A 110687-nucleotide genomic window follows, 5' to 3' on the forward strand; every position below is an offset into this window, starting at 1 on the left:
TCACCACCGGGCGCGGAGTCGTGCTCGAAGGCGACCGCGCCTACCACCAGCTCGTCAACACGGTCACCACCTGGACACGCGCGCTCGCCGAGGACCTCGGCGTCGAGCCCTACATCGGCGGGCCGTACCTGCTCGAGCTGGCGGCCGCGAAGCGCGACGCGCTCACCGCGCCAGCACAGGCCGCGGTGAAGCGCGGAGCGACGGTAAACGAGCGCGAGATCATCGACACCACCACGCTGCCACCAGCCCCGCCGGACGCCACAGCGCAGGCCGCGGTGTGGCTGGCGCGCCACCGTCACCAGCTGCGCGCGCACGAAGCCGCCGCCGAGCTGCTCGACGACATCACCACCGCCGTCGACCGGCTCACGCGGTTCGTGGACCGGCCCGTCGAACGCCGGTACCTCGGCGCGTGCTCGGCGACCTATGAGGACGGGCAGAAGTGCGGGTTCGGGCTGCGCGCCGAACTCGACGATCAAGGCCGCACCGCGGCGTACGTGTACTGCGGCCGTTGCAAGACGCAGTACGACGTGCACCAGATCGAGGCCCGCGCCACCGCGGCAGCGATCGAGCAGTGCTACAGCCTCGTCGAGTTGCTGCGGCTGCTGCCCGCGCTCGGTCGACCGGTCGCGAAGGCGACGCTCTACCGGTGGGCGAACAAGGAGCGCCGCATCGAGCCGCGCGGCTGGCGGCACGTCGACGAGCACGGGTTCATGCGCATCACCGACCACCAGATCGGCAGCACCGATGACCAGGTGTACCGGCTCGGCGACGTGCTGGACATCGCGAAGCGGGACCCAGCGAAGACGAAGAAGGGAGCGGCAGCAGAGGGCTCCCGCTCTGCGTAGGTGTCGGCTGAGACAAGCGAACTCCTGACTGCCCCACTCGTAACAAACCAACCGGTACCATTCACTCTCTTGGGTTATAGCGCGTTATCGTGTGCACATGAATGACCAGGGTGCGACCGACGACGCTCGGCTTGCGCCTACTGATTCGTCGCGGAAGTTCGGGGCTTTCCGCTTTGCCGGTGGCCGGTATGAGACGCCGGGACTGCCGGTGTTCGCGATGGCCGAACTGCAGCGTTACGCGAAGCTGGTGGGCGCGGTCGCGCACGCCCTCTATCTCGAGCACAACCCGGACCGTAAACGCGTCCCTCAAGGTTTCGCGGAGGCGCTAGACCTGAGGTTGACCAGCGTCGAGATGGGCAGTGTTGTACCTGTGCTGCATTGGTCGGCGCCGGAGATCGCCGACCACACCGTGCTCGACGCGCACGAGGAGGCTCGCGCGCTGATCGACGAAACCTTTGACGAGTTAGGTGCCTCTGGTCAGATCCCGAAGGAATTCCCCACGAAGGCGCTGGGACTCCTCGCGCAGTTCGGGCGCAGTCTCCGTGACGATGAGCGCATTGAATTGGGCTTTCGGCAGACCCGCCGAGTCATCGTGAACGGACGGGTGCGAAACCGACTGGCTGAAGTCGCGAACTTCGACACGATCGACGTGGAACGCGTCTTGATCGGGCGAATCACGGGGATTGAATCCGCGCCCCATTCGTTTCATCTGATGCTGGCTGGGCCGGATCGGAAGCGCATGGAGGGTGGTTTCGTTGACCCTGACACGTTCGCTTCGCTGGACGAGTTCGTCGGCTATGCGCGAGACGCGCCGTTGTGCGCGTTGACCGTTCTTGCAGGGCAGCGCCCCAGCGGGGACCTGATCATCACCGACGTGCTCAACATCGAAACCGCGCTGCCGCCGGACTGGGCCGCGCGTGTCGCGGAGCTGTCAGAGATCCGAGAAGGCTGGCTCGAACCCCAGACGCCGGGCCCAAGCGTCGAGGTGATCGACTTCCTTGAGCTGCTGCTCGCCCAATGTGTCGACCATAGCGTCACCCGGCCACTGATGTTCCCGTCGGGCGAAGGCGGAATTCAGCTCGAATGGCGGAGCGACACGAGCAGCGTTGAGGTCGAGATCTACAACACGCGGACTGTCGACGTCGCATGGTTCCAGCTTGAGGGGGACGCTGGCGAGGAGCGATCTTTTATTTTCTCGGATCTCGACAACATCGTGGAATTCATCGTGGGGAAATTACATGACTGAGGGGCCAGAGCTCGACGAGGTCGAGGTCGAGCTCGATGATGCCAGTGAACTGATCTGGCGGAACGTAAATCCAGCATGGATCCAAGACGGCAAGGTCTCCTCGCAGGCATTCCGGCCGACGCCGAAGGATAAGCAGCAGCTTTCCGGTGCTCGCGAGCAGAAAGTGACGGCCGAAAAGCATTTCCACGAATTCACCCAGGAGCTAGAGCTGCGGTCCGTTGGAGTCTGGGCAGTCTCGGTGGGGGAGGCCAACGCCCAGGATGTCCGCTGTGTCTACGACGCCGAATCGGCCGATGCACCCGACCCGTGTCCTACCGGGCACACGTACCTGGACTTTCGTGCGCACATGGGTGACAAGGCGATACGCCGAGTCGGTCGGCTGTTGAGCGAGGATGCTCAGCGGCGAGGCCGCATGCATCCGAATCAAGACGGCTGAGATGCCGCTGCGAACGATGCGGCATGGCCCACCTGGGCGACGTATTTGAAGTGTGAAGCGCGTCTTCCTTCGTTCTACCGCGACGATCAGGGCGCTGACAGCTGCGACGACCCGCTGACGGGAGACACACAAGCAGTTCATCGCCGCGCGATTCGCCGAACGTGAATCCGCTCATCGGCAGCGGTATTGGAGAGGTAATGAGTTTCGACGAAAAACAGCGCCGTCAGATCGAGAGGATCTTTGAGCTGTGGCTCAAGGAGAACGATCTTGATACAGACCTGGTGGATATTCACGAGCTGCCGCTTCCAGAACTTAGACGGATGGCAGATTCGCTTCAGTTGGATGTGGTCCGCTCGCTTCTCGCAACAGCCAAGAAGTACAATCTGGACGCACTTGCGAGAAATACATTCTTCGATACGGCGCTGCGCGACGTGAACGCACGCCGGAGACTGGTCAGCGAACGCATCGAGCAACTCTCTCAGCAAGAACAGGTGGAAGAGTTCAAGGACGCGGTCGACGCCAAGGTCGAAAATCCGCTGGTACGGCGAGAACTTGTCGACCTCGTCGCCGCGTTCGCTCTACGCGACCAGCAAACGACGGATCTCGAGGCCAGGGCAGCGGCCGACGCCGAGATCGCAGCAAGAGCGGCAGAGCTTCACAGAAGCGAGATGCGCGAACGCAAAGTGCGGCTGTGGAAGTCGATGCTCGATCGAGAGCCAGTCACTGTGCTCATTGGCTCTGTTCTGCTGGTGATCATGATGGTTGCCGTCATCGTGGGGATGTTCAGCCACACGGCGGTACCCGAGATCTTGTCCAGCGCTTTTCTGCTCATCCTCGGTTTCTTCTTCGGCCAGTCAGCTAGTCGGAGAGGAGGCAACGACAGCGACTGACCAGGAGCTATGTACAGCAGTTGATCATGCACGTGTACAGTGAGACTCGAAACCGCTGCTGACGACCCGACCCCGGAAGTCGATCAGGGCGGTTTTTTCATGCCCTGACGGGCCGCGGCGGCCCGCTGGGCCGGGAAGGCGGCGGTCATGGAGGACCTCAGTGATTTAACCCAGTCAGACACCCGCGACGCCGAGATCATCCACGGCGAAGCCCTCGCAACCATGCAGGACCTCGCCACTGGTCGATTCGACGCGCTGATCACCGACCCGCCGTATTGCAGCGGCGGCACTACCAACACCGACCGCACGGCTCGGTCGGCTATGCAGAAGTACGTCTCCTCGGACTCGGTATCCGGTAAGGCGATGCCAGACTTCCCCGACCAACGCGACCAGCGCAGCTTCACCATGTGGTGCACGCTCTGGATGGGTGAAGCCCTACGCCTGGTCCGACCCGGCGGCCAGGCGCTCGTGTTCACCGACTGGCGCCAGCTGCCTGCTGTGAGCGACGCGCTCCAATGCGCGGGCTGGCGCTGGCGCGGGATCGTCGTCTGGCGCAAAACGAACTCGCGGCCGAACCCCGGATTCCGCAACGAGTCCGAGTACCTTCTGTGGGCCTCGCACGGCACTATCGACCGCGACCATCAGCCGCCCTGTCTACCCGGTGTCTATCAGGTCGGCTCACCAAAAGGCCGGGAGCGCCAGCACATCACGGCTAAGCCCATCGAGCTGATGCGCTACCTCGTCCGCACGGTGCCCGCCGGCGGCCTGATCCTCGATCCCTTCGCGGGCTCTGGCACCACCGGAGTTGGTGCCCTGATCGAAGGTCGGCGGTTTCTCGGGATCGAAGGAAGCGCCGCCTACGCCGAGATAGCAACGAAACGACTGGCCGAATACGTCGGCCTCAACAACGCGGTGTAGCGCAGCGGTAGCGCGTCAGCTTCATGTGCTGAAGGTCGCCGGTTCGAATCCGGCCACCGCAACGGACAACTCGTCCACTACCCAGCGCAAGGAGTTCGCCATGCTGTCAACCCTGTCTGCCATCGCCACCGCCGTGAACTGGGCCGAGGTCGCCCGCGGTCTCGGCATCGTCGGCCTGGCGATCCTCGACGCCATCTTCTGACCCCCGATCTAGCAGCGCGTTAAACCGGCCGAAGCCCGGCAAGCAGCCCATGATCCCGCTGATCGTTCCTGTGATCGCGAACCAGCGGAGTAGGCGCGACTGCGCGCTGTGACCGTGGTGCCCGTGCCTAGACCAGCGGGGGCACGGGCGCTACGGGACCGGAACCAAACCATCCACCAGGAGGTCACCGGAAAATGCCCAGCATCCAGCGCACACAGGACTTCGAGACGTTCACGCACGTCTGCGATCTGCCCACCACGGCGCAGGTCGACATCGAGACCCGGACCACCGGCAGCCGCGACTACCTCGCCGGGCAGGCCGGCATCGACGCCAACACCATCGCCACCTACTTCGACGACACTGCCATCGCCGCCGACCGGTTCCTGCTCCGCGACGACGGCAGCTACGTCCGCATCACCGGCGGCGCCATCGACGGCGACGGCGGTGTGCTCTATCTCGACCAGTCGCGCGAGACTCAGGCGACCCCGCCCGAAGGCGGCGAGCCGGTGCTGCTGCGCGTCGTCGAGCCGGATCCTCCGACGACACCGACGTCCTGGTTCTTCGATGAGGTCGCACGGGCCCTCGCGGACCGCGAGGAGGCGTGATGGACCTGTACGCAATCGTGCACGCGCTGCTGTGCTACCCAATCGGCCATCTGACCGTGCTGAAGGCGATCCCGCTGCACATCCTGATGGCGGTGCCGTGGTGAGCCACGCATGACGGTCATCGCAGCCGTCGCGCTCAGCGACCGCGTGATCATGGGATGCGACACCGCAACCGACTACGGCGGCACGTTCGTCTACAGCACGCGCGGCAAGATCGGCGTCCTGTCGGCGAACAACGGCGAGCGCGTGCTCATCGGCGCCGCGGGCAACGCCGCCGCCGGCCGCATGCTCGACCGACACCTCACCATCGAAGCCACACCGGCCGACCCGGCCGACACCGCAGAGGCGGACCGATGGGCAGGCGCACTCGCCGAAGCGATCACCGAAATCCTCGCTGATGCGAAGCCGCCACTCATCGCGGCGCACACCGACAACGCTGACGGACTCGACGCAGACCTTCTCGTCGCATGGCGGCAGCACATGTGGCTGGTCTTCGCTCACACTGCCATCCGGCCGCACAACGGCAAGATCGCCATCGGGTCCGGTCGAGACCTCGCGCTCGGCAGCCTGATCACCGCTGGCCGATCCGGCAGACACCCCGAAGAAGCTGTGCTCAACGCCATCGAGCTCGCTTGCATCTTCGACCGTGGATGCAGCGTCGACGAGCGCGGACCGATCGTGCACAGCACGGTGGACCGCGCCGCGCCCTACAGCATCGCCGACCTTGCGGAGATGCGACGCTACGTCGACGAGATGCGAGCGCCGCAACAGCAGGCACGGTCCGGCCTGTACTGATGGCCTGGTCCCGCGACCCCGACCGATACCGCGGAGTGCCACGGCGCCAGGCCGACCGGATCCGCAGGCGCGACAAAGGCATCTGTCAAAACTGCGGTAGACCAGGCCACGATGTCGATCACGACAAGAACGTCGCGGCCGGCGGAACCGACGAAGACGAGAACCTGCAGGTGCTCTGCACCGAGTGCCACAAGGCGAAGATCCAGGTCGAGGCCGCGGCCGGCCGAGCCCGAGCCAGTCGGTACCGCGAGCCCGAACCCCATCCCGGACGGCTGCTCAGGCGCGCCGCCGGGGGTGGGGGGTGACCCTCGCCGGGCCCGCCGGACGGCGGAAGGCATAGCACTTCGGACCATGCGTGCGGTCCACCCCTGTTTTTCCGCAGGTCAGAGCGCCCTGCCCGTCGGCCTGCGTCGGCAGATGCTGACCTACCCCCAAGGCAGCCAGGAGAATCGGCCCTCCGCGACCATGCCGAATACGATGCCGGTAGCGGTTATCAAGATCCCGCTGAGGGCAATGCTCAGATCCGTAAACGCATCGATCCTGCTGTTCGCGCGCAGGTCGGCTATCGCTTGGACCGCAGCCTTCTCCGCGCGCGTCGTCTGGGAACGCCCGGTGGCCTCGACTTGATCAATCCTCTGGCGCAAGGCGTGTATGTCGTTGCTGATTGCCTCGAACTGGCCCGCGAGTTGCTGGATCTGGATCAGGACCGGTCTGCCTGGGTCGACAGCTGATTGCACCGATGCCGTGGCGTTGTGGGCGGCCGCTGAAGCCTCAGCCGCTAAGACGACGACCGTCGCGCTGCGGCGCAGGCAAGGAAACATCACCGCCAAGAAGTGCTTGGTCCGGTTGATGATGTACTCAGTCGATCTCGTGATGCGTTGTCGAAGAAGCCTATTCGAGTTCCGATTCCACGCGAACCAGAGGCCGTAGAACGTGACCAGCGTGCCGCCCAGCTCAAGCCAATCTCCGATGGTGTCCACGTCGTGACAGTAGCGCCGCCAAACCGCGGCGGTCATCATTTGCATCTGCCAGCCGCCCTGGTGACGGTTCGAGAGCCCTGGAGGTTCATATGGCATCGAAACCCGCTGCGCCGAAGGGACTCCGCCCCGGCGGCCGCAAGCTGTGGAGCGATATCGTCGGCCAGTGGGATCTGCGTCCCGACGAGTTGCGTGTACTGCGTGAGGCTGCGCGCGAGGTCGACCTGATCGACAAGCTCGAGGCGGTGCTCAACAAGGGCTCGCTGATGATCCCCGGGTCGATGGGGCAGATGGTCGTTCATCCGATGGTGACCGAGTTGCGCCAGCACCGCGCCACCCTGGCCGCGCTGCTGCGTCAGCTGAAGCTGCCCGACGCCGACGGCGGCGAGGCGGAGAAAGAGTCTCGCTCGACAGCGGCTCGCGCTGCGGCGAACGCCCGCTGGGCAACTCGTGGCCAGAGCGCGTAGCGCTGGCCCTGCCCTCATCTCGACGCCCGAGTCCGAGTTCGCGGAGATCATCCGCTGGTACGAGGAACAGCTCGAGGACGCTGTACCGCCGGTCGACCTCGAATACGAGCCGGTCAAGATCGGCCCGGTCTGGCAGTGGGACAACGGATGGGTACTGCCCGAGCGCACGCTCGGCTGGCGGGTGCTGGCGTGGTGTGGGCGGTGGCTGCGGGACAAACACGGCCGACCGTGGCAGTTCACGCCGGAGCAGACGCGCTACATCCTGTGGTACTTCGCAGTCGACCAGGACGGCGATTGGCTGTACCACTCCGCGGTGCTGCAGCGGCTGAAGGGCTGGGGCAAGGATCCCATCGCGGCGTGCCTGGCGATGGCGGCGTGCTTCGCCGAGGTGACGTTCGACCACTGGGACGGGGACCGGCCGGTCGGGCGCGAAGAGCCGAACGCGTGGGTGCAGATCATCGCGGTCAGCCAGGAGCAGACCAAGAACACGATGAAGCTGTTCCCGTCCCTGGTGCCCGCGGAGACGCGAGCTCACTTCGGAATCCAGATCGGCAAGCTGAACGTCTACGGACTCGGCGACACCCGCCAGATCGAGGCGGTCACATCATCGCCGCTCGCGATCGAGGGCGGCCGCCCGACGCAGGTGTTCCGATGTGAGACCCAGAACTGGAACTCGTCCAACGGCGGCCACGACATGGCAGGCGCGCTGGAGGGCAACGCCGCGAAGTCGGAGGCCGGCGCCGCCCGGATGATGGACATCTGCAACGCCTATCGGCCGGGTGAGGACTCGGTGGGCGAGCGGATGCGCGAAGCGTACGACGCAACGCAGGGCGAGGACCCGACCGCGATGGACTTCGGCCTGCTGTACGACTCGCTGGAAGCGCCGCCCGAGGCGCCACTGACGGCCGAGGATGCGCCCGCGGTTGTGCATTCGATCGCCGGTGACTCGTACTGGCTGGACACCCGGCCGAAGGGCCGCATCGTCAAGAGCATCTTGAATCCGGCGAACCCGCCGAGCGAGTCGCGGCGCAAGTGGTTCAACCAGGTGGTCGCCACGGCCGATGCCTGGACGACGCCGCAGCTGTGGGACCGCTTGGCGGATCCGAGCATCGTGCCGCCCGAGGGCACCGAGGTGTTCCTGTTCCTCGACGGCTCGAAGAGCGACGACTCAACCGCGCTGATCGGCTGCCGCCTCGACACCGGGGACGTTTGGACGGTCGGCATCTGGGAGCGTCCAGCGAACTGGGACAGCAAACGCGCCTGGCTGGTGGACCGCGCCGACGTCGATGGCCGCGTGCGATGGGCGTGTGCCCGCTGGGATGTGTACGGCTTCTGGTGCGACCCATCCGACGCTCGTGACGACGACACCGGGGAGCTGTTCTGGGAGCCACTGTGCGACGAGTGGGCCACCATCCAGGACTGGCGGCTGCCCGCGGTGAAGTCGGGGGATCGGCAGCATCCGATCATCTGGGACATGCGGTCGCCGCGGCACGCCGCGCTGCACACCGAGCACGCTGAGCGCACGGTAACCGACATCAAGGACGGCGCATTCCGTCACGACGGCAACAAGCGGCAGCGCGCCCACGTACACAACGCGCGGCGGCGGCCGGGCAAGTACGGCGTCGGCCTCGGCAAGGCTGCGCGCGGCTCGGCGAGAAAGGTCGACGGCGCGGTCGCGATGGTCGGCGCCCGGCTGATGCGAAAGATATGGCTGATCGCGAATCCAGAACCGTCCGGCGAGGCGGTGTTCGTGTGAGAGGCGGTGATCGGTGAACCGACAACAGGCCGTCGACGCCGTCCGATATCTACTATCCGGTCCGCGCGCGTACGAGCTCCAGCGGCTAGAGAAGCTGGAGGCGGCGCTGCGCCCATGGACGCCGGAGCAGGCGGTGCGAGCGCTGGAGATTCGCGGCGCAACCTCGGCGCAGATGGCTGGCCCACTGCCGGGACTCGCCCGCAAGAGTCAGACCAACTTCCTGCCGCTGATTCTCGATGTCTTCGGCCAGGCGTTGAAGGTCGACAACTACCTGACCAATGTCACCGTGAATCCGTTGGGCGGGCTACGTACCGGGATGCGGGCAGGCCCGTGGAAGTGGTGGCAGCGCAACGCATTCGATGCGAAGCAGACCGGCGTGAATCGCGGTGCCCTGCACTATGGCGCGTCGTATGTGACGGTGCTGCCGTCGCTGCGACCGAGCGACGGCGACGGCCCCCCAGGCGAGACACCGGTGATGCTGCGTGGCGTCTCGCCGCGGCAGATGACCGCGCTCTACGGCGAACCGCTGGAGTGGGATCCGCGCAGGGGCGGCCCGGTAGACGACGCGTGGCCGATCTACGCGATGGAGATGAAGGGCCCGCACATCCGTCTGTACGACGAGAAAGCGGTGCACTTCATCGGTGCGAAGAACGTGCCACCACAGTCCGGCCTCGGCTGGACCGACCCGACGTACACAAACGCGAACAACTTCGAATACATCGAGGCCCGCTCCCATGACGTCGGCGTATGTCCTGTCGTCCGGTTCCAGGACCGCATCCTGCTCGACGGCGAAGAGCAGTACGGCATCGTCGAACCGCTGCTGACTATCCAAGAGCGCATCAACGAGACCACATTCGAGATGCTGGTCGCTCAGTACTGGAGCGCATTCCGGCAGCGCTACATCATGGGCTGGATCCCGAAGAACGAAGCGGATGCCCTGCGCCACGCTGCGAGCGACACCTGGTACTTCAAGGACGCCACGGTGAAGGCCGGCCAGTTCGACGCGACCGATCTCGAGAACTACATCAAGTCCAAGGAGTCCGCGCTCCGCGACGCCGCCGCGATCGGCCAGGTGCCCGCGCAGCAACTCGGCCTTTCCGGCATCAGCAACATCAGCGAGGCGAGCCTGGCGGCACTCGAAGCGGGCAAGGACCGCAAGGTCTCCGAGATCGAGGCGAGCCTCGGTGAGAGCTACGAGCAGATGCTGCGCACCGCTGCACACATCGCGGGTGACACCGAGGCGGCGAGCGATTTTGCCAGCGAGGTGATTTGGCGTGACCAGACCGCGCGCAGCCTCGCTCAGACCGTCGACGCCCTCGGCAAGATGGCGACGATGCTCAACGTGCCGGACGAAATCCTCTGGGAGGACATTCCGGGCTGGACGCGCGAAAAGGTGAATCGTGCCCTCGACGCGCGCGCCGCACAGGACGATCGCCTGATCGAGGCGTAAATGCTGTCCGCCGCGCTGCGGCTGCTGCACCGGGTCCTCGGCGCAGCGCTGGGCCGCCTCATCCTGCGCCGCATGCGCGCCGAAGGCGTACCGGTCACACCGGAGCAGCGTCAGCAGATGGCACGGCGCTTGCACCGCGAGGTGGTGTCGGCCCGGCGACGTAGCCACGCACAGGCCGCACGTTCGATCAGGGAGTTCGACCCGAACATTCGTATCCCCGAACCGGAGCCGTACCCGGTCGCCGCAGTGGTCGCGGCGATCGAGCGCGCGGTTGAGCCTCCGCCACCACCAAGGCCTGCGCGCGAACCGCGCACCGAGCAGCCAGCCTCTCGTGTACGTGTCACCGCGGTCGACGAACAGCCACGGCAGCGGGCCCGGGTGAGTGCGCAGGAGGTGGCCGAACGCCCCCGTAGTCGTGTGGTTGCCCCGAGCGAACTCGACCCGCGATCTCGGCGGCAGTCACGTAGCCGGGTGATCGCACCGACGTTGGAGAACCGCACCGACCCTCGGGTGATTGTGCAGGTTTCCGAGCGACTGTCGGCGACCCTGACCCGGCACGCTGCGGAGGCCGGCCGCAACGCGGTGGTGAACGCGGCGCTCGGTGCGGGCGACGAGGTCGGCTGGGCCCGCGTGCTCAGCGGTGCCGAGAACTGCCCGTTCTGCGCCATGCTGGCCAGCCGTGGGCCGGTCTACCGCTCGGACAAGTCCGCGCTGACGGTTGTCGGTCGCGGCGGTCGGCCGCGCGGCAGTCGCGCGCTGGGCGAGCGGTATCACGACAACTGCGACTGCGAGGCCGTGCTGGTGCGCCGCGGAGTTGACTGGGAAGGCCGCGAGGAATTCGAGCGGCTGGAACGGCTCTGGATCGCCGCGAGCACGGCGGCCGGCCAGGCCGACGAGGAACCGCGGCGCGTCTTCAACAGGGCGTTCCGCCGCATCGAGCGCGAACCGGAGCTGGGCGAGGAGATCGAGAAGCTCTGGGCTGACTCCACCGAAGGCTTGTCCGGCAGCGCGGCGCTCACCGCGTTCACCGCCGCGATCAAGGAAAACCCACCGGCCGCCCTGGCGACGGCCCGACGCCCCAGGAGGGCTGCTGAATGACCGCTCCCACGCCCGCCCCCATCCCGCCTGCACCAGCAGACCCGCCACCGGTAGTGCCGCCTGCCGATCCGGTTGCGCCTCCCGGGGATCCGACACCGCCCGAGCCTGCTGCGCCGAGGACGCCGGAGGAGTACGAGGCAATGATCAAGGATTTGCGTAAGGAGAACGCGAGCTGGCGCACGAAGTACCGCGAGGCCGAGCCGATCGTCCAGGCGCACACTGAGGCGCAAGAGGCGGCGAAGACCGAGGTGCAACGTGCGACCGAGCGGGCCGCCGCCGCCGAGGCCGCCGCCGCGCAGCGTGAGGCCGAGCTGAATGTGCTCCGCGCTGCCTCGAAGCACGGCATTCCCGAAGAGGATCACGACTTGCTGGGGTCCGGAACCCCGGAAGAGCTGGACGCCCGCGCCGCGCGCCTCGCCGCCCGGTATCCGTCCAGCGCCACACCGACCCCACCGCCGCCGAGTGATCGGCCGGTAGAAGGTCTGAGGCCCGGCGCCTCACCCACCCCGCCACCTCCGGCGGACACCGCATATCCCGAGTCGTGGCGACCCGCCCCGCCCCGGGGACGTACCTAGGAAAGGACTGTTCTCATGGCAAATGAGTGCACGCCCCTGTTCCGGCCGGGCCGAGACATTACTGGTCTCACCACCGGCGCGGTCACAGGCAAGACATTCGTCGACGTGTCGGCGACCCGAGACGCGACGACCGGTCTGATCAAGGTGGCGACCGCCGCGGCAGGCGCGAAGGCGTTCGGCGTTGCCGCCTACGACGCGGCTTCCGGCGCTCGCGTGCCGATCATCTGCGGCGGCATCGTCCCCGTCACCGCCGGCGGAACCATCGCCTTCGGCGCGGAGATCGAGGTCGGCTCGTCCGGCCGAGCGATCACCCTCGCCTCCGGCAAGGCAGTCGGCAAGGCAGTCGAGGCCGGGACCAACGGCAACGACATCCTCGTCCGGATCTACGAGTAAGGAAGGGGTGAACCATGGTTGGCGCACCTGTCGCAACGCAGTACCCTCTCGGTCTACCGACCCTCAACGGGAATCAGATCACCGTCGATCTGATGCTGAAGGAACCGACACGCATCACGCAGTACCTGTCGGACCTGACGTTGCAGAAGTTCTACGCGGATCGGATTTTCTCCGCCGCGGGCGGCGTCAGCGGCGGCGCGCTGCTGTACTCGCAGCTGATGGCGAACGACCTCTACCTTGAGCGCGACATCCAAAATGTCGAGCCGGGCGCGGAGTTCCCGATCGTCACCTCGGCGCGGCCCGAGCCCAAGCTCGCCGTCGTCGAGAAGTTCGGTGGCAAGTTCCCGGTCACCGACGAAGCGCGTGATCGCAACGATCCGACCATGCTCCAACAGGAGTCGATGAAGCTCGCCCACACCATGAACCGGGGCATTCACAAGCGGGCGCTCGCCACGCTCGACGCCTCGATCACGGCGATCGGTTCGGCAGTGCAGGTGGTTGGCAACTCGTGGGCCGATGCCGCAGCCCTCACGCTGACCACCACGAACAACGCTGCCCTCCCGGCCGCCGACTTCGCGAAGGCCGAACTGAAGTCCGAGACCTTCGAACTCGGGGCGGATTTCAATCTGTGGATCGTGAACCCGCAGGAGATGCTCAACTTCCAGACCATCTACGGCGACCGCTGGCGCGATGTCCTCAACAACTGGGGCGTGGACATGATCTCGACCAACCGCGTCACCGCCGGTGAAGCGTTCGTGGTGGCCGAGAAGCAGGTTGGGCAGATGCGACTGGAGAAGCCGCTGACCACCGAGACATGGCGCGAGCAGGCCATCGAGTCGACCTGGGTGCAGTCTTCGGTCCGCCCGCTGTTCGCGGTCACGAACCCGTACTCGGTCCTGAAATTCACAGGTCTCGCGGCATGAGTGCCGAACGGACCGTCGTCGTCGGGCTGATGTCCTACGTCGACGAGCGTGGCATGCATCGCACCGCGTACGAGGGCGCGAAGGTCAAGGTACATCCGGACAACGTGGAGCGATTCGACCGGCTCAACGTGCTCATGTCGAAGCCCGAAGTCGTCCCGGTGGCGGCTCCGGTCGAGGAGGCCGAGCCCGAGCCGGGCCTCGTCGGTGAGCCGTCGGATTCGTGGACCGTCGCGCAGTTGCAGGCGTACGCGAAGGCCAATGAGATCGACCTCGGCGACGCGACGAAGAAGGCCGACATCCTCGTGGCGATCGAGCGCGCCGCCCGCAAGGACGGCTGACCGATGGCCTACGCCACGTATGCCGATCTGATCGCGCGACCACCGGCCTTGCCCCAGGCAAGCGAGGCCAACGTGACCGTGCTGATGGGCGACGCGGCGTGGTGGCTCGGCGTTTGGTTCAAGGACTTCGGCGATCTGGAGGCCCTGGCGGCCGACAACGAACAACTCGCCGAGGGCCTGAAAATCCTGTCGTGCAGCATGGTTCGTCGTGCGCTGACCAGCGGTGCGCTTGAGGGTGCCCAATCCGCCTATCAGGTGATGGGTCCGTTCTCGACACAGATTGCCTTCCGGAACCCGGACGGGAATCTGTACATCACCACCGCCGAGCGTGATGGCATTCTCGCCGCGCTGGGTGTGAATGTGTCCGGCGCTGTGTCGATGTCGGGGCCGGGGCTGTAGTGCAGCCGTTCAACGTCCCGTTCGGCGAGACGTGGACGATCCTGCGCGGCGTGGGTGATCGCACGGGCGACCGGAACCGTACCGCGGTCGGCACTCTCGAACGCTGCGTGTTCTGGCAGAACGTGCCGGTCGAACCCGGCGGTACCTACCCGGCCACAGCGCGGGACTCGGCGGCGCTGACCGGCACCCTGGCGGTGCCGCGCGACTCCGCCGAGGTGCGCCAGTCCGATCAGGTGCGGCGCGAGGCGACCGGTGTGGTCTATCAGGTGCTCGGCCCGGCGAACTGGGATCACGTGCACCCGATGACCGGATGGGACACCGGGTACAAAACGTTCACAGTGAAGGCGGTGACGTGATGCGCCACAACATCCCGTACCGGGACAGCTCCGGTGCCGGTAGTAATCCGGCGATCGCCGGTCTGCTGGTCGGTCCGCAGATGCGTGCGCTGATGTTCGAACGTGCCGAGATGGCGCAGGCCATCTACCGAGAGATCGTCGCGAAACGCACGGGCCGCCTGGCGCGGTCCGCGCGCATCGAGACCTTCCGCGGTGGCCGGATGCACGACCGATGGAAGTCCAGGCTGATTATCGGTGGCAGCGAGGCACCGCACGCTCTCGGCCACGAATTCGGCCATGACGTGCACGACGACGAGGGCAACGTCACTGGCGTTGTCGCTGGCGTGCGCGACCTCAATCGCGTGCTGAACATGTTGGGCCAGTTGCTGTGACCGTCCAGTTCCCGGCCTGGTGGGAGGGTGGGTATCCCGATCGCGAGCTCGTGATGCTGGACCTGTTGCAGAAGTACCTGGATCTGCTCACCCCGCAAGGGCTGGCCGTGACGTGGCTGCCCGACAACCTCGAGGAGCTGCTCGGCGCCGGGTGCGCCGTGGCCAGCGTCTATCGAGGAGGCCTCGGCGCCGACGGCGTGTTCGACGCCGCGGCTGTGCAGGTCGGGGTACTGACCGCGACCCGCGCGGACTCGTGGGCGGTCATGGAGTACCTGCGCCAGATGATCCTGTCCTACAAGCGCGGCGGGCCCGTGCGACGCGAGGACGGATCGATCACCCATATCTCGTACGTCGAGGAGATGGTCGGGCCTCAGCAGATGCTCGACTTCAACCCTGACAGCCGGTTGGTCCCGGCGACCTTCCGGGTCGAATGCCGCCTGCCGCGCGACATCCCGGACTACGTGGCGATCCGCGAGTCCCTTCCTCTCTGACCCACCCCGACGCACCGCGCGCTCGTCCGAGCGCCGCGGCTGACCGTCATGCCCGAAAGGAGGTGCCGACATGGCACCCACCACCTTCAGCGCCCTCAAGGCCAAGGATGACCGCCTGGTCACCGCGGCTCTCGACTGGGCCGTCCTCCAGTACCCGTGGGAGCCGGGCGCACCCTACGCACCCACCGACATCTGCGACAGCTCCGGCGTCCTGCAAGCGCTGCCCGCCGGTTGGCTGCCGACCGGCGAGATCAAGGAAGAGGCCGGCGTCTCGCTGGCGCCCGACCTGCAAACCTCCCCGGTCCGCGGCTACGGATCGGCTGCACACCGGCGGGTGATCCCGACTTCGGAGGCCTTCACGATCGACTACAGCGGTCAGGAGTGGCGGCGCAGCAACCTCACCCAGTGGCACAACCTCGCCCCCGACGCGCCGGCCACCGTCGCTCCGGGCAAGGGCTGGCGGATGTCGAAGCCGTCCGCGCTGAACGTCTTCTACTACTCGACCTTGCTGATCGGCCGCGACTCCGGGCCCGGCGGTGATCTCTACCCGTGGTTCTTCTTCCCGAAGACCTCTGCCAGCAAGCGCGGCGCCCTGGCCGGAATGATCGGCAAGGAGATGCCGCTGCCGATGACGCTGACCATCTTCGAGGATGCCGAGTTCCTCGGCGAGGACGGAGATCCGGCGCTGTACGACTTCGGCGTCGCGGGCGCGGGCGCCGACGATCTGGTCACTGCGGCGGGCTTCCTCGCCGCGCCGACGTCGATCACCGTCACCCCGGCAACCGCGACCCTCGCGGTAGGCGAGCCGTTGCAGCTGATCGTGACCGACAACAACGGATTCGATCGGACGCACGACGCGACGTACAGCACGTCGAATGCGGCCCGAGCGACCGTTTCGACGACAGGCCGTGTCACCGCGGTGGCAGTTGGCTCGGCGGCAACCATCACCGCCACCCTCAACGGCCAGACCGACACCTGCGCGGTCACTGTCGCCTGACCCGAGCGCCGTCCCCGCTGCCGTTTCCTGGTGCGGCGCGGGGGCGGCTTCCACCAGGACTCACCAGGGAACCAGGAGGAATCATGGCCGGCAGTGCTCCACGCAAGACCGCTGCCCGTAAGGTGGCGGCGAAGAAGGCCCCGCCGAGAACGGTGCCGGAGAAGATCGCCGCGTTCGACGAACTCCGCGCCATCGCCGGAGACGCCAAGCTCAGTGCCACGGTGACGGAACCCTACGAGCTCGGCGAGGAATGGGGATTCGATCCGCCGGTGATCGCGCGGTTCCCGGTCGATCTCGAAGGCAAAATCGTCCTCGACATGGCCAGCCGCCGTGACGACTCGATCGGAATCCTCAGTGTGCTGCTCGGCGACCGGCAGCTCCTGCGTGTGGTGCAGGCCTTCAAGACCCAGCCCGACGGCGACCGTCTGCTGATCGGTCTGCAGATGCTGCTGAGCAATCACTTCCTCGGCCGGGGCGCGGCAGAGGTGGGGGGTACTCCGGCCTCGTAGACGTCGTCGGCGTCTACGGGGCCGCTTTGCGCTGGGATCTGCAAGCGATCCTGCGCCTCGATCTCGATGACTGGCTACGCGGACAAAGGGACTGGCGGACCCTGTTCGAGTTCTTCGAGCGCTTCCGCAGCCGCATGGGCACGGACTGCTGGTCGCAGCGAATCCAGGATCCCGATGTCGTCGCCGAGCTGGCGAAGAAGAAGACGGGCTCGGAAGAACCGACTCCACCGGCTATCGAGGGATTCGGCTGGCACGAAGCCACGCTGACGAAGATCCTCGACCGCCTCACGCAGATCGCCTACGGCACGGTGCGCGCGGATACGGCCACCGCGCCGATGGAGCCGTGGCCGGACTATCCGCATCTCGCGGCGCGTGAGCAGCAGCGCCGCGAACCGATGAACGGCATGATGTCGCAGCTGTTTCCCGGGAGGGGGTGAGTCAGTGTCGAACTTCTCCGCGGGCACCGCTGATGTCGAGATCGGCCCCAATTTCAGCAACTTCGTCCGGAAGCTGCGAGAGGACCTGGAACGGGTCGAGGCCGAGCTCGGCGTCGAGATCAAGCCGGACTTCACGAATTTCGCGCAGCAGGTAGAGGACTACCTGAAGCTGGTCCAGGCCTCGCTCGATGTCGAGATCAACCCAGACCTGACCGATTTTGCCAATGAGCTCGCGCTGCACCTTGCGCTGATCCATGCGGCGGTTGACGTGGAGGTCGGCGTCGACCAGACGTCTCTCGACAACCTGGAAGCCCTGATCCGTGCGCGGCTGGCGTTGATGGATCTGAGCGTCGACATCCGAGTCGGCGCGGATACCCGAGTCGCCGCGGACGATATTGCGGCGCTGCGGCGGCTGGCCGGCCAGGACATGACGATCCAGGTCGACGCCGACACGGCGGCCGCGGCCGCGCGGATCGCTGCGCTGAACGGGCACACGGTCACGGTCAACGTCGCGACCAGCGGCAGCGGACGATCCGGATCCGGCGGCCTGCTGTCCGGGTTCGGCACCGCGGGGATTCTGAATGCTGGTGCGCTCGGCATCGGGGCGCTGCCCGCCGGCGGGGCCGCCATCGCTTCGATCGGCGCCGACATCCAAGCGCTCGCGCAAGCCGGGGCGCTGTTGCCCGGCATTTTCGCCAGCGCCGCGGCCGGTGTCGGCACGCTCGTCGTCGGCCTGAAGGGCATGAAGGACGCGTTCGCGGACGGCAAGAAGGGGATGGAGGCGTACGACAAGCTCGACCAGCAGGGCCGCGCCCTGGTCGACACCGTCAAGCGCAACGGCAAAGAGTGGGAGCAGATCCAGAAGCGGATCCAGGGCATTACTCTCGACCACCTGTCGCAGCCGCTGGACCGGATGATGAAGGCGCAGATGCCAGCGCTCGAGCGCGGCATGGGCGCTGTCGCAGGCCAGTTCAACATCGGGATCCGCAAGACCGTCGACGAGCTCGGCGACGAGAAGTCGAGCAGGTTCCTGGACAAGGTGTTCGGCAACACGGCCGAGGCGGCGGGGATCCTGAATGGTTCGATCACCCCGGTCATCAACAGCGTGCGGACTCTCGGCGGCACTGGGTCGACGTTCCTACCGCCGCTGGCGCAGGGACTCACGAACGCTGCCACGCGCCTTGACGCATTCCTGACCCGCTCGGAGAAGTCCGGCGACCTGACGCGCTGGATGCGCGAAGGAATCGACGCCGGCCGAGACCTGCTGTCGATCATCGGCAACCTCGGCTCGTCGGTGGCATCGTTCCTGCGCGCCGGAAAGGGCGAGGGCGAGGGTTTCCTAACCACGGTGGACCGGCTGACCGAACGCATGGCGGTCTGGCTGAAATCCTTGGAGGGCCAAGCGGATCTGCGGGTCTTCTTCCGTGAGGGCCGCGAACAGCTCGACGGCTGGCTACCCGTGCTGCAATCGGTCGGCGGCATCCTGAAGTCGGTGTACGAGGCGTCTCAGGCCTGGTCTGCGATCTTGATGCCGTTCCTGCGCGCCGGTTCGGAACTACTCGACCGGCACGACGGGATTCTGAAGACCGTCCTGATCAGCTACCTGGCGTTCAAGACGCTCAGCCCGATCTTCTCCGCGCTGCAAACCGGTTGGGCCTCGGCCTCCGCGGCTGTCGAGCGGTACACCGTGGCGCAGGCCGCGGCCTCGGGCGCCGGCGCGAGCGCGTTTCGATCCGGACTCTCGGGCCTGGGCGCGATGCTCGGCACGGGCGGGATCTTCGGGTTGGCGCTGGCGGGCGCGGCAGTCGGTCTCGGCCTGCTCGCAACCAAGCACCAGGAGGCGGCCCAGGCTGCCGAAGACCAGAAACGCAAACTGGAAGCGCTGCGCGAAACACTCGACGAGCAGACCGGCGCGGTCACCCGCGAAACCCTCACCTCGACCACGAAGGACCTGGAGACCCGCGGCTTCCTCGAGCGGGCCAAGACCCTCGGCGTCGACCCGCAGCAGTACGTGCGGGCAGGCCTCGGCCTGGATCAATCAGGGCGGGACAAGATCAACGCCCAACTGACGCGCATCATCCTGGAGCAGGCCGACACGAGCAATGGCGAGTGGCAGCTCGCCACGCGGGCGGGCCTCACCAACACCGATGTCGCTCAGGCCTTGCAGGGCATTCCCGAGGCGGTCAAGAAGTATGAGGCGGCGGGGCTTACCTTCGACCTGGCCGAGCTGAAGGCGATGCTCAACGACGTCGGAGAGTCCGCGGCGACGCTCGGCGGCGAAATGAACGGCCTCGGCACCAACACGGGCAAGGCGCGCGAGGCGCAGCTGCGGATCAACGAGACCCTCAACGGCACGTGGGCGCTGACCGAGCAGGGCAAGCAGTCGTTCCAAGAGCTGGGGCTCGCGGTGACGCAGGTGCCGAACTCGAGGACCATCGTCGTCTCGTCCACCACCGACGAGCAAAAGCGCAAGCTCGAAGAGCTCGGCTACACCGTCACTCACATGGAGGACGGCACAGTCAAGGTCACGCTCGACGATGCCCGCGCCAAGGAGCAGATCCGGGAGATCGTCAAGCCGGAGACCAAGAACATCCTGCTACATGTCGACGACCCGAACGGGATCAACTCCTACACGACCTACTCGGGTGCGGCGCCGGGGCAGGGTCGCGCACCGGTGCAGAGCCCTGAGTCCCTTCCCCGTGATCAGCAGGGTCGTCGGCTACCCGGGCGCGCAGACGGCGGACCGATCACCGGAGGAATCCCCGGCGTCGACTCTGTGCCGATTCTGGCGATGCCCGGCGAGCACATGCTCGACGTCGGCGACGTCGACCGGCTCGGCGGACAGGCGGGCGTGTACCGATTCCGCGCGGCGCTCAAGGCCGGACTCGTGCGGCCGATGCGCACCGGCGGCGCGATCAAACCGTGGGACGCGGGCGACGAGATCGACCTGCAGCAGGCGTACAACGCGATCACCAAGGCCGAGGAAGACCTGCGGGTCCTGAACTTCAAGAAGAACGTCAGCCCTTCCGACCGCCGCGCCGCGGAACTGAAGGTCGACGAAGCGAAGTACAAGGCGCAGCAGCTCGAGGACAAGAAGGCCGGCCTCGGCGGGCCCGGCGCGACGCTGCTGCCGCAGGCGCCGCTGCCCGGCCGCCGCTCGAACCGGGACCTGGACCTCGAGGACGCCGACGCCGCAGTCGACCAGGCGAACACGAAACGCAATCAGGTCTACGCCGACCCCGCCTCGACCGATGAGCAGAAGAGCGCCGCGGACCGCGACTACCAGCGTGCCCAGAACCGGCGCGCTGAGACGTACAAGTCCGATGGCAGCGGGGGCACGACCGACCTCAGCTTGCAAGGCATCTTCAGCAAGGCGGGCGGCATCCTCGCCGAGGGGATTCTGGCCGGGCTCGGGCTGGAGAACAGCGTGCTGTCGTCGTCGAACCCGTACAACAAGGCGCTGTCGACCGTGGTGGATTTCTACACCAAGCAGGGCGGCGAGGGTGCGGCGGCAGACGGCTACGCCTACCAGCCGAAGAACCTGCCGGTCGACCGCGACGAGAGGTCCGCAGCAACCGCGAGCGGTACGGGTTCGAGCACACCGGTCGACTACAGCCCGGGCGGCGGAGTCGAGCAGTGGCGTGGCACCTTCGCGCAGGTCCTGCACGCCCTGGCGATGCCCGCGGACTGGCTCACTCTCGGCCTGGCGCAGATGAAGACCGAGTCCGGCGGCAACCCGAAGGCCATCAACCTCTGGGACTCCAACGCAGAGAAAGGCACCCCGTCGAAGGGCTTGATGCAGGTGATCGATCCGACCTTCGCCACACACCGGTCGGCGCTGTACCCGAATGACATCTGGGATCCGGGCGCGAACATCGCCGCGTCGCTGCGGTACACGGTCGCCCGCTATGGATCACCGCAGGGCGTATGGGGGCAGGGCCACGGCTACGACCAGGGCGGCATCGCCGAGGGCATCGGCTTCATGTTGAAGCAAACCATCAAGCCCGAGCGGGTGCTGTCGCCACGAGAGACCGAGGTGTTCGAATCCTCGCTGCCGTTGCTGGAGTCGATCCAGGCGAGCCTGCCCGCACAGCTGCCACCACTGCCCGCAGGCATGGGGCCGCGCGGCGGGGACTCGACCACGGTGCGGCGGGACAACTCGATCAATTTCCATGCGCCGATGCAGCTCGCCGATCCGCATGAGTTCATCCGTGAGTTGGAGCGGCATCAGGCGATTCAGGCGCAGGGCGACTTTGCGGGGCTGCCAGGATGAGCCGATTCCTGAAGTTCTTCCTCATCGACAAGTTCGGGCACCGCTGGAATCTGACCGACGAGACCGAGGGCGTGCTCTTGCGTCCCGGCCCGTCGAAGCTGATCGACGCACCGGCCCGGACGTTCTGGCTGGAATCCAGCACGGGCTCCCACTACCAGGGGATGAAGTTCGATCGCAGAGATCCCGTGTTCTCGGTTCAGATTCACAACCCGGATCCGCTGGTGTGGGCCGACATCGACTCTCGTTTCCGGATGGGGCTCGGCATGGTTGGCGAGGACACCTTCACGATGGAGGCGCACTCGCCCTACGGCATCCGCCGCATCCAGATGCGGCTGCTCATGGAGCCGACCGCGTATGCCAGCGAGGAGTACGAGAAATACGATCCGTGGCTGACGCGCGATTCGACGCTGGCGATCTCGGCCGCCTGCGAGCGCCCGTTCTGGGAGGCCGACCCGATCCCGTTGGAATGGGAGCCGTCCGCGCCGAACGACACCGGCACGTTGATGTGGGAGAACCGCGGCGACGTTCCTGTGTGGTGGCGTGGGTTCGCGAACGCGCCTGGCCGCTACAGGGTGCCGGATCGCAGCTGGGGTCAGAAGATCTACGCGAAGTCGGTCTATCCGTTCCATCGTGCTGACGACGACGCCGTGCGGATGGAGTGGCTGCCGGAGATCTTCGCGGGCGAAGACCTCAGCATCGAGACCGACCCGGACCTGCCGACACTGATCGCCGCGAACGGCGCGCCCGTGCAGAACCGCTGGGGTTCGCGCGGCCTTCTGTATCCCATCGCGCCCGGGACGCTGCCGACTCCGGTGACCGTGCAGGCCGAGGGTGTGAGCCCTGGCGGCGGGATCAAGTTCTGGCTGCCGCGCTGGTTTTCTCGGCCGTGGGGCGTGACGTTGTGACGACCACGCTGGCCGACATCCCAGCGTTGATGGCGCAGACCGACGAGATACGCGAGAACCTCGCACGCCTGCGCCGGATGCCGCCGCTCGTCAGGCTGTGGACGAACCAGCAGGACGGCTCGCCGGGGCTGACGCTGCGCGGCCGGGTTCCCGAGACGGTCGCCGGGAAGTTCCCGTGGAAGAACAACAAGTCGCAGGGCGGTCAGCTGCGGCTGCGGCTGGATCACCATCTCGCGCGATGGTTGACCAGTATCCCGGATGATCCGGATGCGAAGAAGAACGTCGTCCTCACGGTGTGCGCGATGGGCGGCGCGAAGCGCTGGTCGGGTCTGCTCAAGAACTGGAATGTAATCACGAAGAACCGAATTCACTATCTCGAAGTGAATTTCGTGGACGATCTTCAGTTCCTGCAATTCATGCTCGGTCCGCCGAACCCGGCATTGCCCATTCCGGTCTTCCAATTTCCGCGTGTGCTACCAATTTTCGGCCCTGCGAAATGGGCAGTTTCCATGCTGATCCTGATGAACCTCATCAGGCTCAACGGACATCCATGGACTTTGCCCGACGATCCATTCAATGTCGAGAGTTGGGACGACCTATTCGACTGGTCCGATTGGCAAGTATTCGTCAAGGCCAAGCCATTCGATCTGGACGACAGTTCGCTGTGGACAATCCTCGCGACGCGAATGAATCGCATAGACCAGGTGGTCGCCGACGCGCTCGACGACGCACAGTTGACGATCACGTATCGGCGGATCCTCACCGTTGACGGCGAGACCTCACCGATCGACGGCGTGCCCGACATCGCTAACGGCGCGCTCGTCTTCGAGGTGGTCGACAACTCCGGCTACTACGGCGCGGCCGGCACCGGCACCGGCGGCGGGATCGCGGCGGGCCTGGAGCGATCTGTCGCGCAATTCCTGTCCGGGTTCGTCGAGGACTACCGCGTCCTGGTGACCGACGACGAGACAATCTGGCCAGACGAGTACTACCAGGAGCACTACCACGGCACCGTGCCATCGGCGCCGCACGTGACGATCCGCGACAGCCGATATAGCCAGATCGAAACCAGCCAGCTCACATGGGCACCAGCCACCGCCGTCAGCGTCATCGTCGGCGGAGACAACCCGTTGGCCGACAACTTGGCGCGGCTCACGATCGAATCCATCGCGGCGCTCATCGGCTATTTCCTACTGGCTGGATTCTCCGGTCTCGGATCGATTGTCGCGGACGTCGTCATGCCATTTTTGGTGGGCACTATTTTCGCGTGGCTGCAATGGACGAACAACACTCGGGCTCATAACCTCGGCTGGGTCCACTTGTACGAGGTGTTCCAGCAGGGCGCGGAAAACAACTCGTGGAGTCTCAGCGCCGTCGCGGCGCTGCGCGCCGGGTTCGAGTCGACGAAAGCGCAGACCGCGCACCAATTCACGATGCGCGACGGCGGAGAGTACCTGCCTGGCCTGGATTACGACACCGGCCACCGCATCGCCTCGACCGCTAGCCATGTCACCGACAAGCTGTTCGTCGACCAGGTCGAAGCCATGGAGATCGACTGGGATTTCGAGGCGCAGAAGTTCTTCGGCTGGGGCACAACCGTCGGGAAGGCGGATGCCGCGCTGAGCATGGCCGAGCGCAGCGCGCGCCTGATGACAAAGGCGCTGACCACTATCCAAAACATTGGCGTGCACCTGATTTCGTAAGGAAGTCCATTGCCCGACAACGAATTGCAGCATCCGATATTCCACGATGACGCCGATCAGCTGACAATGCTGACCGCCCTACTCGACAGCTTTCCCGGCCAGGCGGGCAATCCCAACGTCGTCGTGCCGATCCATCCCCGCGTCCGAGAGGTATGGGCCAAGAAGCTGATGCTCCGCGGCATCGTCGTCGTGCCGAGCCTCATGCAGGAACTGCCGGTGCCGACGGGCGAGCATCCAGAGGCGGGCTGGCTGCAGCCGATGCAGTGGATGAAACGCGACGAGTACGAGGAGCAGCGAGCAGCCCAGGCGGAGGAGCGTGCAGCGCCGACCCCCGAGCGGCAGGAACAGCGGGAGCAGCAGGCACGCCAGATGCTGCGCGTCGTCAAGCCGAGCCTGCTCGCGCAGATCGACGCGCTGACAGACCCGGAGCAGCGCGCGGCCATGGCGGCCCGCCTCGAGAAAGACATCCCCGCTCACGTCGACGCTGTGAAGGCCGCGTTGGAGCAGATCGAGCGGGCACGTGCGAAGGAGGAGAACGACAATGGCTGATCCCGTATGGCTGCCCAGCGTGCTGCGCGGGGCGGGCCTGGAGGTACGCGAGTACCCGGGCTGGCGCGACCGCGGACATGGCGACTTCGGGAACATCTGGGGTGTCGTCTGCCACCACACCGGCAGTTTCGGCGAGACCCCGCGTGGTATCGCCGAGCACCCCGATCTGGGCCTGTGCTCGCAGCTGCATTTGGACCGCAACGGCGTGTACACGGTCTGCGGCGTCGGGATCGCCTGGCACGCGGGCATGGGAGCGTACCCGGGCCTGCCGACCAACAACGCCAATGGCTGCACGATCGGCATCGAGGCAGCCAACGACGGCGGCGGGCGGCCCGGCCTGCCGCACCGAGCGAGCTGGCCGGACGCGCAGTACGACGCCTACTTCCGCGGCGTCGCCGCGATCCTGGACCACCTCGGCCAGCCCGCCTCGCACGCCATCGGCCACAAGGAATGGGCCGGTGCGTCACAAGGCAAATGGGATCCCGGCTCGATCGACATGAACATCTTCCGCGCCGACGTAGCGCGGGCAATGAACGGCGAATCGCCGCAGAGAGGAGCTGGCACCGTGTGGGGTGAGGAGTTCAAGAACTTCAAGAAGCAGTCCGTGTCCTACGGCACCGCGATCTACTACATCGACCAGATGGTCAACGCGATCGCCGACCAGGTCACGCGCGGCTGGAAGCAGCTGGGCACCAACGATAAGGGCGAGCCGCTGACGCTGGTCGATGCGCAGGCCGCGCAGAACGAGCGGCTCGCGAGCATCGAGGCCAAGCTCGACAAGCTGCTCGGGGGTGCCAAGTGAGCACCTGGAACCCGTTGCGCTACAGACCTGCCCAGATCGCGAAGGCGCTGGTCGCTGTGCTCACCGGCATCGTCGGCCTGCTCGGCCTGGCGGCATCGACCTTCACCGATGGCACGCTCGCGACGGTCGGTGCCTGGGCCACGGCCGCCGCGCTGTTCCTGACCCCGATCCTGGTGTTCCTGAAGAAGGTCGAGCCGTGGATCGGTGTGATCGAGGGTGGCCTGCCGGGCGGCGGCCGGGAGGGCTGAGCCGTGGCGACGACCGCGGCACATCGCGGCCATCCGCTGCCGCGGCCGGTGGTGCTGATCCTGTTCGTCTACGGGCTGGGCTGGGGTGCGCTGACGATCGCGGGCCGCGGCGATCGGTGGGCAGGTCCGACGTTGCAGGTAGCCCGCGAATTCGCCGGTGGTCCGATCTCGTGGGGAGCGGCGCTGATGGTGTTCTGCGCGACCGGTGCGGTCGGCATCTGGCTCGGTCGGCTGTCGGCGGTCCAGGCAGCACTGGTGAGCTGCGGCGTCTGGTCGCTCGCATTCGCGCTCTGCCTGGGCGCGGCACCGGTGGTGAATTCGCAAGCGGCACTGACCGGTGCTGTGACGTGGGGCTTCCACGCGCTGTTGTTCCTGGCCGCCGCGCGGCGAGTGCGGTGGTGAGCGTCGATGGCGGCGGCGCGCATGTGGAAGGGGCGTGATGGACGAACGGTTCATGGCCAGGCTGTTCGCGGTGCTGTCGGTGCTGGTCACCGTGGTGTGGCTGATCGGGTACCTGGCACCGATCTGGCGGCCGGACTACAAACCACCGCCGGAGCTGAACGTGATCATGATGGCGATCGTGGGCATCTTCGTCTCGCTCTACACGAAGGCCAAGAACCCAAAGGACTCGCGACAGTCGAGAGATGGGGACCGCGATGACGAGTCTTCCTGAGGCGCTGGGGCTGGCGCTGAGCAGCTTCATCACCGGCGTATTGGTCGGCCAGTTCGTCCGCTTCCGAAGGGTCGACACTGGCGGTCGCAGCCTGCTCAAGCCCGAGCTCGACAAGCGGCCCTTCGCCGGGCCGTGGTTCAAGGTGGCGGTTGTGGTGATGTTCCTTGCGGCGGTTGGGCTCACCGTCCACGCCACGGCGACACAGCGGCTGTGCAACCAGGAGTTTCAACGCACGATCACTGAGCGCGCAGCCGTCGCCGCCGACGACAACGCCGCACGTAAGGCGCAGGACCAGGCGGTCGCCGACCTTATCGCGAACGTCCTTTCGATCGAGCCCGGCCCGAACTCTCGCGAACAGAGCAGGGCCGCGCTCGGCCACTACCTCGAACAGTTCCGCGCGAACGATCTCCGCCAGCAGGAGAACGAGAAGCGGCGCGCAGCGAACCCGTACCCGAGGTGCTGACATGACGTTCCCACCCGGCGCACCGTACGACGGCACCGCTTATGGGATCTCGGCCAGCGGCGCGATCCCCGGCCTGCCCGGGCGCACTCAGGACGCCATCACCGAGCAGTTGAAGTCCACTGTCGGTGACGGCCGCTGGGGTCAGATCGAAGGCGGGATCCTGTCGATCATCGCCGCGGCGATCGCCGCAATCCTCGGCGGATTCGGCACTGTGATCGACGCGATCTTCGGCACGGTCAACAACGACTTCGTCGCCGACCTGCCGATCATCAACGACCACAGCCAGTCGATCACCGTGCTCCAGGCCCAGATCGAGCAGATGATCCTGCAGGGCTTGGCGATCAAGTTCGTGAGTAACGGCACCTACTACCCGAACCCTGAACTGCTGTCGGTCGAGATCATCGTCATCGGCGGGGGCGCGGGCGGCGCGTCCGGGCGCTGGGACATCATCCCCGACAACCGCCGCGGCGGTGGTGGCGGTGGTGGCGGTGGCGAGGTGCACCTGTCCATCCCGGCATCCCTGCTGCCGGTCGACGGCAGCGGCAACTTCCTGCCGATCCCGATCACCATCGGTGCCGGTGGCGCTGGCGGGACCGGATCGCCTAGTCCGGGGGTCGGCGGCGGCAACACGAGCTTCGGCTCTTACGTCATCGGCGGCGGCGGTCAGGGCGGCACCGGTGGTGGGGTCAACGTCAACGGCATCGGCGGCCAGGGCGGCGCGGGCATGATCCCGGGTGGAAACGGCGGCAACGGTGGCGGGTTCACCGGTGCGGGCACAACGCAGGTCCCGCCGACGGCAGGAACGCACTCCACCAGCTTCTACGACCTGCACGGCGGTGGTGGGGGCGGTGGCGGTGGTGGAGGTATCGGCAACTCTTCCGGCGCTATCCCCGGAGCGTCCGGCGGCATCGGCGGTGCGTCCGCCGGCGGCGTAGGCAACGGCGCGGCGGGCACGGCACCGAGTGCGATCGTCGCCACCGGCGGCGGTGGCGGGGCGGGCAGCAATGCAGAGTCCGGCGTCGCCGGTGGCGCGGGCGCATTCCCCGCGGGCGGTGGCGGTGGCGGCGGTGGCGGTAACGGGCCAGGCAACAACGGGGTCGGCGGGCAGGGCGGCAACGGCATCCTGTTCGTGATCGAGCGCCTGAGCTGAGATGCGCTGCACCACAGCCGTCTACACCAGCTCCGGCCTATGGACTCAGCCCGTCGGGCTGTTCGCAATCGAGGTCGTGCTGCGCGGTGGAGGCGGCGCTGGAAGCGCGTCCGTCGGGGGCGGCGGCGGCGCCGCAATGGTCACGCAACGCCGCATTGCCGCAACCGAACTACCCGCCACAGTCGCTATCACGGTCGGACCCGGCGGCACATCGGGTGGAGACGGCGGAGCCAGCAGCTTCGGCGATCTGCTCATCGCCCCGGGAGGCAAGGGTGGGGCGACCGGTGGCGCGGGCGGGCTGGTCGCTGGGATGCGCGGCGGAAACGGCGGCGGCGCCGGCCAGGCCGGGCAGTCCGTCACATCCGCCCCGGTCCGGCTGCTGGCCGCAGGCGGCGGGGGCGGCGGCTCGGGCGGCGCAGGCGGCAAGTCCGGTCTCGTCGCCGCGGGCGCCAGCAATCCGCCGTTCTGGCAGGTGGCTCAGTCCGGCGGCGGCGGCGCGGCCGGACAAGCGGGCGGGTTCCCGGCGGGCGGCGGCGGAGCTGGCGCGGCGGGCGCGGCGGGCTGCGTGACCGTCATCCATTACATCCTCGACTAAGGAGGGCGCATGGCTACGGCCACACTCCATATCGACAATGTCGGCGGCTGGGCGGGCCCGGCTCGCTGCTATCGACTCGACCCTCCCGTCCGGATCGCCGGCGTCGACCACGAGTACGTCACGGTCTGGCTGCTGGAGGCACAGCGGCACCAGAATGCCGAGGTCAACGTCGTTGCGGCGGGGGAGACCGGGGCGTCGGCGTACCCATCGCTGCACCGGCGCGGTGGATCGTATGTGCTGCACGAGGACCCGGTCACGCCCGAGCAGATCGAGGGCGCGTTCTGGCTGGCGCTGCTGATGCTCGGCGGCTACGAGATCGCGCAGGCCACGTCATGACCGTGATCAGCGAGCAGGTGTCCTCCATCGCGGGCGCGGACAACAACACCATCTTCGGATTCCAATCGATCCTCGATCGCGAAGCCTTCGATGGCACAGGCATGATCACGACCGCCCTGATCACGATGCAAGCCAGTTCCGGCGTGCTCACCACACCGGACCTCGACCCCGGCGCGACGATCGTCTACGTCGGGAGTCGCCGATACAAGATCGATATTCCGGACTCCGACACCCCGATCCGGCTGATGCCCCTGATCGCGGACGGCCTGCCCATCACGCCCGTTCAGGAGGCCAGGGCCTTGATCGCGCGCGGAAGCCTTACCTCCATCGAGGACGTCACCGAATCATGGTGGGCCGCAAACCCGCACAACCCCGGCACCCTCTACGTCCTCATCCCCGACCCCGACTGATCGGAGAATCCCATGACCATCGGCTACCTCTACGGCCCGTTCCATCAGAGCTTGCTCAACGGCGAGATCAACGTCGTCTCCCACGCGCTGAAGGCGACGCTGCACACCTCGAGTTACACCCCGAACAAGGACACCCACCGCTACCAGTCCAGCTTGACGAACGAGCTATCGACCGGCTCGGGCTACACCTCGGGCGGCCTGACGCTGTCGGGCAAGTCGCTGGCCTACGACTCGTCCACCGACACGGCATGGCTCGACTGCGATGACCTGCTGTGGGATCCGTCGTCGCTCACCGCGCGGTACTGCGTCATCTCCGACGTGAACTCCGGTAGCGCAGCGACGAACCCGCTGATCGGTCTCATCGACTTCGAGGCGAACAAGACCTCGGACAACGGGCCGTTCAAGGTGACGATCGCCGGGACCGGACTGATCAGGCTCACGGCTTCCTGATGATCGGCAAGCGCGGGGAGTCGATCCTCGACGTTCGCTACTGTCATCCGACGCGCGGCGATCTCGAGGTGCGGAAGGTGTACTTCACTCATCCCGTCCTAGGCGACATCCTCGTCTGGGACGGTACCGTCGCCGTGCTTGTCGAAGCGCCAACCCTGCTCGGCGTCGGCGCGCTCCCCGCGGCCGGGCTGGTGACCGGATCCACCATCGCAGCGGTTTCCCTCGTCGGGGCCGGTGCGCTGCCCGCGCCGTCGGCCGGCGGCGGCATGGTGATTGCCGCGCCCGCGCTTCTGGGCACCGGCGCAGCGCCGCCACCGCCCTCGGTCGACACCGGCGTGGACATCGTCGTCCCCGTGTTGCTCGGTGTCGGTTCGCTACCGACGCCGCAGTTCGGTGACTCCATCCTGGAGGCTCCCGCGTTGCAAGGCATCGGCGTGCTGCCCACCCCGTCGGTCTCCGTGGGTGCCACCATCTCGGCCCCCGCGTTGCTCGGTGCTGGCGCACTGCCCGTGCCCGCAGTGTCGGTTGGAGCCGGTGCGACGGCTCCCGCGTTGGTCGGTGCTGGCGTCCTGCCGGCACCGGCGGTGGCGGCCGGTGCCGGGGCGGCCGCGCCCGCACTCCTTGGGACCGGCGTCATAGCTGTGCCGTCGGTCGGCGCCGGTGCCACCATCGCTGCACCCGCACTGGCCGGGGCCGGTGCGCTGCCCGCGCCGACAGTGACCACAGCGGCCTTCAGCCCGATGGGCATGGACAAGCTGAACACGTTCGCAATCGGCAGCGATCAAACCGCGCTCATCCCCAGCTGGACGCCGCGCTCGGGATACCCGAACACGTCCATCGTCAGCGATGCCCTCAAGTCAAACGGCCCCAGCAACGTCGTCATCCAATGCAAGGTGACGATGACCGCGGCCTGGTTCTCCTCGACGGCGCTCACGCTGCGAATATTGAAGAACGGCACAACGATCGGCACGGCATCTCTCGCGTTCAACGCGACATCGATCACGTTCTCGCCGATCTCGACGACGCTCGCGCTGAACGACACGATCGCGCTGCAGTACACCTCGCCGTTCGGTGCCAGCGGCACGGTGCAGTCGGGCGGCACGAACACCTACGTGTACTACGACGTCGCCTGATTACCCGTCACCGGACAGCGGTCAAGGTGGCGTTCAGCAGCCGGACAGCTCCGTCGCTGGGCAGGATGTCGATCACGCTGACGTAGTTGTCGCCGAATCCGCTATCGGCATCGAGGAAATTCTGAGTCTCCGAGCACGGCAGATCCGAGCAGCGGATCACTGAGAGAGCGCCGAGTTTCGGGTCGGTCATCTCGATCGTGTACCGGCCCGGCGGGATGGCCGCCTTCGCACCGCCAGTGGGTGCGCTGCCGACGCTGAACACTCCGTTGCCCGACCATTGCGATTTTCCGCGCGCCGGTGCAGCGGTCGTGGTCGCCGGCGCAGCAGTGGTGCGCGGCGGGGTGTAGGCGTAGGTCGTCGACGGGGGCAGCGCAGCCGGGCGACCGTTGTTGGTGGCCACGGCGCGAGCCTGATTGTTGTGCGCTCGGTTGCTGTCCGCAGCGTTGCCGATCGCGAAGAGGCCGATCGCCACGATGTTCACCAACACCACGCCACCCACTACGAGCAAGGCGATACGCTTCCGATTCCTGGTCGGCGGTTCGTCCTCTTGCTTCTCGTCAGCCATCGTCGCTCCCCTCAAGTCCCCTCGTGACCGCGCGGCTACATCCTGGCAGTGCGGGGATCCTTCTGCAGTGGAATCGTGTCTATCCGCCGTGTCCTCACCTGATTGCACAGACGAATGCGCCCCAACCCGAGCACCAGGTTGGGGCGCATTCGTCGTTTCACTCCAGCTGCCGGAAGTTGCCCGGGCAGGGCCTGCAGTACCTGGGATGGCCGGGCTTACTGTTCCATCTTCTCCAGCATCCAAGTGCCGAGGGCGTACATGTCGTCAGCGGGGATGGCGCGCGTGTAGTGCAGCGGTGGGGTTATCCAGCGGAGCCGACGCCATCCACGGGCCGGGCGGATTACCCATCCGCCGTATTCACGGCGAGCGTGCCACTGGTTCTCTCCGGTGTACCCGGGCGCGCGGGAGACACCTCGGACCCAGAGATACAGGGTTTGACGCAGCCAGAGCCAGCGAGTCGACCATGTGACAGGGCCGCTACTGAGATAGAGCAGCTTCACGGGGTCAACCTAGCACTGGATGATGGCCGGGATGGTCTCCTTGCGGACCTCATTCGTCCCGGTGTCCCAGGTAGCCCGCATGACGATCTTGCCCTGCCACATGCCGGGCACGCAGTCCAACGCCATCGTGGCGACGTGACGAGTGGGATTCGGGATATCGGTAACCACGATGCGGTCACCCTTCGGCTTCGGGTTGCTGGTGCCCGACCGGTGCCACAGCTGCAATTCGATGCGGAACGCGAGCGGCGCGGGATCGCATTTCGCTGTTCCGCCGACGACGACGGCTTTGTGCAGCAGGTAGGGCTCCTTGTTGAACGCGAACGTGCAGGAACGTTCAGTTGCCTGCGCGACCGGCGTGGTGGTGAGCGTCTGCCCGGCGAGCAATGCGGCGCTGGCAGAGACAACTGTGACGGCTGCCCGAATCGCGTTGTATCCCATGGATATCCTCCATTACCTACTGCTCCCGCACCCCACGGGAGAGGTCAGAACCGCCCCCTACGGCGGATGCTCAGCACTCCCGCGATGTATCGGGCTTCATCCGGCCCGCTCTGATCAGGGTTTGCCGCGCTGCCGCCTTGCGTCGGCACTCGTCTGCGCGGCACCGGCGATGCCGTTGCATCGTTTGGTGCGCCTCCTGGACGCTGAGCTCGTGGTCCGGCGCGTCGTGCGGGAACCCGGCGGCCCACAATGCGTTGTCTATCCGGCGCTCTGCTACGCGCGCCCGAGCCGTATCAGGGTCGGTAGGGACTTGCCACCACATCGAGGCCGCGACTGCGGGCACCATCACTACGAGCGCGGCACCGAGTCCGATCGCGAAGATGATCCACCCGTTCATTCGGCATCACCCTCGTGCAGCTCCGGCGCACCGAACGCCGGGGCGATGACGGTGAACTCGTCGCCCGGCGTGCCGTCATCATCGACCAGTGCCCACGTCTGCGGCTTGTCCACAGCCATCCACAGCGGCCCATCCTTACGGGCGATAGCGAGTTTGGCAGCGTCGTCGGCTGCGAAGGTGGCGCGTACGGCTTCGAGTTCGGCCGAGGGCTGATGTTTCATCTCACCCCTCCGGGTACCGGACGTGGCCCGGGATGATCCGGACGGGGGTGACGACGCTGCACACCGCGGTGACCTCGTTCATCATGGGACCGGGCATGTAGCGCTCGTCCGCGATGACGACGGCCGCCGCGCGGTGCCCGTGGATCCGCGCGAGTAACCAGGTGCCGGGGTCGGGCTCGATCTCGTCGCCAGGGGTGAGCATTTCGATGAGCGTGTAGCCGACACGGTCGGCCAGCTCCTGGATGGTTTGCGCATCACCTTGCGGGTCTGCCGACTTGTCCCTGCGCAGATACCCGAGCGCCTTTGCCGTCATGGCCGGCCTTCCCTCGCTGCTTGTCGTGTTGGTAGGCACCCGGCGCCAGGGAAGGTCAGCTCATCGGGCGGAGGAGCGGTCGTGTGTCCGTCGTCCTGGCGCCGGGGGCCGACTTGAAGGTATGGGCGAGGAGCGCTCAGGCTCTATTGAGTTGACCGTTGTTGGCGCAACTCGTCGAGCGCCCGGTCGATGAGCGCACGTGCACGTCGGCCGTAGACGGCCTGGCGCGAGTAGTGCTCGAAAACGTTGACATAAGTTGCTATCTCGCTCGGCTGCTCAATTCGCAGGATCGCCGAGTAGGTTTCGATCTCGACCTCGGTGGTGTCGGTGATCCAGAACTCGCATATCGGCATGTACTGCCGGGCGCTCGTCGGGAGGATGCCGAGACGCACGTGCGGATAGTCGATGATCGTGAGCAGGTGGGCGAGCTGGCCCGCGAGCACCTCGGCCGGTGCGACGCCGACGCGGAGGGCGTTCTCGCACAGGATCATGTGAAAGACCCGCGCGGTGCGTAACAGCTGGGCGCGTTCCATGCGCACGGCGACCGTGTCGGCGATGTCGTCGGTTGGATAGCCCGACAGCGTCGCAATGTCGGTGAGGACCGCGGTCGCATATTCGGGGGTCTGAGCAGGGCCGGGTACGAGTGCTACAGAGAACACCCGGTGCCGCTGTGCCCGGCGCTCCTCATCGAGCACCTGGCGCTGATAGCGTGCGGTGCCGCCGCGGTGCAGCCGTCGCAACTGGACATACATCTTCTCGACGGCGCGAGTGGCGGCGAGCAGATCAGGCAGTAGATCGTCGGCGTCGCAGATTCGGCACCACGTCTCCAGATCGGCGGGCGTCGGTGTCCGGTGGCCGTTCTCGAACTTGCTGATCTTGGTGAAGTGCCAGCCCGCGAGTGCGGCCAGCTCCCGCGCGGTGAGCTTGGCATCGAGCCGGATCTCCCGCAGCCGATTACCGAGCGCCTCCCGCGCGGGCCTGGCACTGCTCGTCGTCACTGCAAGACGGGCCTGTAGCTGTCGTGCGGAACCGCGGCCGACCAGACTGCTTCGAACGATGCGCGGCACCGCGCCACGATGTCGGGATCGCGGGTGATCTCGTTGTCGATCCACTCCCCGGTGCCGGAGAAGTGGTTGAACACGACCGTCTCGTCGTCGAACAGCCAGAAGTCGACCGGCACGACCGCGAGGCCGGTCGCGCATTGGCGGGGCAGCCAGCGTATCTGCTCACCGCCGTCCTGGTTGCGGGCGATGGACCACTCATAGTGGATGTACTCCGACAGCGGCTCGGAGACCACACGAGCGCGGCGCATTCGCACGCCGCGATCGGCCATGCCGCGGGTCATCTCCAGCCACGGCGCCCACCACTCGTGCACCTGCGATTCGGTCAGCTGACCAGACCGCCACTGCTCGAACATGTCGGCCTCGTCCGGCACGCTGTATCTGTCGCGCAGCTCGAGGTGGACAGCCGACCTCTTGCACCCGGCGTGCAGGTCACTCCATTGCTGGTCGGTCAGCAGCCCCATTCGCGTCCTTCGGTAGGAATTGCACGAGCGATTTCGGTACACGCACGACGATCTCGCCTTCGGGAACGGCGATCTCGGCGAGCATGTCGGGGTCCTCTACCGGGTATCCCTGCCAGATGTACTCGGTATCGGTCTCCCATAGCCGGGGCGATCCGTTCTTGCCACTGCTACCACCGAGAAAACGTAACCCCACTGCCGTGCCTCCCACCAAGTCGTTGACCAGTGTTGCCCTGTGATCGTCGCCGCCCGGTCGCAAGGCGTCAAGACGATGGGCACGGCTCGGCTGACCGTCTGGCCGCCTGGAGCAGTAGTCCATCCCGCCGACCGCGCCGTGGCGAACACCGGTCGATCAGAGGTACCTGATCGGGGTTGATCGGTGTTGATGCCATCAACACTTGACTGAAAACCCGCAGGTCGCGAGGCTTCACCGAAAGTTGTCCGAAAGTCTCGAACCGCAGGTCAGGGGCCAGAAACCAGGGATTTTCAAGGGGTTCGATTCCCCTTAGCTCCACGCATCGAAGGCTCATGCTCATGAAGAGCATGAGCCTTTTGCGTTCCGCGTGTTTTGTGGGGGTGCAATCCCCACACCCCGCCCGGCGGGCTTCGCCCCCGGACCCCTGGCGTGTCGTGGTCACGGTGCGGGTCGGATCACGCGGGGTCCCTTAGAAGCAAATCGATGCCGCCGGATGGCTCACGGTCCGGCCCCCCGTCCGCTAGCCTAACGGCGGACATCGCTGCGCAGCGGTAATCCCCGCTGATAGGCATGCAACTTGGCCGATGCTGGGTGCAGCTTGGGTTCGGCGAGCCTCATTGAACACATAGATTCGCTTGAAGATCGCCTGGCTCGGCCTGCGCCGGACCTTGTCGCTGGCCCCATGTACATCCCGTGCCGATCGCACAGCAGCTCCAAGCAGGCAATGATGTACTGCACACCCAGCGTTCAATTGTCGGCCACCAGGCCCAGCTCGGCCGCCAGCTTCTCCCGCGTGCGCTGGATCTCGGTCAGGCGCGTTCGATCCGTGCTTGCGGCATCGCGCCGTCCTCATTCGAGAAGCTGCCTTGCAGTCGTGGGTGCGGGCGCCCGAGCAGAACAGGTAGTGATACTCGGTGCCATGCCGGTTCTTCGTCTTTTGTAGCATCATGCGTCGGATCCGGCCTTCGCGCCTGAGGAGCGCCGACGCTGCCATAGGGCCGGGACGAGGGGCGCCATCGTTCAGTCACCGTCTTCGACCAACAGCAGGTACGCCACCTCCAGATGCACGATGCATTCGTCCGGGTGGTGATGGCGGTGGATGTACAGCAGTTTTCCGGCACGTTGCACGGTGAGAGCAAGCAACTGCACCCGACACATGAATTCGGCCGGCGCGCCGTCCGCTTGGACGAACGTCTTGTGGTTCAGAGGTTCTGGCGTGGCCATCAGAGATCAATCCCGAAGCGCTGCGCAGGGGAGCACCGGCAGATCCGCCCACACGTTGTCATCGACGGTCACTGTGAGCCCCGGACAGCACTGCGCCAGTTCGTCGGCCACGCTCCTGGCCTGCGTGGCGCTGGCATGATAATCCAGCCGCAGCGCGGCGGACTCAATGCGGAAGTGCCGCAGGTCTTCCATCATCTTCCGGTTCCTCCCGTTGGCGACCGGGCCGCTACAGGGCGGTCCCAGGGTCGAGCCTGGTCCGAGTGACCGGACGGTTCTATACCGGCGGTTGCCCTGCGGGTATGCGTCCGGCGCATATTCCGCAAGCTGGCGGCGCATTAGGCTCGGGACGCTTCACAAACTTCAGCAGCTTGGGCGCGGCACCAACGACAACAGGTAAGCGAAAGGAAGCACTTTGAGTAGCACGACAATCGAAACAAACCAAGCAAAGCGGCAGCGGCACAGAGTAGCTGGCGACGTGCACTTGGTGCTTCGCCGTGGTGACACCGTGCTCTACAACTACCTCAGCCTGGGCACGAGGCGGGAGCTGCCACGGTTCCCTGGTACGGTCACGCGACCAGGGCAAACGGCGTACCGACGCCCAGAGACCCCAGGCGGTGAACCCGATGAAGCGGCGACCGTTGCCGCCACGGCGGTCACGGTAGCCAGGGAAACCAGATCCGAGCGCACCATGAACGTTGTGGTCGAAGTTGTTCGGGCGCTTGACCCGTGGCGCAACCGGCCGAGCGTCCGGATGCTCAACGATGTCCTAATGCCGTAGCCACTGCGCCACGATGTCGATGACTTCGGCCTGGTACTCCTGGCTCTTGGGGTTGAGATACTGCGGATCGTCGTGGACAGCGAAGCCGTGCTGTGAACCGTCGATCTCCACCAGTTCGACAGGTGCGGTGAACTGAGCGACCGCGGCGCGCGAGCCGTCGATCGGCACCAGCGTGTCAGCGTTGCCGTGGACGATGAGGGTCGGCGTCTTGATCTCGCCGAGCACCTCGTTCGGCTTCAGCCAGAACACTTCGTTCAGGAGTGGGCGGCCATGCTTGAGCGTCGGTGTGAACTGAATGGCGCCGGTCTCGTTCAGTTCGCGGGCAGCCTCGTCGTTGATGACGTCGGCCGTCCAGTACGGCCGGGTGTCGATAGTCCGCTTCTTGTAGTCGAACTGCGGATTGAGCAGGACCAGTCGCGCCAGTTCGTCCGGACGCTTGGCGGTGTAGTAGCCGCAGATGCCACCGCCGAAGCTCGCACCCAAGAGGCTCAGCTCGACCGCGCCGGTGGTCTCCCGGAGGTGCGCCAGACTGACGCGGATGTCGTTCAGGATCGTGGAGAGCGTCAGCTCCTCCTGTCGGCCCTCGCTCTCGCCGTGACCACGAAGATCAAAGCGAAGCGATGCCGACATCGGCCAAACCCGCGGCCAGGCGCGTGAAGAAGCCACCCTCGTCGCGGGTGACGCCCCCGCCGTGTACCAGCAGGACGGCACGCGCTGCTGGCTGCTCGGGAGTGACAAGGGTAGCTGCCAGGTGGAGGCCGTCGAGTGTGCGGATTCGGGTGGTGGCGCTGGCTGAGGGCATCGAATCAGTGAAGCAGAGGTGCGCACCCGCGACCAGGCGGCACTCATGATGTAGGACGAGAGCGCAGATCCGCACCACCCCGCTAATTTCGCCCCGGTCCGGCCCGCCCGCCCCTCCGTATCGACACCGCCCGGCACGCCCAGCTCACCTGGATTGCCGAGCTGCGTGGCAGCAACTCGAAGCAGGAATCAGCGGTCACAGCAATCCGCGGATATCGTGGCGAGGACGGAGTGGGATCGGATGCGCCGGAGTGGGTAGCAGCTCGGGCGGTCGGTTTCATTCGGGCGCGCCCGATCATGGCTCCCGAAGCGACACCCTCGCGAACGCTCGGCTGGTATACCTCAGCCGAGCGTCCGGTCAGGCTCGTGTCCAGCATTGGTCGACGCGACGATCCAAGATCCGTGACTACGCGCCGGGACCTACGCGGCGACGGTCGTGGGCGGGAGGTACATCTCGATATCGGTGGGTGAGCCGGTGTAGTGGAGGGTGCGCAGGCCGAGGCGGGCGGCGGCTTGGCAGTTGTCGGCACGGTCGTCGACGAACAGGACGCGGCCGGGATCGCGAACTCCGGTCGCGGCGAGCGCGTTTCGGTAGGTGTCGGGGTGGGGTTTGTTCATGCCGAGCCGGGCCGAGTAGAGCGCGTCGGTCAGCATCGTGCGCCAGTCGGAGGCGTCGAGGGCGTCGCTTACCGGGTGGGGTGCGTTGGAGAGCAACACCATCGGGAGATCTGCCTGCCGGGCGTGGTGGAGGAGCGCGACGACGCGGTCGTCGGTCCGGGTCCACAGCTCGGTGTCGACGGCACGCAGCCTGGTGAGCAGTTCCGAGTCCGGGCGACGGCCGAGCACGGCGGTCCAGAAGGCCGCGTCATCGAATTCGCCGGAATCGTAGGGTTCGCGGGCGCTCCAGAAAGCGTTCTGGAAGAGCCCGAGCTGGTCCGCGTGCCACCCGGCGAGCTCGGCGAGCTCACTCCACATCGGAACGGTGGGTTGCAGGCCGATGACGCCGTTGTAGTCGAAGATGACCGCGTCGAGTTCCGCGGGCTGGTGAGATAGTGCAGTAACCACCGGTACTCCAGAAGGCTCGATGAGATAGAACAGCCACGCCCGCAGCGATCGGGGGCGTGCAGCGCGCAACCGCCGATTCGGCCGTCGAAAACGGCGAAAGCGGCTGTGTGGTATGGCGATTCCCGCCTCGTTCCGTGACGAAAGAGGCGCACGAACTGTGGATCGAAGGGATGTTCCGCGAGTCGAAAAGGCTGATGGTGATGCGCGACGCTGCGCGGACAAGCCGAAACCTACCAAGGGGTACGGCAAGGTACCACTCGAAACGTGGCCTTGGTGATCCGCTCCACAAAGCGCCGTCCATAGGTCTCACCGGGCCCGCCACGCGTGGCCGCTCGCCCAGAGGCCGGACGCGTGCCGCTGGCCGTCGTAGGGCGTCGGAAAACAGGTCGAACGTGCAGGTTTCAGGTGAAGCCGCTGCAACGGTGGCCGCCGGAGTCCGGCGGTGACGATCGGCGCCACCATTACGACGTCGATGTAGTCCGGTACAGCGAGTCGTCCCAGCAATTCGAATGTTGCTGCGGTTGCGAGCATCTGGCCGAGTCTCGAACGGGCTGCCACGTGAAGGTCGCTTTGAATACGAAACCCTGCACGTTGAAGTATTCATCCTTGTTCAGCCGGCCCGTAGCCGATCGTAAGGCGTCGGTTGCATATTGGACGTCGGAATAATCAGTGTATCGGGATGATTCGTGGTCCAGACGGCTCTGAAGTGGGCGGCGCGTTGATCAGGGCCGGAATGCTTCCATGACCACGAGAGGCCCGGGGATAAAAGATGCTCACGACCCGGTAATGCGTCGCCCTTTCGAGTAAGACGGCGCACCCGAGTCTCTCGCGCTGTGGCCGTGGTAATGCGCGACCCGAAGGATAAGCGCTGCGGCACCGAAATCATCCGGTCCGACGGTCGACGATTGCCTGCGCGCCGACGAGTACTGACGGCGCCCGGCTCTTGGCGAGTTGGTCACCGCCGATCCAGAACAGGTGCCGACCGCTGCGTGCGATCGACCTTCACCGCTCGTCGGCCGAAGCGGCGCCCATTGAGCCGGGTCCGCGTGAAGGCAACGTCGGGTGGGCAGAGCCCGTGTCCTCAGGCGGTCGCGGTCCGTAGCGCGAACCAGCCCGTCTCCGGGTCGGCGAAGCCGTGGTACATGAGGCGGACTCGCTGGTCGACTTCGAAGAGGCGGTAGACCGCTAGCATCGCGCGGGCGGTGGCTTCCTGCTGGAAGTCGTCGATGCGGCGGTAGCCGATGGGGTGTTCGGGGAGTAGGGCCAGGCGGGTGAGTTCAGCGGGGTCGCTGACGTCCAGGCCGATCGGGGCGGCGTCGGTGATGTGGTGGTCGTGCAGGATGTCGTGGAGCTGATGCGGGTCGGGGCGTCCGGGCCGGAACTCCTGTAGCTCGGGCCGTAGTTTCGGGCCTGCGGCGGCCGGGCTGCCCTCGATCATGTCGATCACTTCGGCGTCGGGGGTCGGCGTGCCGGTGTCGGCGGTGAGGGGATCCTGTTCGACCACGTGCAGCATGTTGCCGCCGGGGATCAGCGGTTCTGGGGCGAGGAAGAGGGTGACCGTTGGGCAGAGGCAACCTCGGCCGACCAGGCAGACTCGCAGATGGAACGGGTCGGGCATGCGGCCCTCCTGCACGGGAACGGGCCGCTACCGGGCGGCCCTTGCTGGATCGGGACTTCTGGTTTTGCCGACCGCGGAGCGCCGCGGCGCTTCGACGGTCGACCGTGCCGCAGTTCCCCAGTCTAGGAGCCGGGCGCAGCCCGCGCATTGCTATCACCCGCCGATATCCGCGATCTGCCGAGCCGCCCCGCACGGATTCGCTGTAACGGTGTGGAGGAATGCCGGGCGGCTCGGCGGCCGAACTACGCGATGGTCGGAGGCCGGACCCGCCGACGCTCAGCTGATCCGTATCTCGACCGGCGGGGCCGCCACGTGCGGATAGTCGGTGGTCACGTCGACTTGCACGCGTCCGGAGCCGGTGGGCAAGGCGGCGAAGACGGTGGCGGACGGCTGGTTCGAAGCCGTCTTGTCGGTGACCAGGACGGGCACCGTGCCCGCGGCGCCGGTGTCGAGGTTGCGCCAGTTGGCGAACGCGGTGAAGGTGCACGGCGCGTCCGTGGGGGTCTGGTTGACGAAGTTGATGCCGAAACGGGCCGCGCCGGGAGTCCCGGTGGGCGAGGAGACGCCCGCTTCCCCATCGCCGTAGCAGGTGTCACCGAAGGTGTGGATGACGCCGATGTTCACGAACGCGGGTTCGCCCGCCGTCGCCGGTGCCGCCACCATGAACGCGCCGGCGCACAGTGTCGCGACCAGGACGCTTCGTCTCGCCAGCTGCCTGCCTTCCACTGTCGATCACGCTCCTTCTTTCGAATCGAGCACTCTCGGACGGCCATTGTGCCCCGTTTCGCACCCCGCGCGGTCCGATTCGCGCCCAGAGTCGCCGCCGTATTCGCGGACGCGCGACGGGCGGGTGAACTTAGCATCGGAACGTGGAGCGAGGATCGTTGCTGAAGGCGCGGGCGGGCGGCAAACTGCACGGCGGCAATCACGGCATCGCGCCGGAGGAGGTGGTGGCCGCGCAGCGGGCCCGCCTGCTGGTGGCGATGATCGAGGCGGCCGCGGACCGGGGCTACGCGGCGGCGACGGTGGCGGACGTGCTGAAGCGTGCCGAGGTGTCGCGGATGACCTTTTACCAGCACTTCGCGAACAAGGAGGCGTGTTTCCTCGCCGCCTACGACATGGCCGTGGAGATCGTGATGACCCGGATCGCGACAGCGCTCGCGGCCGACGGCACGCCGCTCGAACGGATAGACCGCGCACTCGACGCGTACTTCTCCACACTGGCCCAGGAACCGCAGGTCGCGAAGGTCTTCCTGGTAGAGGCGTACGCGGCGGGGAGGCCGGTGCTGGAGCGACGGCTGGCGACCCAGGCCGTGTTGGTGGACGAATTCGCCGCGACCCTCGGCGCGACCCGCCCGCATCAGCGGCTGGCGGGGGAGGCGGTGATCGGCGCGGTCGTCTCGCTGGCGACCAACCGCGTCGTCGCGGGGGACTTCGCCGCGCTGCCCGCGCTGCGCGGGCCGCTGATGTCGTCGCTGATCAAGAATCTGGTGTGAGGCCGGACAGTCGCCCGGCGACCGCGGGCAGCCGGTCGAGCATGGCCACGGTGAAATCGGCGAGCAGGGCGATGAGCCCGTCCCGGTCGACGTCGAGGCCGCCGTCCAGCCAGACCAGGACCAGTTCGGCCGCGCCGCCGGTGATCAGCTGGGAAGTCGCGGCGATCGCGGTGTCCTGTCCGTCGGGCAATTCCAGCACCAGGCGCGTCTGCTCGATGATGACGTCGGCGACCTGGCGCATGCCCGCGAAACGGCTGCGCATGAGCGCCTCGTCGCCGTAGGTCTGGGCGAACGCCACCTTCGCGCGCCGTGGGTCGTCGGTGAGTTCGACGATGAGGGCCGCGACCCCGGCGCGGATTCGGTCGGCGGGCTTGCCCGTGGTCTCGGCGATCGCCGCCTTCGCCCGGTCGAGCGCCGCCTGCTGGATTTCCGCCAGCACGCCGGAGGCGAGCGCGTCGCGATCGGGGAACGCTTCGTAGAAGAACCGTGGACCGACCTTGGCCTGCTCGCACACCCCGCGCACGGTCAATGCCGACAATCCCTGGGTGCCCATGATGTCGAGGGCCGCGTCGAGCAACCGCCTGCGCCGGTCCTCGCGGCGCTCGGCCGTGGAGGCTCCGCGGTAGGTGCCGCTGACGGTACGGGTCACCAGGCCAGCTTGACACAGCCAAAATTGGGAAACAAATGTTTACGGAAACGGTGGTTTCCTCTATCGTCGGACTATCGCAGCGTCGCGAAGGGAAGACGGTCATGAGTCTGCTTGTGCCCCAGTCGTTCGATGAGGTCTCCGGCACGATCCGCCAGGCGCGGACCACCTGGGCGTGGCACGCGCAGCGCGCGGCCGCGCGGGCGGTCGCGCATTACCCGGCGCCGGTGCGGCCGCTGGCCGATCCGCCGCCGGGTAGCGGGCTGAAACCCGTGCTCGGGGATTTCGGGCTGCCCGGGATCGGGTACAGCGTGCACGCTCTGGCCGACCCGATCGGGTTCGCGCGAGCGCGATTCGATCGCTTCGGCCCCGTGCAGTGGTTCGGCATGCTGGGACGGCGGATGGTCACTTTCGGCAGCCCCGAGGGGTACGAGGCGGTGATGCTGGACCGGAACAAGGCGCTGTCGGCGCAGCGTGGCTGGGAGTGGCTGATCGGCCCGTTCTTCCGCGGCGGATTGCTGCTGCGCGATTTCGACGACCACCTGTTCCATCGACGTGTCATGCAGCAGGCCTTCACGCGGCCGCGATTGATCGGCTACCTCGATATGACCACGCCGCGGATCACCCGTGGCCTCGCGCAGTGGGAGCCCGCCGACGACTTCCGCGTCTACCGCGCGATCAAGAAGCTGCTGCTCCAGCAGGCCACCGAAGTCTTCGCGGGCGCCGAACCCAGCGCGGGCGCGGCACGGCTGGAGCGCGCCTTCGAGGACGCGGTGCGCGGTGGGGCCGCGCTGATCCGTGCGAACATGCCGGGCGGGGTGTGGGCGCGTGGTGTGCGCGGGCGCCGGGTGCTCGAGGAGCACTTCCGCCGCGAATTGCCGGCGAAGCGGGCGGGCGATGGCAACGATCTGTTCAGCGTGCTGTGCCGGGCGAGCACCGCCGACGGCGAGACCTTCACCGACGCGGAAGTGGTCGAGCACATGATCTTCGTGATGATGGCCGCGCACGACACCAGCACCATCGCCGCGTCCATGCTCGTCTACGAACTCGGCAGGCATCCGGAATGGCAGGAGCGGCTGCGGGCGGAATCCGTCGCGCTGGGCAAGCCCGCGCTGGACTACGACGATCTCGACCGCCTGCCCTCGCTCGACCTGGCGTTCAAGGAGGCGCTGCGGGTCTACTCGCCGGTGGCGCAGCAGGTTCGCGAAACCATCGCCGACACCGACATCCTCGGTTACTACCTGCCGAAGGGGACGTTCATCCTGTGCGGCACGTACGGGCTGATGCGCAACGCGGAGTACTGGCACGACCCCGACACGTTCGACCCGGAGCGCTTCGCCGAGCACCGTCGCGAAGACCGATCGCACCGCTTCGCGTGGGCGCCCTTCGGCGGCGGGGCGCACAAGTGCATCGGCCTCTACTTCGGCGGCATGACGGTGAAGGCCGTCGTGCATCAGATGCTGTTGCGCTACCGCTGGAGCGTGCCGGACGGCTACCAGGTGCCACTGGTCGCGGGGACCGGGCCGGTGCCCGCCGACGGGCTGCCCATCCGGCTGGAGCGGATCGGCCGATGAGAATCGTCGCCGACCGCACCGTGTGCGCGGGGCACGGCATGTGCGAAGCACTGGCGCCCGATCTGTTCCGGGTCGGCGCGGACGGGATCGTCGCGCCGGTCGACCCGGGCATCTCGTCCGAGCGGGATCTGCTCGAGCTCGTCGTGGACAGCTGCCCGGTCCAGGCGCTGCGCCTGGCCTGAGGTCCGCCGCTTCGTTTTGCGTTGACCGGGGCTGGGTACCGCGAACTGCGACGCTCTAGTCCATCGACGCGAGAGGACCGGTGACACCTCATGGCCACCTGCGACACCTGCGGAAACGAGTACGACAAGACGTTCACCATCACCCGCGACGGCACGTCGGCCACCTTCGACAGTTTCGAATGCGCGATCAACGCCATGGCCCCGACCTGCACGCACTGTTCCTGCCGGATCCTCGGCCACGGCGTCGAGGCGCGTGGGGACTACTTCTGCTGCGCGCACTGCGCCCACGAAGCAGGTCACCCGGCCCTGGTCGACCACGTCTGAACCCGCTACCTAGCGGCGATGCGCGAGCGATCACCCGCGCGGTGCGTGACTTCGCCGCACCTGGAGCCCGGCGGTTTCCGCCGCGTCCGCCAGGACCGCCTCCAGCATGGCCGGAGTGAGTCGCCCGGTGAAGGTGTTCTGCTGGCTGACGTGATAACAGCCGAACAGATGCAGCGGACTCCGGCCGGTGTCGGTGGCGGCCAGTTCCACGTGCGCGCCGTGGCCGAATCGCGGTCGCGGGCGCGGCACCGCCCAGCCCGCACCCGAGAGCACCGGGAGCAAGGCCTGCCAGCCGAACGCGCCGAGTACCACCACCGAGCGGACGGTGGGTGTCAGCAGGCGCAGCTCGGTGTCCAGCCAGTGGCCGCAGCGATCCCGTTCCTCGGGCGTCGGCTTGTTGTCCGGCGGCGCGCAGTGCACCGGGGCGGTGATCCGCACGCCGTCGAGTCGCAGGCCGTCACCGCGGCCGACCGCGGTCGGCTGGTTGGCGAGGCCGACCGCGTACAGCGCGGCGTAGAGCACGTCCCCGCTGCGGTCGCCGGTGAACATGCGGCCGGTGCGGTTGCCGCCGTGCGCGGCCGGCGCGAGTCCCACGATCAGCATCCGGGCGTCCGCCGGGCCGAAGCCGGGCACCGGACGGCCCCAATACGTCTGGTCGCGGAAGGCGGCGCGCTTCTGCCGCGCGACGAGTTCGCGCCAGGCGACCAGGCGCGGGCAGGCGAAGCAGTCGGCGACCGCCGCGTCCAGGTCGGCGATGGACCGGCACACGTCAGGTCCCGGCGGCGTGGTCATCGCGTGCGGACGGCGCGGGCGCACGGCGGCGGGCGGCGGGCGGCGTCTCGTTCATCAGGCCTCCGTTCGGTGGGGCCGCGGCAGGGGCGAACCGGACGATCATGTCCACTATGCCTCAGCGCGACCGGCCGCCGCCGCCCGCCGAAGGGGGCGCGCCGGACGGCGCCGCTTCGGTCATCTGTCCAGTTCAGCGCGGTGATCGTGCGGCTGCCGACCGTGCTATGTGATCGGTACCACCCGGTCCGGGTTGGTAGCATGGCGATTCCGACCGACCGGATGCGGTGGTTCACCTCCGGCTTCCTTCGAAAGAGTCTTTCCATGCAGTTTGAGATCGTCGAGCGGGACGAGACGTGGGTTGCCGGGCTGCCGGTACGCAGCCCCAAACGTGCGCTCGGGGAACTGCGTGACCGCGATCTGGAGGCCGCCTGGGCGGCGGTGTTGCACCAGGAACTCGGCGGCCCGCTGGCCAGCGCCTACACCGATTACACCGGTGAGCTGGGCACGTACAACACCCAGATCGTCGGCTATCAGTGCGCGTCCTTCGACGACGTCACCCGCGGTCACTTGGTCGCGCGCCTGCCGCGTGGCGCCTACGCCCGGTTCTCCTCGGTCGGCAACTTCCCCCAGGTGATGACCGACCTGTGGACGCAGATCGCCTACGCCGAGGAGCACAACCAGATCAAACGGACCTACACCGGCGACTTCGAGTGCTATCCGCACGCCTACAAGATCGATCTGTATCTGGCGGTCGACGCGCGATGAGCTATGCGATCGTGGTGCGTGCCGAAGCGGTCTACGGCGGGCTGGTCGTCCCGCGCGTGCGCCCGAGCTTCAAGGTCAGCAACAGCGACCTGATCGAGTTCCTCAAGGATCGGCTGCGCGACCGCCAGGGTGGCGAGGGGCCGATGTACACGGTGTACGTGCCGGATCCGGCCGGGAACTACAACGCCGTGGTCTGCTTCGAGTACCCGTCTCCGGATGCCGTGCCGGTGGGCGACGTCTTGGTGCGGGTGCCGAAAGGCGTCTACGCCCGTTTCGCACCGAACGGCGACTATCACGATCCGGTGGAGGACGTCTGGGCGCAGGTCGATGACGCGACGGCGTCGGCGGAGATCACCCGGGCCTACCGTGAAGAAATCGAGATCTGGCACGGCCCGGAGTCGGTCGAGTTGTTCATTTCTATCCTGGTTTAGCTTGCTCAATAGTAACTACCCCAGAACCGACTGGTCTCCATCTTATTTCCGATATCGATTCCAGCTAGGTTGACCTGCGAAAATATCGCATGTACCGCAGAGTTTTCGGAAGATTAGCCGGACGGCTGGTCAATTCCTGTCCGATGACGGATACTGCCCTGGGCAACTTCGTCTCGGCTCGGGGCCGTGGGGGGATGCATCGGGCTGGACTATCGCGCAGGGCAGCGCGGCGATGGAGTAGGAACAACATGACTGTGGATCTGATTGCAGTCGTGCCGAGTAACTCCCGTGGGCGGGGAGTACGGCGGTATTACGACGCGCAATCCGAGTGTGCGTTCTTTGTCTCCGAACCGGATGCGCAGCCGGAACTCTGGCACCGGTATCTGCGCGGAGCGCGCGATGTCTATCGGCGCTTCGGAGTGGAACACGCACTGGAATACGAGGCGGTCGCCGACGGCGGTTCGACGTCGCTGTTCTTCGCCGCGCTCGACGCCGACGGCGACGTGGTCGCCGGGGCCAGGATGCAAGGGCCCTACCGCGAGGCGCGGCAGGCGCACGCGCTGATCGAATGGGCGGGTCACCCCGGCGCGGACGACTTGCGGCGGATGATTGCCGACCGGATACCGCAGGGCGTGATCGAGGCCAAGGGCGCGTGGGTCGCGCGCGATACGCCCAATCGGGCCGAACTCGGCGCGGCGATCTCACGCACGGTGCTGCACGGCGCGCGCTTGCTCGGCGCGCGCTATGGCTTCGCGACGGTGGCCTCCTTCACCGTGCCCCGGCACGAGGCGTGCGGTGCTGTTCCAGCCGAGGGCATCCCCGCGGTCCCGTATCCGGACGAGCGCTACCGAACCGTGCCGTTGTGGTGGGACACCCTGAGTTACGCCGCGTTCGCCGAGGAGTCGCAACGGGCCCTGACGCACGGGGAGCAGGACGCGCTGGGACTGCCCACCGCGCGTCCGCTCGAGATGCGGTGCGGCGTCGGCCGCGCGACAGAGGGCCGGCGCGGCCATGGGCGATGACCGGCCGCGTACGGCCGACCACCGGCCGCTGATCCTCGACCCCGCCGATCCGGAGGACGCGCGGATGCTCGCCACGTTGCGCGCCGACCCGCGCCTGGAATTCCGCGACCTGCGTTCGGCGTTGCGCGCCGAACTCGGCAAAATGGTGGCTGCACCGGATATTCCGGAGGGCCCGGAGGCGGACCGCTGGATCTACTACCCGTGGCGCGCGGCGGTGATCGGATTGCCGGGCCCGCGGACTTTCCGGCTGATCCGGCTGGATCGCAATCGGAACAAATTGACCAGAGCCGAACAGGACCGGCTGGCCGAGCTCGCGATAGGGGTCGTCGGGCAGAGCGCAGGGAACGCGATCGCGCATCTGCTCGCCATGGAAGGCATTTGCGGAGAACTGCGCCTGGCCGATCTGGACGAAATCGAATTCTCGAATCTCAACCGGGTGGCGGGAACGCTCTTCGACGTCGGCGTCAACAAAGCCGTGGTAACCGCACGCCGTATCGCCGAATTGGATCCTTACCTGCCGGTGCGGATCTTCGAAGCCGGGATCGACGAGAATTCGGTGGACGATTTCTTGGACGGCCTCGCGATCGTCGTCGAGGAATGCGATTCGCTCGATATGAAACTGGTGATCCGTGAGGCGGCGGCACGCCGTCGTATTCCGGTGCTGATGGAAACCAGTGACCGCGGTTTGCTGGACGTCGAGCGTTTCGATCTCGAACCGCAGCGCCCGGTGTTTCACGGGTTGCTCGGTGCGGTTCGCGCCGCGGATCTGCGCGGGCTGACGTCCAGGGAGAAGGCGCCGTTCGTGGTTCAGCTGCTCGGCGCCGCCGGGTTGTCGCCGCGGCTGGGCGCGAGCCTGATCGAAGTCGGCGAGACGGTGACCAGCTGGCCGCAGCTGGCGGGCGACGTCGCGCTGGGCGCCGCGAGCGTGGTGGCCGCCGTCCGGCGCATCGGTCTGGGCATGAAGCTGGCCTCCGGTCGTGTCCGGCTCGACGTGGAACGGCATCTGGACGAACTCGCCGACCCGCCGCCGCGCGACGAGCCGGCGTGGACCGAGGCGCCGCCGGAGTCCGTCGACGGACCCGTGGAAAGCATCCTGACCTGCGCACAACGAGCGCCGTCCGGGGGCAACATGCAACCGTGGTCGCTGCGCGCCGAGGCGGACGACATCGTCGTCGAGCTGGCGCCGCAGCACAGCGCGGCGATGGACATCGGCTACCGCGGCAGCGCCGTCGCGCTCGGCGCCGCCCTGTACAACGCGCGAGTCGCCGCGGCCGCGCACGGTGTACTCGGACCGCACGAGTTCGTCGAGGGTGCGCCGGGGTCCGGTCGCCTCGTCGCGCGCCTGCGGCTGGGGGACGAGCGGAGCGACGAGCTGGCCGCCGACTATCCCGCCGTCCTGCGCCGCGAGACCAACCGCAGCATCGGCACCGGGACCGCGCTGGCCGACGGCGTCCTCGACACGCTCACGGCGGTCGCCGAATCGGCCGGAGCCCATGTGCGTGCGGTCGTGGATCGGCAGGGGATCGAAGAAGCCGCACGTTTGCTGGGTGATTCCGACCGCATCCGATATCTCACGCCCCGGTTATACGAGGAAATGCTCGGCGAAGTCCGGTGGGCGGAGGACGACGATCCGGATACCGGAATCGACACGCGCAGCCTGGAACTGACCGCCGACGAGTGGGCGGCATTTCAGATAACCACTCGCGCCGACGTCATGGCGCAGGTGCGGTCCTGGTCGGGCGGCGCGGCGCTGGGGAAATACACCGGTGACCGGGTGCGCTCCAGCTCCGCCATTCTGGCGGTGACATTCGACGCGGCCGACCCTCGATTGACCGGCTACGCGGAGGCGGGGGCCGCGGTCGCGCGGGTTTGGGTGCGGGCCGAACGCCTCGGATTGTGTGTCCAACCGATTTCCCCCGTATACCTCTACGCCCGACGCCGCGGCGAACTTGCTGCGATTTCCCCCGACTTCGCGGATACACTAGCGTCACTTCAGGGCCGTTTCCTGGACCTGCTGGAAGTGCCTGAGCATGAGACCATGGCGTTGGTGCTTCGCCTGAGCTACGCCTCCGCCGCCACCGTACGCAGCAGGCGGCGTCCGGTGCTCGGTGTGGACACCAGTAGTTAGCGCGATCGGAGACAATGTGCCACGGCGGACACTCGACTCGTTGGTGACCCAGGTCGCCTCTGAGCTCATGGGTGTGGACGCCACGACCATGGTCGCCGCCACCGAGCGGGTGCTCGCGCAGCTGGTCGAGTACTTCGACGTGGATTTCAGCTACGTGCGGCACACCGACCGGGAGCGGCGCGCGACCGTGCTCATCGCGGAGTGGCCGCACCGGCAGAACATCCCGGATCCCGATCCCCTCGGCGTGATCTACTTCGACGGCGCCGACCCCGTGTTCCGTGCCCTGGAGAACGCGACCGAACCGATGGTCGCGCGCCCGACCCCGGAGTTCGCCGACTATCAGGAAACCGTCCGCCGCGGGTCCGGCATCGTGGGGGTGACCTCGGCTGCCGTGCCGCTGCTGTCGCGGGGCGAGCCGACCGGCGTGCTCGGATTCGTCAAGTCGGGCGATCGCGAGTGGAGCAATCGCGAACTCAACGTGCTCAAAGCCATCGCCGCGCTGTTCGCGCAACTGCAGGCCAGGGTGGTCGCGGAGGAACGTCTCCGATATATCGCGCTGCACGACGACCTGACCGGGCTCGCGAATCGACGCGCGCTGCTCGAGCACATGGAAGAGCGATTACGCGCGGGCAGTCCCGGCCCGGTGGCCGCCTTCTTCCTGGACTTGGATCGCTTGAAAGCGCTCAACGATTTCCTCGGCCACACCGCCGGGGACAACTTCATCCGCACGTTGTCGACGCGGTTGCGGGAGAATCTGGACCCGAACGACATGATCGCCCGCCTGGGCGGCGACGAATTCGTCATCGTGCCCGCCAAGCCGATGGACGCCGTGGCCGCCGAATACGAGGCGAACCGGATCCAGCAGCTGATCGCCCGGCGCGTCACCGTCGGCGGCGAGTCGGTCAGCCGCGGCGCCAGCGTCGGTGTGGCGCTCGGCTTCCCGGGTGAGACGACCGTCGCCGACGTGCTGCGACGCGCCGATCACGCGCTGCTGTCGGCGAAATCGGGCGGTGGCAACGGCGTCGCGGTGTTCACCGACACCATGCGCGCGCAGTTCGAACTCCAGGACGACGTGGAGCTCAACCTGCGCGGCGCCGTCTCCGACGGCTCGCTGCTGCTGCACTACCAGCCCGAGGTCGACCTGCGCACGGGCCGCATCGTCGCGTTGGAGGCGCTGGTCCGCTGGCTGCACCCGACCAGGGGGCTGCTGCCGCCCGCCGCGTTCGTCACCGTCGCCGAGGCCACCAACCTGGCCGGTGAGCTGGGGCGCTGGGTGATCCGGTCGGCGTGCGCGCAGTTCGCCGAGTGGCGCAGGCGCGGACTGGCGGGCAATGTGGTGATGCGGATCAACGTGTCGCCGGTGCAGCTGGTCAGCCTCGATTTCGTGGAGCGCATCGAGGACATCCTGCGCCTGTTCGGCATCGACGGCAGCTCGGTGTGCCTGGAGATCACCGAGCACGTCGTCGTGCAGGATCTGGCCAGGACCCAGGTGACGCTGCGCGGGCTGAAGCGGATGGGCGTGCAGATCGCCATCGACGACTTCGGCACCGGCTACAGCTCGCTGTCGCATCTGAAGGCGCTGCCGGTGGACGCGGTGAAGATCGACCGGGGCTTCGTGCAACGGCTCGGGGCCAGCACCGACGATCTGGCCATTGTGAAGTCCATCATCGGCCTGGCCGGCTCGTTCGGGCTGGGCGTGGTCGGCGAGGGCGTGGAGACGGCGGTCGCCGCGCGCACCCTGGTCGGTCTGGGGTGCTACCGCGCGCAGGGCTTCCTGATCGCGAAGCCGATGCCCGCCGAGCAGGTCGAAGCGCACCTCGCCGCGGGGCGGATTCCGCTCGACCTCGATCTGCCCCGGGCGGGGCGCGGGCTGCCCGCGCACTGAGCGCACTGCCGCAGCCGCCGGTTATCCCGTTCTTTCACGGCCGTTCACGCGTCGTTGGGCGCGGGTAACCCCGTCCGCTGCACGATCGGCCGAGTGCGCATAGTTCAGCTGGCGAACTTCTACGGCCCGCGTTCGGGTGGGCTGCGCACGGCGTTGCACCATCTGGGCGAGGGGTATGCCGCCGCCGGGCACGAGGTGGTGCTGATCGTGCCGGGTCCGCACCGGTCGGAGGAGATCCTGCCCACCGGGGTCGCGCGCATCACGCTGCCTGCCTTGGCCATTCCGTGGACCGGGGGTTACCGCGCCGCCGATCCCCGCCGGGTGGCCGACGTCCTGGACGGATTGCGGCCCGACGTGCTCGAGGTGTCGGATCGGCTGACGCTGCGCGGTTTCGGGCGCTGGGCGCGACGGCGCGACGTGACCGGCGTGATGATCTCGCACGAGCGGCTCGACCGCCTGCTGGGCCAGGTGCTGCCCGGTCCGGTGGCGCGGCGCTGCGCCGACGTGGCCAACCGGCACACCGCCACCGACTACGACATGATCGTGTGCACCACCGGGTTCGCGCGCGAGGAGTTCCTGCGCATCGGCGCGCGGAACGTGGAGCTGGTCCCGCTCGGGGTGGACCTCGACCTGTTCAACCCGCACCGGCGCGATCGCGGACTGCGCGCCGATCTCGGCGTGCCCGGTCATCCGCTGCTGGTGCACTGCGGCCGGTTGTCGGTCGAGAAGCGGGTGGATCGCAGCATCGAAGCGGTCGGGGCGTTGCGCGCGGCCGGGATCGAAGCGCGGCTGATCGTCGCCGGGGACGGTCCGCGCCGGGACGCGCTGCAACGGCGGGCCCGTGCGCTGGCCCCGCTGCCCGGCGGCGTGCCCGCCGTGCACTTCACCGGATTCATCTCCGAACGCGCGATGGTGGCCACACTGCTCGCCACCGCGGACGTCTCGCTGGCGCCGGGCCCGCACGAGACCTTCGGCCTGGCGGCGCTGGAAGCGCTCGCGGCGGGCACGCCCGTAGTGGCCAGCCGCTCCTCCGCGCTGGCCGACATCGTGACCGCCGACTGCGGCGCGGTGGCCGCCGATCATCCCTCCGCCTTCGCGCGGGCGGTCAGCGACGTGCTGGCCATGCCGCAGGCCGGTCGCCGCAGGGCCGCGCGCAACCGCGCCGAGCAGTTCACCTGGCCGCGGGCCGTAGCGGGCATGCTTGCGGTGCTCGGTCGTTAGCGGCCTGCGGCCGTCGGCTGGATTACCCTGCGGGGAACCGATTCGGCGATTCGAGATGGGATGCGCAGTGCTGGGTAGAGGTCGCGGGCGAGCGGGTCGCACGACGATGCGCGAGGCGAAGGTTCTGATCACGGGAGCAGCGAGCGGCATCGGCCGGGCCACCGCGCTCGCCTCCGCCGCGGACGGCGCCGAACTGGTGCTCACCGACATCAATGCCGAGGGCCTGGACACCGCGGTGGCCGACATCCGCGCCGCGGGTGGTCGCGTCGCTCTGGCCGAAGCGCTGGACATCACCGACTACGACGCGGTGCGCGCCTTCGCCGACCGCGTGCACGCCGAACTGGGCAGTCTGGACGTCGTCATGAACATCGCGGGCACCTCGGTCTGGGGGACCGTGGAGAACCTGGAGCACAAGCACTGGCGGCGCATGGTCGAGGTCAACCTGATGGGGCCGATCCACGTCATCGAGACCTTCGTGCCGCCCATGGTGCGCGCGGGCAAGGGCGGTGCGCTGGTCAACGTGTCGTCGGCGGCGGGCCTGCTCGCGCTGCCCTGGCACGCCGCCTACAGCGCGGCGAAGTACGGCATTCGCGGCGTGTCGGAAGTGCTGCGCTTCGACTTGGCGCAACACGGGATCACCGTGCATCTGGTGGCGCCCGGCGCGGTGAACACGCCGCTGGTGCGCAGCGTCGAGTTGGCCGGGGTGAACAAAGAGCATCCCAAGATCAAGCGGCTCACCGCGGCCTTCGCCGAGCACGCGGTGCCGCCGGAACGGGTGGCCACGGCGATCCTGCGCGGCATCGAGCGCAACCGGTTCCTGGTCTACAGCTCGTTCGACATCCGCTTCGGTTACTGGTGGAAGCGCAAGTTCGCCTTTCCCTACGAGTTCGTGATGCGGCGCACCAGCGCGCGGTTCAGCAGGCTGCTGGCTTCGACGGGCAATTGAGCTGCACGTCGAGCACGCGGGCGCCGGGACCGTCGGCGCCGAGCCGGTCGTGCTCGTTGACCAGGCGGCAGGTGCCAAGCGACAGGCAGCCGCAGCCGATGCAGCCGGTGAGGCTGTCGCGCAACCGGATCAGCTGGGTGATCCGGTCGTCGAGATCGGCGCGCCAAGTGGTGGACAAGGTCTCCCAGTCGCGCCGGGTGGGGGTGCGCCCTTCGGGCAATTGATCGAGGGCGGCGCGGATCTCGCTCAGCGGTATGCCGACGCGCTGGGAAATGCGGATGAAGGCTACGCGGCGCAAGGTCTCACGGGCGTATCTGCGCTGGTTCCCGCTGGTGCGTCTGCTCGTGATGAGTCCTTCGCGTTCGTAGAAGTGCAACGCGGAGACCGCGACTCCACTACGCTCGGAGAGCTGCCCCGGGGTCAGCTCCTTCGCCCGCCAATCGGCTGCTGTCGACATGCACGCTCCTCCCAATCACCTCAACAATACTTGAGGTTAGGGGGTGCCGGGACCGGATTCGCCGATCGCGCGCCGATCGGCATCCGAAGCCGGGATTTCCGTGCTCTCGCGGCCGCGGGGCACTACGGTTCGATCATGGGAGCAGATGCTGTGTCCGCGCGGGAGGGTGCGCGTTTGGCCGTGACGTCCGAGGTGGGCGCGCTACGTACGGTGCTGCTGCACCGGCCGGGCAACGAGCTGCGCAGGCTGACCCCGCGCAACAACGATCAGCTGCTGTTCGACGGCATCCCGTGGGTGGAGCGCGCGCAGCAGGAGCACGACACGTTCGCCGAGGTGCTGCGCAGCCGGGGCACCGAGGTGCTGTTGTTGTCGGACCTGCTCGCGGAGACCATCGCGGTCAGCGGCGCGGCCCGCATCCAGGGCATCTCCGCCGCGGTGGACGCGCGCAGACTCGGGCACACGCTGGCCGACGAACTGGCCGGCTTCCTGCGCGGCGTGCCGGCCACGGAGCTGGCCGAGATCCTGATGGCCGGGATGACCTTCGACGAGTTGCCCTTCGGGCCCGACCACACCTCGCTGGTCCGCCGCATGCACCACGGCGGCGACTTCGTCATCGACCCGCTGCCGAATCTGCTGTTCACCAGGGACTCCTCGTTCTGGGTCGGTCCGCGCGTCGCGATCACCTCCCTCGCGCTGCCCGCCCGTGGCAGGGAGACCTCGCTGACCGATCTCATCTACGCCTTCCATCCCCGATTCCTCGGCGTGCGCCGTGCCTACGAATCGCATACCGCTCCCATCGAAGGGGGTGACGTCCTGCTGCTGTCGGAGGGCGTGGTCGCGGTGGGCGTCGGCGAGCGCACCTCGCCTGCGGGCGCGGAAGCCTTGGCGCGCAGCCTGTTCGACGACGACCTCGCACACACCGTGCTCGTGGTGCCGATCGCGCAGACTCGCGCGACCATGCACTTGGACACGGTGTGCACCATGGTCGACGCGGATGCCGTCGTGATGTATCCGGCGGTGCGCGAATCGCTGTGCGCCTTCACGATCCGCAAGGAGGACGACTACGGCGGACGGCTCGGCAGCGGACGGGTCGGCATCAGCGGCCCCGACCCGTTCCTGCCCGCGGCGGCGGAGGCCATGGGCATCGGCAAGCTGCGGGTGATCGACACCGGTCTGGACGGGGTCACCGCCGAACGCGAGCAGTGGGACGACGGCAACAACACTCTCGCGCTCGCGCCCGGCGTTGTGGTGGCCTATGAGCGCAATGAGATGACGAACGCCAGGCTGGAGGACGCGGGTATCGAGGTGCTGCGCATTCCCGGTTCCGAATTGGGCTCCGGCCGCGGCGGCCCACGGTGCCTGTCGTGTCCGCTGTCCCGCGACGACTTGTGAGCGCGAGCATGTTCACTGTGACGGTCTCGCACGAATCCGCAGTGCCGCCTTACGAGCAGCTCCGCCTCGGCGTCATCGCTCAGGTGCGTTCCGGCGAACTCACGGCCGGAACCAAGATCCCGACTGTCCGCGCTCTGGCCGCGCAACTCGGTCTCGCCCCCAACACGGTGGCACGCGCCTACCGCGAGCTGGAGGCCGACGGCGTAGTGGAAACCCGCGGCAGGCAAGGCTCGTTCATCGCGTCGTCCGGTGACCCGACCCGCGACGTGGCGGGCCGCGCGGCCACCGCCTACGTCGCGACGGTGCGCAGGCTTGGCCTGGACGACGCCACCGCCCTGCGTTACGTGCAGGCGGCGCTGGAAGGCTGAGCTGCTACCTCCAGCTGGGCAGCCAGAGATGGTCGTGCCAGTTGCCCGGCGTGATCGGCAGGGCGGTCAGGATCGGCCACAGCCAGATGAAGTTGGCGATCACCAGGCCCAGGTACAGGCAGACGGCGAGCAGTCCGAGACTGCGCCGTTCGTTCGGCGGGGCGGGCAGGTAGGTCCCGGCGGGGCTGCGCGGAATGGTGCTCGGGCGCGCCGGGCCCAGCACGTCGCCCAGCACCAGCGCCACGCCCATCACCAGGAACGGGGCCATCGGGACGGCGTAGAAGTAGTACATCTGCCGATCGAGCGTGGCGAACCAGGGCAGCAGGGCGGCGCCGTAGCCGACCAGTACCACGCCGTAGCGCCAGTCGCGACGGACCGCCGCGCGCCACAGCATCCAGGCCAGGACCGGGAACGCGACCCACCAGATGGCGGGCGTCCCGATCAGCATCACGGCCTTCACGCACTGGGCCTGGCCGCAACCGGAGACGCCGCTGTCGGCGTAGTAGTACAGCATCGGCCGCAAGCCCATGGGCCAGGTCCACGGCTTGGACTCCCAGGGGTGATGATTGCCCGCCGAATTGGTCAGCTCGGTGTGGAATTCCAGTGATCTGGCATTGAAGTACCACAGCGAGCGCAACGCACCCGGCACCACATGCGACCAGAAGCCGCCGGTACCGATCGGGTCGGTCGGCGCCGAAGGATTGCCCGGCATATACCGGTACACACCTGTCTCGCTCGCGAACCAGGCCCAGTAGCTCGCCAGATAGACGCCGAGGGGCACCAGCACCAGCGCGTAGAGCGCGGGCCCGACATCGCGCAGCGCGACGCCGAGCCAAGGGCGGCGCACCCCGTAGATCCGCCGGGCCGAGAGGTCGAAGTAGACGCTCATCAGGCCGAAGGCGGCGATGAAATAGATCCCGGACCATTTGGTTCCGCAAGCCAGGCCGAGCAACACGCCCGCGCCGAAGCGCCACCAGCGCACCCCGAGCCGCGGTCCATGATCCGTCACGCCGATCCGGCCCTGCGCGTCCGCGCGCGCGAACCGGGCGAGGACCTCGTCGCGGTCGACGATCAGGCAGCCGAAGGCGGCGGTGACGAACAGCGCCATGAAGATGTCGAGCATGCCGATGCGCGAGGAGACGAACGTGAGGCCGTCGGCGATCAACAGGAGGCCCGCGATCGCGCCGATCAAGGTGGAGCGCGCCAGCCGGCGCACGATCCGGATCACCAGCAGCACCAGCACGGTTCCGGCGAGCGCGGCGGTGAAACGCCAGCCCCAGCCGTTGTAGCCGAATATCGCCTCGCCGATCGCGATGAACTGCTTGCCGACCGGCGGATGCACCACCAGCCCGTAGCCGGGATTGTCCTCCACCCAGCCGCCGGTGAGCATCTGCCAGGCCTGCGGGGCATAGTGCTTCTCGTCGAACACGGGCGTGCCCGCGTCGGTCGGGTAGTTGAGCATCGTGAAGCGCGTCACCGCGGCGATCGCGGTGAGGAAGGCCGTCACCAGCCAGCCGCGCAGGCGGTCGGTCGGTCCGGAGTCCAGCGGCGGCCGCAGCGGTCCCGGGCTCGACCAGGAGGGCACGGTTGTGAACCGTGCGGTCGCGCGCTGGTCGGTCACCTGGGTCACGCCCCGATCGTATGCTGTGCCGCCTCTCCGGGTATTCAGGCCATACGCGTTGGGTGGTTGCACGATTTGCGTTCAGGTCCTGCGTCGTGTGTTCCTCGCGGTTCGGCCGTACCCGGGGAGTTAGCCAGGTGCTCACGAGATCAGCTACTACGTTCGAGATCGAGCCCGACAGATTTCGTGGTGGGCTGCGGGCGTGAGTGCGACTTGTCTCGAAGGCAGGACGGCTGTCGAACCTCGTTGCCGCCGGTATCTGCTGGGCTCGGTGGCGCCGGTGGATAGGCTGCGGGTGGGCGGTTGTCGCCGGATACGTGATGCGGACAGGAGTGCGGTGGCTGACGAGACGGCGGGTGGGCTGGTGCTCGCGGCGACGCCGATGGGTGACGTCGGTGACGCCTCGCAGCGGCTGCGCGAAGCGCTGGCGACGGCCGATGTCGTCGCCGCCGAGGACACGCGCCGCACCAGGGCGCTGGCCAAGGCGCTCGGCGTCGAGATCGCCGGCCGGGTGGTCAGTTTCTACGATCACGTCGAGACCGCACGGATTCCGGCGCTGCTCGACGAGATCGCCGACGGCCGCACAGTGCTGCTGGTGACCGATGCGGGCATGCCGTCGGTGAGCGATCCCGGCTACCGCATGGTGGCGGCGTGCGTGGAGCGCGACCTGCCGGTGACGTGCCTGCCGGGTCCGTCAGCGGTGACCACGGCGCTCGCGCTGTCGGCCGTGCCGGTGGAACGCTTCTGCTTCGACGGATTCGCGCCGCGGAAATCCGGCCAGCGCCGGGAATGGTTGCGCACTTTGGCGGCGGAATCGCGTGCCTGCGTGTTCTTCGAGGCGCCGCATCGGCTCGCCGACTGCCTGGCCGACGCGGTCGAGATCCTCGGCCCGGACCGTCGCGCCGCCGTCTGCCGGGAGCTGACCAAGACCTACGAGGAAGTGGTTCGCGGTACCTTGGCCGAATTGGCCGAGTGGGCCGTCGAGGGCGCGCGCGGCGAGATCACCGTGGTGCTCGCGGGCGCCCGGCCTGCCTCCGCCGACCCCGCGGACCTGGTCGCCGCCGTCGAAACCCTGACCGCCACCGGCGTCCGCCTCAAGGACGCCTGCGGCGAGGTCGCCGCCGCCCACGCGGTCTCCCGCCGCGAGCTCTACGACGCGGTTCTCACCGCGCGGCGCGGCTCCTAGCCCCGCTGTGCGGTTTCGCTCCGCGCGGGTGGTCGACCCGGGGTGCGGCGGCGGGCATGATCATCGGTATGACTTCTCTGGAGAGCAAGGCCACGACGTTTCTCGGGTTGCACGTGCCGGGGGATCCGGGGGTCTTCCCGACGGTGTGGGATGCCTGGTCCGCGAAAGTCGCTGTAGCGGCGGGCTTTCCGGCGCTGACGGTGGGTAGTCATCCACTGGCCGACTCGATCGGACGCGCGGACGGCGAGGGGATGACGTTCGACGAGTCGCTGACCCGGGTCCGGCAGATCACCGCGGCGGTGGACGTCCCGGTGTCGGTGGACATCGAGTCGGGCTACGGGGAGGATCCCGCGCGACTGGTCGAGGGCCTGCTCGAGGCGGGGGCGATCGGACTGAACATCGAGGACACCGTGCACAGTGAGGGCAAGCGCCTGCGTACGGCGCAGGAACACGCCGATCTCGTGCACGGCCTCCGCAAAGCCGCCGACGCGACGGGCGTGCATCTGGTGATCAACGCGCGCACCGACCTTCTCCTGCGTCAGGACGGCGACGAGGCCGACCGGGTGGACCGCGCCATCGAGCGGCTGAAGCTGGCCGCCGAGGCGGGCGCGGACGTGCTGTTCCCGGTAGGTCGCCACGCCGACGCCGATATGCGCCGCCTGACCGGTGAGCTGCCGCTGCCGATCAGCGCGACCGTCCTGCCGGATCAGGCCGACAAGGCCGCCCTGGCCGACCAAGGTGTCGCGCGGATCACCTTCGGTCCGTTCCTGCAGGCCGCGCTGACCAGGGAGATCGACACGCTGCTCGACCGCTGGAAGTGACGCGGTTCGGCGGCGTGCGCGGTATTCGGTCGCCGGGCCGACCCAGCCGCACCGGGTGACCGGTGGGGTGGTCGTGCCCCGGCGAACACGTCGGCCGATGCTTCAGGAGGAGACGGGTAGTCCCAGGGCGCTCATGACGAACTGGACGAACATCGGCGCCATCTCCGGCACGCGCGCGGGTCCGTCGGAGACGATGACCCGCCGCGTGCGCTCGCCGATCGCGTCCGGGATCAGGGCGATCAGCCCGTCGGAGAGTTCGGGCAGCGTCGGGTCCGCCGCGCGCGCCTGGTCGTAGAACACGCGGTACAGCTGGGCGAAGCGGTCCACGGCCAGGTCGCGGTAGCCGACGGCTTCCTGGTTCACCTTGAACGACTCCACGAGCACCAGCCGGGCGAAATCCGGCTCGGTGGCGACGGTCCGGCAGAAGGTGACCACGATGGATTCGATCTTCGCGTAGGCGTCGGCGTCCGGCGGCAACTGGGCGAGTTCGTCCGCGATGCGGGTCGCCATGATGTCCACGCCGGTGTGCACCGCCTCGGCGAAGCATTCCTCTTTGTTGGCGAAATGGTCGTAGAAGGTGGTGCGCGAGACCCTGGCCCTGGCGACGATGTCGGTGAGCGTGGTGGCCGGATAGCCCTTGCTGTCCACGGACTCGACCATCGCCTCGACCAGCCTGCCGCGTTGCGACGTGAGCACGGCTTCGCGTGCCGCCCGATGCCGCTCGGCGAAACCGGACCGGTGAACGGATGCCGTCGCATGCTGCTGGCCCATGGGTGCCCTCTCTGTGCCGGAACCGATTCCGAACGGAACGTTGTCGTACCGATCGCACACGGTCCGGGGGCGTCACCAGGCCGCGAACCGGTGTTTCATTATCCGACAACGCATTCCACATCGGGAAGGCAGGTGGATCCACCCCTGGGCAGACCACCGTGTGATGCGGCGAAAGTGTTGTGCGCCTTGCCTTTCCGGACCGTCGCGAGGCGGGCCGGAACCGGGTCAGTCCTTCGGTTCGACGTACTTGGGGAACACAGGTTCCGGCGCGGGCAACGCCGGCCCGGGTTCGATCGGCGTCGCGATGTCGGCGAACGTCCGGTTCTGCTGGCCCAGCTGGTCGAGGATGCGGCCCGCCGATCCCGGCAGCACCGGCTGCACCAGGATCGCGACGATGCGCAGCACTTCCAGCGTCACGTACAGCACGGTGGCCTCGCGGGCGAGATCCTCCGGCGTGCCGGACTTCGCCAGCGCCCACGGCGCCTGCGCGGAGAAATATCGGTTCGTCTCGCCGAGGGTGAGCCAGATCGCCTCCAGCGCCAGATGCATCTGCTGCGCGTCGAATTCGGCGCGGCAGCGCTCCAGCAGTCCGCCTGCCAGGTCCAGCAAGGCGCGGTCGTCGGCGGTGAACTCGCCGGGCGTCGGTACCACGCCGCCGCAGTCCCTGGCCACCAGCTTGGTGCTGCGCTGCACCAGATTGCCGAACTCGTTGGCCAGGTCGCTGTTGATCCGGCTCACGATGGCCTCGTGGCTGTAACTGCCGTCCTGGCCGTAGGAGATCTCGCGCAGCAGGAAGAAGCGCACCGCGTCCAAGCCGTAGCTCTCGACCAGCTCCAGCGGGTCGACCACGTTGCCGACCGACTTGGACATCTTCTCGCCCTTGTTGTACAGGAACCCGTGCACGAAAACCCGTTTCGGCAACTCCACACCGGCCGACATCAGGAAAGCGGGCCAGTACACCGTGTGGAACCGCGAGATATCCTTGCCGATGATGTGCACGTCGGCGGGCCAGAACTTGCCGAAGGCGGCGGACTCGGTGTCGGGGAAGCCGACGCCGGTGAGGTAGTTCGTCAGCGCGTCCACCCACACGTACATGACGTGGTCGGGGTGCCCGGGCACCGGTACGCCCCAGTCGAAGGTGGTGCGTGAGATGGACAGGTCCTTCAGCCCCGCCTTGACGTAGCTGACGATCTCGTTGCGCCGGGTGGCGGGCGCGATGAATTCGGGGTGCTCCTCGTAGAGCGCCAGCAGCTTGTCCTGGTAGGCCGAGAGCCGGAAGAAGTAGTTCGACTCCTCGGTCCAGGTGACCGGCGTCTGGGACTCGGTGGAGACGCGGGTGCCGTCCTCCAGCACCGTGGTCTCCTCGTCGGTGTAGAACGCCTCGTCCCGCACCGAGTACCAGCCCGAGTAGTTGCCCAGGTAGATGTCGCCGTTGGCCAGCATCCGCTCCCAGATGGCGGCGCAGGCGGCCCGGTGGTCGTCGTCGGTGGTGCGGATGAACCGGTCGAAGGAGATGTCGAGCGTCTTGTCCATCGCCTCGAACACGTCGGAGTTGCGCGCCGCGAGCTCGTCCACCGGGATGCCCTCGGCGGCCGCGGTCTGCTGCATCTTCTGGCCGTGCTCGTCGGTGCCGGTCATGAAGAACACGTCGTAGCCGTCGAGGCGCTTGAAGCGGGCGATCGCGTCGGCCGAGATGTACTCGTAGGCATGCCCGATGTGCGGCGCGCCGTTCGGGTAGGCGATGGCCGTGGTGATGTAGAAGGCGGGGCGGTCAGCTTCGCTCATGGTGTGTCTACTGTAATGCGCGTGCATTCTTTCGCTCGCGTGAATATCCCCCTGATCGATGCGTTCGCGCCGCGTGGGGATCGCCGATGAGCGCCGCACGGCCCGCGCCGGAGCCGCCCGAGCCGCTGTCGCCGATCGTGGACGCGCACACCCATCTGGACGCCTGCGGCGCGACCGACGCGGCGTCCACCGCGGCGATCCTCGACCGAGCCGCATCCGTCGGCGTCGGCCGGGTGGTCACCGTCGCCGACGACTTGGCCGCCGCGCAGTGGGCGGTGCGGGCGGCGCACTGGGACGATCGCGTGTTCGCCGCCGTCGCGCTGCACCCGACCAGGGCGAACGCGCTCGACGACGACGCGAAGGCGGAGCTGGAGCGCCTGGCCGACGACCCGCGGGTGGTCGCCGTGGGCGAGACCGGTCTCGACTACTACTGGCCGGGCAAGCTGGACGGCTGCGCCGACATCGAGACGCAGATCGAGGGTTTCCGCTGGCACATCGACCTGGCCAAACGGGTGCGCAAACCGCTGATGATCCACAACCGCGAGGCCGATCACGACCTGCTGACCGTGCTGCTGGACGAGGGCCCGCCCGAGCGTGTGATCTTCCACTGCTTCTCCTCCGACACCAACATGGCGCTGTCCTGCGTGGCCGAGGGCTACATCCTGAGTTTCTCCGGGACGGTGAGCTTCAAGAACGCGCACGAGTTGCGGGAGGCGGCCAAGGTGGTGCCCGACGACCAGATCCTGGTGGAGACGGACGCGCCGTATCTGACCCCGCACCCGTTCCGGGGAGCGCCGAACGAGCCGTACTGCCTGCCGTACACGGTGCGAGCGCTGGCCGAGTTGCGTGAACAGGATCCGGTGGAACTGGCGAAGATCACCACCGACAACGCACGCCGCGTCTACCGGATCTGACCGGCGCGCCCGCGTACCCGCGGGGCATCACGGATGCCCGGAATGCATCGGTGTATGCGAAATGTGTCCTATGTCACTTTCTGCGTTCCGTTTTGTGATTTACCTGCGGGGTCGATATTCGATCGTGATATTGAAAAGGCGCTGTTCCGGAGCTTGCTGTTGTCGGCGCCCGGCCCCCTCGTTATCGTGCTGTGACCATGTCCCCCTTCACGCGGATCAACCAGTCGCGTTCGCCGCTGCTGCACCTCGCGGTCGGCGCGCTGCTGCTGACGCTGATCGTCGGCGCCGGGCTCGCGATCGTGAATCGCAAGACGGTGACCGTTGTCGTGGACGGCGAGAAGCTCTTCCAGACCACCATGTCGCGGGACGTGCGCGGCGTGCTGAAGGCGGCGGGCTTCATCGTGACCGACCGGGACAAGGTGGCGCCCGCCCTGGCCGCGCACATCGGCGACGGTGCGACCATCACGCTCAACCGTGCCCGGGAGGTCGATCTGTCCGTCGACGGCATGACGCAGAAGGTCTGGACCACCGGAGTGACCGCGGGGGAAGCGCTCGAGCAGCTGAAGATTCCGAAAGAGGTGTACGTCTCGCCCGCTCGCGACGAGCGGCTCCCTTTGCAAGGCGCCACGCTCATGATCGCGACTCCGCGCATGGTGTCGCTGGTGGACGGGATCGGCCATCCGGTGGACGTGCGCGCCGCGGCGCCCACCGTCGGCAAGTTCCTCGAAGTGGCCGGGATCCCGCTGATCGAGCAGGACTCCGTCGAGCCGGCCGCGTCCACCCCCCTGACGAACGGCCTGCGCGTCACCGTGACGCGCAAGCGGGTCGAACAGCAGACCGAGACGTTGCCGCTGGATCCGCCGGAGAACGTCATCGAAGACCCGACCATGAACATGAGTCGCACGGTGGTGGAGTCCGCGGGCGCTCCCGGGGTACAGAACGTCACGTTCGCGGTCACCATGGTCAACGGCCAGGAAGTCGACCGTAAGCCGGTCGCGTCGACCGTCACCGTGGCGGCACAGCCCAAGACCGTCCGCAAGGGCGCCAAGCCGGGCACCGAGGTTCCCCCGGTGCGCGACGGCGCGATCTGGGACGCGTTGGCTCGTTGCGAGTCCACCGGCAACTGGTCGATCAACACCGGCAACGGTTACTACGGCGGCGTGCAGTTCGACCAGAGCACCTGGGAGCGGCAGGGCGGGCTGCGGTACGCCCCGCGCGCCGATCTGGCCACCAGGGAAGAACAGATCGCCATCGCCGAGATCACCAGGCAGCGGCAGGGCTGGGGCGCGTGGCCCGCGTGCACCGGCCGGCTCGGCATCAGCTGACCTGCACCGGACCCGGGGGACGCCGCGGCGCGGTTGATAGATTCTCGAGGTGTCCGAACCTGAAATTTTCGCTCGTGGGAGTGCGGCGCTGCTCGGGCCCGCCGAAGTGCGAGTGCTCGCCGAACGGTTCGGGGTGCGGCCGACCAAGCAACTCGGGCAGAACTTCGTGCACGACGCGAACACCGTGCGGCGGATCGTCGCGGCCGCGGGGGTGGGGCGCGGGGACGTAGTGCTCGAGGTCGGCCCCGGTCTCGGTTCGCTGACCCTCGCGCTGCTGGACGTGGTGGAGTCGGTGGTCGCGGTCGAGATCGATCCCGTGCTGGCGCGTCACCTGCCCAGAACTGTCGCCGACCGGGCGCCGGAACTGGCGGCGCAGCTGTCGGTGGTCGAGGCGGACGCGCTGCGCGTCACGGCCGCGGACCTGCCCGCCGCGCCGACCGCGCTGGTGGCCAATCTCCCGTACAACGTGGCGGTGCCGGTGCTGCTGCGTCTGCTGGCCGAATTGCCGACCCTCGCGGTCGCTTTGGTGATGGTGCAGGCCGAAGTGGCCGATCGGCTGGCCGCCGAGCCCGGCAACCGCACCTACGGCGTGCCCAGTGTGAAGGCGGGTTTCTTCGGGACGGTCCGGCGTGCCGGAGCGGTGGGCACCCAAGTGTTCTGGCCGGTTCCGCGAGTCGAGTCGGGTCTGGTGCGGGTCGATCGCTTCGCCGAGCCGCCGTGGCCGATGGACGCCGAGCACCGCCGCCGTGTCTTCGAGGTCGTCGACGCCGCTTTCGCGCAACGGCGCAAGACCCTGCGGGCCGCGCTCGCCGCCTGGGCGGGTTCGCCCGCCGAAGCGGAGCGTCGTCTGGTCGCCGCGGGCATCGCCCCTACGGCTCGCGGCGAAACCCTCGACACCGCCGCCTTCGTCCGGCTGGCCGCTCAGGCGTAGGGCTCCTCGTACCGGCGTCGGCCGGCGCGAGGAGCCACGCGAATGGCCGGATCAGACGGCGACTTCGTAACCCGCTTCGTCCACGGCGGCGACGATGTCGGCGTCGGCGATCGGCGCGGTGCTGTCGACCCGGACGGCGCCGCTGGCGAGGTCCACATCCACGCTGGTCACGCCATCGATCTTGCCGATCTCGGTCTTGACGGAGCTGACGCAGTGCCCGCAGGTCATCCCCGTGACGGTGTAGGTGGTGGTGGGCATGTCCGACTCCTTCGCATCCAGATTCTCATACGGGCGGGGGGTACCCCGACGATTGAAACATACCCCGTATGGGTATTGCGCGCAAGGCTCTTACACGCCCTCGGCCAGTTCCAGCCAGCGCTCTTCGGCCGTCTCCTTCTCCGCCAGCACTTGCTTGAGCTCCGCGCCCAAGGTGACCAGCTTGTCCGGCTCGGTGGCGGCGTCGGCCAGCGCGGAGTGCAGGCGCTGCTCGCGTTCGGACAGTTTGTCGATGGCGCGTTCCAGCCGGGTCAGCTCCTTGCGGGCCGCGCGGTAGGCGGCGGAGTCGGTGGCAGGCGCGTCGGCGGGCTTGATCTCCGGCGCGCCGGCGCGGGTCCGGCTCGCGGCGAGGGTCGCGCGCTTGGCGAGATACTCCTCGATGCCCCCGGGCAGGTTCGTCAGCTTGCCGTCGCCGAACAGCGCCCAGGTCGAGTCGCAGATCCGCTCGATGAGGTACCGGTCGTGGCTGATCACCACCAGCGTGCCCGCCCAGTTGTCGAGCAGGTCCTCCAGTTGCTGCAGGGTGTCGATATCCAGGTCGTTGGTCGGCTCGTCGAGCAGCAGCACGTTCGGTTCGGACATCAGGATGCGGGTCAGTTGCAGGCGCCGCCGCTCGCCGCCGGACAGGTCGCCGACCGGCGTGCGCTGGCGGGCGGGGCTGAAGCCGAGCCGCTCGGCCAGCTGGCCCGCCGAAATCTCCTTGTCGCCCAGCATGATTCGCTGCGCGACCTGCTGTACCGCCTCCAGCACGCGCAGGTCGGTCGGCAGGTCGTCGAGCTCCTGGCGCAGCCAGCCGATCTGCACGGTCTGGCCTTGGACGCGCTTGCCCGCGGCCAAGGTCGCGTCGCTGTCGCCCGCCAGGGCGCGCAGCAGCGTCGTCTTGCCCGAGCCGTTGACGCCGACCAGGCCGACACGCTCGCCCGGAGCCAGCCGCCAGGTCAGATCCCGGACCAACTCCCGGCCGTCGGGCGTGGTGAGCGTGGCGTCCTCCAACTCGACGACGACGCGGCCGAGGCGTTTGCGCGCGAAAGCCGCCAGCGAGACGCTGTCGCGCGGCGGCGGCACGTCGGCGATCAGGGATTCGGCGGCCTCGACCCGATAGCGCGGCTTGGAGGTGCGCGCCTGCGGGCCGCGCCGCAGCCAGGCCAGTTCCTTGCGGGCCAGATTGCGCCGTCGGGCCTCGGACGCGTCCGCCTGGCGAGCGCGCTCGGCGCGGGCGAAGATCCAGTCGCCGTAGCCGCCCTCGTAGCTCTCGACCTTGCCGCCGACCACTTCCCAGGTGCTGGTGGCCACGGTGTCGAGGAACCAGCGGTCGTGGGTCACGACGACCAACGCGCTGCGTCGGCCGAGCAGATGCGCGGCCAGCCACTGCACGCCCTCGACGTCCAAGTGGTTGGTCGGCTCGTCCAGTACCAGCAGGTCGAGTTCGCGCACCAACGCGGCGGCGAGCGCGACCCGGCGGCGTTCGCCGCCGGAGAGATTGTCCACCGGGGTGTCCATGCCGAGATCGGCGATGCCGATACCTTCCATCACCGAGCGGATGCGCGAGTCGGCCGCCCATTCGTGCTCGGCGACCTCGTCTGTCGAGGCGTCGTCCGCCAGACCGGCCAGCACCACCGAACCGACCGTCGCGCCCGCGGGCAGAACGCCGCGCTGTGTCACCACGGCCATGCGCAGGCCGCCGAGCCGGCTGACCCGGCCGCTGTCGGGTTCCTCGATGCCGGTGAGCACCTCGAGCAGGGTGGTCTTGCCGCCGCCGTTGAGGCCGACGACGCCGATCCGTTCACCCGCGTGCACGCCGAGTGAGACGTTGTCCAGCAACGGCTTGATCCCGAAGCTCTTGTGGACCTGTTCGAGGTTGATCAGGTTGGACATGGATCCTTCCGTGTCTTGCGCGGGCGGCCCGATGATCGCCCCGGGCCAGCGTACCGACCTGCGCCGGTCGCCCGTCGGCCCGGCGAACGGCGGCGCGCTTGCGTGACGAACGGTGTTCGTTTAGATTGAGCATGAACGAACGGTGTTCGTTCACTGCAACCGAATCGGCGCTCCCCAGAAATACAGCCGCAGAGTGGGACGCCCGCCTCGAATCGAGGCGTCGGCGGGCGGCACCCCTTCCCTTCCCGCTCTACCTCTGGAGGATTGCCATGCACGTCGGCCTCGGCCTGCCCATTTCCGATCCCGCCGCGCTGCTCGACTGGGCTCGGCGCGCCGATGCGGGCCCGTTCCGCACCCTCGGCCTGCTCGACCGGCTGGTCTACGACAACCCCGAACCGTTGATCGCGCTGGCCACGCTCGCCGGTGCGACCAGCCGCCTCAGGGTGCAGACCGAAGTGCTGCTCGCGCCGCTGCGCGACCCGGTGCTGCTCGCCAAACAGGCCGCCACCCTGGACCGGATGTCCGGTGGACGCCTGGTGCTCGGCCTCGGCATCGGCGGCCGCGCCGACGACCACCACGCCTCGGGCACCGAGCTGCGCACCCGCGGCCGCCGCCTCGACGAGCAGCTCGCGCTCATGCGCCGCCTGTGGGCGGGCGAGCCGTACGATGCGGAGTGCGGGCCCATCGGCCCCGCGCCGCTGCGCGCGGAAGGGCCCGAGATCCTGTTCGGCGGCTTCCAGCCCGCCGCGCTCGACCGGGTCGGGCGGTGGGGCGGCGGGTTCCTCGCCGCTGTGCCATCCTCCTGGGCGGGCAGACTCTTCGATACCGCGCGCCGTTCCTGGACCGACCATGGCCGAGCGGGGGAGCCGCGGATCGTCGCCCAGGTCAACCTCGCCCTCGGCCCTGAGCACGTGATCGAGGACGCCCGCGCGTCGATGGGCGCCTACTACGCGTTCAGCGATTACACCGAGGGCATCCTCGCCGGAATGCTCACCACGCCCGCGCAGATCCGCACCACCATCGCCGAATTCGGCGACCTCGGCGCGGACGAGGTGATGTTCTACTGCTACGGGCGCGACGCCGACCAGGTCGATCGGCTCGCCGACGCGCTGCCCTGAGCGGAGTTGTCCACGGGTCGGGCGGTCTCGAGAGGTCGGCGGAACCGCCTGATCGCAGGACAGGCGCGGGGATGCGGGAATCGTAGGACTGCTCGCGTTCGCCGCGCCGTCCTCGACCTGCCCCTGCCCCCCGCAATGCTCGTCCCGGCGTGCCCGGCGTGCCCGGCGTGCCCGGCGTGCCCGGCGTGCCCGGCGTGCCCGGCGTGCCCGGCGTGCCCGGCGTGCCCGGTGCGATCCGCTGCGGCGTAACACGTGCCACTGCGGGTCCCGTGTGCTTGCCCGATCCACTGCTGGACCACCCTCCCGCCGCCGCTGAGTCATCGGCTACCGGCCTGTCTGCGAGTTCCAGCGATGGGTGACGGTAGGGCTCGCCGTCGGGTAATGCGCCCAGCGCGTTGTCCGCCCGGCCGTGCGCGCGGCGAACTCAGTGGCTACGGCTTGTGGCGGGATTTCGGCGAGGCGCGAGGATCAGTGCTCGGCAGACAGACCGGGGCTGAGGATGCGCGCATCCGGCGCGGACGTCCGCTGGTTTCTCGCGTGCCGTGGCGGACGTCCGCGCCTGGCGGATGCGGTGGCTGCGGCTTGTTGGGGGTATAGCGGGTGCGGCGGTCAGTGTCTGCTCGACGGATCGGCACTGAGGATGCGCGCACCCGGCACCGGTCCGCTGGCTGTCCGCACACTGCGGCAAACGCCCGCGCCCGCGAGTTCGGCGGCCACCGAGATCGCCGATTCCTCGCTCTCGCACAGGAACGCGCAGGTGGGTCCGGAGCCGGACACCAGCCCGGCCAGCGCACCCGCGGTGACGCCCGCGCGCAACGTGCGGCGCAGTTCCGGTTTCAGCGACACCGCGGCCGCCTGGAGATCGTTGCCGAGCAGGGGCGCGAGCTGCCGTGGGTCGCCGGAGGCCAGCGCTTGCATCAACTCTTGCGGCTCGCCGAGCCGGGGCGGTTCGCCGTGCTCGCGCAATCGGTCCAGCTCGGCGAACACCGCGGGGGTGGACAGGCCGCCCTTGGCGAAGGCGAGCACCCAGTGAAAGGTATTGCGGGACAGTACCGGCAGCAGGCGCTCGCCGCGGCCGGTGCCCAGCGCGGTGCCGCCGTGCAGGGCGAACGGCACGTCGCTGCCGAGTTCGGCCGCCACCGCCCCCAGTTCCTCCCTGGACAACCCCAGGTCCCACAATTCGTTCAGGCCGACCAGCGCGGCGGCGGCGTCGGCGCTGCCGCCGGCCATGCCCCCGGCCACCGGAATGCCTTTCGCGATGGCGATTTCCACCAGGGGAGCGCGGCCGCCGAGGTGCGCGAGCCGGACGGCCGCCTTCCAGACCAGGTTCGTCCGGTCGGTGGGTACTTCCGCGGCGCCCTCTCCGGTGACCCGGACGGTCAGTGAACCCGACGGCGAGATCTCCAGATCGTCGCTCAGGGACAGTGCTTGGAACACCGTGGTCAGGTCGTGGTAGCCGTCGGCACGCAGGTCGCCCACTCCGAGATGGAGGTTCACCTTCGACGGCGCCCGCACGGTGACGGGACTAGGCACAACTGACAGCACGGTGCTCAAGCCTAATGGGAGCGGCCGGGCGACGCCGGTCCGTAGCTCGCGCGGAGGCGGGCAGCCGAACGCCGAGCCTTCCGGTGCGTCAGAGCAGCGCGCCGCCGGTGGCATCGATCCACTGGCCGGTCACCCACCGCGCGTCGTCGGAGGCGAGGAACCCGACCACATCGGCCACGTCGGCGGCCTGGCCCACCCGCTGGAGCGGGGACATCGCCGCCACCGCCGCCTGGGTCTCGGCGTCGCGCAGCCAGTGGGCGTTCATGTCGGTGTCGATGATGCCCGGCGCCACCGCGTTCACGGTGATGCCGCGTGCGCCGACCTCCTTGGCGAGCACGCTGGTGAAGCTGTCGATCGCGGCCTTGGTCATGGTGTAGGCGATCAGTTGCGGCATGTGCGCGCCGTGCGTGAGCCCGGTGGAGATGTTGACGATCCGGCCGCCCGTGCGCAGCCGGTCCAGCCCGAGGCGGGTGATGAAGAAGGGCGCCTTGGCGTTGATCGCGAAGACCCGGTCGAACGCCGCCTCGTCGGTTCCGGCGATGGGTTCCCGGATGCCGTCGGTCCCCGCGTTGTTCACCAGGATGTCCAGCCCGTCGGCGTGCGCGTCGAACGCCGTCCACAGCGCCTGCGCGTCACCCGGCACGCCCAGTTCGGCCCGGATGGCGAACGCCGCGCCGCCCGCCGCCTCGATCGCGGCCACGGTCGCCTTCGCCGCCTGCTCGTCGGCGTGGTAGTGGACCGCCACACGTGCGCCGTCGCGCCCGAGTCGTTCGGCTATCGCCCGGCCGATACCCCGGCTGCTTCCGGTCACCAGTGCTGTCTTGCCGGTCAGTGCGCCCATTGTGGAATCCTTTTCTCTAGTGCTCGCTACAGAAAGCAAGGTAGCACATTATCTAGTGGCCGCTATAGAATTCTCGGCATGAGCACGACGACCCGTGGACGGCCGCGCTCCTTCGACCGGGACGCGGCGCTGGAGAAGGCCATGCGGCTGTTCTGGACGCGCGGGTACGAGGCCACCTCGATCGGCGACCTGACCGCGGCCATGGGGATCGGCGCGCCGAGCCTGTACGCGGCGTTCGGTGACAAGAAGACGTTGTTCACCGAAGTCGTCGCGACCTTCGGCGCGCGCTACGGCGGATTCGTCGCGCGGGCACTCGCCGAGGAGGACACCGCGCGGGCGGCGGTCCGGCGCATCCTGCGCGAGGCGGCGACGGAGTACACCCGGCCGGACTGCCCGCACGGGTGCCTGGTGGTCAGTGCCGGCGTCAACACCACCAGCGCCGAGGTAGCCGAACTCCTCCGCGACATGCGCAACCGGAACATCGACACGTTCGCCGCGCGCATCCAGGCCGACATCGACGCGGGCCTGCTACCCGATCACTTGGACGCGCGCACGCTGGCCCGCTACGTCGGCACGGTGATGCAAGGCATGTCCCAGGCAGCGCGCGACGGCGCGAGCCGGGCCGAACTCGATGGGGTGGCCGAACTCGCGCTGCGCGGCTGGGGGGACTAGTGGCCGGAGGCGCGTCCGTCCTGCACCACCACCGGCAGGCAGGTGCGCACGAAGTCCGCGCCGAAATCGGTGAGCACCACGCTGCGGTAGATCACCTTGGTGCCGAAGCCGGAGCGCTTCAGCATCTCTCGCACCGGCGACTGCGCCTCCAGCAGTTGGTACCGGTTGGGGTTGCCGACCGGCTCACGCGCGTGCTCGATCAGACCCAGCCTGCGCAGGTTGGTCAAGTACTGCTGGATCCGGTTCGGAAAGCGCAATCCGGCGTGCTCGCCGATCAGCGTGAGCATCGAACCGAGGCGCTCGGAACCGAGCGCGCGCGGGCGCCCGGTACGGATGTCGATGGAGGGCTGCGGCCCATCCAGATGCAGGAAACGCAGGATGCGCGCCTCGTCCGGGGTGAGTTCGGCGAGCATGCCCGCGAAGGCCGGGTGGTTGTCGTCCTCGCCGTGCGGGCTGGCCGACAACCGCAGCAGCGCGGCGCCCTGCTCACGCAGCGTGGGCACGGCCTCCTGCGCGGGCGGCTGCGCGGCGGCCGGGAGACCGAGTGCTTTGCGCATCGCGTCGCGGACCTCGGATTCCGCCTCGGCCAATACTTCTCGCGGCGGCGCTCCCTCGATGCTGCGCCGCACCACGGTGGAGGTGACGCCGACCGCGGTGCCGACGCCCCATGACGTCACCCCGGTGACGGCGGTCCACGCGACCCGCGCGACGCCCGTCGCGGCACGCACGGTGGCCACGGGAACCGTTACTCGTCTGGACAACTCGTGGGGCTGGGTGAGTTCCGATGCCGGCCGCCGGGCGATCTCTTGCGAGGGCTCGGCGTTCGCCGCCGTCGCGTCGAGGTGCTCGACGGCCTCGATATCGCCGTCGTCCGGACCCGCTACAGCCATGATGTCGCCACTCCCGTTCCGAAGATCAGGATATGAGCGTATCCGGCGAACAGCCCCAGCACGCCGCCATGGACGAAAAGAAGCCATTCGTCTTGTTTGATGGCCGCGCGGAGCATGTCGACGAAGTCCGGCGGCGACAACATCGCCATCTGCCTGGCGATGTACTCGTTGATCTGCCTGCCCTGGCGGACGTTGAACTCCGGGTCGGCGAACGCGATCGGCGCGATGGCCATGGCTTCGCTGGTGAACGTCGATTGCAGCGAGTCGTATTCGCGGCTGCCGAGCACGAACTTGACCGCGGGACGCGCCGGGCCGAGCGCGCGGTCGGCGGCCGGGCGCAGCGTGTCCTCCAGCATCTGCATGGTGCGATCCGAGCGGGGGCCGTTGAGCAACTCGTCACCGATATTCGCCACGGTGATCACCTGGCTGGAAACCAATTCCGCGTATCCGTCGGTGATTTCGGACTTGCGTTTGATCAGCAGGCCCTGCCGCCACGGAACCCACCACTTCGGATATGCGGGCGCGAAGATCATATTGATGCCGATCCAGTTGACTACCCATCCGATGATCACGCCGCCGATCGGCAGCACGACCAGGCTGGACCAGCCGGTCACATGCAGGACGACGACCAGTAGCACGCCCATCGGCGCGCCGAAGTAGAAACCGAAGTTCTGCATGAATCGCAGTTCCTTCGCGCCGAGCACTTGGAACAGGGTGTTGAGCAGATGCGGCCGGGCCTGGAAGTAGCGGATCACCATCTGCTTCACATCCAGCAGCTGATCGATATTCGCGCCCAATTCCTCGGTCAGCTCGCGCAGGATCTCCGGCAACTGCTGGCGCACCCGCGCGTGCACCATGTCGCGTACCTGGGCGGGCAGGTTGTACCAGAGTTGCGGATGCTCGCGGCGCAGGATGTCCTCGACGATGTCCTTGATCTGCGCGTCGGCGATGCCGGCGAGGTGCTCGGCCAGCTTGTCCGGCTCGAGTTCCCGGTAGAAGTCGGCCACGCTGCCGAGTTTGGCCAGGCCCTTGTCGACCGCGATGCTGGCCATCTTGTCCGCACGCGAGGGGACGATGCCCTGCCAGCCGAAGCGGCCGTCGTAACTGAGCAACGGGAGGACTTGAATTCGCTTGGGAAGGAAGGGGTACAGCGCGCGCAGGCCGGGAACTCGGACGCCGTGGAAGGCGACCGGCTTGAACAGCATGAGCACGCCGGTCCAGTTGGTGATGTAGCCGATCACCCCGGTGAAAAGCGGTATCGTCACGAGCTCGAGGAGGATCGTGGGGTGGATTCCGAATACGCTCTCTAACACGACACCCTCCTGCCGATACACCGGTGATCGCCGCCTCACCGGCACCCAAAACTAGCACCCCCTCGGCGAAGAAACCCTATTGCGCGCCGCGTGCCGGTCGCACTGTCCGAGTCAGGCGGTGCGAATGACCCGCGACACAAGGGGAAGTAATCTGTGGAGCGGATTCGTTCCCCCGGCGATATCGGAGAAAACGTGGCAGACGACAGGACCGGACAGGACGTGGCCCGGCCAGGTTCCCGCGCCGTCGAGCGCAGTTCGGATGTCGAACAGCGGCAGATCAGCAACGAGGCACGGCTGATCCGCGGCGTGTTCCGGGCGGCAGGCGTGGCCGCGGGCACCGTTGTGCGCGGAGGCCAATGGGCGGTCGGCACGACCTACGAGGTCACCAGGGAGATCACCCAGGCGGCGCTGGACGGGGAGTCCTCGGCCGAGATCGCCGAGCGGACCGGAAACGCGTTGCGCTCCATCGCTCGCAGCGCGCTCGGCGTCACCGAGGGCTCGGTCCGGGAAATCGTCAGCTACGTCCCCACGTCCAACGGGCCCACGTCGTCGCAGCAGGCGCTGACCGTCGGCCCCTACCTGCGCTCGGCGAGCACCGAGGAGCTGCGCCGCCGCGGCGACGCGCTGCTGGCCAGATCCGCCGACGTCTATTTCACCGAGGACGTGCACCCCGCCTACGACCGCATCCTCGACGAGCTGGCGCCCGACGAGGCGCGCATCCTGCGCTTCATGGCGCTCAACGGACCGCAGCCGTCGGTCGACGTGCGCACCAACCGTCCGCTGGGGATCGGCTCGGAGCTGGTGCAGGGCGATCTGACCTCGGTGCCCGAGCAGGCCGGCGTGCGCTATCCGGATCGCGCGCGGTCCTACCTGATCAACCTCAACCGCCTCGGGCTCACGCTGACCTCGGACGATCCGGTGGTGCTGAGCCGGTACATGGTGCTCGAGGTGCAGCCGGTGGTGGAGGCGGCGCTGAAGAAGGCGGGCCGGGCGCCGAAGATCGTCCGCAAGAGTCTTCGGCTGACCGAGTTCGGTGAGGACTTCTGCCGCACCTGCTTCACGATCGGCAGCTGACGCCGCGGAGTTGATCTTCGTCGGAAGATTCGCCGCACCGTGATAGCAATCTGATACATCTCTCCCAATCCGGCACTCGGGATGGGATTGTTGAGAGTATGGATCAGCGAAACGGCGGGCAGGGGCGCGGCGACCCCGGTGTGGGCATCGCTGGGCAAGCGCGTAACGAATGGGACACGGGCTCCGCTGGGCAGGGGCGCGACGACCCGGGCTTTCCCCCGGACGAGCGCGGCGGCGTCGACCTCGATCCGGGCGGATCGGAGCAGGACGAGCGAGAGGGTGACATCGACCCGGTCGGCCCCGAACGCAGCCGCAGTCAGCGGGCGACCGGCGCGGGTGAGCGGGATCCGGACGACCCGCGCGCCGAGGAGCGACTGCGCTTCGACGCGGGACCGATCGACTTCGGGCAGGTGCGCGACGATCCGCGGCCGCGCGGCCGCGGCGAGGAGCCCGACCTGGACGACGTCGCGGCGATCTCCCGGCTGAAGTACCGGTACCTGCGCACCCTCGACACCAAATCATGGGATGAATTTGCCGACACCATGATCCCCGAGGCCACCGCGACCTACAGCGAATACCTCCAGTTCGAATCGCGCGAGGCGTTCATCGCGTTCATGCGCAATACGCTCGGGCCGCACGTGATCACCGAGCATCGCTGTGACCATCCGGAGATCGATGTCGACGGCGACGCCGCCACCGGCACCTGGTACCTCGCCGACACGGTCCTCATCCCCGGCCACAACATGCTGCTGCGTGGCGCGGCCTTCTACACCGACCGCTACGTCCGCTGCGACGACCGGCGCTGGCGGATCTCGCACACCGGTTACGAACGCACCTACGAGGTGGTGCTCTCCCTCAGCGATCTGCCCAGCCTCCGCTTGACCTCCAGCCGCTGGGGCCTGATCGCGCGCGAAGACGGGATCGCCGCCATTCAACGCGACCCCGGCACCGCGCCGCTGCGGCCGGACGCCGAGGCCGGCTGACTCAGTCGGCGGTGGCCACCAGGGGCTCCAAGGTGAGCGCCGGGTGCTCCTTCTCGATGTATTGCAGTCGCCACTTGTCGCTGAACAGCGCCAGCAGCGCACCGTCTGAGCGGGTGAAGACCTCCACCCCGCGCTGCCGCCCGAGGTCCTCTGCCGACGCGGCGTCGGTGCGCCGGGCCAGCGTATAGCCGAGGTGCTCCATCGTGGTCTCCACGTTGAACTCCGTGAGCATGCGCGCGGTCACCACTTCGAACTGCATCGGGCCGACGGCCGCCAGAACCGGCGAGGCGTCGCCGCGGATGTCGTTGCGCAGCACCTGCACGACGCCCTCGGAGTCGAGCTGATCCACCGCCTTGCGGAACTGCTTGTACTTGCCCGCGGAGCGGGCCCGCAGCACGGCGAAATGTTCCGGCGCGAACGACGGGATCGGCGGAAACTCGACCTTCTTGTCGACGAACAGCGTGTGCCCCGGAGCCAGCGCCGTCGCGTTCACCAGGCCAACCACGTCACCGGGGTAGGCGGTGTCGACGGTGGCGCGTTCACGGCCGAACACGGTGAGGGCGTATTTGGTGGCGAACGGCCGCCCGGTCTGCGCGTGGGTGACCACCATGCCGCGTTCGAACTCGCCCGACACGATCCGCATGAACGCGAGGCGGTCGCGGTGGGCGGCGTCCATGCCCGCCTGCACCTTGAACACCACCGCGCTGAACGGATCGCCGGTCTCGCGCGGCTTGCCCTCGATGTCGGGCCGCGGCCCGGGGGCGGGCGCGAGCGCAACCAGGGTCTCCAGCAACTGCCGCACGCCGAAGTTCAGCATCGCGGAGGCGTAGATGACCGGCGAGGTCTGCCCGGCCAGGAACAGCTCCTGATCGTGGTCCTGGCCCGTGGCCGAGAGCAACTCGCTCTCCTCCGCGGCCGTGGTCCACGGCTCGCCTTCGCGCGCCTCGGCGGCCTCGGGGGCGAGCGACTCCTCGGGCGCGATGGTCGCGCCGCCCGCGGTGCGGGTGAAGTGGATGTATTCGAGCGCCGCGCCGTCCGGGCCGCGGCGCAGCAGACCGCGGAAGTCTCCCGCGATGCCGACCGGGAGGAACAGCGGAGTGGGAGTGAGGCCGATCCGCTCGTGGATCTCGTCGAGCAGTTCCAGGGGCGCCCGGCCCGGCCGGTCCCACTTGTTGATCACGGTGATCACCGGGATGCCCCGGTGACGGCAGACCTGGAACAACTTCAGTGTCTGCGGCTCCAAGCCCTTGGCCGCGTCGATCAGCATTACGGCGGCGTCGACGGCGGTGAGCACCCGGTAGGTGTCCTCGGAGAAATCGGAGTGCCCGGGGGTGTCGACCAGGTTGATGACGCTGTCCACGTCCGAGCCCGCGGCCCGGTAGTTGAACTGCAGCGCGGTCGAACTGACCGAGATGCCGCGCGCCTTCTCCATCTCCATCCAGTCCGAGACGGTGGACTTGCGCCCGGCCTTGCCGTGGATCGCGCCCGCCTCGGAGATCATCCTCGCGTGCAGGGCCAGCGCCTCGGTGAGCGTGGACTTGCCCGCGTCGGGATGGGAGATCACCGCGAACGTGCGCCGGCGGGCTACCTCGGCGGGCAACCCGCGGGATGCGGGCGCGACAACACCCTCAGGGGAGGCGCTCAACGCAAGACAACCTTTCGCAGACGACCGATCGGCAACCACGCCAGCGTACGCGACACGCGCGAGCGCCGGCCGAACCGCCGGTGACCACCCGATTCAAAGACGGCCCCGGCGCTGGGGTATGGTGTTCGGGTTGTCTCGGCGAGGGTGTCCGCAGACCAGTTTTGCGACACCGTGATCGACGCGGCGCGGCTTCCGGCCGTCCCTGTTCGGTCTTCGCCCCGACGAATAGACCCTCCCGTCAGGTGTGCGCAACCCCTGACGTGTAACTGACAGCCCGGAAGAGCCGTAGGAGTAGATCCAGTCATGTCCGACGTCAACCTTCTCGAAGCATCCGTACGCACCGAGTTCGGCAAGGGCGCTGCCCGCCGCACCCGGCGTGCGGGCAACGTCCCGGCCGTGCTGTACGGCCACCAGGCCGACCCGCAGCATCTCTCGGTGAACGCCCAGGCCTTCGCCGCCATCCTGCGTGAGCACGGCACCAACGCGGTGCTGAACCTGGTCATCGACGGCAAGAAGCAGCTCGCGCTGACCAAGTCCGTCGTGGTGCACCCGATCCGCCGCTACATCGAGCACGCCGACCTGCTGATCATCAAGCGCGGCGAGAAGGTCACCGCCGACGTGAACGTCACCGTCACCGGCGACGCCGCTCCCGGCACCCTGGTCACCCAGGAGGCCACCACCGTCTCCGTCGAGGCCGACGCGCTGAAGCTGCCCGAGGCCATCGAGGTCTCCGTCGAGGGCGTCGAGGCGGGCACCCAGATCACCGCGGGCGCGCTGCAGCTGCCCGAGGGCGTCGATCTGGCCGCCGACGCGGAGACTCTGATCGTCAACGTGATCGCCGCCCCGGCCGCCGAGCCCGTCGAGGGTGAGGGCGCTGCCGAGGCCGAGGGCGAGAGCGCTGAGTAGTACCGAATCGTCCGCCGGGCCCGCGCTGGTGGTGGGACTGGGCAACCCCGGTCCCGAATACGAGCGCACCCGGCACAATGTCGGTTTCCTGGTCGCCGACGTGCTCGCGGAGCGCGTCGGCGGCCGTTTCGGTGTGCACAAGAAATCCGGCGCCGACCTGCTGCAGGCGCGCCTGGACGGGCGTCAGGTGCTGATCGCCAAGCCGCGGTCGTTCATGAACCTGTCCGGGCGGCCGGTGGCCGCGCTGGCGAAATTCTTCTCCGTGCCGCCGACCGAGGTGATCGTCGTGCACGACGAACTCGACCTGCCGTTCGGCGCGATCCGGCTCAAGCGCGGCGGCGGCGAGGGCGGGCACAACGGTCTTCGCTCCGTGTCCTCCGCCCTGACCACCAAGGACTACCTGCGCACCCGGATCGGCATCGGCCGCCCGCCGGGCCGCCAGGATCCGGCCGACTACGTGCTGAAGCCGTTCTCGGCGCCGGAGCGCAAAGAGGTCCCGGTGATCGTCGAGCAGGCCGCCGACGCGGTGGAACTGCTGCTGCGCGTGGGATTGGAGACCGCGCAGAACCAATTGCACTGAGCGCCTTCGTCCAGGCCACGACGCCCCGGGCGGTCAGCCGCGGGGCAGATGCATCGCGGTCGCGGCCCTGCGCAGCTTGCCGGAGGAGGTCTTCGGCAGTGCCCCGGGGCCGAGCACGGTGACGGTGCGCGGCCGGGCGCCGACCTCTGCGAATACCGCGTGCACGATCTCGCGCTCGATCCGTTTGACCTCGTCGGGGTCCTGGTGGCTGCCGCTCTCCACCACCACGGCGAAACTCTCCCGCTGATGACCCGCGTCCAGGCGCACCGCCACCGCGTTGCCGGGCCGGACGCCGCGCACCCTCGTCGCCGCGCGTTCGATGTCGGTGGGGTAGATATTGCGGCCGCCCATGATGATCACGTCTTTGATCCGGCCGCACACCACGATCAGCCCCTCGTCGGTGAAGTAGCCGATGTCGCCGGTGTCCAGCCAGCCCTCGGCGTCCTGGGCCGGTTGGAATCCGTGCACCGTCACATAGCCGGAAGTGACCGCGGGACCGCGCAATTCGATCACGCCCACGGAGCGTGCGGGCAGCGGTTGACGCTCGCTGTCGACGATCCGGCCCTCCAGTTGGTCGACCAGATAGCCGAGTGTGGGCAACCTGCGGATGTGGGCGGGCTGGCCGTGCTCTACCGGCACGGGCACCGCTTTGCCGATCGCCTCGAGCAGATCGGCATCGATCACGTCGACCACCTGTCCGTGCCCGGGATCGGGAACCGACACGGCCAGCGTGGTCTCGGCCATGCCGTAGACCGGAGTGAGGGCCATCGGATTGAGCCCGAACCGTTTGCCCGCCTCGGCCAAGGCGTCCATGGTGTCCGGATCCACCGGTTCGGCGCCGTTCCACATGTAGCGGACGCTGCTGAGGTCGAACGCGCCGTCGTCGGCCTGCCGCAGCCGCCGGGCCAATAGGGAATAGGCGAAATTCGGTGCCGCGGTGACGGTCCCGCGGTACTTGCTGATCAGCTCGGCCCACAGCAGCGGCCTGGTGAGGAAGTCCAGCGGCGTCACGCACACCACTTCCGCGCCGAATTGCATGGGGACGCTGAGGAACCCGACCATGCCCATGTCGTGGAACAGGGGCAGCCAGCTGACCATCACGTCGTCGTCGAGCTGGAATTTCACCCGGTTGAACATGGCGTAGGCGTTGACGTAGAAGTTCTCGTGCGTGATCCGCACCGCCTTGGGCGAGCCGGTCGAACCGGAGGTCAACTGCTGCAAGGCGATATCGCTCTCGACGGTGGGTACCGGATCGACGTCGGGACCGTCGGGCAGTTGGTCGATGCGCACCACGGTGATGCCGCGTTCGCGCAGCAGCGGTTCGGCCGCCTCGAACGGCGCGCCCAGCACGACCGCGCGCGCTTCGATCATGGTCAGCACGGTCTCGGTGTCCCGCGCCCACACCACCAGATCGGTACGCGGAGTCGGCTGGTGCAGCATGGTGATCGACCCGCCGCGCATCCAGACGGCCTGGCAGGCCGGGGCGATGTCGGCGGGCATGCCCGCGAGCACGCCCACCGCGTCGCCGTGTCCGATGCCCGCTTCGGCCAGCCCGCCCGCCATGCGCCGGGCGATCCGGTGGATTTCGGCCCAGGTGCGGCGCAGCGGGGCGCCCGGCTCGCCGGTCACCAGTCCGCGTTCGGAGGTCTGTGCGGTTGCGTACATCTCGTCGGTGAACCTGCTCAAAGTCCCAACTCCTCTTCACCAACCGTTGCCGGGATCCGGCCTCCCCCAACTATCACGCCATAGTGGCTCAGCGTTAACCCCATTTCCAGGGGCGCAGGTCAGCGGCGTGAAATCACGCCAGGAAAGGTCGCGGCGTAGCGGTCGACGTAGCACCGGCCCGATCGTGCGGCGAGTTCGCGCATGAGCTCGTCGGTCGCGGCGCGCACCGTCTGGCGTTGCTCGGCGGGTGGGTAGCGGCGCGGCGCGGCGAACTCGATGCGCACTTTGGCGAAGCGCAGCAGGCGGCTGCCGCGCGGATTCACCCGGTCGGTGCCGGAGAGCGTCACCGGAATCACCGGCGCGCCCGTGGCCATGGCGACCCGCACTGCACCGGTGCGCCCGCGATAGATCCGCCCGTCCGGTGAACGGGTGCCTTCGGGATGGATGGCCCAGACCCCGCCGTCCGCCAGGATGCGGGTGGCCGCGGCCAACGCCGCGGCGGCTGCGTCCCCGCCGGTCCGATCGACGGGGACCTGTCCGGATACCGAGTAGAACCAGCGGTTGAACCGTCCGCGCACGCCTTTCCCGGTGAAGTACTCCTGTTTCGCGAGAAACGTGACGCGCCGGGGCACGACCAGCGCGAGATACAGCGAATCGATCATGGCGAGGTGATTGGCCGCGATGACCACCGGCCCGGTCCGCGGAATGTGCTCCAGCCCCGCGACGTCGGGTCTGCCGAGCAGCCGCAGCAGTGGGCCGAGCAAGACGTATTTGAACAGTGCGTACCACATGAAGACCTCCGGGAGCCAAGTGTGTAGACACTGTCTACCCGATCTTGTAGACACTGTCTACGGCCGGGTGTGCCCGCGCGGCCGGGGGCAGGCGTAGACAATGTCCACATGGCCGGGAGCGAGTCGTTGCGGGATCGACTGGTCGACGTGGGCGTCGACCTGCTCGAAGAGGTGGGGGCCGCGCATCTGGGTCTGCGCACGATCACCCGGGCGGCGGGCGTCTCCCACGGCGCGCCGCGGCGATACTTCCCGACGCACCGCGCACTGCTCGCCGCCATCGCGGCGCGCGGGTTCGCCGACCTGGAAGACCGGTTCGCGGCGGTGCAGGCCGACTCGGCGCGCGACCGTCTCGCGCGGATGAGCGCCGAATATCTCGAATTCGCCGCGCGGCGTCCGGAGATGTTCACCCTGATGTTCCGGCACGACCTTCTGGAAGGTTCCGGCGAGAATCTGCGGTCGGTCAGCCTGCCGCTGTTCGCGCGGTTCGCCGAGTTGGTCGGCGCGGCGGCGGCCTCGGACGCGATCGACCGGCGCGACCGGGCTGTCGCCCTGTGGACCAACCTGCACGGTATCGCCACGGCACAGGCCAATCGCAGCCTGCGCCTGGTCGGGCCGGGCGCCGACGCGGCGGCTCTGGTGGCCAGGGCGCTCACAGTGCACCTGGCCTGACTGTTCCGAGGCGTTGCCCGGGCGGTTCAGGCTCGCAGGGCTGCCACCGCTGCGACGAAACGATCGAGTTCGTCGAAACCGACGAAGCAGTGCGGCGAGGCGCGCACGACGGAGGCGAGGCCGCGGCCGGTCATGTCCAGCAGGGTCGAACCGGCGTGGCTGACCGTCACCGTGATGTCCTGCGCCAGCAGCCGGTCGCGCACCGTGCCGGAGTCGACGCCGTCGACGGTGAACGACACGATGCCGCTGTGCCGGATGCCGAGGTCGCGCACGGTCACGCCGGGGATCTCCGGCAGCGCCTTGCGCAGGTGCTCCGCGCGGGCCGCGATCGCGGCGTAGACGTTCTCCGGCCCGAGTTCCAGCAGATATCGCACGGCCGCGCCCAGGCCGAGCCGGGCCGCGACGTCGCACTCCCAGAACTCGAAGCGGCTTGCGCCGGGCGCGAGCCGGTAGTCCTGCGGTCCGGTCCACTCCGCGCTGTGCAGATCGAGCCGTCCGGGTTCCATCGAGCGTGCCAACTCCGGCCGCAGGTAGAGAAAACCGGTGCCGCGCGGGCCACGCAGCCATTTGCGACCGGTGGCCGACAAAGCGTCGACGCCGAGTTCTGCGACGTCCAAGGGCAACTGTCCGGCGGACTGGCAGGCGTCGAGCAGCACCAGCGCGCCGACCGAGTGCGCGATCCTGGTCGCCTCGGCGGCCGGGTTCACCAGCCCGCCGTTGGTCGGCGCGTGCAGCACCGAGACCAGCTTGACCCGTTCGTCCACCAGCGCCGCCAGTGCGTCGAGGTCGATCTGCCCGCTGCCGTCGCTGGGAATCTTCTCCACCGTGGCACCGGTGGCGCGGGCCCGCTGCAGGGCGGCGATGGCATTGCTGGCGTAGTCCGCCTCGCAGACGAGGATGCGGTCGCCCGCGGCGAGCGGGACCGAATAGAAGAAGTCCGCCCAGGAACGCGTGGCGCTGTCGCTGAGCGCGATGCTCTCGGGTTCGGCGTTGATCAGCGCGCCGATCGCGGTCTTGACGTCGGCGAGGTCGTCGAGCCGCTCGTTCGCGGCGCGATAGCCACCGACCTCCGCCTCCCGCCGCAGATGCCCGATCACGGTCTCGGTGACGACCCGCGGCGGCAGCGATGACCCTGCGCTGTCGAGGAAGACGGGGCCGGGGCCGGGCCCGTCCACGCATCCGGGAGTGTCGGTTCGTACGCGGTCGTCGTCCAGCATGGAGCCGACCTTATCGGGTGGATTGTTCGGCTGCGTGTCGATTTCTTGTCGGTCCGCGTGGCTACGCTGGATGGATCGCCGCACGCGAATTCCGGCGGGGGAGTGGAATACCATCGCGCAGAATGGCGATAACCGAAGAGCAGCGGACTACGTCCCGGAGCCCACTGGAGGTTGGCATGGCGGTCACGCTCGAGAGTCCTGAGTCGGCCGGTTGTGCCACCGAGCAGGGAGAACTGTCCTCCCGCGCGGCGGCGGAGGCATACATCGGCGGGGTGTGCTTCAAACTCGGACCACCCACGCTGATCGGCGCCGAACTCGAATGGCTCACGGTGCAGGGTGAGTGTTCGGCGGCCGGTCCTTCCGCGGCTCCGCGCCCCCAGCTGTCCGCCTTGGCGGACGCTCTCGGACCGTACGCACCACGGTCCATCGCCCCTGATTCGCCGGCACTCGCACTGCCGGGGGGCAGCCGGGTCACTCTCGAACCCGGTGGTCAGATCGAACTCTCCAGCGCTCCCTACGGCGCTGCCGCGCAATTGTGTGATCACCTGCGCGACGATGCCCGCCTGTTGCGGGAACTTCTCGAATCCCGGTCCATCCGCACCGTTTCCGTCGCCGCGGACGCGGACCGTCGTCCCAAACGCTTGCTCCGGCTCCCGCGCTATCGCGCGATGGAACGCTCCTTCGGCGGCATCGGTCCGTTCGGCAAGCTGATGATGTGCAATACCGCGGCCACCCAGGTCAGCGTCGACGCGGGCGCCGACCGCGCGGAGGTCACCGCGCGCTGGACCGCCCTGTACGCCGTCGGCCCGCCGCTGTTGGCCGCCTTCGCCTGTTCACCCGTCCTGCGCGGCGCGCCGCCCGGCGGGTGGGCGTCCCAGCGGATGCGGGCCTGGCTGCGGCTGGACAACGCGCGCACCCGCCCGCCGGTGCTGGACTGGGCGGACCCGATCGCCGCGTACGGCAGATGGGCGCTGGACGTGCCGCTGCTGTGCGTACGCCGACCGGACGGGTCCGCCGAAGACGGCGACGGCGCGGGATGGTCCGCGCCGCCCGGCGCGACCTTCGCCGATTGGCTGTCCGGCGCGCTGGACGACGAGGTCGGCCGCCGCCCCCGGATCGGCGACCTCGACTATCACCTGACCACGCTGTTCCCGCCGGTGCGCGCCTCGGGCCACCTGGAGGTGCGCTACATCGACGCCCAGCCGGGTGACGGGTGGACCGTCCCGGTGCACGTGATCGCCGCACTCGTGTCCAGCCCGTCGGTGGTCGCGGAGGCGACTTCGATCGCCGCGCCCCTGGCCGCCCGCTGGGTCGATGCCGCCCGCTACGGATTGGCCGATCCGGACATCCGAGCCGGCGCGGTCGCCCTGCTACGCCTGGCCGCCGAGCACACCGCGACCGATGACGCGGCGCGTGCCGTGGAATCCGCCGCCGAACGATGTCGCCACGGCCGCACCCCGACCGAGGACGACATCGAGCACGGCCTCGACCCGGAGCCTCCGGAGGCCGCCCCGTGACCAGCAACCAGCCGCACTTTCCCGACGGCGCCCAGGTCGACCGGACCGGCGTGCGCCGAATCGCCGCCAGTCGCCGCCGCGCCGACGCCGCTCAGCCCTGATCTCGGAGACGTTTCCCGTGACCACTTCCCATCCCGCCTTCACCGACCACTCCGGCGCCGAGCAGCTCCGCGACCGGATCGCCGAGGTGCTCACGCGCGCCCGGCAGCGCACCCACACCCTCACCGACTGCGTCGACGAGGCAGAACTGGTGGCCCAGCATTCGCGACTGATGAGTCCGCTGGTCTGGGACCTCGCGCACATCGGCAACCAGGAGGAACTCTGGCTCGTACGCGACGTCGGCGGACGCCACCCGGTGCGCTCCGACATCGACGAGCTCTACGACGCCTTCAAACACGCCCGCGCCAACCGGCCCGGCCTGCCGCTGCTCGATCCCGGCCAAGCCCGCGCTTACGTCGGCACCGTGCGCGACAAGGTCTGGGATGTGCTCGAGCGCAGCGAGCTACGAGGTCGTCCTCTGGTCGACGACGGGTTCGCCTTCGGCATGATCGCCCAGCACGAGCAGCAGCACGACGAGACGATGCTGGCCACTCACCAGTTGCGCACCGGCGCGGCCGTGCTCTCCGCGGTGGCCGTACCGGCCGCGACGGCGACGGTGACCGGGGAAGTCGTCATCCCCGCGGGCGAGTTCACCATGGGCACCTCCAGCGACGCGTGGGCGCTGGACAACGAACGTCCTGCCCACCGGGTCCGGGTGCCGGGTTTCGCGATCGATGCGGCGCCGGTGACCAACGAGCAGTACCTGGCCTTCGTGGACGACGGCGGCTACGAGCGGCCCGAGCTCTGGTCCGAACGCGGCTGGGCGCATCGCGTCGAGGCGGATTTGATCGCGCCGCAGTTCTGGGAGCGTGACCCGTCCGGGCGCTGGTGGCGACGGGTGTTCGGGGTGATGACGCCGCTGCGTCCGCACCAGCCGGTCGTGCACGTGTGCTGGTTCGAGGCCGAGGCCTACGCCAACTGGGCGGGTAAGCGCCTGCCCACCGAAGCGGAATGGGAGAAGGCGGCGAGGTTCGATCCGGCCACCGGCGCCTCGCGCCGTTTCCCCTGGGGCGACGCCGATCCCGACGCTTCGACCGCGAACCTCGGGCAGCGCCATCTGGAACCCGCCGAGGTCGGCGCGTATCCGGCCGGCGCGTCACCCGCGGGCGTGCACCAACTGATCGGCGACGTATGGGAATGGACCGCTTCGGGTTTCGAGCCGTATCCGGGATTCCGCGCGTTTCCTTATCGGGAGTATTCCGAGGTGTTCTTCGGCGGCGACTACCGCGTGCTGCGCGGCGGTTCCTTCGGCACCGATCCGGTGGCCTGCCGCGGCACCTTCCGCAACTGGGACCACCCCGTCCGCCGCCAGATCTTCGCCGGGTTCCGCCTGGCGCGGGATCTGCGCCCGGGAGAAGGGGAGTGAGCCACGCCCGTCCGTCCGGACGGCAGTGTGCTCGCGGTCAGGCGACGGCGGCGGGTGCGGATGTGTAGACACCTGGGTTACGTCGGTCCTCCGGTGCGGGTAGGCGACATGTTGACCCTCGGCTCTCATTCACTGCGCACCCAGGCGTGGGCGCCGCGCGATATGCGCCACGGCGGCACCATCAACGCCGACGGTTTCGGCGTCGCCTGGTGGCACGTCGGTGTGGACGACATGGTCACCGTCAGCCGTTACCGCAACGCGGCGCCGATCTGGACCGACCCGGCCGTGGAGGAAGTCCTCCCGCAGCTCGAGTCGGTCGCGGTGCTCGGGGCGGTGCGGTCGGCGACGGTCGGCATGCCCGTCGAGCGGTCCGCGTGCGCGCCGTTCACCCGCGACCGCTGGGCGTTCAGTCACAACGGCGTGGTGCCCGACTGGCGGCGCACCCTGACCGGCGTCGCCGCCGAGTTCGCCTCGAGCGCGGCCGAACTCGGCGCCGAAGACCTGTTCACCCCGGCGCGGCTGCTGGAGGCCGAGTCGGCCACCGACGCGGCCACGCTGTGGGTGCTGCTGTGCGATCTGCTGGCGACCAGCTCACCGGACGGCGAATGGTCGGCGGCTCCGGCGGCGCTGCGGCTGCTCGTCTCCGCGATCCTCGACCGGGCCCCGGAAGCACGCCTGAATCTCCTGCTCTCCGATGGCGCGCAACTGTGGGCGACCACCTGCCACCACTCGTTGTCGGTGCTGGTCACCGACGATTTCGCGCTCGTGTCCTCCGAACCCTTCGACGACGACCCCCGCTGGCGGTCGATCCCGGACCGCAGCCTGGTGAGCGCCAGGCCCGGCGCGCTGTCCGTCGACGCCCTCCTGTGACCCGAAAGGCCGTGCCATGACCGCTGCCACGCTGGACATCCACCTCACCGACGACGACCTCGACGCGGCGCTCCGCTCGGACGCCCGCCTAGGCCTCACCGCGGACCCGAAGTGGTTGCCGCCCAAATGGTTCTACGACGCCAGGGGCAGCGAGCTCTTCGAGCGGATCACCGAGCTGCCCGAGTACTACCCGACGCGCACGGAGCGCGCGCTGCTCGAGCAGGTGGTCGGGGAGATCGCCGACGCCGCCCAGACCGAGGTGCTGGTCGAACTGGGCGCGGGGTCGGCAGCCAAGACCCGCCTGCTGCTCACCGCCCTGGGCGCGCGCGGACCCCTGAAGAAATATGTGCCGCAGGATGTTTCGTCCTCAGCGCTGCGAGCGGCGGCCGACGAGGTCGCGGCCGAGTTCCCTGGTCTCGCCGTACACGGCGTGGTCAGCGATTTTACCGACACCCTGGACAACCTCCCGCGCGGCGGCCGCCGGATGATCGCTTTCCTCGGCGGCACCATCGGCAACCTCGTTCCCCAGGAACGCGCCGAATTCCTCACCCGGATCCACGACGTACTCGAGCCCGGTGAGCAACTGCTGCTCGGCGCGGGACTGGTCACCGACCCGGCGGTCCTCGTCCCCGCCTACGACGACGCGGCGGGCGTCACCGCCGAGTTCAACCGCAACGTTCTGCACGTGCTGAACGCCCGCCTGCGCGCCGAGTTCGCGCCGGACAAGTTCCGGCACGTCGCGGTCTGGGACGCGGAGCGGGAGTGGATCGAGATGCGGCTGGAGGCCGGCGAGGACATGACCGTCACGGTCGGCGACCTCGGCCTCACCGTGCGCTTCGGCCGCGGCGAACAGATGCGCACCGAGATCTCCGCGAAGTTCCGGGTCGCGGGCCTGGACGCCGAACTCGCGGCCGCGGGCTTCGCCACCGGACACGTGTGGACCGATCCGGACGACCGCTTCGCGCTGGTTCTCGCCGGACGACGCTGACCACGCGGCGGTCGGTGGTCACTACGACGGTGCGCCGCCGACCACCGCCGCGAGCCACTCGACCAGCGGCCGCATCGTCTCCCACGCGGCGCGGACTTCCTTCGCCGTCCGGGGCGTGTCGAGCCAGGCGGGCGCGCCGAATTCGCGGCCGCAGGTGATGGATTTGTGTCGCAGCAGATCGATGCGCGGGTGGTCGGCGTCGTAGCCCTTGGGTTTGGTCTTCAGCTTCTCGCCGCCGATGGTGAAACCCGCGTCGGCGAGTTCGGCGAGGATCGCCGCGAGTTCGGGGCCGCGCACCTCGTCGTCGATGGTGGCGCGCAGCTGTGCGAGCTGGTCGGGCGAGCCCTGATAGAAGCCACCGCCGACGTACAGGCCCGCGGCGTTGATCTGCACATACCAGCCGACACCCGCCCCGGCGCGCACCACCGCGCCCTGCGCGGTCTTGTACGGCGACTTGTCCTTGGCGAACCGCACGTCCCGGTAGGGCCGGAAGATCTTGGCCGCCCCGAAGTCGGGCTCCAACTCGGCCACGAGCGACTTCATCGGTGCGAGCACCGACTCGTCGTAGATCTTCTTGTGCGCGGTCCAGAACGCCTTGGAGTTGTCGGCCTCCAGGTCTTCGTAGAAGTCCAGCCCGGCCAGCGGGAAGCCCGCGAATCCGGTCATGCTCGCGCACCCGCCCCGCTGGTGCCACCGAAAAGACGCATACCGAAAATCTACGTGGTGAAGTCTCCGCCGAACACGGCGAATCCCACGATGAAGCCGATCACCATCCCGGTGGCCGCTGCGATCGCTGCCCATTTGCCGAGCGACTCGCCCTTGTTGTGTCCGATTATGCCGAGGATGATCCCGGCCGGGCCGAAGAGCATGGGGCAGAACAGTACGGCGGTGACTGCGCAGACGAACCCGATGATCGAGTACACCTGACTGCCCGGCTGCCGCGGCGGGGTGGCGTACGGCTCGTACCCTTGCTGCGGATAGGACGGGTAGCCGTACTGTGGCTGCTGCTGTCCGGACGCCGGATAGTCGTACCTCCCGCCCGCCGGGGACTGCGGTTGCCCACTCGGCGGATACGGCTGCTGGGCGTCGTCGGCTTGCCCCTGCGGCAGCCCGCCCGCCCCGTATTGCGCGTGCTCGTCGGGTGTGAACCGCTGCGTCGATTCGTCGGTGGGAGGCTGGGGCGCGGAACCCGACAACGGTATCCCCGGCGCGGCGGGTTCGGCGCCCCAGGACTGCTGGTCGCCTCCGCCGTTGGCGCCCCAAGGGCGGGGTTCGGCGGGCTGGCCGCTGGGCTCGGCGCCCCATTGGCCGCCCAGCGGTTCCGCGGGCGGCGTGCCGCTCGACTGCCACCAGTGGTCCGCGGGCCCCGGCTCGCCCTCCGGCGGCCGCGCGGCGGCGGGATCGTGCTCGGTGGGTGGTCCGCCGGGTGTCTGGGCCGGAGCGGCGCCGGTCAGCGGTGGGGCGGGCTCGTCACCGGAGGTCTCCCCGGTCTGCTTCGACGGCGCCTCCGCCGGTGGCTGCTCGTCGCGGTCCGGCTCCTTCGGCGTGCTCATCGCACCCTCCTCGCATCGTCCCGGGTCACGCCACCATGCCTACCACGACGGACGTCTCGTGATAGCCGATTGCTACCACATGGCGCGTCGGGGCCTCAGAGCTCCTCGTCGTCGACGATCTCGATGGCGGCCACTTCGGCGGACCGGTTGTCGTCCTCCTCGTCCTCGAAGCGGCGGTCGTTCGCAGTCCACTCCTGATCCAGCTCGTCGCCGATGCCGAGCCGGCCGTCGTCCTCGTCCTCGTGGTAGCGGATGCGCAGGTCCTCGGGCGGATCCTCGATGTTGCGCTGATACTCGCGGATCTCGTCCTCCTGGTCGTCGTCCCCCATCTCGGTCTCCAACGGGTCACGGTCCATACCCCCAGTATCCCCACCGATCGCCGCGACTAACGCGAACGCGAAAACGGCGGCCCGGACCGGAGTCCGAACCGCCGTTCCAGCAGTGTGGCGGCTAAGCGTTGCCGTTGAAAAGGCCGGTCACCGAGCCGTTTTCGAAGACCTCGCGGATGGTGCGCGCCAGCAGCGGCGCGATCGACAGCACCGTGAGCTGCGGGAACTTCTTCTCCTCGGTCAGCGGCAAGGTGTTGGTCACCACGACCTCCTTGGCTCCGCAGTTCGCGAGGCGCTCGGCCGCGGGGGAGCTCAGCACGCCGTGGGTCGCGGCGATGACCACGTCACCCGCGCCTGCGTCCTTCAGCACCTTGACCGCGCCCGCGATGGTGCCGCCGGTGTCGATCATGTCGTCGATCAGGATGCAGGTGCGGCCCTCGACCTCGCCGACCACGCGGTTGGACTTCACCTGGTTGGGCACCAGCGGATCGCGGGTCTTGTGGATGAAGGCCAGCGGCGAGCCGCCCAGCGAGTCGGCCCACTTCTCGGCGACGCGCACGCGGCCGGAGTCGGGGGAGACGACGGTGATGTGCTCGAGGCTGTAGTTGGTGCGTACGTACTCCGCCAGCTGAACCTGCGCGTGCATGTGGTCCACCGGGCCGTCGAAGAAGCCCTGGATCTGGTCGGTGTGCAGGTCGACGGTGATGATCCGGTTGGCGCCCGCGGTCTTCAGCAGGTCGGCGACCAGGCGAGCCGAGATCGGCTCGCGGCCGCGGTGCTTCTTGTCCTGGCGGGCGTACGGGTAGAAGGGCAGCACCGCGGTGATCCGCTTGGCCGAGCCGCGCTTGAGCGCGTCGATCATGATGAGCTGCTCCATCAGCCACTGGTTCAGCGGCGCGGGGAAACTTTGCAGGACGAACGCGTCGGAACCGCGGACCGACTCCTCGAAGCGGACGAAGATCTCGCCGTTGGCGAAGTCCCGCGCGACCTGCGGGGTGACGTGGACGTCGAGTTCCTTGGCGACCTGTTCGGCCAGCTCAGGATGGGCGCGTCCCGAGAAGAGCATCAGGTTCTTCTGGTTGTCGATCCATGACGCGGTCACTGCTGATTGCCATCCTTTTGCTCTATTGCCTGACCCGACATCTCCTTGGCCGCGATGGCTTCCGCCGCCGCGCGCGCCGCGTCCGTCCCTGGACGGTGTCGCTGCACCCAGCCCTCGATGTTCTTCTGCGGTCCACCGGACACCGCGAGAGCTCCGGGCGGAACGTTTCTGCGCAGTACAGTACCCGCCGCCGTATACGCCCCGTCACCCACCGTCACCGGCGCGACGAACATGGTGTCGCTGCCGGTGCGCACGTGCGACCCGACGACGGTGTGGTGTTTGGTCACACCGTCGTAGTTGACGAACACGCTGGACGCACCGATGTTGCTGTGCTCGCCGATGGTGGCGTCGCCGACGTAGGTGAGGTGCGGAACCTTCGAATACGCGCCGATCGAGGCGTTCTTGGTCTCGACGAACGCGCCGAGCTTGCCCGCGTCACCGACGATGGTGCCGGGACGCAGGTAGGCGAACGGGCCGATGGTGGCCTTCGGGCCGATGGTGGCGCCCTCGCCGTGCGTGCGGATCACCTTCGCACCGTCGCCGACGACCACGTCGGTGAGCGTGCTGTCCGGGCCGACCTCGGCGTCCTCGCCGACAACCGTGTTGCCGAGCAACTGCACACCGGGGCGCAGCAGCGCGTCCCTTCCGATGCGCACGCCGGCGTCCACCCAGGTGGACGCGGGATCCAAGATCGTGACGCCGGCCCGCATGTGGCGTTCCAGGATGTAGCGGTTGAGCGTTTGCGCCGCCGAGGCCAGCTGCACCCGGTCGTTGACGCCGGTGACCTTGGCCGCGTCGACCAGCCGCGCCCCGTGCACCGGGTGACCGGCTTCGCGGGCCAGGCGCAGCACATCGGTCAGGTAGAGCTCGTGCTGGGCGTTGGCGGTGGACAGGCGGCTGATCATGGTGCGCAGGATCGCGGCGTCGAACGCGTAGACACCGGAGTTCACCTCGGTGATCGCGGCCTGTTCCGGCGTGGCGTCGGCGTGCTCGACGATCTCGGCCAGCTGGCCCTCCGCGTCGCGCACGATGCGGCCGTAGCCGTTGGGATCCTCCGGGACGAAGGTCAGCACGGTGACCGCGGGGCGTTCGGCGTAGCTGCGGTGCTCATCGAGCAGCGCGGACAGGGTGTGCCCGTCCAGCAGCGGAACGTCGGCGGAGGTGACCAGCACGTCGCCGGTGAATCCGACCGGCAGGGCGGCCAGCGCGCACTGGACCGCGTGCCCGGTGCCGAGTTGCTGTTCCTGGATCGCCGGGGTGATCTCCCGGCCGAGGTCGTCGGCGACCGCGGCCACCGCCGCGCCGACCTGCTCACGATCGTGCCCCACCACAGTGATGAGGTATGCGGGGTCGATCTCGTTCGCCGCATGCAGCGCGTGCGCGAGCATGCTCCGACCGGCCAGCGAATGCAGTACCTTGGGGGTCTTCGACCGCATTCGTGTCCCGGCACCGGCTGCGAGAACGACGACGGCGGTCTGCTGTGGCATGGATCTCCCTCGGCTGCCTGTCCTCGTGCGGGGCGTCGTCGTGCTTGGTCAGCGATGTGCGGGCCAACGATAAGTCAACGTGCTCTCGAGCTCCGCCGCCAGGACTCGAACCTGAACTCTCTGAACCAAAATCAGATGTGCTGCCATTACACCACGGCGGATTGCCACACCGGCGGTTGGCGAAACCCCCGCCGCTGTGCCACGGCACGGGATGAATCCTCGCATACTCGCCCGCCTCCCCGCGAATTGTTCTGTCGGTCGCTTCTGGTATTCGTGCCGGACCAGCGCAGGAGCGGTGTGATGCGCGTCCGTGTGCGCGGGCCGCGCCGTGCCGGTGGGGCGTGCCGCTCCGAGGTAGGCGGGAGGTCGGCCGGCGCGTCGACGGCGATGCGACCGTGTGTTCGAGCCGGGTCCAGGACCGTGATGATTCCTCCGGTGCGGGAACGCCGGGGCGGTCGGGCGGACCGCCGGCCGGTCTGGGACAGTGGTATCCGAATGTCGGTGCCGCGCGCCGGAGCTTCGGCGCGACGGCCGACTCGGCACGCACGCGGGCAACTCGCCGGGCTCGCCCGCGACGCGCCGACGGCATGCGATCGTCGGCTCGGAGGGAACCGTCGGGGCACGCACGACCGGCCACAACGCGGAGAGGGCGGAGGAGCAGGGGTGTCTTCGGGTGAGTCGCATCGAGTGTCCCGGCCACGAATGACCGGCACCCAGCGGCGTCAGCAACTGATCGAGATCGGGCGCGCGCTGTTCGCCGAACGCGGCTACGACGCGACGTCCATCGAGGAGATCGCGCAACGCGCCCAGGTCTCCAAACCCGTGGTGTACGAACACTTCGGCGGCAAGGAGGGGCTGTACGCGGTGGTCGTCGACCGGGAGATGTCGATGCTGCTGGACATGATCACCTCCTCGCTCACCCGCAACCGGTCGCGGATCCGCCTCGAACAGGTCGCGCTGGCGCTGCTGACCTACATCGAAGAACGAACCGACGGGTTTCGAATTCTGGTGCGCGATCAGCCCGCCGCCGCCGCCGAGGGCCGGTACTCCAGTTTGCTCAACGAGGCGACCAATCAGGTGGCGCACATTCTGGCCGGAGATTTCGCGCGCCGCGGGTTCGACACCAGCCTGAGCACCCTCTACGCGCAAGCGCTCGTCGGTCAGGTCGCCACCGCCGCCACCTGGTGGCTTGACGAGCGCAAGCCGTCGAAAGAGGTTGTGGCGGCCCACTTGGTGAACCTGTGCTGGAACGGGCTCAGTCATCTGGAGGCCGATCCGCGGTTGAGTTCGGAGTGGCGCGCGGGCGCCGGTGAGTGACCCGGATTGTTAACCAGCAAATTGCGCGACTGGTCTTGCCGAATGCTCGAATTGGCTGCTGGGCGCGCGCCTGGTGGTACGGTTCACCCATCCTTTGGGTGCTGTTCGGGCGGTAAGTCGGTCAACTTCGGGATGTCGGTCTACTTCAGGATGGCTGGTTTTTAGGATGACAGGCGGATCTGATGGCTAGGCAAGCGCGCGCGGAGATCACCCGCGACTCCGTCCTGGCAGGCGCTGCCGATGTCTTTCTGCGCTTGGGATATGCGAATGCGAGCCTGAGCGAGATCATCGCGCAGTCCAATGTCACCAAGGGCGCCTTGTATTTTCACTTCGGCTCGAAGGAAGAGCTGGCGCGCGCCGTGGTCGACCAGGGCAACGAGCGACTGACCAGCTCGTGTCAGGGCTTCTTCGATCCCAGGGTGCCCGCGCTGGAAGCGTGCATCGGCATCACCTACGTCGTCGCCGATCTATCGATGAACGATCCGATGGTCGGCGCCATGCTGAAGCTGACCCATCAGATCGGCGACTACCGCGGCGCCCAGGGTGACAACATCGCCAAGAACTGGGGCGACACCTACCGGCTGCTCGCCGAGCGCGCCATCGCCCAGGGCGACCTCGTCGCCGACCTGGACGCGGAGGTCATCGGGCTGCTGTGGCAGGAGATGGCCGCGGGCGTGCACATCATCGCTGTCGGCACCGAGTCCATCGACCAGATGGCGGTCCGGATGGAGCGCGCCTGGTACTTCCTGCTCCCGGCCATCGTGCCGGCCGAAAAGCTCTCGTACTTCCGGGAGTTCGCGGCCAGGCGGCTACGGCGCTACGTGCCGTAATTTCGGTCGCGACTACGTCGCGACGTGTTCGCACCCTGGTGGCTCGCGTTCGAGCGACCGCCGCTTGCTCCTTCGTCGCGTACGCGTCGGCCGCTCGAACGCGAGCCGGGCCGCGAACGCGCATGCTCGGTCTCGCTTCGCTCGGAAGTCGTGGTTGCGGTGCGCCGGGCGCGTCGGTGCCGTGGCTCAATGACAGGGGGTGCGCGGGTTGTGGTGGCTCGCTGTCGGTCGGGGTCTGCGGCCGGTTGCTTCTTCGGTGGGTATGTGGTGGCCGGTCGAACGGGAGCCGGGCTGCGGCCGGTGGGTGCTCGGTCCCGCTGACACGAAAAGAGAACTTCCCCCCATGGCGGAGCGCGCAGCGCCCTTGAGCAGCTTCGCTCCGACGGCGTGGTTGCGGTGCCGCGGGCGCGTTGGCGTTCGAACTCGCGCTACGCCGCGCGCGGTGGCACGGCTGAGCGGGCTCGGGCTCGCCGCGTGCGTGGGTTACCCCGGGTGCTCGCCAAGTGTGCTGGTTCCTCGTGCGGCGACTGCGGCTCCCTGACGGGCATGAGCGGTAGTCGGGCCACGAACCGGTGCTGGCGCTGTCTCGGTTCCTCGGAACCCGGTGCGGGTCGGCGTTGGGCGTGGATCGCCGAGGCTTCCCCGGTCGGGTGCTTCTCGGTGCGGCTCGATCCTGGTTCCGCCGCTGTCAGCCGGAACACGCCGCGGGGTGAGGGCCGCGAAGTGTGACGGCGGCGGCGCGGAGGGGTGCTCGGGCGCTGGACCGCCGCCGCGTCGCGGTGCGGGCGCTGCGAAAACGAGATGCTCGCTTCACTAGACTCGGTGGGCCGCTCGAAACGTGTCGCCTGCGCTCAGGAGTTGTCGATGTCCACCCACCGTCCGCCGCTGGCGGGACTGGCCGCCGCGGCTGGTGCCGATACCTCGCTACGGACCGTCACGGAGCTGATCGGCACCTCGTCGGTCGCGTTGGTCGCGCCGTCGGCGGTGCGGCCGTTCGTCGCGGCGCGGGTGGCGGCCGAGCGGCCACTGGTAGTGGTCACGGCCACCGGCCGGGAGGCCGACGATCTGACCGTCGAGCTGACGGAGATGCTCGGCCCGGCGGTCGCGCAGTTCCCGTCCTGGGAGACGCTGCCGCACGAGCGGCTCTCACCCGGCGCGGACACGGTGGGGCGCAGGCTGGAGGTGCTGCGCCGGATCGCCCATCCCGACGACCCGCACTTCCCCGCGCCGCTACGCGTGGTGGTGACCACGGTGCGATCGCTGATGCAGCCGATGGCGGGCGGGCTCGGCGATATCGAGCCGATCGTGCTGCGCGTCGGCGCCGAGCTGGACTTCGACGAACTGCTCGTGCGACTGGTCGAGTTCGCCTACACCCGGGTCGACATGGTGGGCAAGCGCGGCGAGTTCGCGGTGCGCGGCGGCATCCTGGACGTCTTCCCGCCCACGGCCGACCACCCGGTACGCGTGGAGTTCTGGGGCGACGAGGTCACCGAACTACGGCCGTTCGCCGTCGCCGACCAGCGCTCGCTGCCGGACGTCACGGTGGACGTGGTGGTCGCGTCGCCGTGCCGGGAACTGCTGCTCACCCCCGAAGTGCGCGAGCGCGCCGCCGAGGTCGCCGTCGCCAACGCGGCCGACGCGGCGCTGGTGGAGATGCTGGAGAAGCTGGCGCAGGGCATCCCGGTCGAGGGCATGGAAGCGCTGTTGCCGGTGCTGCAACCGGGACGATTGTGCCTGCTCACCGAGGTGCTGCCGGAGAAAACGCACGTGCTGCTGTGCGATCCGGAGAAGATTCGCACCCGCGCGGCCGACCTGGTGCGCACCGGCGAGGAATTCCTCGAGGCCTCCTGGACGGCGGCCTCGTTCGGCGGCGCCGCGCCGCTCGGCGGGCACGGCCTCGACCTGGCCGCCTCCGCCTACCGCCCGCTGCCGGAGATCCACGCCAGCGCCGACCGGCAAGGCCTGCCCTGGTGGACGCTGAGCCCGCTGGCCTCCGGGAATTCGTCCGAGGTGGTGCTGCGGGTGCTACCCGGCCCCGCCGCGCGCGGATCCGACGAACTGGTGGCGACCCTGTTCGCCTCGTTGCGCGCCCACGTCACCACCGGCGGCAGAGCCGTGGTGGTGGTCGCCGGTCACGGCACGGCGCAGCGCATCCTGGAGCGGCTGGCGGATGCCGACGTGCCCGCCGCCGTGCTGCCGACGGGCGCCGAGCCGAACGAGGGCGTGGTGGGCGTGCTGTGCGGCTCGCTGCACGACGGTCTGGTGTTCGAGGACGCCGGCCTGGTGGTCGTCGCCGAATCCGACCTCACCGGCAACCGGGTCACCGCGCCGGCCGAAGGCAAGCGGATGCCGGCCAAGCGCCGCAACCAGGTCGACCCGCTCGCGTTGAGCGCGGGCGACATGGTGGTGCACGACCAGCACGGCATCGGCAAGTTCGTCGAGATGATCGAGCGCACCGTCGGCGGCGCCCGCCGCGAGTACCTGGTGATCGAGTACGCGCCGAGCAAGCGCGGCCAGCCCGGCGACCGGTTGTTCGTCCCGATGGAGTCGCTCGACCAGCTCTCCCGTTACGTCGGCGGCGAGATGCCGGGCCTGTCCAAGCTCGGCGGTTCGGATTGGGCCAACACCAAGCGCAAGGCGCGCAAGGCGGTGCGCGAGATCGCGGGCGAACTCGTGCAGTTGTACGCGGCCCGTCAGGCGGCGCCCGGCCACGCCTTCGGACCGGACACGCCGTGGCAGAAGGAGATGGAGGACGCGTTCGCGTTCACCGAGACCGTCGACCAGATGACCGCCATCGCCGAGGTGAAGTCGGACATGGAGAAGCCGGTCCCGATGGACCGGGTGGTCTGCGGCGATGTCGGCTACGGCAAGACCGAGATCGCGGTGCGCGCGGCGTTCAAGGCGGTGCAGGACGGCAAGCAGGTCGTCGTGCTGGTGCCGACCACGCTGCTGGCGCAACAGCATCTGCAGACGTTCACCGAGCGCGTCGCGGGCTTCCCGATCACCGTGAAGGGCCTGTCGCGCTTCACCGATCCGCCCGAGGCCCGAGCCGTGCTGGAGGGAATGGCCGACGGCAGCGTCGACATCGTGGTCGGCACCCATCGGCTCCTGCAGACCGGCGTGCGCTGGAAGGATCTCGGTCTGGTCGTGGTCGACGAGGAACAGCGGTTCGGCGTGGAGCACAAGGAGCACATCAAGGCGCTGCGCACGCACGTCGACGTGCTCACCATGTCGGCCACCCCGATCCCGCGCACCCTGGAGATGAGCCTGGCCGGGATCCGCGAGATGTCGACCATCCTGACCCCGCCGGAGGAACGCCACCCGGTGCTCACCTACGTGGGCGCCTACAACGACAAGCAGGTCACCGCCGCCATCCGCCGCGAACTGCTGCGCGACGGCCAGGTCTTCTACGTGCACAACCGGGTGTCGTCGATCGACAAGGCGGCCAAGCGGATTCGCGATCTGGTGCCGGAGGCGCGGGTGGTGGTCGCGCACGGTCAGATGAACGAGGACGCGCTCGAGTCCACCGTGCAGGGTTTCTGGCAGCGCGAATACGACGTGCTGGTGTGCACCACGATCATCGAGACCGGCCTGGACATCTCCAACGCCAACACGTTGATCGTGGAACGCGCCGACGCGCTGGGCCTCTCGCAGTTGCACCAGTTGCGCGGGCGGGTCGGGCGCAGCCGGGAACGCGGGTACGCCTACTTCCTGTATCCGCCGGAGAAGCCGCTCACCGAGACGGCCTATGACCGGCTGGCCACCATCTCGCAGAACTCCGACCTCGGCGCGGGCATGGCGGTCGCGATGAAGGACCTCGAGATTCGCGGCGCGGGCAACGTGCTCGGCGCCGAGCAGTCCGGCCACGTCGCCGGTGTCGGCTTCGATCTCTACGTGCGGCTGGTCGGTGAGGCCGTCGAGGCGTATCGCGCCGCCGCGGACGGCAAGCCGATCACCACCGAGGAGGTCAAGGAGGTGCGCATCGACCTGCCCGTCGACGCGCACATCCCGCCCGACTACATCGCCAGCGACCGGCTGCGGTTGGAGGCGTACCGAAAACTGGCTGCCGCGCAGGAGGATTCGGCGCTGGCGCAGGTCGTGGAGGAACTCGTCGACCGCTACGGTCCGCTGCCCGTCGAGGTCGGGCGCCTGGTCTCGGTGGCCAAGTTGCGGTTGCTCGCCCGCGAGTACGAGGTGACCGAGATCGCCGTCACCGGGACCACCTTGAAGATCTCGCCGCTGCACCTGCCCGATTCCAAGCAGTTGCGCCTCAAGCGGCTCTACCCGAGCGCCGGATACCGTGCCGCGTCCGGGGTGGTGCAGGTTCCGTTGCCACGTGTCGAAGACAGTGTCGGGGCCGAGCGCGTCCGGGACGTGGTGCTGCTGCAGTTCGTCGCCGACCTGCTGCTGGCGTTGGACGGGAAGGCGCAGGGCGCGGTCGACCTCACCGTGGCCGCCGAGATGGCGGCGCGATGAGTTCGACTCGCGACGAGTCCATTCTGCGGGCCGCCCGGCACCGCGCCGCCGGGCGCGCGTCCGGCGGCGCGGATCGTTCCGCGCCGGACGGTGCCGCGGTCGCGCGCACCGACACGGCGGTAATCGCGGCGGGACTGGCCGGAGCCGTCGAGGTCATGGATCGTCTCTGGCATTTCGGCGGGTGGGAGGTCACCCAGACCCACGACTCGCTGCGACCCTATCTGCTCGAGGAAACCTACGAGCTGCTCGACGCCATCCAGGACGGCGACGCCGAGACGATCAAGGAAGAACTCGGGGATCTGCTGCTGCAGGTGCTGTTCCATTCCAGGATCGCCCAGGCCGCAGGCGAATTCACCGTCGACGACGTCGCGGCGGCGTTGGTCGCCAAGCTGGTCAACCGCAGCCCGCACCTGGGCGACGCCGCGGTCGATCCCGGCGCGTCGGTGGCGGAGAAGATCGCCGCCCAGGAACGAGCGTGGGAGGAACGCAAGTCCGCCGAGAAGTCCCGCCGCTCCTGCTTGGACGGTATCGCCATGGCCCAGCCCGCCCTGGCCCTCGCCGAGAAGATCGTCTCCCGCAGCACGAAAGCGGGTCTCCCGTCCGATCTCGTCCCCGAAGCGCTCAGAGTGGTGCACCTCGGCGGTCCGGAAAGCGCCGAGGAACGGCTCCGCAAATCGACGCTGACTTTCGCCGCCGCTATTCGTGCGACGGAGGACGCGGCGGAAAAGGACCGCGGCGAACGCCTTCCGCTGACCGCAGCGGATTGGCGCGCATTCTGGCCGGAGGAAGACGAGTAGGCTGCCACGTCGCGCCGGTGGCGCAACCCGTCGGCAGGCGAGAGCCGGATCAGCGACACTGAAACGATGCCGTATCCCGAACTCCATGCGCGACCGCACTGGCACAGGACCGGAGTCGGCCGATTTCCCGTCGCCGCTTTCGTCGACGGCCGGTGGTGGGTCCTGCGGCTGAACGGTTTCCCGGACCATCCACTGTGGACCCTTTTCATCGACGGCGCGCCACGCTTCGATATCGACGACACCCCGTCGGCCTGGGGCAAACCCAGCGCCGGTTCGGCGCCCTCATTGGATGCCGGCACCACCGAGCAAGTCCTGGCGCCCATCCGGAACTTCACGGCGTACGGCAGCGAAGTCGGCGACCCGTGCGACGACCCGGTCTGCTGCGGTTGACCGACCATCCAGAGATCCCGCGGTGGGATCCCACCGAAACGCTCCGAACCCGCAGGCGTGGTGCCACGCTGAGAGCGCTTGAATCCCTCGGCAACACGACGGCAGGAGTGTGAGACATGACCGATGAGGGCGGCTCGACCCTCACCAAGCGCCAGCTCGGCAGGTACCTGCGTGACGGGCGCAGCGAACTCGGCGCGACGCTGGAGGAAGTCGCGGCCATGATGCAGTGGAGTAAGAGCAAACTCTGTGATCCGAAAAAGCTTCAACATGTACGTCGGGCTCGAATTCGCCGCGACGTCATTGACGATGTTCCGCCCAAATCTGGTTCCGGGAATCCTCCAGACCCCTGACTACTCGAGAGCTCTCGATCGCATCTACTTCCCCGACGATACGGACCAGGAACTGGACCGGCGAGTGCAGCTGCGGATCAAGCGACAGGCAGTCGTTACCCGACGTGTGCGTCCGATAACGCTGAAAGTGATTCTGCAGGAAGCTGCCCTGAGGACGTTGGTGGGAAGCCGGAAGACGATGGCAGCGCAGCACCGGCACATCGCGGACATGAGTACTCGCGACAACGTGGAGGTGCGGATACTTCCGTTCGCAGCGGGATTTCCCGTCGGTCTGTACGTCGGGCCGTACGTGATCCTGGACTTCGGCTTCGACTCGAAAGGGGAGAATCTAGCACCGTCGGTTGTCTTCCTCGAAGGCTACGCGGGCGACATGTACCTTGAACGAGCGCAGGATGAGCGGATGTACCGGAAGGCGTTCGCTGCCACCGAGAGCGCGGCGTTGGACCCGGTGCAGAGCAGGCACCTGCTCCGGCAGGTAGCGAGGGAGTTGGCGGTATGAAGGTCGATCTATCCACGGCTGAGTGGTTCAAGAGTAAGCACAGCGCCGGCGGCTCGGAATGCGTCGAAGTCGCGTTCCTTGATGGCGGTGTCGGCGTCCGCGACTCGAAGAGTCCCGCAGGCCCCGCGCTGGTTTTCTCTCCGGCCGAATGGGAAGCGTTTGCCGCCGGCGTTGTCGAGGGTAAGTTCTCTCGGTCGCAGGCGCGACCGGCAGGCGTCACACGCTGGGCCGACTCGCGCGGATGAAGACGGTCGGATCCGGCCGAACCGACCTGCCGCGCGGAATGCTTTCGCGAGGCCACCCGCCCTTGCGCAACCATCCGCGCCGCGGAAGACGCCGGCCGAGAAGAACCGCGGCCGGCGCCGTCCGGTCACAGCCGAGGATTGGCGCATGCACCGGCCGACTTGATCGGCTCATCCCCGGCTATCGCGGCGCGAGCGTGCGGCCAAGCCTGCGCCAGATCGAGCAGATACCGCAGGTCGGTGTCGAAATTTCGTGCGGCCGAGGACAGCTGCGGGATCGCCTCCGAACTAGTCGGTGGCCCACCGGCTTGCCTGACCTGCACGGCAAGGGCGAGGCGTCGTGCGTAATCTGCTACACCCGAATGCGATAGGCCCCCTTTCGTGCTCGAACCGTCGAGTTCCTCTGGAAAATATGGCCTCAGATGCAACAGGGCGTCGCGGATCTCGACGGTCATCCGAAGTAGGCGGGTGTCCGGAATGGTCCGCGAAGGCGCGTCGGTGTCCGGTGACAGCACGATCTCCGGCACCGCGGCGGTGAGGTCGCGCCACAGTGGTTGCAGCCGACGACAAGCACGCCCGCTCCGGTCCAGTCCTCCGCTTTCGATCAACCAGGTCCCCAGCGGTACCGCGGCGAACGTCATGCTGATGAGGAAGCATACGACGGTGATGAACTCCACGCGCGGCAGTTGCGGCCCGAGATCGGGCCATCCGGTCAGTGCCTGCGTCGTAGAGACTGCCTGATTGGTGAGGATGAAGGTGCAGCAGGCTATCTGGGCGAAGCAGAAGATTCTTTCCGTCGCTAGTTCGCTTCGCCGGAGTTCTCGAAGGCCAGCGCACATCAGCGTCGACGCGCACACCGCCATTGGGACGCCGAAGGCGATCCCGAGGACCATCCCATGGAGCCCTAGACCGATATCGACGGACCTCCCTGCGGCGCGAGCGTGGGCGCCTGCAACAAGTATCGCGACCGCTGCGACCACCGCCATATAGCAGTAGGTGCGCTGGCGGCGCCAGATCGCCGCCACATCGCTGTCGGCGTCCCAAAATTGAGCGAGGCCGAGAATGTACATGGACATCATGACCAGGCAGCCGAGGGCCAACAGCTGTGCCAGACTGGTGACGCCGGACGTCCACGTGCACCGGAACAGCAGCAAGCTGAGCAGGCACCACAGGAATATCCGATTCAGGAACTGATCGGCGATCGTGTCCCTGCACAGCAACAGCCTTCCGGCGATCAGGACCGTGGCATAGCCGATCACCGGCCAAGCGATGACTCCGGGAAGCGGCGACAACACCACCGGACCATAGCCGGGCGTGCTCCTATCGGCGATCCGGGGCAAGGGGATCGGGTGGAAATCGGTGACGACCGATACCGACACCACAGTGCGGACACGGCAGGTGCCGGATATCGCGCAGTCTGCTCGCTGCCCGCCGAAATCGGCAGCACCTGAGTGGTCTAATGGCCGTCGGGTAGGCGGCGTCGGCCGGTGGAGACGTCTGTAGCGAAGTGTTCATAGCCGATGGTGGGTGCGCGGCGTTGTCGGCGGCCGCGACTCGAAGAACTCCACTGGTCCGGCGTTGGTCTTCGCTCCTGACGAGTGGGATGTCTTCATGGTCGGAGTAGTCGCGGGGAGTTCGATCGGTCGTAATCCACCCCCCTGCACAGGCGGTAGCGGTTGGGCTCAGCTCGGCCGGTACTGAATCGACGCCGCTCGGGTCTTCCGGAATTCGATGGTGTGCATCGACCGGAAGACCCCGGGCAGCATTGGGGAATTCGATCAGACGTTGACGCCGTAGTCTCGGGCGATGCCCGCCAGGCCGGAGGCATACCCCTGGCCGATGGCGCGGAACTTCCACTCGTTGTTGTGGCGGTACAACTCGCCGAAGATCATGGCCGTTTCGGTGGACGCGTCCTCGGTGAGGTCGTAGCGCGCCAGCTCGACGCCGGTGGCGGCGTCGACGACGCGGATGAAGGCGTTGCGGATCTGGCCGAACGACTGGCCGCGGGCGTCGGCGTCGTGGATGGACACCGGGAAGAAGATGTTGGTGATGGTCGGCGGCGCGGCGGTGAGGTCGACGTTGATCACCTCGTCGTCGCCTTCCCCCGCGCCGGTGAGGTTGTCGCCGGTGTGCTCGATGGAACCGTCGGGCGAGCGCAGGTTGTTGTAGAAGATGAAGTGCTGGTCGGACAGCACTTTCAGGTTCGGTCCGCAGGCGAGCGCGCTGGCGTCGAGGTCGTAGTCGGCGCCGGTGGTGGTACGCACGTCCCAGCCGAGCCCCACCGACACCTTGGTGAGATTCGCCGCCTGCTTCGACAGCGAGACGTTGCCGCCTTTGGCCAGAGTGACGCTCATGATCCCCTTCCGCGCGGCACCACCGGTGCCGCCTCTTTCATACGCCCGGAAAACGTCGGGCGGATTTCAGTTGTGGTGGTCGGCCCAGGATTGCAGGGTGCTGACCCGGCCCTTCAGCGCGCGCAGTTCGCCCCCGTCGTCGAGCACCGTGCGCTGGATGCCTTGCACCACCGCGAAGGCCGACTGGCGATGATCATCGATCACGTCGACGTCGATGCGGACGGCGACGTAGTCGTCGGCGCCGGGCATCTGCTCGGCGACCACGTGCGCGGTCCCCCGGGCGCACATCGCCACATTGCCACCGCCCAGGATCAGCAGCGCCACCTCGGGATGGTCGCGCAGCCGGGCCAGCGAACCGCGGTCGTACTTCAGGCTGAGCAGGATGCGCCGGTCACCGGCCCGCACCGGCCAGGACACCGGAATCGCATGCGGCGCAGGATCGGTCGTCACCAGCACGCCGATCGTCTCCAGCGGCCACTCCGGAAGCACGTCCAGCTCGGGATGATCTGTCGAGTTGTGCTGACGTTGGGCGGGGCTCGCTCCGGCTGCCATCTTCGTCACCTCATGGATCGTCGAGCGCGGCGGGCTGTCCGCGCTTGATAGCAGTCTAAGGCGCTGTGCGCCTTGCGCGCTGGCGCTGTGCGCTTTGTCCGGACCGCACTCCGCAGACCATCGGCCCGCGGCCGCCGCCGGTCAGGCCGAGACCAGCGCGGGGAGGTCGAGCGCGGCGGCCCACTGTCGCGCCATGTCCCTGACGCGGACCTCGGTCGACGCGTCATGTCGCGCGTGCTCACCTACCTGGACGGCGCCGCGGTCGGCGAGCTTCTCGGCGATGATCTCGCCGCCGCGGTTGAAGGTGTCGCCGTATACCGTGTCGCCGAGCCCGAAGACGGCGAACCGGAGACCGCTCAGGTCCGGCGCGTCGCGGTCGAGCGCGTCGGCGAAGGGCTCCGCGCCGGTCGGCAGGTCGCCGTCGCCGTAGGTCGAGCACACGACGACGTGGAAATCGCGGACGTCCAGTTCCGCGACGTCGAAGTCCGCCATGTCGTGCACCGAGACGTCATAGGCGCCGCGCAGCTCCTCGGCGATGCTGTCCGCCGCGGACTCCGCGGTGCCCATCTCGGTTCCGAACAGAATGACGACACGCACCGATACGACCCTTTCTCCGCACGATTATGGTGAGCCTACCCTAACTATAGCGGCGGGTGTGCTGTGCCGTCGCCGGATGATGGGTCGCCGCGCAGAGAGCGGAGCGCAGCCGTTTCAACTGCGCCGATTGACGTAACCTCCGGCGCGTTGCATCATTCCTAGGGGTGCCCGGTGTTTTCCGGGCCGACCTTCCCGCCGGCCGATGACTGTCCGGCTCCGCGGCTGCCGCCCGTGCCGTCGAGTTCCCGCCACGAGTGCAGCGCTTCCATTCATGACGCTTCGCGCGTCCGGCCGTGAGTGAGGTGAAAACGAAATGGTCTACCAGTCGTCTGCATGCCAGGTGGTCAATTCGTACGCCCGCTTCGGCTCCCTTCCCCACGTCTGAATGTCACCGCGCTGGGCGCGGTTCGCTCTCGCCGATGTCTCGCATCGGTGGACTCGCGGCTCGGCGCGGTGCCCCGGACCAGTCGGAAACCGGTGAACAGACGGATGTGGAGGCAGTCATGACGGACAGGGGAGCAGTGAACTCGGGGGCGGTGGAGATGGTGACGCGGACCATGGCGAGCAACTTCGCCGTGTCCGCGGCGATGATCGAGGATCTCGGCTACTTGCGCGCGGAGCTGGCGGCCGCGGAGGTGCCGTTCCTGCTCGTGCGCGACAGCGGGCACCGGCTCGTGCTGGCGGCCGACGCGGCGCATCGCCCGATGGTGCGCCGGGTGACCGCCGCGGCGATGTCGGCCGGATTCTCCTGTGCGGAATTGCGGCACAACGTCTTCCGGCTCGGGCGCGACCACGATCCGGCGCATCACGTCGAACTGGAGCTGTGGGAATACCACGGCGACACGGTGACCTGTCCGCGCCCGAACGCGCTGACCCGGACGGTCTTCGACCTCGCCGACGTCCAGCAGACACAAGTGCGGCTGTTCGATCGGACCTGGCCCACCCTCGCCGACATGTTCGCGCCGCAGCCCGGCGACGTCGGCTTCGACATCGACCTGGTGTTCTCCTGGGTGGACGGTTCCGACCCGGAATTCCGCGCCCGCCGCGCCGGGATGCTCGCCCAGGTAGTGGTCGGTGAGGGCGACGACGCGGAGGCCAGGATCCGGCAGATCGACGAGCTGAAGTACGCGCTGCGGTCGGTGCACAAGAACGCGCCGTGGATCCGCAGGATCTTCATCGCGACCGACTCCACGCCGCCGGACTGGCTGACCGCGCATCCGAAGGTGACCGTGGTGCGGGCGGTGGACCATTTCCGGGACGTCAGCGGTCTGCCGGTGTTCAATTCGCACGCGGTGGAATGCCAGCTACAGCACATCGACGGGCTCAGCGAGCACTTCCTGTACTCCAACGACGACATGTTCTTCGCGCGGCCGGTGCGTCCGTCGATGTTCTTCACCCCGGGCGGCGTGAGCCGGTTCATCGAAGCGGACACCAGGATCGGTCCGGGCGGCAACAACGAGCGGCGCAGCGGTTTCGAGAACGCGGCGCGGGTCAATCGGGCGTTGCTGGCCGATCGTTTCGGTTACGTCATCACCCGGCACCTGGAGCACACGCCCGTGCCGCTGCGGCGCAGCGTGCTGCTGGAGATGGAGGAGGAGTTCGCCGCCGACTTCGCGCGCACGAGCGCGAGCCGGTTCCGGGCGGCCACCGACATCTCGGTCACCAACTCGCTGTATCACTACTACGCCATGCTGACCGGGCGCGCCGTGCCGCAGGAGGCGGCGAAGGTGCGGTATGTCGACACCACCAGCTACAGCGGCCTGTCCCGGCTGGACGGTCTGGCGCGCCATCGCGACGTCGACTTCTTCTGCCTCAACGACGGCAGTTTTCCGGAGGTCGCCGAATCGGAACGGGTGCGGATCGTGTCGGATTTCCTCGCCGGGTACTACCCCGAGGCGGCGCCGTGGGAACGGCTCAGCACACCGCCTCGCCGTCCGCTTCCTGAGTCGACGCAGGGCGCCGCATGACGTGCGGGATGCGCGCGGCGGGCGGGATCACGATGCCCTCCTGAGTCAGCCGCCGCTGCGCCTCCTCCGGCGTGGCGGGCGCGCCGACCGTGCTGCCGCGTTCGATGGGCACCACCGAGTGCACCACGGTGTCCGGGTAGATGTGCACGTAGTTGAAGGCCTGCGCGCCGTCACGACCGCGCACGCCGCCCTGCGCGACGCCGAGATCCTGGCTGTAGCAGGTGGCCGAGGCCACCGAGACCGGGATGCCTGCGAACGTCGCGCTGGTGGAGAAGTGCAGATGCCCGGCGAGGATCGCGCGCACGTCGCTGCCGTCCAGCACGTCGGCCAGACGGCGCTGATCCCGCAGCTCCACGGTGACGGCGAGATCGGCCACGCACGGCACCGGCGGGTGGTGCATGGCCAGGATGGTGCCGAACGGGGCGGGTTCGGCCAGCACCGAGCGCAGCCACTCCAACTGGTCGTCGGAGATCTCGCCGTAGTGGTGGCCGGGGACGGAGGTGTCCAAGGCGACGATGCGCAGGCCGTCGATCAGATGCACCCGGTCCAGCGGGGAAGTGGTGGGGTACTCGCCGAGCAGGCGGGCGCGCAGAGCGGCGCGGTCGTCATGGTTGCCGGTGACCCACACGATCGGAGCCTGCACACTTCTGGCGAATGGCTCGACGATCGACTTCAGCTTGGCGTACGCGGCGGGCTCGCCCCGATCGGTGAGGTCGCCGGTGAACACTATCGCGGTCGGCCGGATCCGGCTCGCCGCGGCCTGTTCGAGCAGTTGCCGTAACCGCAGGTCGGCGTCGACATCGCCGTACAGGGGGTCGTCGCCCGCGATGAGATGTGTGTCGCTGAAGTGGAACAACACGTGATCCGGACGCGGATACTCCGCGACTCTGGTGATGGCCACCGGACCGAATCCCTCCTGGCGGGTTGCCCGCCATCGGCTTGACTCCGTCGCCACGATAGCGTCGGTTACGGACAGGTTTCCCGACGGTTGGTGAAGACACGCTTGCGGGAAGGTGAGGTTTCGGTGTCGACGCTGGGGGAACGGCAGCGGGTGTGGGATTCGTCACCGGCCGAGCGCATCGGCGGCGCGCAGCGCGTCCACGACCATCGCGGCGTCCACCGCGAAGGGTTCGTTGTGGATGGTCTCCCCCGGGGCGGTCGCCCGGGTCGCGATGGCCGTCAGCGTCTCCTCGTCGGCATCGGGCAGCCCGAGCGCGGCGAGCGTGGTCGGCAAGCCCACCGCGGCGCAGAAATCGAGCACCGTAGCGATCTCCGACGCGGGCGCGCCCTCGAGCACCAGTTGGGTGACGGTGCCGAAGGCCACCTTCTCGCCGTGCAGGAAGGGGCGCGTCCGTGCGGCGGCGGTGAGACCGTTGTGCACGGCGTGCGCCGCGGCCAGCCCCGACGATTCGAAGCCGAGCCCGGACAACAGGGTGTTGGCCTCGACGACGCGCTCCAGCGCCGGTGTGACGCTGTGCGTGCGGACGGCGCTCAGCGCCTGCGCGCCGTCGGCCAGCAGCGTGCGGTAACAGAGCTCGGCCAGCGCGGTGGCGCTGCGTGTGGAGGCCCCGCCGCGCATGTTGCGCACCTGCGCGGCGCTGCACGTGCGCGCCTCGAACCAGGTGGCGAGCGCGTCGCCCATCCCCGCGGCGAGCAGCCGGGCGGGCGCCTGCGCGACCACCGAGGTGTCCACCAGCACCAGCGCCGGATTCCGCCGGACCAGCTGATACGCCTCGAACTCGCCCGCATCGGTGTAGATCACCGACAGGGCGCTGCACGGCGCGTCGCTGGAGGCGGTGCTCGGGCAGCTGATCATCGGCAGGTCGAGATCGTCGGCGACCGCGCGCGCCGCGTCGAGCACCTTGCCGCCGCCTGCGCCGAGCACCACCGTGCTGCCGGTCTCCTCGACGGCGTGGGCGATCCGCGCGATCTCCGCCCGGCTGCATTCGCCGCCGGACAGATGGATCGAAGAGGCGATCTTCGCGTCGGTCAGCGAGCGCTCCCAGGTATCGGCGAGCAGCCGGAAGGCGCTGGAGCCGGCCACGATGAGCACCGGACCCCCGAGGCCGAGCCGCGTCATCTCCGCGCCGAGCGCGGCTGTGGCGTCCCGGCCCTGCACGTAATGCCCTGGCGAGGAGAACACGCTGAGCATCCGGCACCTCCCGATCCCGGGCCGCGCGCACGCTCTCAGCCCGACCGACGACCCTTCAACGCTACGTGACGCCCCTTTTCCACGGCGGTGATCGACGAACTCGCCGCGCACCCCTGCTCGGTGCGCGTCGCGTCGTTCGGCAGTGCTCTGGAGCGGGCTGCGACCGGGGTGGTTCCGCGTCAGGGGACCGCCGGTGCGAACATGCGATTACCCGCAACGTGGGCGCCGCGTCGTCGCCTGGATCGACGAGGGTTTCGAGCCTCCGACCGATGGCGCGATTCGCGCTCGGCCGCCTCCCTCTTGCGGCGCTGTCCGGGGCAGTCGCGGCGACGGCGAAGCGCCCCTCGCGCACCGCTCGGACACCGAAGGGGATCGACCCAGCCGATATTCGGGGCCGGGGCGATCAGGAGTGCCCCGGCCGCGAGACTCGAGCAACCGATCAGCTCTGGGTGGTGAGGGTCTCCGGAAGCAGGCGGGGCCGGTCGCGTTCCCGTTCGCCGAGCAACGTGAAGTAGCGGCGCAGCATGAGGATCGCGGTGGTGGCCAAGCCCGCGGTCAGGCCCCACCAGACGCCGGCCGCGCCGAGCCCGGCCGGGTAGGCCAGCAGCAGGGCGACGGGCAGGCCGACGCCCCAATAGCCGATCAGCGAGAGCCGGAAGCCGGCGTTGGTCGCCTTCAGCCCGCGCAACAGGCCGGTGCCGATGTTCTGCGCGGCGTCGAAGAACTGCAACACGATGCCGATCAGCAGCAGGGTGTGCGCGAGGCGGATGGTGTCGGCATCCGAGGAATCCAGGAAAGGCCGCAGCACCAGATCGGGCGCGAGCACGTAGATCGTGCCCGTCACCGCCGCGATCACCGCGGCGTGCCGCAGCGCCAGCCAGGCCAGCGCGCGGGCGTGCGCGTGCTCGTCCCGCGCGACCGCGTGACTGACCAGGATCGACGCACCGTGCGAGAGGCCGATCGCCACTTGGAAGACGATGTAGATGATCTGGTAGACGACGTTGTGCGCCG

At 68.3% G+C, this 110687-nt stretch carries 120 protein-coding genes and 2 tRNA genes (2 of these 122 only partly in view); 78 read left to right on the forward strand and 44 right to left on the reverse strand.

Annotation, left to right across the window (positions count from 1 at the left end; translation table 11 throughout):
- The 9 genes from ACWEKR_RS06015 to ACWEKR_RS06055 form a co-directional block, all read left to right on the forward strand.
- On the forward strand, window positions 1–845 hold the 3' portion of the coding sequence (locus ACWEKR_RS06015) for a hypothetical protein (RefSeq protein ID WP_452353543.1). Its footprint begins 202 nt before the window's first position; only the last 845 of its 1047 coding nucleotides appear in the window; its start codon lies off the left edge, out of view; the stop codon is at window positions 843–845.
- 97 nt (window positions 846–942) lie between these two features.
- The gene (locus ACWEKR_RS06020; protein ID WP_452353544.1) at window positions 943–2091 is read left to right on the forward strand and encodes a hypothetical protein; all 1149 of its coding nucleotides are present in this window, start codon (window positions 943–945) and stop codon (window positions 2089–2091) included.
- Window positions 2084–2527 (forward strand): hypothetical protein, encoded by a 444-nt coding sequence (locus ACWEKR_RS06025; protein WP_452353545.1) that lies wholly within the window; start codon window positions 2084–2086, stop codon window positions 2525–2527. Before ACWEKR_RS06020 ends, ACWEKR_RS06025 begins: the two co-directional genes overlap by 8 nt.
- Before the next feature lie 197 nt (window positions 2528–2724).
- Window positions 2725–3417, forward strand: a complete 693-nt coding sequence (locus tag ACWEKR_RS06030; RefSeq protein WP_452353546.1) for a hypothetical protein — start codon at window positions 2725–2727, stop codon at window positions 3415–3417.
- A 147-nt stretch (window positions 3418–3564) separates the two neighbouring features.
- Window positions 3565–4335, forward strand: a complete 771-nt coding sequence (locus ACWEKR_RS06035) for a DNA-methyltransferase (RefSeq protein WP_452353547.1) — start codon at window positions 3565–3567, stop codon at window positions 4333–4335.
- A tRNA-Met gene (locus tag ACWEKR_RS06040) sits at window positions 4326–4397 on the forward strand. Before ACWEKR_RS06035 ends, ACWEKR_RS06040 begins: the two co-directional genes overlap by 10 nt.
- Window positions 4398–4731: 334 nt before the next feature.
- A complete protein-coding gene (locus ACWEKR_RS06045; RefSeq protein WP_452353548.1) occupies window positions 4732–5142 on the forward strand; it encodes a hypothetical protein in 411 nt (136 codons plus the stop codon).
- A 111-nt stretch (window positions 5143–5253) separates the two neighbouring features.
- On the forward strand, window positions 5254–5937 hold the full coding sequence (locus ACWEKR_RS06050) for a hypothetical protein (protein ID WP_452353549.1): 684 nt from the start codon (window positions 5254–5256) through the stop codon (window positions 5935–5937).
- Complete coding sequence (locus ACWEKR_RS06055; protein ID WP_452353550.1) at window positions 5937–6242, forward strand: HNH endonuclease; 306 nt, start codon at window positions 5937–5939, stop codon at window positions 6240–6242. Before ACWEKR_RS06050 ends, ACWEKR_RS06055 begins: the two co-directional genes overlap by 1 nt.
- A 120-nt stretch (window positions 6243–6362) precedes the next feature.
- On the opposite strand, the gene ACWEKR_RS06060 is transcribed toward ACWEKR_RS06055, so the two are convergent.
- On the reverse strand, window positions 6363–6917 hold the full coding sequence (locus tag ACWEKR_RS06060; protein WP_452353551.1) for a hypothetical protein: 555 nt from the start codon (window positions 6915–6917) through the stop codon (window positions 6363–6365).
- Between the two features lie 89 nt (window positions 6918–7006).
- On the opposite strand from ACWEKR_RS06060, the gene ACWEKR_RS06065 reads away from it, so the two are divergent.
- The 30 genes from ACWEKR_RS06065 to ACWEKR_RS06210 all read left to right on the forward strand — a co-directional run bounded on the left by ACWEKR_RS06065 (window position 7007) and on the right by ACWEKR_RS06210 (window position 31164).
- A complete protein-coding gene (locus tag ACWEKR_RS06065) occupies window positions 7007–7381 on the forward strand; it encodes a hypothetical protein (RefSeq protein WP_452353552.1) in 375 nt (124 codons plus the stop codon).
- Window positions 7365–9137, forward strand: a complete 1773-nt coding sequence (locus ACWEKR_RS06070; RefSeq protein ID WP_452353553.1) for a hypothetical protein — start codon at window positions 7365–7367, stop codon at window positions 9135–9137. Before ACWEKR_RS06065 ends, ACWEKR_RS06070 begins: the two co-directional genes overlap by 17 nt.
- Window positions 9138–9270: 133 nt before the next feature.
- Entirely contained in the window at window positions 9271–10587 is a 1317-nt protein-coding gene (locus ACWEKR_RS06075; protein ID WP_452353554.1) for a phage portal protein, read from the forward strand.
- A complete protein-coding gene (locus ACWEKR_RS06080; RefSeq protein WP_452353555.1) occupies window positions 10588–11685 on the forward strand; it encodes a VG15 protein in 1098 nt (365 codons plus the stop codon).
- A gap of 140 nt (window positions 11686–11825) precedes the next feature.
- A complete protein-coding gene (locus ACWEKR_RS06085) occupies window positions 11826–12260 on the forward strand; it encodes a hypothetical protein (RefSeq protein WP_452353556.1) in 435 nt (144 codons plus the stop codon).
- Between the two features lie 15 nt (window positions 12261–12275).
- Complete coding sequence (locus ACWEKR_RS06090) at window positions 12276–12653, forward strand: capsid cement protein (RefSeq protein ID WP_452353557.1); 378 nt, start codon at window positions 12276–12278, stop codon at window positions 12651–12653.
- A gap of 14 nt (window positions 12654–12667) precedes the next feature.
- Complete coding sequence (locus ACWEKR_RS06095) at window positions 12668–13576, forward strand: major capsid protein (protein ID WP_452353558.1); 909 nt, start codon at window positions 12668–12670, stop codon at window positions 13574–13576.
- Window positions 13573–13914 carry a hypothetical protein gene (locus ACWEKR_RS06100; RefSeq protein ID WP_452353559.1) on the forward strand — a complete coding sequence of 114 codons (342 nt, stop codon included), beginning with the start codon at window positions 13573–13575 and terminating at the stop codon, window positions 13912–13914. Before ACWEKR_RS06095 ends, ACWEKR_RS06100 begins: the two co-directional genes overlap by 4 nt.
- A gap of 3 nt (window positions 13915–13917) precedes the next feature.
- Complete coding sequence (locus ACWEKR_RS06105; protein WP_452353560.1) at window positions 13918–14313, forward strand: hypothetical protein; 396 nt, start codon at window positions 13918–13920, stop codon at window positions 14311–14313.
- 50 nt (window positions 14314–14363) lie between these two features.
- Window positions 14364–14669 (forward strand): hypothetical protein, encoded by a 306-nt coding sequence (locus tag ACWEKR_RS06110; protein WP_452353561.1) that lies wholly within the window; start codon window positions 14364–14366, stop codon window positions 14667–14669.
- Entirely contained in the window at window positions 14624–15040 is a 417-nt protein-coding gene (locus tag ACWEKR_RS06115; RefSeq protein WP_452353562.1) for a hypothetical protein, read from the forward strand. Before ACWEKR_RS06110 ends, ACWEKR_RS06115 begins: the two co-directional genes overlap by 46 nt.
- Window positions 15037–15531 carry a phage tail termination protein gene (locus tag ACWEKR_RS06120; protein WP_452353563.1) on the forward strand — a complete coding sequence of 165 codons (495 nt, stop codon included), beginning with the start codon at window positions 15037–15039 and terminating at the stop codon, window positions 15529–15531. The genes ACWEKR_RS06115 and ACWEKR_RS06120 overlap by 4 nt, the downstream gene beginning before the upstream one ends.
- Window positions 15532–15601: 70 nt before the next feature.
- Window positions 15602–16528, forward strand: coding sequence for an Ig-like domain-containing protein (locus tag ACWEKR_RS06125; RefSeq protein WP_452353564.1), 927 nt, complete (start codon window positions 15602–15604; stop codon window positions 16526–16528).
- Between the two features lie 83 nt (window positions 16529–16611).
- The gene (locus ACWEKR_RS06130; protein ID WP_452353565.1) at window positions 16612–17037 is read left to right on the forward strand and encodes a hypothetical protein; all 426 of its coding nucleotides are present in this window, start codon (window positions 16612–16614) and stop codon (window positions 17035–17037) included.
- A 26-nt stretch (window positions 17038–17063) separates the two neighbouring features.
- The gene (locus ACWEKR_RS06135; protein ID WP_452353566.1) at window positions 17064–17474 is read left to right on the forward strand and encodes a hypothetical protein; all 411 of its coding nucleotides are present in this window, start codon (window positions 17064–17066) and stop codon (window positions 17472–17474) included.
- Window positions 17475–17478: 4 nt separating this feature from the next.
- Complete coding sequence (locus ACWEKR_RS06140; RefSeq protein WP_452353567.1) at window positions 17479–21747, forward strand: transglycosylase SLT domain-containing protein; 4269 nt, start codon at window positions 17479–17481, stop codon at window positions 21745–21747.
- On the forward strand, window positions 21744–22652 hold the full coding sequence (locus ACWEKR_RS06145) for a hypothetical protein (protein WP_452353568.1): 909 nt from the start codon (window positions 21744–21746) through the stop codon (window positions 22650–22652). Before ACWEKR_RS06140 ends, ACWEKR_RS06145 begins: the two co-directional genes overlap by 4 nt.
- Window positions 22649–24355: a Gp37-like protein gene (locus ACWEKR_RS06150; RefSeq protein WP_452353569.1), complete on the forward strand. Its 1707-nt coding sequence runs from the start codon at window positions 22649–22651 to the stop codon at window positions 24353–24355. Before ACWEKR_RS06145 ends, ACWEKR_RS06150 begins: the two co-directional genes overlap by 4 nt.
- 9 nt (window positions 24356–24364) lie before the next feature.
- Window positions 24365–24904, forward strand: a complete 540-nt coding sequence (locus tag ACWEKR_RS06155) for a phage gene 29 protein family protein (protein WP_452353570.1) — start codon at window positions 24365–24367, stop codon at window positions 24902–24904.
- Window positions 24897–25706, forward strand: a complete 810-nt coding sequence (locus tag ACWEKR_RS06160) for a peptidoglycan recognition protein family protein (RefSeq protein ID WP_452353571.1) — start codon at window positions 24897–24899, stop codon at window positions 25704–25706. The genes ACWEKR_RS06155 and ACWEKR_RS06160 overlap by 8 nt, the downstream gene beginning before the upstream one ends.
- Window positions 25703–25954: a hypothetical protein gene (locus ACWEKR_RS06165; RefSeq protein WP_452353572.1), complete on the forward strand. Its 252-nt coding sequence runs from the start codon at window positions 25703–25705 to the stop codon at window positions 25952–25954. Before ACWEKR_RS06160 ends, ACWEKR_RS06165 begins: the two co-directional genes overlap by 4 nt.
- Window positions 25955–25957: 3 nt before the next feature.
- Window positions 25958–26356, forward strand: a complete 399-nt coding sequence (locus tag ACWEKR_RS06170; RefSeq protein ID WP_452353573.1) for a hypothetical protein — start codon at window positions 25958–25960, stop codon at window positions 26354–26356.
- A 37-nt stretch (window positions 26357–26393) separates the two neighbouring features.
- Window positions 26394–26627 carry a hypothetical protein gene (locus tag ACWEKR_RS06175; RefSeq protein ID WP_452353574.1) on the forward strand — a complete coding sequence of 78 codons (234 nt, stop codon included), beginning with the start codon at window positions 26394–26396 and terminating at the stop codon, window positions 26625–26627.
- A complete protein-coding gene (locus ACWEKR_RS06180) occupies window positions 26599–27090 on the forward strand; it encodes a hypothetical protein (protein ID WP_452353575.1) in 492 nt (163 codons plus the stop codon). The genes ACWEKR_RS06175 and ACWEKR_RS06180 overlap by 29 nt, the downstream gene beginning before the upstream one ends.
- A gap of 1 nt (window position 27091) precedes the next feature.
- Window positions 27092–28240, forward strand: coding sequence for a hypothetical protein (locus ACWEKR_RS06185; RefSeq protein ID WP_452353576.1), 1149 nt, complete (start codon window positions 27092–27094; stop codon window positions 28238–28240).
- Between the two features lies 1 nt (window position 28241).
- Window positions 28242–28835 (forward strand): hypothetical protein, encoded by a 594-nt coding sequence (locus ACWEKR_RS06190; protein WP_452353577.1) that lies wholly within the window; start codon window positions 28242–28244, stop codon window positions 28833–28835.
- Between the two features lie 9 nt (window positions 28836–28844).
- Window positions 28845–29171, forward strand: coding sequence for a hypothetical protein (locus ACWEKR_RS06195; RefSeq protein WP_452353578.1), 327 nt, complete (start codon window positions 28845–28847; stop codon window positions 29169–29171).
- On the forward strand, window positions 29168–29581 hold the full coding sequence (locus ACWEKR_RS06200) for a hypothetical protein (RefSeq protein ID WP_452353579.1): 414 nt from the start codon (window positions 29168–29170) through the stop codon (window positions 29579–29581). The genes ACWEKR_RS06195 and ACWEKR_RS06200 overlap by 4 nt, the downstream gene beginning before the upstream one ends.
- A gap of 12 nt (window positions 29582–29593) precedes the next feature.
- Window positions 29594–30031, forward strand: a complete 438-nt coding sequence (locus ACWEKR_RS06205) for a hypothetical protein (protein WP_452353580.1) — start codon at window positions 29594–29596, stop codon at window positions 30029–30031.
- On the forward strand, window positions 30031–31164 hold the full coding sequence (locus tag ACWEKR_RS06210; RefSeq protein ID WP_452353581.1) for a hypothetical protein: 1134 nt from the start codon (window positions 30031–30033) through the stop codon (window positions 31162–31164). The genes ACWEKR_RS06205 and ACWEKR_RS06210 overlap by 1 nt, the downstream gene beginning before the upstream one ends.
- A gap of 7 nt (window positions 31165–31171) precedes the next feature.
- Here ACWEKR_RS06210 and ACWEKR_RS06215 read toward each other — a convergent pair whose 3' ends face one another.
- The 14 genes from ACWEKR_RS06215 to ACWEKR_RS06280 all read right to left on the reverse strand — a co-directional run bounded on the left by ACWEKR_RS06215 (window position 31172) and on the right by ACWEKR_RS06280 (window position 41528).
- Window positions 31172–31729, reverse strand: coding sequence for a hypothetical protein (locus ACWEKR_RS06215; protein WP_452353582.1), 558 nt, complete (start codon window positions 31727–31729; stop codon window positions 31172–31174).
- A gap of 509 nt (window positions 31730–32238) precedes the next feature.
- A complete protein-coding gene (locus ACWEKR_RS06220) occupies window positions 32239–32667 on the reverse strand; it encodes a hypothetical protein (protein ID WP_452353583.1) in 429 nt (142 codons plus the stop codon).
- Window positions 32668–33060: 393 nt separating this feature from the next.
- Window positions 33061–33285, reverse strand: a complete 225-nt coding sequence (locus ACWEKR_RS06225; RefSeq protein WP_452353584.1) for a hypothetical protein — start codon at window positions 33283–33285, stop codon at window positions 33061–33063.
- 1 nt (window position 33286) lies between these two features.
- The gene (locus tag ACWEKR_RS06230; protein WP_452353585.1) at window positions 33287–33598 is read right to left on the reverse strand and encodes a hypothetical protein; all 312 of its coding nucleotides are present in this window, start codon (window positions 33596–33598) and stop codon (window positions 33287–33289) included.
- A gap of 143 nt (window positions 33599–33741) precedes the next feature.
- Window positions 33742–34596: a helix-turn-helix domain-containing protein gene (locus tag ACWEKR_RS06235; protein WP_452353586.1), complete on the reverse strand. Its 855-nt coding sequence runs from the start codon at window positions 34594–34596 to the stop codon at window positions 33742–33744.
- Window positions 34593–35123 carry a DUF6879 family protein gene (locus ACWEKR_RS06240; protein ID WP_452353587.1) on the reverse strand — a complete coding sequence of 177 codons (531 nt, stop codon included), beginning with the start codon at window positions 35121–35123 and terminating at the stop codon, window positions 34593–34595. The genes ACWEKR_RS06235 and ACWEKR_RS06240 overlap by 4 nt, the downstream gene beginning before the upstream one ends.
- 1213 nt (window positions 35124–36336) lie before the next feature.
- Window positions 36337–36540 carry a hypothetical protein gene (locus ACWEKR_RS06245; protein ID WP_452353588.1) on the reverse strand — a complete coding sequence of 68 codons (204 nt, stop codon included), beginning with the start codon at window positions 36538–36540 and terminating at the stop codon, window positions 36337–36339.
- Window positions 36541–36546: 6 nt separating this feature from the next.
- The gene (locus tag ACWEKR_RS06250) at window positions 36547–36735 is read right to left on the reverse strand and encodes a hypothetical protein (RefSeq protein WP_452353589.1); all 189 of its coding nucleotides are present in this window, start codon (window positions 36733–36735) and stop codon (window positions 36547–36549) included.
- Between the two features lie 571 nt (window positions 36736–37306).
- Complete coding sequence (locus ACWEKR_RS06255; RefSeq protein ID WP_452353590.1) at window positions 37307–37948, reverse strand: alpha/beta hydrolase; 642 nt, start codon at window positions 37946–37948, stop codon at window positions 37307–37309.
- The gene (locus tag ACWEKR_RS06260; protein WP_452353591.1) at window positions 37926–38120 is read right to left on the reverse strand and encodes a hypothetical protein; all 195 of its coding nucleotides are present in this window, start codon (window positions 38118–38120) and stop codon (window positions 37926–37928) included. Before ACWEKR_RS06260 ends, ACWEKR_RS06255 begins: the two co-directional genes overlap by 23 nt.
- Before the next feature lie 419 nt (window positions 38121–38539).
- Entirely contained in the window at window positions 38540–39184 is a 645-nt protein-coding gene (locus tag ACWEKR_RS06265) for an HAD family hydrolase (RefSeq protein ID WP_452353592.1), read from the reverse strand.
- 306 nt (window positions 39185–39490) lie between these two features.
- The gene (locus ACWEKR_RS06270; protein WP_452353593.1) at window positions 39491–39715 is read right to left on the reverse strand and encodes a hypothetical protein; all 225 of its coding nucleotides are present in this window, start codon (window positions 39713–39715) and stop codon (window positions 39491–39493) included.
- 550 nt (window positions 39716–40265) lie between these two features.
- Window positions 40266–40802: a hypothetical protein gene (locus tag ACWEKR_RS06275; RefSeq protein WP_159842936.1), complete on the reverse strand. Its 537-nt coding sequence runs from the start codon at window positions 40800–40802 to the stop codon at window positions 40266–40268.
- Between the two features lie 276 nt (window positions 40803–41078).
- Window positions 41079–41528, reverse strand: coding sequence for a hypothetical protein (locus tag ACWEKR_RS06280; protein WP_452353594.1), 450 nt, complete (start codon window positions 41526–41528; stop codon window positions 41079–41081).
- 143 nt (window positions 41529–41671) lie between these two features.
- Here ACWEKR_RS06280 and ACWEKR_RS06285 point away from each other — a divergent pair, with 143 nt between their 5' ends.
- Window positions 41672–42298 (forward strand): TetR/AcrR family transcriptional regulator, encoded by a 627-nt coding sequence (locus ACWEKR_RS06285; protein WP_452353595.1) that lies wholly within the window; start codon window positions 41672–41674, stop codon window positions 42296–42298.
- Here the strand turns inward: ACWEKR_RS06285 and ACWEKR_RS06290 are convergent.
- Window positions 42282–42947 carry a TetR/AcrR family transcriptional regulator gene (locus ACWEKR_RS06290; RefSeq protein WP_452353596.1) on the reverse strand — a complete coding sequence of 222 codons (666 nt, stop codon included), beginning with the start codon at window positions 42945–42947 and terminating at the stop codon, window positions 42282–42284. The genes ACWEKR_RS06285 and ACWEKR_RS06290 overlap by 17 nt on opposite strands.
- A 101-nt stretch (window positions 42948–43048) precedes the next feature.
- On the opposite strand from ACWEKR_RS06290, the gene ACWEKR_RS06295 reads away from it, so the two are divergent.
- The 3 genes from ACWEKR_RS06295 to ACWEKR_RS06305 all read left to right on the forward strand — a co-directional run bounded on the left by ACWEKR_RS06295 (window position 43049) and on the right by ACWEKR_RS06305 (window position 45024).
- Complete coding sequence (locus ACWEKR_RS06295; protein WP_452353597.1) at window positions 43049–44518, forward strand: cytochrome P450; 1470 nt, start codon at window positions 43049–43051, stop codon at window positions 44516–44518.
- Window positions 44515–44700, forward strand: a complete 186-nt coding sequence (locus ACWEKR_RS06300) for a ferredoxin (protein WP_452353598.1) — start codon at window positions 44515–44517, stop codon at window positions 44698–44700. Before ACWEKR_RS06295 ends, ACWEKR_RS06300 begins: the two co-directional genes overlap by 4 nt.
- 90 nt (window positions 44701–44790) lie before the next feature.
- Entirely contained in the window at window positions 44791–45024 is a 234-nt protein-coding gene (locus ACWEKR_RS06305; RefSeq protein ID WP_159842948.1) for a hypothetical protein, read from the forward strand.
- Window positions 45025–45054: 30 nt separating this feature from the next.
- Here the strand turns inward: ACWEKR_RS06305 and ACWEKR_RS06310 are convergent, their stop codons facing one another.
- On the reverse strand, window positions 45055–45816 hold the full coding sequence (locus ACWEKR_RS06310) for a uracil-DNA glycosylase (protein ID WP_452353599.1): 762 nt from the start codon (window positions 45814–45816) through the stop codon (window positions 45055–45057).
- Window positions 45817–46134: 318 nt separating this feature from the next.
- Here ACWEKR_RS06310 and ACWEKR_RS06315 point away from each other — a divergent pair, with 318 nt between their 5' ends.
- The 7 genes from ACWEKR_RS06315 to ACWEKR_RS06345 all read left to right on the forward strand — a co-directional run bounded on the left by ACWEKR_RS06315 (window position 46135) and on the right by ACWEKR_RS06345 (window position 54211).
- Complete coding sequence (locus tag ACWEKR_RS06315; RefSeq protein WP_039801088.1) at window positions 46135–46578, forward strand: GyrI-like domain-containing protein; 444 nt, start codon at window positions 46135–46137, stop codon at window positions 46576–46578.
- Window positions 46575–47009, forward strand: a complete 435-nt coding sequence (locus ACWEKR_RS06320; RefSeq protein ID WP_063021492.1) for an effector binding domain-containing protein — start codon at window positions 46575–46577, stop codon at window positions 47007–47009. Before ACWEKR_RS06315 ends, ACWEKR_RS06320 begins: the two co-directional genes overlap by 4 nt.
- A 248-nt stretch (window positions 47010–47257) precedes the next feature.
- Entirely contained in the window at window positions 47258–48031 is a 774-nt protein-coding gene (locus tag ACWEKR_RS06325; protein ID WP_452353600.1) for a hypothetical protein, read from the forward strand.
- A complete protein-coding gene (locus tag ACWEKR_RS06330) occupies window positions 48021–50159 on the forward strand; it encodes an Rv1355c family protein (protein ID WP_452353601.1) in 2139 nt (712 codons plus the stop codon). The genes ACWEKR_RS06325 and ACWEKR_RS06330 overlap by 11 nt, the downstream gene beginning before the upstream one ends.
- 67 nt (window positions 50160–50226) lie before the next feature.
- The gene (locus tag ACWEKR_RS06335; RefSeq protein ID WP_452353797.1) at window positions 50227–52044 is read left to right on the forward strand and encodes a putative bifunctional diguanylate cyclase/phosphodiesterase; all 1818 of its coding nucleotides are present in this window, start codon (window positions 50227–50229) and stop codon (window positions 52042–52044) included.
- A gap of 93 nt (window positions 52045–52137) precedes the next feature.
- Window positions 52138–53265, forward strand: coding sequence for a glycosyltransferase (locus ACWEKR_RS06340; protein ID WP_452353602.1), 1128 nt, complete (start codon window positions 52138–52140; stop codon window positions 53263–53265).
- A 106-nt stretch (window positions 53266–53371) separates the two neighbouring features.
- Window positions 53372–54211: an SDR family oxidoreductase gene (locus ACWEKR_RS06345; RefSeq protein WP_195086061.1), complete on the forward strand. Its 840-nt coding sequence runs from the start codon at window positions 53372–53374 to the stop codon at window positions 54209–54211.
- Here the strand turns inward: ACWEKR_RS06345 and soxR are convergent.
- The gene (soxR, locus tag ACWEKR_RS06350) at window positions 54180–54668 is read right to left on the reverse strand and encodes a redox-sensitive transcriptional activator SoxR (RefSeq protein ID WP_063021496.1); all 489 of its coding nucleotides are present in this window, start codon (window positions 54666–54668) and stop codon (window positions 54180–54182) included. The genes ACWEKR_RS06345 and soxR overlap by 32 nt on opposite strands.
- A gap of 135 nt (window positions 54669–54803) precedes the next feature.
- Between soxR and arcA the strand changes: the two genes are divergently transcribed.
- Both arcA and ACWEKR_RS06360 read left to right on the forward strand, forming a co-directional pair.
- Window positions 54804–56060, forward strand: coding sequence for an arginine deiminase (arcA, locus tag ACWEKR_RS06355; protein WP_452353603.1), 1257 nt, complete (start codon window positions 54804–54806; stop codon window positions 56058–56060).
- An 8-nt stretch (window positions 56061–56068) separates the two neighbouring features.
- Window positions 56069–56428: a GntR family transcriptional regulator gene (locus ACWEKR_RS06360; RefSeq protein WP_195086059.1), complete on the forward strand. Its 360-nt coding sequence runs from the start codon at window positions 56069–56071 to the stop codon at window positions 56426–56428.
- A gap of 4 nt (window positions 56429–56432) precedes the next feature.
- Here the strand turns inward: ACWEKR_RS06360 and ACWEKR_RS06365 are convergent, their stop codons facing one another.
- Entirely contained in the window at window positions 56433–58058 is a 1626-nt protein-coding gene (locus tag ACWEKR_RS06365; RefSeq protein ID WP_452353604.1) for a dolichyl-phosphate-mannose--protein mannosyltransferase, read from the reverse strand.
- A 328-nt stretch (window positions 58059–58386) separates the two neighbouring features.
- On the opposite strand from ACWEKR_RS06365, the gene rsmI reads away from it, so the two are divergent.
- Entirely contained in the window at window positions 58387–59235 is an 849-nt protein-coding gene (rsmI, locus tag ACWEKR_RS06370; protein WP_452353605.1) for a 16S rRNA (cytidine(1402)-2'-O)-methyltransferase, read from the forward strand.
- 68 nt (window positions 59236–59303) lie between these two features.
- Entirely contained in the window at window positions 59304–60056 is a 753-nt protein-coding gene (locus ACWEKR_RS06375) for an isocitrate lyase/PEP mutase family protein (protein ID WP_159842970.1), read from the forward strand.
- A gap of 102 nt (window positions 60057–60158) precedes the next feature.
- Here ACWEKR_RS06375 and ACWEKR_RS06380 read toward each other — a convergent pair whose 3' ends face one another.
- Both ACWEKR_RS06380 and metG read right to left on the reverse strand, forming a co-directional pair.
- A complete protein-coding gene (locus ACWEKR_RS06380) occupies window positions 60159–60827 on the reverse strand; it encodes a TetR/AcrR family transcriptional regulator (protein ID WP_159842972.1) in 669 nt (222 codons plus the stop codon).
- 225 nt (window positions 60828–61052) lie between these two features.
- On the reverse strand, window positions 61053–62639 hold the full coding sequence (gene metG / locus ACWEKR_RS06385) for a methionine--tRNA ligase (protein WP_452353606.1): 1587 nt from the start codon (window positions 62637–62639) through the stop codon (window positions 61053–61055).
- A 59-nt stretch (window positions 62640–62698) separates the two neighbouring features.
- Between metG and ACWEKR_RS06390 the strand changes: the two genes are divergently transcribed.
- The 3 genes from ACWEKR_RS06390 to rsmA all read left to right on the forward strand — a co-directional run bounded on the left by ACWEKR_RS06390 (window position 62699) and on the right by rsmA (window position 65782).
- On the forward strand, window positions 62699–63526 hold the full coding sequence (locus tag ACWEKR_RS06390) for a TatD family hydrolase (protein WP_159842976.1): 828 nt from the start codon (window positions 62699–62701) through the stop codon (window positions 63524–63526).
- 197 nt (window positions 63527–63723) lie between these two features.
- A complete protein-coding gene (locus tag ACWEKR_RS06395) occupies window positions 63724–64851 on the forward strand; it encodes a resuscitation-promoting factor (RefSeq protein WP_228829802.1) in 1128 nt (375 codons plus the stop codon).
- Window positions 64852–64900: 49 nt separating this feature from the next.
- On the forward strand, window positions 64901–65782 hold the full coding sequence (rsmA, locus tag ACWEKR_RS06400; RefSeq protein ID WP_452353607.1) for a 16S rRNA (adenine(1518)-N(6)/adenine(1519)-N(6))-dimethyltransferase RsmA: 882 nt from the start codon (window positions 64901–64903) through the stop codon (window positions 65780–65782).
- 51 nt (window positions 65783–65833) lie between these two features.
- On the opposite strand, the gene ACWEKR_RS06405 is transcribed toward rsmA, so the two are convergent.
- Complete coding sequence (locus ACWEKR_RS06405) at window positions 65834–66040, reverse strand: heavy-metal-associated domain-containing protein (RefSeq protein WP_063052594.1); 207 nt, start codon at window positions 66038–66040, stop codon at window positions 65834–65836.
- Window positions 66041–66130: 90 nt separating this feature from the next.
- Complete coding sequence (locus ACWEKR_RS06410; protein ID WP_452353608.1) at window positions 66131–67933, reverse strand: ABC-F family ATP-binding cassette domain-containing protein; 1803 nt, start codon at window positions 67931–67933, stop codon at window positions 66131–66133.
- 269 nt (window positions 67934–68202) lie between these two features.
- Between ACWEKR_RS06410 and ACWEKR_RS06415 the strand changes: the two genes are divergently transcribed.
- Window positions 68203–69051 carry an LLM class flavin-dependent oxidoreductase gene (locus ACWEKR_RS06415; RefSeq protein WP_452353609.1) on the forward strand — a complete coding sequence of 283 codons (849 nt, stop codon included), beginning with the start codon at window positions 68203–68205 and terminating at the stop codon, window positions 69049–69051.
- A 609-nt stretch (window positions 69052–69660) separates the two neighbouring features.
- Here the strand turns inward: ACWEKR_RS06415 and ACWEKR_RS06420 are convergent.
- Both ACWEKR_RS06420 and ACWEKR_RS06425 read right to left on the reverse strand, forming a co-directional pair.
- On the reverse strand, window positions 69661–70596 hold the full coding sequence (locus ACWEKR_RS06420) for a 4-(cytidine 5'-diphospho)-2-C-methyl-D-erythritol kinase (RefSeq protein ID WP_195086049.1): 936 nt from the start codon (window positions 70594–70596) through the stop codon (window positions 69661–69663).
- An 88-nt stretch (window positions 70597–70684) separates the two neighbouring features.
- On the reverse strand, window positions 70685–71437 hold the full coding sequence (locus tag ACWEKR_RS06425) for an SDR family oxidoreductase (RefSeq protein WP_452353610.1): 753 nt from the start codon (window positions 71435–71437) through the stop codon (window positions 70685–70687).
- Window positions 71438–71515: 78 nt separating this feature from the next.
- Between ACWEKR_RS06425 and ACWEKR_RS06430 the strand changes: the two genes are divergently transcribed.
- Window positions 71516–72109, forward strand: a complete 594-nt coding sequence (locus ACWEKR_RS06430; RefSeq protein WP_452353611.1) for a TetR/AcrR family transcriptional regulator — start codon at window positions 71516–71518, stop codon at window positions 72107–72109.
- Here the strand turns inward: ACWEKR_RS06430 and ACWEKR_RS06435 are convergent.
- Window positions 72106–72999 carry an Abi-alpha family protein gene (locus ACWEKR_RS06435; RefSeq protein WP_452353612.1) on the reverse strand — a complete coding sequence of 298 codons (894 nt, stop codon included), beginning with the start codon at window positions 72997–72999 and terminating at the stop codon, window positions 72106–72108. The genes ACWEKR_RS06430 and ACWEKR_RS06435 overlap by 4 nt on opposite strands.
- Entirely contained in the window at window positions 72990–74312 is a 1323-nt protein-coding gene (locus ACWEKR_RS06440) for a hypothetical protein (RefSeq protein ID WP_195086045.1), read from the reverse strand. The genes ACWEKR_RS06435 and ACWEKR_RS06440 overlap by 10 nt, the downstream gene beginning before the upstream one ends.
- Window positions 74313–74504: 192 nt before the next feature.
- On the opposite strand from ACWEKR_RS06440, the gene ACWEKR_RS06445 reads away from it, so the two are divergent.
- The gene (locus tag ACWEKR_RS06445; RefSeq protein ID WP_324198188.1) at window positions 74505–75386 is read left to right on the forward strand and encodes an Abi-alpha family protein; all 882 of its coding nucleotides are present in this window, start codon (window positions 74505–74507) and stop codon (window positions 75384–75386) included.
- Window positions 75387–75841: 455 nt separating this feature from the next.
- Entirely contained in the window at window positions 75842–76369 is a 528-nt protein-coding gene (locus ACWEKR_RS06450; RefSeq protein ID WP_195086113.1) for a nuclear transport factor 2 family protein, read from the forward strand.
- 1 nt (window position 76370) lies between these two features.
- On the opposite strand, the gene ACWEKR_RS06455 is transcribed toward ACWEKR_RS06450, so the two are convergent.
- Entirely contained in the window at window positions 76371–78014 is a 1644-nt protein-coding gene (locus ACWEKR_RS06455) for a peptide chain release factor 3 (RefSeq protein WP_452353613.1), read from the reverse strand.
- A gap of 303 nt (window positions 78015–78317) precedes the next feature.
- Here ACWEKR_RS06455 and ACWEKR_RS06460 point away from each other — a divergent pair, with 303 nt between their 5' ends.
- Both ACWEKR_RS06460 and pth read left to right on the forward strand, forming a co-directional pair.
- Complete coding sequence (locus ACWEKR_RS06460; RefSeq protein WP_195086043.1) at window positions 78318–78920, forward strand: 50S ribosomal protein L25/general stress protein Ctc; 603 nt, start codon at window positions 78318–78320, stop codon at window positions 78918–78920.
- 28 nt (window positions 78921–78948) lie between these two features.
- Window positions 78949–79500 (forward strand): aminoacyl-tRNA hydrolase, encoded by a 552-nt coding sequence (pth, locus tag ACWEKR_RS06465; protein ID WP_324198187.1) that lies wholly within the window; start codon window positions 78949–78951, stop codon window positions 79498–79500.
- Window positions 79501–79533: 33 nt separating this feature from the next.
- On the opposite strand, the gene ACWEKR_RS06470 is transcribed toward pth, so the two are convergent.
- The gene (locus tag ACWEKR_RS06470; RefSeq protein WP_452353614.1) at window positions 79534–81186 is read right to left on the reverse strand and encodes a fatty acyl-AMP ligase; all 1653 of its coding nucleotides are present in this window, start codon (window positions 81184–81186) and stop codon (window positions 79534–79536) included.
- A 98-nt stretch (window positions 81187–81284) separates the two neighbouring features.
- Window positions 81285–81956 carry a lysophospholipid acyltransferase family protein gene (locus ACWEKR_RS06475; protein WP_452353615.1) on the reverse strand — a complete coding sequence of 224 codons (672 nt, stop codon included), beginning with the start codon at window positions 81954–81956 and terminating at the stop codon, window positions 81285–81287.
- Window positions 81957–82064: 108 nt separating this feature from the next.
- Here ACWEKR_RS06475 and ACWEKR_RS06480 point away from each other — a divergent pair, with 108 nt between their 5' ends.
- Entirely contained in the window at window positions 82065–82625 is a 561-nt protein-coding gene (locus tag ACWEKR_RS06480; RefSeq protein ID WP_452353616.1) for a TetR/AcrR family transcriptional regulator, read from the forward strand.
- Between the two features lie 26 nt (window positions 82626–82651).
- Here the strand turns inward: ACWEKR_RS06480 and ACWEKR_RS06485 are convergent, their stop codons facing one another.
- Window positions 82652–83842 (reverse strand): aminotransferase class V-fold PLP-dependent enzyme, encoded by a 1191-nt coding sequence (locus ACWEKR_RS06485; RefSeq protein ID WP_452353617.1) that lies wholly within the window; start codon window positions 83840–83842, stop codon window positions 82652–82654.
- A gap of 176 nt (window positions 83843–84018) precedes the next feature.
- Between ACWEKR_RS06485 and egtA the strand changes: the two genes are divergently transcribed.
- The 4 genes from egtA to egtD all read left to right on the forward strand — a co-directional run bounded on the left by egtA (window position 84019) and on the right by egtD (window position 88682).
- The gene (gene egtA / locus ACWEKR_RS06490; RefSeq protein WP_452353618.1) at window positions 84019–85359 is read left to right on the forward strand and encodes an ergothioneine biosynthesis glutamate--cysteine ligase EgtA; all 1341 of its coding nucleotides are present in this window, start codon (window positions 84019–84021) and stop codon (window positions 85357–85359) included.
- Between the two features lie 118 nt (window positions 85360–85477).
- Window positions 85478–86824 carry an ergothioneine biosynthesis protein EgtB gene (gene egtB / locus ACWEKR_RS06495; protein WP_452353619.1) on the forward strand — a complete coding sequence of 449 codons (1347 nt, stop codon included), beginning with the start codon at window positions 85478–85480 and terminating at the stop codon, window positions 86822–86824.
- Window positions 86825–86884: 60 nt separating this feature from the next.
- Window positions 86885–87694: an ergothioneine biosynthesis protein EgtC gene (gene egtC / locus ACWEKR_RS06500; protein WP_452353620.1), complete on the forward strand. Its 810-nt coding sequence runs from the start codon at window positions 86885–86887 to the stop codon at window positions 87692–87694.
- 16 nt (window positions 87695–87710) lie between these two features.
- Window positions 87711–88682: an L-histidine N(alpha)-methyltransferase gene (gene egtD / locus ACWEKR_RS06505; RefSeq protein WP_452353621.1), complete on the forward strand. Its 972-nt coding sequence runs from the start codon at window positions 87711–87713 to the stop codon at window positions 88680–88682.
- 21 nt (window positions 88683–88703) lie between these two features.
- Here egtD and ACWEKR_RS06510 read toward each other — a convergent pair whose 3' ends face one another.
- The 6 genes from ACWEKR_RS06510 to ACWEKR_RS06535 form a co-directional block, all read right to left on the reverse strand.
- Window positions 88704–89348 (reverse strand): DUF2461 domain-containing protein, encoded by a 645-nt coding sequence (locus ACWEKR_RS06510; RefSeq protein WP_452353622.1) that lies wholly within the window; start codon window positions 89346–89348, stop codon window positions 88704–88706.
- Between the two features lie 50 nt (window positions 89349–89398).
- Window positions 89399–90235 carry a hypothetical protein gene (locus ACWEKR_RS06515; RefSeq protein ID WP_452353623.1) on the reverse strand — a complete coding sequence of 279 codons (837 nt, stop codon included), beginning with the start codon at window positions 90233–90235 and terminating at the stop codon, window positions 89399–89401.
- Window positions 90236–90330: 95 nt separating this feature from the next.
- Window positions 90331–90591, reverse strand: a complete 261-nt coding sequence (locus ACWEKR_RS06520) for a hypothetical protein (RefSeq protein ID WP_452353624.1) — start codon at window positions 90589–90591, stop codon at window positions 90331–90333.
- 94 nt (window positions 90592–90685) lie between these two features.
- Window positions 90686–91666, reverse strand: a complete 981-nt coding sequence (locus ACWEKR_RS06525) for a ribose-phosphate diphosphokinase (RefSeq protein ID WP_195086032.1) — start codon at window positions 91664–91666, stop codon at window positions 90686–90688.
- The gene (gene glmU, locus ACWEKR_RS06530) at window positions 91663–93153 is read right to left on the reverse strand and encodes a bifunctional UDP-N-acetylglucosamine diphosphorylase/glucosamine-1-phosphate N-acetyltransferase GlmU (RefSeq protein ID WP_452353625.1); all 1491 of its coding nucleotides are present in this window, start codon (window positions 93151–93153) and stop codon (window positions 91663–91665) included. Before glmU ends, ACWEKR_RS06525 begins: the two co-directional genes overlap by 4 nt.
- Before the next feature lie 90 nt (window positions 93154–93243).
- Window positions 93244–93314 (reverse strand) — tRNA-Gln (locus tag ACWEKR_RS06535).
- 541 nt (window positions 93315–93855) lie between these two features.
- Here ACWEKR_RS06535 and ACWEKR_RS06540 point away from each other — a divergent pair.
- The 8 genes from ACWEKR_RS06540 to ACWEKR_RS06575 all read left to right on the forward strand — a co-directional run bounded on the left by ACWEKR_RS06540 (window position 93856) and on the right by ACWEKR_RS06575 (window position 102057).
- Window positions 93856–94470: a TetR/AcrR family transcriptional regulator gene (locus tag ACWEKR_RS06540; RefSeq protein WP_195086111.1), complete on the forward strand. Its 615-nt coding sequence runs from the start codon at window positions 93856–93858 to the stop codon at window positions 94468–94470.
- A 182-nt stretch (window positions 94471–94652) separates the two neighbouring features.
- Window positions 94653–95300, forward strand: a complete 648-nt coding sequence (locus ACWEKR_RS06545) for a TetR/AcrR family transcriptional regulator (RefSeq protein WP_195086030.1) — start codon at window positions 94653–94655, stop codon at window positions 95298–95300.
- Window positions 95301–96164: 864 nt separating this feature from the next.
- Complete coding sequence (gene mfd, locus ACWEKR_RS06550) at window positions 96165–99776, forward strand: transcription-repair coupling factor (RefSeq protein ID WP_452353626.1); 3612 nt, start codon at window positions 96165–96167, stop codon at window positions 99774–99776.
- Between the two features lie 155 nt (window positions 99777–99931).
- Window positions 99932–100573, forward strand: a complete 642-nt coding sequence (locus ACWEKR_RS06555; RefSeq protein ID WP_452353798.1) for a MazG family protein — start codon at window positions 99932–99934, stop codon at window positions 100571–100573.
- Between the two features lie 66 nt (window positions 100574–100639).
- The gene (locus ACWEKR_RS06560) at window positions 100640–100963 is read left to right on the forward strand and encodes a hypothetical protein (protein WP_452353627.1); all 324 of its coding nucleotides are present in this window, start codon (window positions 100640–100642) and stop codon (window positions 100961–100963) included.
- Between the two features lie 116 nt (window positions 100964–101079).
- Entirely contained in the window at window positions 101080–101313 is a 234-nt protein-coding gene (locus ACWEKR_RS06565; protein ID WP_452353628.1) for a helix-turn-helix domain-containing protein, read from the forward strand.
- A complete protein-coding gene (locus tag ACWEKR_RS06570) occupies window positions 101270–101812 on the forward strand; it encodes a DUF5753 domain-containing protein (RefSeq protein ID WP_452353799.1) in 543 nt (180 codons plus the stop codon). The genes ACWEKR_RS06565 and ACWEKR_RS06570 overlap by 44 nt, the downstream gene beginning before the upstream one ends.
- On the forward strand, window positions 101809–102057 hold the full coding sequence (locus ACWEKR_RS06575) for a DUF397 domain-containing protein (RefSeq protein ID WP_452353629.1): 249 nt from the start codon (window positions 101809–101811) through the stop codon (window positions 102055–102057). The genes ACWEKR_RS06570 and ACWEKR_RS06575 overlap by 4 nt, the downstream gene beginning before the upstream one ends.
- Before the next feature lie 125 nt (window positions 102058–102182).
- On the opposite strand, the gene ACWEKR_RS06580 is transcribed toward ACWEKR_RS06575, so the two are convergent.
- Complete coding sequence (locus tag ACWEKR_RS06580; RefSeq protein ID WP_452353630.1) at window positions 102183–103394, reverse strand: MAB_1171c family putative transporter; 1212 nt, start codon at window positions 103392–103394, stop codon at window positions 102183–102185.
- Window positions 103395–103581: 187 nt separating this feature from the next.
- On the opposite strand from ACWEKR_RS06580, the gene ACWEKR_RS06585 reads away from it, so the two are divergent.
- A complete protein-coding gene (locus ACWEKR_RS06585; RefSeq protein WP_452353631.1) occupies window positions 103582–103755 on the forward strand; it encodes a DUF397 domain-containing protein in 174 nt (57 codons plus the stop codon).
- Between the two features lie 77 nt (window positions 103756–103832).
- On the opposite strand, the gene ACWEKR_RS06590 is transcribed toward ACWEKR_RS06585, so the two are convergent.
- From ACWEKR_RS06590 to ACWEKR_RS06600, 3 genes are all read right to left on the reverse strand, one after another.
- A complete protein-coding gene (locus ACWEKR_RS06590) occupies window positions 103833–104408 on the reverse strand; it encodes a TerD family protein (RefSeq protein ID WP_452353632.1) in 576 nt (191 codons plus the stop codon).
- 66 nt (window positions 104409–104474) lie between these two features.
- The gene (locus ACWEKR_RS06595) at window positions 104475–104960 is read right to left on the reverse strand and encodes a hypothetical protein (RefSeq protein WP_452353800.1); all 486 of its coding nucleotides are present in this window, start codon (window positions 104958–104960) and stop codon (window positions 104475–104477) included.
- A gap of 141 nt (window positions 104961–105101) precedes the next feature.
- Window positions 105102–105557 carry a flavodoxin domain-containing protein gene (locus ACWEKR_RS06600; protein WP_452353633.1) on the reverse strand — a complete coding sequence of 152 codons (456 nt, stop codon included), beginning with the start codon at window positions 105555–105557 and terminating at the stop codon, window positions 105102–105104.
- 503 nt (window positions 105558–106060) lie between these two features.
- Here ACWEKR_RS06600 and ACWEKR_RS06605 point away from each other — a divergent pair.
- Window positions 106061–107524 (forward strand): stealth family protein, encoded by a 1464-nt coding sequence (locus tag ACWEKR_RS06605; protein ID WP_452353634.1) that lies wholly within the window; start codon window positions 106061–106063, stop codon window positions 107522–107524.
- On the opposite strand, the gene ACWEKR_RS06610 is transcribed toward ACWEKR_RS06605, so the two are convergent.
- From ACWEKR_RS06610 to ACWEKR_RS06620, 3 genes are all read right to left on the reverse strand, one after another.
- Window positions 107472–108425: a phosphodiesterase gene (locus ACWEKR_RS06610; protein WP_452353635.1), complete on the reverse strand. Its 954-nt coding sequence runs from the start codon at window positions 108423–108425 to the stop codon at window positions 107472–107474. The genes ACWEKR_RS06605 and ACWEKR_RS06610 overlap by 53 nt on opposite strands.
- A gap of 162 nt (window positions 108426–108587) precedes the next feature.
- Window positions 108588–109676 carry a glycerol dehydrogenase gene (locus tag ACWEKR_RS06615; RefSeq protein WP_452353636.1) on the reverse strand — a complete coding sequence of 363 codons (1089 nt, stop codon included), beginning with the start codon at window positions 109674–109676 and terminating at the stop codon, window positions 108588–108590.
- Between the two features lie 439 nt (window positions 109677–110115).
- Window positions 110116–110687, reverse strand: partial view of an MATE family efflux transporter gene (locus ACWEKR_RS06620; RefSeq protein ID WP_452353637.1) — the final stretch only. 832 nt of this gene lie beyond the right edge of the window; only the last 572 of its 1404 coding nucleotides appear in the window; the start codon falls outside the window, past its right edge — the gene reads right to left on this strand; it ends in the stop codon at window positions 110116–110118.

The organism is Nocardia sp. NPDC004573 (assembly GCF_053602135.1).

Coding starts and splice junctions, on each gene's coding strand:
- soxR (WP_063021496.1), bottom strand. CDS start 54,668: ATGTCGACAGCAGCCGATTGGCGGGCGAAGGAGCTGACCCCGGGGCAG.
- ACWEKR_RS06615 (WP_452353636.1), bottom strand. CDS start 109,676: ATGCTCAGCGTGTTCTCCTCGCCAGGGCATTACGTGCAGGGCCGGGAC.
- ACWEKR_RS06240 (WP_452353587.1), bottom strand. CDS start 35,123: ATGGGGCTGCTGACCGACCAGCAATGGAGTGACCTGCACGCCGGGTGC.
- ACWEKR_RS06085 (WP_452353556.1), top strand. CDS start 11,826: ATGATCAAGGATTTGCGTAAGGAGAACGCGAGCTGGCGCACGAAGTAC.
- egtC (WP_452353620.1), top strand. CDS start 86,885: ATGTGTAGACACCTGGGTTACGTCGGTCCTCCGGTGCGGGTAGGCGAC.
- ACWEKR_RS06105 (WP_452353560.1), top strand. CDS start 13,918: ATGGCCTACGCCACGTATGCCGATCTGATCGCGCGACCACCGGCCTTG.
- ACWEKR_RS06565 (WP_452353628.1), top strand. CDS start 101,080: ATGACCGATGAGGGCGGCTCGACCCTCACCAAGCGCCAGCTCGGCAGG.
- ACWEKR_RS06090 (WP_452353557.1), top strand. CDS start 12,276: ATGGCAAATGAGTGCACGCCCCTGTTCCGGCCGGGCCGAGACATTACT.
- ACWEKR_RS06250 (WP_452353589.1), bottom strand. CDS start 36,735: ATGATGGAAGACCTGCGGCACTTCCGCATTGAGTCCGCCGCGCTGCGG.
- arcA (WP_452353603.1), top strand. CDS start 54,804: ATGGGAGCAGATGCTGTGTCCGCGCGGGAGGGTGCGCGTTTGGCCGTG.
- ACWEKR_RS06255 (WP_452353590.1), bottom strand. CDS start 37,948: ATGTCGGCATCGCTTCGCTTTGATCTTCGTGGTCACGGCGAGAGCGAG.
- ACWEKR_RS06295 (WP_452353597.1), top strand. CDS start 43,049: ATGAGTCTGCTTGTGCCCCAGTCGTTCGATGAGGTCTCCGGCACGATC.
- ACWEKR_RS06435 (WP_452353612.1), bottom strand. CDS start 72,999: ATGGCTGTAGCGGGTCCGGACGACGGCGATATCGAGGCCGTCGAGCAC.
- ACWEKR_RS06200 (WP_452353579.1), top strand. CDS start 29,168: ATGACCGTGATCAGCGAGCAGGTGTCCTCCATCGCGGGCGCGGACAAC.
- ACWEKR_RS06405 (WP_063052594.1), bottom strand. CDS start 66,040: ATGCCCACCACCACCTACACCGTCACGGGGATGACCTGCGGGCACTGC.
- ACWEKR_RS06310 (WP_452353599.1), bottom strand. CDS start 45,816: ATGACCACGCCGCCGGGACCTGACGTGTGCCGGTCCATCGCCGACCTG.
- ACWEKR_RS06035 (WP_452353547.1), top strand. CDS start 3,565: ATGGAGGACCTCAGTGATTTAACCCAGTCAGACACCCGCGACGCCGAG.
- ACWEKR_RS06425 (WP_452353610.1), bottom strand. CDS start 71,437: ATGGGCGCACTGACCGGCAAGACAGCACTGGTGACCGGAAGCAGCCGG.
- ACWEKR_RS06030 (WP_452353546.1), top strand. CDS start 2,725: ATGAGTTTCGACGAAAAACAGCGCCGTCAGATCGAGAGGATCTTTGAG.
- ACWEKR_RS06485 (WP_452353617.1), bottom strand. CDS start 83,842: ATGCTGGACGACGACCGCGTACGAACCGACACTCCCGGATGCGTGGAC.
- ACWEKR_RS06460 (WP_195086043.1), top strand. CDS start 78,318: ATGTCCGACGTCAACCTTCTCGAAGCATCCGTACGCACCGAGTTCGGC.
- ACWEKR_RS06125 (WP_452353564.1), top strand. CDS start 15,602: ATGGCACCCACCACCTTCAGCGCCCTCAAGGCCAAGGATGACCGCCTG.
- ACWEKR_RS06415 (WP_452353609.1), top strand. CDS start 68,203: ATGCACGTCGGCCTCGGCCTGCCCATTTCCGATCCCGCCGCGCTGCTC.
- ACWEKR_RS06605 (WP_452353634.1), top strand. CDS start 106,061: ATGACGGACAGGGGAGCAGTGAACTCGGGGGCGGTGGAGATGGTGACG.
- ACWEKR_RS06410 (WP_452353608.1), bottom strand. CDS start 67,933: ATGTCCAACCTGATCAACCTCGAACAGGTCCACAAGAGCTTCGGGATC.
- ACWEKR_RS06045 (WP_452353548.1), top strand. CDS start 4,732: ATGCCCAGCATCCAGCGCACACAGGACTTCGAGACGTTCACGCACGTC.
- ACWEKR_RS06185 (WP_452353576.1), top strand. CDS start 27,092: ATGACGTTCCCACCCGGCGCACCGTACGACGGCACCGCTTATGGGATC.
- ACWEKR_RS06095 (WP_452353558.1), top strand. CDS start 12,668: ATGGTTGGCGCACCTGTCGCAACGCAGTACCCTCTCGGTCTACCGACC.
- ACWEKR_RS06510 (WP_452353622.1), bottom strand. CDS start 89,348: ATGACCGGATTCGCGGGCTTCCCGCTGGCCGGGCTGGACTTCTACGAA.
- ACWEKR_RS06515 (WP_452353623.1), bottom strand. CDS start 90,235: ATGAGCACGCCGAAGGAGCCGGACCGCGACGAGCAGCCACCGGCGGAG.
- ACWEKR_RS06345 (WP_195086061.1), top strand. CDS start 53,372: ATGCGCGAGGCGAAGGTTCTGATCACGGGAGCAGCGAGCGGCATCGGC.
- ACWEKR_RS06570 (WP_452353799.1), top strand. CDS start 101,270: ATGTTCCGCCCAAATCTGGTTCCGGGAATCCTCCAGACCCCTGACTAC.
- ACWEKR_RS06560 (WP_452353627.1), top strand. CDS start 100,640: ATGCCGTATCCCGAACTCCATGCGCGACCGCACTGGCACAGGACCGGA.
- ACWEKR_RS06360 (WP_195086059.1), top strand. CDS start 56,069: ATGTTCACTGTGACGGTCTCGCACGAATCCGCAGTGCCGCCTTACGAG.
- ACWEKR_RS06305 (WP_159842948.1), top strand. CDS start 44,791: ATGGCCACCTGCGACACCTGCGGAAACGAGTACGACAAGACGTTCACC.
- ACWEKR_RS06230 (WP_452353585.1), bottom strand. CDS start 33,598: ATGACGGCAAAGGCGCTCGGGTATCTGCGCAGGGACAAGTCGGCAGAC.
- ACWEKR_RS06225 (WP_452353584.1), bottom strand. CDS start 33,285: ATGAAACATCAGCCCTCGGCCGAACTCGAAGCCGTACGCGCCACCTTC.
- ACWEKR_RS06430 (WP_452353611.1), top strand. CDS start 71,516: ATGAGCACGACGACCCGTGGACGGCCGCGCTCCTTCGACCGGGACGCG.
- ACWEKR_RS06020 (WP_452353544.1), top strand. CDS start 943: ATGAATGACCAGGGTGCGACCGACGACGCTCGGCTTGCGCCTACTGAT.
- ACWEKR_RS06145 (WP_452353568.1), top strand. CDS start 21,744: ATGAGCCGATTCCTGAAGTTCTTCCTCATCGACAAGTTCGGGCACCGC.
- ACWEKR_RS06275 (WP_159842936.1), bottom strand. CDS start 40,802: ATGCCCGACCCGTTCCATCTGCGAGTCTGCCTGGTCGGCCGAGGTTGC.
- ACWEKR_RS06390 (WP_159842976.1), top strand. CDS start 62,699: ATGAGCGCCGCACGGCCCGCGCCGGAGCCGCCCGAGCCGCTGTCGCCG.
- ACWEKR_RS06555 (WP_452353798.1), top strand. CDS start 99,932: ATGGATCGTCTCTGGCATTTCGGCGGGTGGGAGGTCACCCAGACCCAC.
- ACWEKR_RS06210 (WP_452353581.1), top strand. CDS start 30,031: ATGATCGGCAAGCGCGGGGAGTCGATCCTCGACGTTCGCTACTGTCAT.
- ACWEKR_RS06190 (WP_452353577.1), top strand. CDS start 28,242: ATGCGCTGCACCACAGCCGTCTACACCAGCTCCGGCCTATGGACTCAG.
- egtA (WP_452353618.1), top strand. CDS start 84,019: ATGGCGGTCACGCTCGAGAGTCCTGAGTCGGCCGGTTGTGCCACCGAG.
- ACWEKR_RS06215 (WP_452353582.1), bottom strand. CDS start 31,729: ATGGCTGACGAGAAGCAAGAGGACGAACCGCCGACCAGGAATCGGAAG.
- ACWEKR_RS06130 (WP_452353565.1), top strand. CDS start 16,612: ATGGCCGGCAGTGCTCCACGCAAGACCGCTGCCCGTAAGGTGGCGGCG.
- ACWEKR_RS06595 (WP_452353800.1), bottom strand. CDS start 104,960: ATGGCAGCCGGAGCGAGCCCCGCCCAACGTCAGCACAACTCGACAGAT.
- ACWEKR_RS06115 (WP_452353562.1), top strand. CDS start 14,624: ATGGGACACCGGGTACAAAACGTTCACAGTGAAGGCGGTGACGTGATG.
- ACWEKR_RS06220 (WP_452353583.1), bottom strand. CDS start 32,667: ATGGGATACAACGCGATTCGGGCAGCCGTCACAGTTGTCTCTGCCAGC.
- ACWEKR_RS06540 (WP_195086111.1), top strand. CDS start 93,856: ATGACCGGCACCCAGCGGCGTCAGCAACTGATCGAGATCGGGCGCGCG.
- ACWEKR_RS06545 (WP_195086030.1), top strand. CDS start 94,653: ATGGCTAGGCAAGCGCGCGCGGAGATCACCCGCGACTCCGTCCTGGCA.
- ACWEKR_RS06315 (WP_039801088.1), top strand. CDS start 46,135: ATGCAGTTTGAGATCGTCGAGCGGGACGAGACGTGGGTTGCCGGGCTG.
- ACWEKR_RS06025 (WP_452353545.1), top strand. CDS start 2,084: ATGACTGAGGGGCCAGAGCTCGACGAGGTCGAGGTCGAGCTCGATGAT.
- ACWEKR_RS06480 (WP_452353616.1), top strand. CDS start 82,065: ATGGCCGGGAGCGAGTCGTTGCGGGATCGACTGGTCGACGTGGGCGTC.
- ACWEKR_RS06330 (WP_452353601.1), top strand. CDS start 48,021: ATGGGCGATGACCGGCCGCGTACGGCCGACCACCGGCCGCTGATCCTC.
- ACWEKR_RS06270 (WP_452353593.1), bottom strand. CDS start 39,715: ATGCTCGCAACCGCAGCAACATTCGAATTGCTGGGACGACTCGCTGTA.
- glmU (WP_452353625.1), bottom strand. CDS start 93,153: ATGCCACAGCAGACCGCCGTCGTCGTTCTCGCAGCCGGTGCCGGGACA.
- ACWEKR_RS06100 (WP_452353559.1), top strand. CDS start 13,573: ATGAGTGCCGAACGGACCGTCGTCGTCGGGCTGATGTCCTACGTCGAC.
- ACWEKR_RS06590 (WP_452353632.1), bottom strand. CDS start 104,408: ATGAGCGTCACTCTGGCCAAAGGCGGCAACGTCTCGCTGTCGAAGCAG.
- ACWEKR_RS06065 (WP_452353552.1), top strand. CDS start 7,007: ATGGCATCGAAACCCGCTGCGCCGAAGGGACTCCGCCCCGGCGGCCGC.
- ACWEKR_RS06055 (WP_452353550.1), top strand. CDS start 5,937: ATGGCCTGGTCCCGCGACCCCGACCGATACCGCGGAGTGCCACGGCGC.
- ACWEKR_RS06160 (WP_452353571.1), top strand. CDS start 24,897: ATGGCTGATCCCGTATGGCTGCCCAGCGTGCTGCGCGGGGCGGGCCTG.
- ACWEKR_RS06335 (WP_452353797.1), top strand. CDS start 50,227: ATGGGTGTGGACGCCACGACCATGGTCGCCGCCACCGAGCGGGTGCTC.
- ACWEKR_RS06050 (WP_452353549.1), top strand. CDS start 5,254: ATGACGGTCATCGCAGCCGTCGCGCTCAGCGACCGCGTGATCATGGGA.
- ACWEKR_RS06195 (WP_452353578.1), top strand. CDS start 28,845: ATGGCTACGGCCACACTCCATATCGACAATGTCGGCGGCTGGGCGGGC.
- ACWEKR_RS06205 (WP_452353580.1), top strand. CDS start 29,594: ATGACCATCGGCTACCTCTACGGCCCGTTCCATCAGAGCTTGCTCAAC.
- ACWEKR_RS06080 (WP_452353555.1), top strand. CDS start 10,588: ATGCTGTCCGCCGCGCTGCGGCTGCTGCACCGGGTCCTCGGCGCAGCG.
- ACWEKR_RS06380 (WP_159842972.1), bottom strand. CDS start 60,827: ATGGGCCAGCAGCATGCGACGGCATCCGTTCACCGGTCCGGTTTCGCC.
- ACWEKR_RS06375 (WP_159842970.1), top strand. CDS start 59,304: ATGACTTCTCTGGAGAGCAAGGCCACGACGTTTCTCGGGTTGCACGTG.
- mfd (WP_452353626.1), top strand. CDS start 96,165: ATGTCCACCCACCGTCCGCCGCTGGCGGGACTGGCCGCCGCGGCTGGT.
- ACWEKR_RS06175 (WP_452353574.1), top strand. CDS start 26,394: ATGGACGAACGGTTCATGGCCAGGCTGTTCGCGGTGCTGTCGGTGCTG.
- ACWEKR_RS06475 (WP_452353615.1), bottom strand. CDS start 81,956: ATGTGGTACGCACTGTTCAAATACGTCTTGCTCGGCCCACTGCTGCGG.
- egtD (WP_452353621.1), top strand. CDS start 87,711: ATGACCGCTGCCACGCTGGACATCCACCTCACCGACGACGACCTCGAC.
- ACWEKR_RS06520 (WP_452353624.1), bottom strand. CDS start 90,591: ATGGACCGTGACCCGTTGGAGACCGAGATGGGGGACGACGACCAGGAG.
- ACWEKR_RS06180 (WP_452353575.1), top strand. CDS start 26,599: ATGGGGACCGCGATGACGAGTCTTCCTGAGGCGCTGGGGCTGGCGCTG.
- ACWEKR_RS06260 (WP_452353591.1), bottom strand. CDS start 38,120: ATGCCCTCAGCCAGCGCCACCACCCGAATCCGCACACTCGACGGCCTC.
- ACWEKR_RS06245 (WP_452353588.1), bottom strand. CDS start 36,540: ATGGCCACGCCAGAACCTCTGAACCACAAGACGTTCGTCCAAGCGGAC.
- ACWEKR_RS06320 (WP_063021492.1), top strand. CDS start 46,575: ATGAGCTATGCGATCGTGGTGCGTGCCGAAGCGGTCTACGGCGGGCTG.
- ACWEKR_RS06395 (WP_228829802.1), top strand. CDS start 63,724: ATGTCCCCCTTCACGCGGATCAACCAGTCGCGTTCGCCGCTGCTGCAC.
- ACWEKR_RS06300 (WP_452353598.1), top strand. CDS start 44,515: ATGAGAATCGTCGCCGACCGCACCGTGTGCGCGGGGCACGGCATGTGC.
- metG (WP_452353606.1), bottom strand. CDS start 62,639: ATGCACGCGCATTACAGTAGACACACCATGAGCGAAGCTGACCGCCCC.
- ACWEKR_RS06325 (WP_452353600.1), top strand. CDS start 47,258: ATGACTGTGGATCTGATTGCAGTCGTGCCGAGTAACTCCCGTGGGCGG.
- ACWEKR_RS06575 (WP_452353629.1), top strand. CDS start 101,809: ATGAAGGTCGATCTATCCACGGCTGAGTGGTTCAAGAGTAAGCACAGC.